This is a genomic window from Flavobacterium sp. FG139, from assembly GCF_057809695.1.
This window is the reverse complement of sequence record NZ_JBMDKL010000001.1, coordinates 57,672-173,014: the sequence shown is the minus strand read 5'-3', so window position 1 is coordinate 173,014 and position 115,343 is coordinate 57,672. Positions and strand designations below refer to the sequence as shown.

Sequence of the window (115,343 nt, the reverse complement as noted above, 5' to 3'; positions counted from 1 at the left end):
ATTGGTTTGTTTTCCTTTAAAATCGATCTCTTCATACGATGAAATGGGTTTAAATTCGGAATCAAAACCATACGTTTGGAGGTCAAACTTGCTTTTCAAATCGGAATTAGAAGTCAGTTTATCATAAACCTCTTTAGCGTCTTCATTCGCTTTTAAATCGGTTATGGAACTCGAATTATCCAATACTATCGGAAGCGGCGTCTTTATAGTTTCATAAGTACTACGACTTACAATCGGATTGATTAGCAACAGTAATAATCCGAAGATGGAAAGAAAACGTAAAAAAGCCAAAAGTTTTACCACATTGGATTTGCTTTTGGCTTTAAAAAAATATTGTAAATAAGACAAACCAACAGCTAGTATAACTGATACAATTAAAAGCACTATCGTTGATTTATTCATAGATATTTAAAAAACAATTAGTAAAAGATTTAAGAATTAGGTCAACATTCCACCATCAACATTCAATACTTGACCCGAAACATATGCACTCAAATCGGAAGCAAAATACAAACAAGCATTGGCCACATCTTCTGGAGTTCCACCACGTTTTAGCGGAATAGAATCTCTCCAACCTTGAACTACATCTGGGTTTAATTTAGCCGTCATTTCGGTTTCAATAAATCCCGGTGCAATAGCATTACAACGAATGTTTCTAGAACCCAACTCTAAGGCAATCGATTTGGTAAAACCAATCATACCTGCTTTAGAAGCCGCATAATTAGCTTGACCTGCATTTCCTTTTACCCCAACTACACTACTCATGTTTACTATAGAACCTTTACGGTTTTTAAGCATCACTTTTTGAACCGCTTTGGTCATATTGAAGACCGATTTCAAGTTGATTTCAATTACTTTATCAAAATCTTCTTCCGACATTCTCATTAACAGATTGTCTTTTGTAATTCCGGCATTGTTAATTAAAATATCGATAGTTCCGAACTCTACTAAAACAGCATCAGCTAATTTCTGAGCTTCTTCAAAATTAGCAGCATTCGATTGATATCCTTTTGCTTTAACCCCTAAAGCATTCAATTCATTTTCTAAAGCCAAAGCCGATTCAGCTGACGAACTATAGGTAAATGCTACGTTAGCACCATGTTGCGCAAAAACTTTAGCAATTCCGCTTCCAATGCCGCGACTTGCTCCAGTAATAATGGCTACTTTTCCTTCAAGTAATTTCATTTATAAATAGATTTTAATTGGTTTACTGATTGGGCAAATATAAGAAATACAATTTAAGAAAATAAGCGTAATTATTGCTATTTTTGTAAATTAACATGGATTTTAAATGAAAGAATATTTTAAATATAAAAAGGGTTTTGTTAATATTGACGATGAAAATTTGTACCTAACCAATTCTGGAAATTGGCAAGAAGCAAGAAATCTACAAGAAAAGTCATCTAAAACAATTCGAGCAAATAAAATTAAGAAAAACAAATTCAAATTGTACTTCTATATTTTGCTAGGATTGGGAATTTTGTCATTATTCTATCAACTTTCAAATGGAAAATCAGTTAGAATTCCGATTGTTTTTTGTGGTTTAGGGTTTGCGGTGTATCGTTATATGATTAGAGAAACGGGCAATGTTTATAAAATACCATTGCAAAAAATTGATTCTATTTCTTTAATTGAAACGAATGTCACGATTGATTTTTTGGATGAAAATTCAGAAGAAACAACAGAATTTATTAGTGAAGTTGACTCGAAAGGAATATCCCTATTACAACAACATTTTAGCATTACATAATTAATGAAAATCAAATTAATCAGCATCGGATTATTTATTGTTCAATTGGCTTTTTGCCAAATGAAATCGGATTCGACAGCGCTTAATTTGAACTTCAAGTTTGGAGAAAAAAAGTTAGAACAAACTAAAAAATATGTGTCTTCTAATAAAGATACACTTCAAATAGACGCGTTTCGATTTTATATTTCAAAAATTAAAATTGAATACGCCGACCAATCCTATTTTTTACAACCTCAAAGCTATCATCTTGTTGATGTAGAAGATACAACTTCTTATCGAATTCCCATTTGCAAAAACAATAACAAACAAATTTCTAAAATCACTTTTAACATTGGTATTGATAGTTTGATGAGTGTTTCGGGCGCACTTGACGGCGATTTAGACCCATCCAAAGGGATGTATTGGGCTTGGCAAAGCGGTTATATCAATATGAAAATTGAAGGAAAAAGTAGTAGTTGTAAAACGAGAAAAAATCAATTTTTCTTTCATATTGGCGGATATCTTCAACCAAATTATGCTATGCGAACTATTACTTTAGAAGTAAAAAATTCCAATTCTGAAGTAAATTTGGCGGTCGATTTAGAAGTCTTATTTTCTAAAATTCATCTCTCAGAAACCAATAGCATTATGATTCCGGGTAAAAAAGCCATGGATTTGGCCGATTTAAGTATGCAAATATTTAAAATAGACCACTTATGAAAAAAAGTGCTATTCTATTGTTGATTATTTCCATTGTAGCCTCGTTATCTTTTGTATTGAAAACACCTACGCCTTTATACTTGGAAGTTCCTAAAGGTTGGCCAAAACCACATTATGATTTTACTAAAAATCCTTTAACAGAAGAAGGATTTCAATTGGGAAGACATTTATTTTACGACCCAATTATGTCACGTGATAGCACCATATCGTGTGCCAGTTGCCATTTGCAAGCTACCGGTTTTACACATGTAGATCACGATTTAAGTCACGGAATTGACGGCAAAATTGGTAGCAGAAATTCATTAGCCTTAATCAATTTGGCTTGGAACAAAGATTTTATGTGGGATGGCGGTGTAAATCATTTGGATGTACAACCCATAAATCCTATTACAAGTCATGATGAAATGGACGAAAAATTAGATCATGTTGTGAAAAAACTTCAAAAAAACTCAAAATATCAGTCGTTATTCAAGGACGCTTTTGGCGATTCGAAAGTTACAGGACAACGAATACTAAAAGCGTTGTCGCAATTTATGACACTTCTTAAAAGTTCGAATTCTAAATACGACCGCGTTATGAGGAAAGAGGAAAACTATAACGAAAGAGAACAACGCGGTTATGAATTGTTTAAAACGCATTGTGCTTCTTGCCACAAAGAACCGTTATTTAGTAGTGATACCTTTGAATACAACGGTTTATCTCTCGATGCAACTTTAAACGATATTGGTCGCATGAAAATCACCAATAAAAAAGAAGATTCCTTGCGTTTTAAAGTCCCAACTTTGCGAAATATCCAGTTTACCTTTCCGTACATGCACGATGGTCGTTTTAAAAAATTATCAGAGGTTGTAAATCATTACAATTCGCTATCTAACAATAAATTACTTCCAAAAGAATTGGATAAACCCATGAATTTGTCTGATAAAGACCGGGTAGATTTAGTATTATTTATGACAACTTTAACCGACAACGAGTTCCTTTTTAATCCGAGATTTAGCTTTCCACGAAAATAATTTAGGTTCGAGCGCAATTAATTTTGAAGTAACGCATCTTAATAAAGATAAAACTTATACTTTATGATAAAAACCACAATTACAAGTTTGCTGTTAGCCCTATTAACGGTATCTTGTGGAAAATCGGAATCTGATTATGTAGCTATTGAATCGTATCCTAATGTTACAGCAACATTTGGCAACACCATCGATTTGAACAATTTGCCCAACTATGCCAATCAAACTATTCCTACTTACATTACAAAAGACAATTCGGGCACCAATCCTATTACTAACAAAGGTGCTACATTGGGAAGGGTTTTATTTTATGATAAAAATTTATCGTCCAATAACACCATTTCTTGCGCGAGTTGTCACCAACAAGCCAATGCTTTTAGTGATGTTTTAGTAGCAAGCAATGGCGTAAACGGAACCACAGGCAGACATGCCATGCGATTAATTAATACTCGTTTTGCCAATGAAACTAAATTCTTTTGGGATGAACGTGCTGCTTCTTTAGAAATTCAAACTACACAACCCATCAGAAATCATGGAGAAATGGGCTATAGTGGCACTTCTGGTGATCAATCTTTTGCCGATTTGATTACTAAATTAAACGGTATATCATATTACAAAGAATTATTCAAATTTGTTTATGGCACTGAAGAAATAACTGAGGCTAAAATTCAATCGTGTTTAGCACAATTCGTTAGAAGTATTCAATCGTTCGATTCAAAATATGATACTGGAAGAGCTCTGGTAGCTAACGACGGACAGCCTTTTCCGAATTTTACCAATCAAGAAAATCAAGGAAAAAACTTGTTTTTGACACCACCTACATTTGATGCTACAGGAAATAGAACTAGTGGTGGATTGGGTTGTGCAGGCTGTCATGCGGCACCCGAATTTGATATTGATCCCAACACCAAAAATAATGGTATTATCGGAACAATTGGAAGTAGCACCATTGATATAACCAATACCAGAGCTCCTTCTTTGAGAGATTTAGTAAAAACCGATGGAACAACCAATGGCCCCATGATGCACACCGGAGTAATTACTTCATTACAAGCCGCCATTGGTCATTATGGAACTATTAACATCGCTCCAGGAAATACTAATTTAGATCCTCGATTGATGCCCAATGGTTTTGGTCAACATTTAAACTTAACTGCCGCCGAGGTGAATTCGGTTATTGCTTTTTTGAAAACACTTTCAGGAACTAATGTCTATTCGGATAGCAAATGGTCGAATCCGTTTAGCAACTAATTACTTTATTGCATAAAAAAAGCGCTACAATTAGTAGCGCTTTTTTTATATAAATGACGGATTATTAACCCATTATTTCTTTTACTTTTTTGCCTATTTCAGCAGGAGAATCTACTACGTGAATTCCGTTTTCTCTCATGATTCGTTTTTTAGCTTCAGCGGTATCGTCTGCACCACCTACAATGGCACCTGCGTGTCCCATGGTACGTCCTTTTGGAGCCGTTTCACCAGCTATAAAACCAATTACTGGTTTACGATTTCCGTCAGCTTTAACCCATTTTGCAGCATCTGCTTCCAACTGACCTCCAATTTCACCAATCATGATGATGCATTCGGTTTCTGAATCGTTCATTAACAACTCAACAGCTTCTTTAGTTGTAGTTCCAATAATTGGGTCACCACCAATTCCAATAGCTGTAGTAATTCCTAATCCTTGTTTTACGACTTGATCAGCAGCTTCATAAGTTAAAGTTCCCGATTTAGAAACAATTCCTACAGTACCTTTTTTGAAAACAAAACCTGGCATGATTCCTACTTTTGCTTCACCTGGAGTAATTACACCCGGGCAGTTAGGACCAACCAAACGAGAATTTCTTTCTTTAACGTAAGAATACGCTTTAATCATATCAGCAACTGGAATTCCTTCAGTAATACAAATGATTACTTTGATACCTGCATCAGCCGCTTCCATAATAGCATCAGCTGCAAAAGCTGGTGGTACAAAAATAATTGATGTATCGGCTCCTGCTTGATCAACAGCGTCTTTAACAGTATTGAAAACGGGACGGTCTAAATGTAATGAACCACCTTTTCCTGGAGTAACACCACCTACTACATTGGTTCCGTATTCAATCATTTGAGTAGCATGAAAAGTACCTTCACTACCTGTAAATCCTTGAACTATTATTTTTGAATCTTTATTTACTAAAACGCTCATGATATGATTATTATATTGTGTTTAAATTTATGTGTTGCAAAAGTATAAAATAGAATTAGTAATTCGTGTTTCGCAATTAGTTTTTTTAGTACAATTTTGCAAATTTTCTATATATGAATTAGGAAAACTGACTCATTTGATAACCTCTGAATAATTTACCATCTTTGACTTCCCAAATGACAAAAAAATGTGCTAAAAGCATCTCTTCTCTTGGGTTTTCTATGGTTTTTACAAAATGGGAATAGCGAACTGAGACCATATTTCCTTCTTCAACTACATGAGTAATTCGCATTTTTGAACGAACATAGGCTTTACTTAACTCATCAGACAAATTCAAAACATCATCTCTATTCATTTGAACAAATCCTTTACTGCTGTTCCATTCTATGATTAAATCATCGTGCAAAAATTCATTCACTTCTGATTTTTTCAGAATAATATCATTTTTGTAAAAATCAAGAACTAGTTCTTTTGGTTTCATTACTTAAGATTTTTTAAAATTTCAGGAATTCGTTTGATGTTCGCCAACTGTTTTAATTTTTCTCGGGATTCTTCAATTGGAGTTCCAAAATAAGATTTTCCACCTTCAACAGATTTGGTAACACCAGTTTGCCCTAGAATAACTGCTTTGGCTCCTATGGTGATACCGCTTGTGGTTCCCACTTGTCCCCAAAGGGTTACTTCGTCTTCGATGATTACACAACCTGCTATTCCGGTTTGAGCTGCAATGAGGCATTTTTTACCAATTACGGTATCGTGTCCAACATGCACCTGATTGTCAATTTTGGTACCTTCGCCAATAGTAGTATCACCGGTAACACCTTTATCTATGGTACAAAGTGCTCCTATTCCAACGTTATTTTCAATCACCACTCTTCCGCCAGAAAGCAATTGATCAAAGCCTTCGGGACGTTTTTTGTAATAAAATGCATCAGCACCTAAAATGGTACCCGCTTGAATAATCACATTATCACCAATCACACAATTATCATAAATAGAAACATTAGAATGAATGATGCAATTGGTTCCAATAGATACATTATGTCCGATAAAACAATTGGGTTGAATTACGGTTCCAATTCCAATAGTAGCAGATTCTGATACTGCAACATGAGCTGCCGAAAATGGCCTGAAATGATTGGTAAGTTTGTTAAAATCTCTAAAAGGATCGTCTGAAATTAATAAAGCTTTGCCTTCAGGACAGTCAACTTCTTTGTTAATTAAAACAATAGTAGCCGCGGATTGCAATGCTTTATCATAATATTTTGGATGATCTACAAACACAATGTCACCTTTAGTAACCACGTGTATTTCGTTCATACCATAAACTGGGAAATCATCGTTACCAACATAATGGCAATCGATGATTTCAGCAATTTCTTTAAGAGAATGTATTTTAGAAAACTTCATTTAATAAATTTGAAGATTTGAAAATGAGAAACTAAATTAATTATTCTTTTACACGCTCCATGTAAGATCCAGAAGCAGTATCAATTTTTATTTTATCTCCTTCATTAATGAACAACGGAACATTTACAGAAGCACCTGTTTCTACTTTAGCTGGTTTTGTAGCATTGGTAGCGGTATTTCCTTTTACACCTGGTTCAGCATAAGTAACTTCTAAAACTACAGAAGCTGGCATGTCTACCGAAAGAGGCATTTCAGTTTCAGCATTGATAATTACTTTTACCGTTGTTCCTTCTTTCAGTAAATCTGGAGCATCCAAAGTTGCTTTATTCAACTGGATTTGCTCATAACTTTCTACGTGCATGAAGTTGTATAAATCACCTTCAGCATATAAATATTGATATTCATGCGTTTCTACACGCACTTCATCAATTTTATGACCTGCAGAAAAAGTGTTATCTAAAACTTTTCCGTTCGTTAAACTTTTTAATTTGGTTCTTACAAAAGCAGGACCTTTACCTGGTTTTACGTGAAGAAATTCGATAATTTTATAAATATCGTGGTTAAATTTGATGCATAATCCGTTTCTAATATCTGATGTAGATGCCATTTTTTACTATTATTTATGTTTGTTTTATGTATTATTAATTCTATTTTAATAAGCTCCCGAATACCCTTTCATGATTCCACGAGAAGAGTTTCTGATAAAATCTAATATCTCATCACGCTCTGGAGAAGCAGCCATTTCGGCTTCAATGATTCCAACTGCTTGAGAGGTATTGTAATTTTTTTGATATAAAATTCTGTAGATGTCTTGAATCTCTCTAATTTTTTCTGTGGTAAATCCTCTTCTTCTCAATCCCACCGAGTTTATTCCAACGTAAGACAAAGGCTCTTTGGCAGCTTTAGTGTAAGGAGGAACGTCTTTACGCACTAAAGAACCACCCGAAATCATAGCATGATCACCAATGTGAATGAATTGATGCACCGCTGCTAATCCACCAATAATGGCAAAATTACCCACAATAACGTGACCAGCAAGTGCAACACCATTTACAATAATGGCATTATCGCCAATATGACAATCGTGCGCAATGTGAGCCGTTGCCATAATCAAACAGTTTTTACCTATTTTGGTTTGCCCTGAAGCTACAGTTCCGCGGTTGATTGTAACACATTCTCTTACTGTAGTGTTATCTCCTATTATCGCAAGTGAATCTTCACCTCCAAATTTCAAATCCTGTGGTACAGCAGCAATTACAGCACCTGGGAAAATATTGCAGTTTTTACCAATTCTAGCGCCTTCCATAATGGTTACGTTAGAACCAATCCATGTTCCTTCGCCTATTTCAACATTATTATGTATCGTTGTAAAGGGATCAATTACAACATTTCTGGCAATTTTTGCGCCCGGATGAACGTATGCTAACGGTTGATTCATATATTTTGTTGTTTATGTTCTTGCGTTATAGTTTTATAACTATACCTAATAAACTTTTAATTACTGATTTTAGCGATTTGAGCCATTAATTCTGCTTCGGCAACTAATTTACCATTGGCATAGGCATTGGCTTGCATGTGACAAATTCCTCTACGAATAGGCGAAATCAAATCACATTTAAAGATCAAAGTATCACCTGGTAATACTTTGTGTTTGAACTTAACATTATCAATTTTCATGAAATAGGTTAAGTAATTTTCTGGATCTGGAACTGTACTTAACACTAAGATTCCACCCGATTGTGCCATAGCTTCTACAATCAGAACCCCTGGCATCACTGGTGCATCAGGAAAATGTCCAACGAAGAAATTTTCATTCATAGTTACATTTTTCATTCCAACTACGTGGGTTTCCGACATTTCTATGATACGATCAATCAATAAAAATGGTGGTCGGTGAGGTAAAATATTCATGATTTGATGAATATCCATCAAAGGTGGTAAGTTTAAATCGTAAACTGGAATTTGGTTTTTCTGCTCGATTTTAATGATTTTAGACAGTTTTTTTGCAAATTGCGTATTCACAAAATGTCCTGGCTTATTCGCGATAACTTTTCCTTTAATACGTACACCAACAAGTGCCAAATCACCAATTACATCTAATAATTTATGACGTGCCGCTTCGTTAGGATAATGCAACGTAAGATTATCTAAGATTCCGTTTTCTTTAACCGAAATATGATCTTTCCCAAAGGCCTTTTTTAAATTTTCCATTGTGGTTGGAGAAATTTCTTTATCCACATAAACAATGGCATTGTTCAAATCTCCACCTTTAATCAAACCGTTATCCAACAAAGTTTCCAACTCGTGTAAAAAACTGAACGTTCTAGCGTCGGCAATTTCATTTTTAAAATCGGCAATATTTTTAAGCGTAGCATTTTGGGTTCCTAAGACTTTGGTTCCAAAATCTACCATTGCAGTTACTTGATAATCCTCAGATGGCATCACAATAATTTCGCTTCCGGTAGCTTCATCTGTAAATGAAATCACTTCTTTAACGACGTAGTATTTACGATCTGCCTCTTGTTCTTCAACACCAACTTTTTCAATAGCTTCTACAAAAAACTTAGACGAACCATCCATAATTGGTGGTTCAGATTCATTCAATTCTATAATGACATTATCAACATCACAACCTACAAATGCCGCTAATACGTGCTCTGAGGTTTGAATTTTAACACCTAATTTTTCTAAGTTTGTTCCTCTTTGAGTATTCACTACGTAGTTGGCATCAGCCTCGATTATAGGACTGCCTTCTAAGTCAACTCTCACAAATGTGAAACCATTATTGATGGGTGCTGGTTTAAAAGTCATTTTAACTTCTTTACCCGTATGTAGCCCAACTCCTGTTAGTGTAATTTCACTTTTGATGGTTTTTTGCTTAACCATAATATTAAATCTAGTTTATATGTTTGTTATTCTATTTTCTTTTTCAAATCGTCCAATTCAGAAACTATTTTGGGCAGGTTTTTAAAATGTACGTACGACTTAGTAAAGTCGCCATAATTGAATGCTGGAGTTCCTTGAACCACTTCGCCATCAGCTATACTTTTACCGATACCCGATTGCGCCTGAATTCGAACACCATTACCGATTGTAATATGCCCAACTATTCCTACTTGACCACCAATCATGCAACTTTTTCCAATTTTGGTTGAACCGGCAACACCTGTTTGAGAAGCAATAACCGTATTTTCTCCAATTTCTACATTGTGCGCAATCTGAATTTGATTGTCTAATTTAACGCCTTTTCTAATGAAGGTAGAACCCATTGTGGCCCGATCTATGGTTGTACAAGAACCTACTTCTACATTGTCCTCTAAAATGACATTTCCAATTTGTGGAATTTTACTATATGTTCCATCTTCTAAAGGCGCAAAGCCAAAGCCATCAGAACCAATAATAGTTCCCGAATGAATGACACAATTATTACCAATTTCGGTTTCAGAATAAATTCTAACGCCTGCAAAGAACACACAATTATCACCAATTACCACATTATCACCAATAAAAGTGTTGGGATAGATTTTTACATTGTCTCCAATTTTTACATTTTTACCTACATAACAAAAACTACCCAGATATAAATCGCTTCCATAGGTCACATTTTCGGAAATGACAGAAGGCTGTTCAATACCCGATTTCATCAACTTAACTTGATTGTAATATTCCAATAATTTTGAAAATGACTGATAAGCATCTTCTACCTTAATTAAGGTTGAAGAAATTGGTTGTTCAGCCTCAAAACTTTTGTTAACAATGGTAATGGTGGCTTGTGTGGTGTAGATGTAATTTTGATATTTAGGATTGGATAAAAACGTTAAAGAACCTTCTGTTCCTTCTTCAATTTTGGCCAATTTATGAACGACAGCATTAGGATTTCCTACTACTTCGCCTTCTAAAATACCTGCTATTTGTTCTGCTGTAAATTTCATTTTCTTAAATAATATGTTCCATTGGTATACAATAGAATGCGCATTCGCACTCAAAAATCAAATTTACACATTTATCGGCTTGTTTCATCGGCACAAAAATATAAAATTTAATTTAAACCCTTAAGTATCCAAAAGAACTTTTGGAAAACACATAAAATACTTAATAACAGCTTTTGAAAGGGCTTTTACTTGCAATTGATCTGTAGAATCTACCAGATTTTCTATGGTTCCGTCTTTCTTAAGAATTCGAATAGGCTCGCTTTCTTTATTGTAAGCTTGATTTTTCAATTTTCCTTTAAAAACAAAATAAGTCGCCTCTTTATCCGAAATGTTATACAAGGCACTCAATTTATTTTTTAAATCGGCTAATTTTTCAGTGTTGGGCTTTTCATCTAAAATTACAATTTTCAATAAATCGCGATTTATGATCATTTTACACAACGAACTCAATACAAAATCCGAGTGAAATTGCCAGGATTTAATAGCTCCAAGTACATCATAATCATCTAATAATGCAAATGTTTTCAAAACCTTTTCATCAAAAGAAACCATTGTAATTTTATTATTCAGAAAAAACGCCAACGGTTCACTACCCTTCAAATCGACTCCTTTTTGAGTCAACTCTTTAGCACGTTTTAGAATTTTAGTCAAAATCAATTCTGCCGCCACAGAGGTTTTATGAAGATAGGCCTGCCAATACATCAATCGACGTGATACCAAAAATTTTTCTACTGAATAGATGCCTTTCTCTTCAATAACCAACACATCATCTTGTACATTCATCATCTGAATCAGACGGTCGCTGTTGATATTTCCTTCGGCAACACCACTATAAAAACTATCGCGTTTTAAATAATCCATACGATCCATATCCAACTGACTGGATATCAATTGCAACATGAATTTTCTGTGGTATTCTCCTTTAAAAATTTGAATGGCTAATGCTAGTTTTCCTTCAAATTCAGCATTCAAAGCATCCATAAATTTAAGCGATATTTCTTCGTGATGTACTTCTTCAACGATGCTGTGTTCCATTGCATGCGAAAAAGGTCCGTGGCCAATATCGTGTAATAAAATAGCGATGTACAACGCATTTTCTTCATCATCAGAAATAACTACACCTTTAAAACGAAGTGTTTGAACCGCTTTTTGCATGATATGCATACAACCCAATGCGTGATGAAAACGTGTGTGATGTGCACCTGGATAAACCAAATACGACATTCCCATTTGTGAAATACGTCGCAAACGCTGAAAATAAGGGTGCTGAATGAGGTCGTAAATTAGTGTATTCGGAATGGTTATAAAACCATATATAGGATCGTTGAATATCTTGAGTTTATTGGTAGCAATCACAAATGAACTGTTTAATTTTACACAAATGTAAGGTAAATGTTAAAAACAAAAAACTATTTTTTACCGACTTGGATTTTATGAAGGCCTTTTGGATTTATTTATTAAATTTGTTTGAACAATTGTTAAAAACTTCAATCTCTTTTTTTTGAATTAAATCGTAAAAACATAACGCTATAACCTATGCAAAAAATAACGCCTTTTCTATGGTATGACGGTCAAGCCGAAGAAGCTGCTCGCTTTTATACTTCTATTTTTAAAAATTCTTCCCTAAACAATATCAATCCAATGCTGACCAATTTTCAATTGAATGGATTGCAATTTACAGCTATAAATGGTGGCCCACAATTCAAGTTTTCGAATGCTGTATCGTTATTTGTAACGTGTAATAACTTTGATGAAATTGACGCTTTATGGGAATCACTTTCTCATGAGGGAATCGTCTTAATGGCTTTAAATGAATACCCTTGGAGCAAAAAATACGGCTGGGTTAACGATAAATATGGCTTGTCATGGCAATTGTTTTTTGGTGAAAAAGATTTAGAAATTGCACCTTCACTTTTATTCGCAAACGAGCAGTTTGGAAATGCTGAAGAAGCCATTAATTTATACACCGATTTGTTTGAAAATTCAGAAAAAACAACAGTTGCTCGTTTTGGAGATGCGTATCCTGGATTTGAAAACAACATTCAATTTGCCGAATTCAAATTACACCATCAAACTTTTATGGCGATGGAAAGTCATATTCCACATGATTTTTCGTTTAACGAGGCATTTTCATTGCTCATTACCTGCCAAAATCAAGAAGAAGTTGATTTCTTTTGGAATAAATTTCTAGACAATGGAGGAATCGAAAGTCAGTGTGGTTGGCTCAAAGATAAGTTTGGTATTTCATGGCAAGTTATTCCAAAATTATTGATGCAATTAATGAGCGATTCCGATCGTGAGAAAGCAAATAATGTGATGAATGCCATGTTACAAATGAAAAAAATCGATTGTCTAAAATTACAAAACGCTTATGATGGAAAATAAAACAAAAATTACGGTAGAATGTACTGTAAATAGTAGCATTGAAAAAGTTTGGAACTATTGGACAACTCCAAAACATATTGAACAATGGAATTATGCTTCAGAAGATTGGCATACCCCTAAAGCGAGTAATGACTTGGTGGTTGGAGGCAAATTTTGTAGCACCATGGCTGCTAAAGATGGTAGTTTTAGTTTTGATTTTGGCGGAACCTACACTGAGATTCAAGAATATAAACGCATCAAATATACTATGGATGATGGACGAATGGCTTCTATAGATTTTATTGCCTTAGACAATACTGTTGAAATCGTGGAAACTTTTGAAGCTGAAAATCAAAATCCCATTGAATTGCAACGTGATGGTTGGCAAGCTATTTTAAATCATTTTAAAAAATACGTCGAAAACAATTAAGTTTTAAAACACAAAAAAGGCACTTTTAAAGTGCCTTTTTTATTCAATTTCTTTTCTATTTCTTATGATATCTTCTAAAGTACAGCACTTTACAAATTCTTCTTCACCCTCAATAATCATGGGTAAATGAATGCATTCTACTTGAGATAAATCTTCTTTAAGATAGAATTTCATATCTTCCAAATAATAAAACCACTCGGTGTCGTATTGTACCTTGTGTATTGAAGCTTCTTTAAGCAACAATTTCTCTACTAACGGTTTCATTTAAAAGTTTAAAATTATTCTCTTTCTAAAATTATAGAATTACTTTTTGTAAAACTAGTAGGACGAATTTCATTAAAATTACTTGCTAATATGATTTTGTTTTTATTAACTATCTTCATCAACATTCGCATACTCTTCGACTTTTGATTTTTTAAAGCTGTAATAATAATATCAAATTTAATTGGATTTGAATTTTCATCCATAGCATATTGCATACTCGCTTTAATACCTTCTAATTCAAATTCCTTACCACCCATACTTTGACCTTCCTTAATCATTATAGCATATCCATCTTTATCAAAAATAAAAGAACCTTCATTATTACTTTCGTCTTTTCCAGTCCATTTTCCCACAATATTGAAGGAATCTGTTTTTTCAGTGGTTGTAAATGAACTTATTATGAATGTCAAAAACAACAAAAATACTATCTTTCTCATAATTATTAAACTTAATATGCTAGCAAAAGTAACAATTCTTCTTCAAAACGAATTTTAGGCAAATATTGATCTTCCAATGATTTTACAAAAGGAATGGCACTTTCCAAACTACCCACTCTACGAACAGACGCATCTAAATATTCAAAGCAATTTTCCATAATCAATGCAGAAATATCGCTACCTACACCACCAAACAATGTATCTTCTTGAAGAATAATACATTTACCAGTTTTCTTTACCGAGGTATAAATGGCTTCAGTATCTAAAGGTTGTAGTGTTCTTAAATCAATCAAATCTGCTTTTATTTCAGGATGTTTAGACAACGTTTCCAAGGCCCAATGCACACCAGCACCGAATGAAATAATCGTAACATCCGAACCTTCTTTGATTACCGATGCTTTTCCAAATGGAATCGTATAATAATCTTTAGGTACCTCTTGATATACCGAACGATACAATTGTTTGTGCTCAAAAAACAGTACTGGATTTGGATCATTAATAGCTGTGTTTAACAACCCTTTTACGTCATAAGGAAAGGCTGGATAAACTACTTTCAATCCTGGAGTTTTAGTAAACCACGCTTCGTTGGTTTGCGAATGAAATGGTCCGGCTTGCGTGCCACCACCACAAGGCATACGCACTACAACATCGGCTTTTTCATTCCAACGGTAATGCTGTTTTGCTAATAAATTCACAATGGGATTGAAACCTGTAGAAACAAAATCAGCAAATTGCATTTCAACAATCGCTTTGTGACCGTTAATTGACAATCCCATTCCAGCAGAAACTACAGCGCTTTCGCAAATGGGTGTATTGCGTACACGCTCTTTTCCAAACTGTTCCACAAAGCCTTCTGTAATTTTGAAAGCCCCACCATATTCGGCGATATCTTGACCCATGATGACCAAATTCTCATGACGTTCCATTGACTGTTTAAGCGCCTGAGAAATAGCGTCAACCACACGGATATTTTCTATTTCATTAGAAGGATTAATTTCTTCAAAATCATATGGTTTATAAACATCGTTTAATTCTTCACCTAAATCAGCAACAATATCGGGTTCAGCTTGTGTAATAGCCCAATGCTCGTCAATTTCTGCTTTGATAGCGGCTTTAAATTCGGCATCCAATTCTTCAGAAAGTACGCTAACCGAAAGCAAATAATCTCGATAATTAGCAATCGGATCTTTAATAGCCCATAAATCCATTAGTTCTTGCGGAACATATTTAGTACCACTCGCCTCTTCGTGACCTCGCATTCTAAACGTTTTAAATTCTAATAGAACTGGTCGTGGATTTTCGGCTAACGAAGCTTTTAATTCCGCTATTTTTAAATAAACTTCAAGAATATTATTACCATCAATAATGTGACTTTCCATTCCGTAACCAATGCCTTTATCGGCAAGGTTTTCACAACGGTATTGCTCGTTGGTTGGTGTTGATAATCCGTAACCATTATTTTCTATTACAAATAAAACAGGTAAATCCCAAACCGAAGCAATATTTAATGCTTCGTGAAAATCGCCTTCCGAAGTAGCGCCTTCACCAGTAAATACCGCGGTTACTTTTCCGTTTTTCTTTAATTTATTGGCTAATGCAATTCCGTCAGCCACACCTAATTGCGGACCAAGATGCGAAATCATTCCGATGATTTTGAATTCTTGTGTACCGAAATGAAAACTTCTATCGCGACCTTTGGTAAATCCAGTCTTTTTTCCTTGCCATTGCGAGAATAAGCGGTGCAACGGAATATCACGACCCGTAAAAACCCCTAAATTTCGGTGCATTGGTAAGATGTATTCGTCTTGATCTAAAGCGGCAGTAATTCCGACTGATATCGCTTCTTGACCGATACCTGAAAACCATTTGGATACTTTTCCTTGACGCAGAAGAATGAGCATTTTTTCCTCAATCAATCTTGGTTTTAAAAGTCTTTTATATAAATCTAATAATTGAATATTAGACAAATCTTTTCTATCGAAGTTCATTTGTTTGTTTTTAAGCATTGCAAAAATATAAAATTTTGGAGCGTTACTCCTAAAGTTTTTGCAGAATTGTTTGTGTTTTTATTTGTTTTCGATGAATTGTATAAAAAACTAAAGTAAACTACCCATTTCTTATGAAAAACCATAGCCCTAGCCCTGATGGAGCCGATATCCTTGCGGAGTTTACGAAGCAAGATAAAGGCGAGAGCAGGACACGAGCTCCAAAAGAGCAAACTGACGAAGTAAATAGCTTCTAAAAATGTTAATAACTTTGATAATTTGAATTTAAAAATTAGTTACATTTGTAGTTATGATTGGAATTTTTCCAATTGAAGTTATTAACAAAAAAGTTTTAGTAGTATGCAACAAATTCCAAGTGTTGACTTACGTGATTTCCTGTCGGATGATCCGGCACGTAAACAAAAATTTGTAAATGAAATCGGAAAAGCTTACGAAGACATTGGATTCGTAGCGTTAAAAGGTCATTTTTTGGATGACCAATTGGTTGAAGATTTATATAGTGAAGTGCGCAACTTCTTTAATCTTCCATTGGAAACTAAAAAGCAGTATGAAATTCCGGGAATTGGTGGCCAACGTGGTTACATTTCGTTTGGAAAAGAACACGCAAAAGGCCGTTCGGCTGGTGATTTAAAAGAATTTTGGCATTTTGGTCAATACGTTAGTGAAGGTTCTAAATATGCTAATGAATATCCCGAAAATGTCACGGTAAATGAATTGGCTAACTTTAACGAAACTGGTAAAGAAGCCTATAAAATGCTGGAAAAAACAGGTGTTTATGTGTTGCGAGCATTGGCTTTACACATAGGTTTGGATGAGTTTTATTTTGATAATTACATCAAAGACGGTAATAGTATTTTGCGTCCGATACACTATCCTCCAATAACCGATGAACCAAAAGATGGCGCTGTAAGAGCCGCGGCTCATGGTGACATTAACTTGATTACGCTTTTAATGGGTGCTCAAGGAAAAGGATTGCAGGTTCAAAATCACGATGGACAATGGATTGATGCTATGGCACATCCTGACGAATTGATGATTAATGTTGGTGATATGTTATCAAGACATACTAATAATAAATTGAAATCGACGATCCACCAAGTGGTTAATCCGCCAAGAGAATTGTGGAATACCTCACGCTATTCGATTCCGTTTTTTATGCATCCTGTGAGCGATATGAAGTTGAATTGTTTGCCAGAATGTATTGATGAGAATAATCCGAAACAATTTGAAGACATTACCGCTGGTGATTATTTGAATGAGCGTTTGGTAGAATTAGGATTGATTAAGAAGTAATTAAAAATTAATAATTAAAAATTGAGGGTTAAGAATTTTTATTAATTTTTAATTCTCAATTTTTAATTTAAAGAAATATGGATTTACAAGAACAATTAAAAAAACTATTTCCTGATCACGAGGTTTCCAATGAACCCGAAGAACAAATTGAAAAAGAACATAAGTTATTTGTGCAGAAAGAACCCATGATTTGCAAATTTGAAAAACGAAAAGGCAAACCCACCACAATCATTTCTGGTTATGAAGGTGCCGAGGAAGATTTTAAAATTTTAGCGAAAGAAATCAAAAGTAAGTTAGCCGTTGGTGGCACTTATAAAGAAGGAGAAATCATTATACAAGGCGATTATCGCGATCGAATAATGAAACTGTTACAAGATAAAGGATTTAAAACAAAACGTGTTGGAGGCTAATTTGAAGTACGAAGTTTGAAATACAAAGTACGAAGTTAACACTAACAACCTATAACATAAAAAACATGATTGCATCATCAGAATTAATTTTAAACCCGGATGGAAGTGTATACCACTTGAACCTGAAACCGGAACATATTGCGAAAGACATCATCTTTGTAGGTGATCAAAATAGGGTAGAAAAAATTACCAAACATTTTTCAAGCATCGAATTTTCACAACAAAAACGTGAATTTAAAACACAAACTGGAATTTACAAAGGTAAACGAATGACCGTAATGTCAACAGGCATTGGTCCTGATAACATTGACATCGTCATGAACGAATTGGATGCGTTGGTAAACATCAACTTGGAAACCAGAGCCATTAAAGAAGAATTGACTTCGTTGAATATTGTTCGAATTGGAACTTCTGGTTCGCTGCAAGCAGACATTCCTTGTGATAGTTTTGTGATGAGCCAATATGGATTGGGTTTGGACAACATGCTTCGCTCCTATTTGATTGAAGATATTTCAGAAACTGCTATTGAGGATGCTTTTATTACACAAACCAACTGGGATTTAAAAAAAGGTCGTCCTTATGTAGTTAGAGGAAGTGAAACATTAGAAAAACGTATTGAAAGCGATAAAATCTTTAAAGGTTTTACTGGAACTGCAGGTGGGTTTTACGGTCCACAAGGACGCGTATTGAGATTGAATATTCAAGACCCTGAATTGAATAGCAAAATGGATCAATTTGAATATGAAGGCATTAAAATGACCAATCTTGAAATGGAAACAGGTGCTATATATGGCTTAGGAAAATTATTAGGACATGAGTGTTTATCACTTAATGCCATTATTGCCAATCGTGCTACAGGAACTTTTAGTGACGATCCGTATAAAGCTGTAGATGCTTTGATTGAATATGCTTTAGATAAATTGGCGGAGTAATTGAATTAAAAATTACGAATTAAAAATTAAATCGTGTTAAATGACCTTTAGATTTGCTCGACATACCAACAATTTAGAACAGCTTAAAACTTTTTACATTGATGTTTTAGGATTGGAATTATTAGGAAGTTTTGAAAATCATAACGGTTATGATGGCATTTTCCTTGGAAATCAGAATGAAAATTGGCATTTAGAGTTTACAAAATCAGATGCTGTGGTGGACTTTACTTTTGGAGATGAAGATATTTTGGTGTTTTATCCCAATACTAAAATAGAATTTGAATTGATACATCAGAAATTGGAGGCAAATTCCATCGAATTCCTCAAGGCTAAAAATCCTTATTGGAATGAAAATGGTGACATGTTTCTTGACCCAGATGGGTATCGAATTGTAATTTCAAGTTTGAAAATAAAATAAACGTGCAATGAAACTAATTCTTGAAACAGAACGTCTTCTAATGCGACCATTGAAGTTCTCGGATGCAGAAACTTTCTTTGAAATGAATAACAATCCAAATGTGAACGTTTATCTGAGAAATCCTATTCAAACAAAAACCGAATCAGAACAATATATTCAGAAGATTATTCAAGAATATCAAAAAAATGGAATAGCCCGATTTGCAGTAATTTTAAAGAAAACCAACACACTGATAGGCTTTTCAGGACTGAAATTTAGAGACAAAATCGAAAATAATCATAGTAACTTCTATGATTTAGGATATCGATTTGCCGAAAAACATTGGCATAATGGGTTTGCAACTGAAGCCGCTGTTGCCTGGCTTGAGTATGGATTTAAAACAATGAAACTGTCAACCATTCACGCCTGTGCGGTTAGCAACAATATTGGTTCAAATAAAGTATTACAAAAAGTAGGTTTTGAATTTGTAAATCAATATTGCGTCAATAATTCTATACATAATTGGTATACCATTGAAAATAAAATTTAAGTTTATGAACCTTATTCTAGAAACCAAACGTCTACTCCTTCGTCCACTTGAAATAAGTGATGCTGAAGCCTTATTTGAATTAAATAAAAACCCAAATGTTCATAAATATCTTTGGCAAAAACCCGAAGTAGTTGTTGATGAAAGTATCAAAGTTATTGAATATGTACAAAGACAATATGAAGAAAATAACATTGGTCGTTTTGCTACAGTCTTAAAAGAAACTGGCGAATTTATAGGTTGGACCGGAATCAAATATGTGAATGATCATATAGAAAATGGCAATACCAATTTCTATGATTATGGTTATCGGTTAGACGAAAAATTTTGGAATAAAGGCTATGCCACCGAAGCAACCGATTTTTGGTTAAATTATGGGTTCAACCAAATGGATATCAAAATCATGAATGCCTACACACATGCCGAAAATGGAGCTTCCAACCGAGTTTTAAGCAAATGCGGTATGCAACTTGTCGAGGATTATCCCGATAAAGATGGTGTTCTGTGGAAATGGTGGCAATTGGAACGTACAAAATATAAAATTCGAAGTGCGAAGTGAAAATCGTAATCCTCAAAGAATGAAACAGATCAAAATAATAGGTGTTCCAGAACACTTCAACTTACCGTGGCATTTATCAATCCAAAATAACGAATTTGAAGCATTAGGTATTGATTTGCAATGGACAGATGTACCTGAAGGTACTGGAAAAATGTGTCAAATGCTACGCGATGGTTCGGCCGATATTGCTGTGATCTTAACCGAAGGTATCATTAAAGATATTGTTGGCGGAAATCCGAGTAAAATAGTGCAAGTGTATGTTGAAAGTCCGCTTATTTGGGGCATTCATGTAAGTGCGAACTCCAAATATCAAAGCATAAACGACTTAGAAAACACCAAAGTTGCTATTTCTCGATACGGTTCGGGTTCGCAATTAATGGCATATGTAAATGCTCAAAATCAAGGTTGGAAAACAGATAATTTAGAATTTGAAATCGTTAATACAATAGATGGCGCCGTTGAAGCGTTAACCAATGAAAAAGCCGACTATTTTATGTGGGAACGATTCATGACCAAACCCTTAGTAGACAAAGGTGTTTTTCGTCGAGTAGCCGACTGCCCTACTCCGTGGCCATGTTTTGTTATTGCGGTACGAAATGAAATTCTTGAAGAGCAACCCAATACCATCACTCAAATTTTAAATGTAATCAATAAAGCAACACTACCATTTAAGCAAATACCCCATATTGATAGCATTTTAGCATCAAAATACCATCAAAAAATAGAAGATATCCAAGAATGGTTGCGTTTGACAGAATGGTCACAAAAACCTTTATCGAATGAAATGTTAAACAAAATTCAAAATCAATTATTTGAACTCAAAATTATTGATAAAAAAGGTACTTTTGCTGATATTGTAAAAGTCATTTAGCCTTTTGCAATTCTTAACCGATGTTAGAAAAAACAAAACTGTATTATCTGTATCTTAAAAACAAACTCACGGTTAAAAAACCTTGGGATACGATAATCATTTTTGTGCTTAATGTGCTGGTTGCTATCCCGATATTCATAATAGTTCATCAAAATTTAGTACAATTTAATTGGTATTTCCATCTCGATCGAATATTGATTTTTATTGTCATTTTAGTCTTAATCCAATTCGTACTTCAAGCTATGAGAAGAATTACACTGATTAGTGTTTTTTTATATCTCATCGCATTGGTATACGGAACTATTTTTGGCGGTTATGGGTTTCAAACTGTTTTCGAGGACTACCAATCGATGCTATTTACAATGGCTGAAAATCCATACCCACAAGATATCATTGTCGATCGATTGCTGCCTTTTCCTAACAAAACCAAAATAATCAATGCCATTGATTATGAAAATCCAAAGGTTCGCAATTTCGCCATTATGTCGGTTAATAAATATTTCAAAGATGTAAAAGGTTATCACGATTATTTTACTTTAATTCAATGTTTTGCGGTTTTTAAAGAAATCAACACCAATTGGAATTATGTTCGAGACCCTAAAGGTGAAGAATACATTGCCAGTGCGAGTGAATCGGTACAGTATTTATCGGGTGATTGCGACGACCATTCGATATTAATGGCCGCTGCTATTCGTTCTATTGGCGGTACACCAAGACTTATTCATACCAACGGTCATATCTATCCTGAGATACTTATTGGAAACAAAGCCGATTTAGAAACCATCAATTTTTTGATAAAAAAAATTCTTTTTCCAATAGAAAGTAAAGGAAAGCAGCTCCATTATCACATCGACGAAAGAGGTAACATTTGGCTTAATCTTGATTATACTGCTAAATATCCTGGAGGTCCTTTTATGAAAGAAGAAATTTTGAGTGCTTTGACTTTTAATTAATTTTAAACTCATCAAATAAAATAGTATATTAGCTCACTAAAATTAGAACTATATGAAGAAAATAATTGTCCTATTTTTTCTTGGAACTCTAGTTACTTCTGCTCAAGAAAGTACTTTGTCTGCCAAAAAAAATGAATTCAGAGTTGATGTTTTATCGGCTATTACTTATGGGAAAATGAGTTTTAGTTACGAACGTTTTCTTAAAAAAGATTTTTCATTTGGTATAAATGTAAATTTTTCTAACAGTTCTAAAATTGAAGACGAATTTAATGACGGATTTAGAAACAATTTGCCTAAATATGAATTCAACCCTTATCTGCGATATGCCTTGTCTAAAAGTAAATCACGGTATTATTTTGCCGAAGTTTTTGCCTCAGCCAATGGTGGCGATTTTAAAGAAATTATTAGAACTAATGACACTAACGGAAATGGATATTATACCATTCAAAAAAGTATGTATTCCGATTTTGGCCTAGGCGGAAGTTTGGGATATAAAATGTACTTTAAAGAATCATGGGCACTAGAGTTTCTTGTAGGGTTTGGTTCAAACCTAACCAATCGTGAGAAAAGTCCCGATGTGATTACAAGAGTTGGAGTTAATTTAGGATATAGATTTTAAAAGCAAATATTATGAAAACATTAAAAATTACGTTCTTATTGATTGTATTTGTGTTAGGATTTACAGCTTGTGATACAAACGATGATGATTTCTATAACACTGCATACGTTTCGATTCCTAATTTAGTTCAAATTCAAACACAAACTACCTACAATACTGGTAGCAATATTTACATTAATGCCTATATCAACAGACTTTTACCTGAATCCAATCAAACTAATTTATTAGACATTAGAAAGACCACAAACAATGCTCCTTCTTTTAGTTTTTCATACTTATTAGAGAAAAAAGTGGGTAACGATTGGATTTTAGTAGATGCTAGTTTTCCCAATATTGATTTGAACTTGGGTAATTTTGAAACCGGAAGTTTTTATAATGCTACAGCACTATTTGACACCGCAAATGATCGATACGAATTTCTTTGCGGCATAAAACTACCTTCTGCAGGACAATACCGATTAAGTTTTGGTTATAATAGTGAGGCAACCGATTTAGTTGAACTACAATCTAATAGTAAAAGTGGTGACATTATTTTAAATATTAATTCAAAAATAAATGGCTTAGATGCCGACGGTTATTATAATTTTACTGTCAACTAACCAAACATAAAATCTTAAAATCCATTGTTACCCGCAATGGATTTTTTTTTACCATTTAATTTCAGGAATTCCTTTACTTTTAAGAAAATCATTGGTTTTGCTAAAGTGCTTGTTTCCAAACCACAAACCTCTATTGGCGCTTAGAGGTGATGGATGTCCCGTTTCAAGTACAAAATGTTTCGTTCGATCAATTTTTAATCCTTTCTTTTTAGCAAAACCGCCCCAAAGCAAAAACACTACATTTTCTTTTTCCGCTGAAATTTTCTGAATTACAGCATCTGTAAATGTTTCCCAACCCTGATTTTGATGACTTCCTGCTTCACTTTGTTTAACCGTTAATGTGGCATTCAACAATAAAATGCCTTGCTGAGCCCAACGTTCTAAATTACCCGATTGCGGAAATGGAACTTTAATATCGGTTTCAATTTCTTTAAAAATATTATTCAAAGAAGGTGGAAAAGGAATGCCATCATTCACTGAAAAACACAATCCATTAGCTTGTCCTGGTCCATGATACGGGTCTTGACCTATAATTACAACGGTAACATTATCAAAAGGACAATGGTCAAAAGCTGCAAAAATCTGCTCTTTTTTAGGATAACAAACGGTCGATTCATATTCCTTTTTTACAAAGGAAATCAAATTCGTGAAATACGGTTTTTGAATTTCTGAAGAAAGAACCTTCTGCCATGAAGCATGCATTTGGATTAACATTGTATAAATTTTTATCAAAAATATAAAAATCTATTGCAATATGGCTTACAACCTTTGTAACTTTGAATTTCTGAAAACAAGCTATGATTTCTATTACCGATAAAACGTTACAAGACTTAGAATTTAGTACCATTTTGCAAACCATTTCCGATCGATGTAATACCGAAATTGGAAAGCAAAAAGCACTAGAAATTACACCATTTAAAGACAAAGAACTCTTAATGAATGCGCTTTTGCAAACATCGGAGTATTTAGCTTCTTTTACTAATAATAATGCACTTCCAAATCACGGTTTTGAAAACATCTCCTCAGATTTGAAAATGTTAGGTATAGAAGATAGTTTTCTTGAAGTTAGCACGTTCAGAAAAATGGCAACTTTATCAGAAACGACAAATGTGTTACTTCTATTCTTAAAAAAATTCAGCGATTATTATCCCAAATTGAACGAACGAGCGGTTCAAGTAGAATACACCAAATACATCATCCAAAAAATTGATGAAGTAGTTGACAAATATGGGGTTATTAAAGATAACGCTTCTCCTGATTTAATCAATATTCGTAGAGATATGAGTGTGGTTCGTGGCAAAGTCAACCAAAGTTTTGGAACCGCTTTAACACAGTACAATGCTCTTGGTTATTTGGATGACATCAAAGAAAGTTTTGTGGAAAACCGCAGAGTTTTAGCAGTTTTAGCAATGTATCGACGTAAAGTTAAAGGTTCTATTTTAGGTAGTTCCAAAACAGGAAGCATTGCGTATATAGAGCCAGAAGCAACCCTAAAATATTCAAGAGAATTGAGTAATTTAGAGTATGAAGAACGTGAAGAAATAACTCGTATTTTAAAGAAATTAACGCATGACATTCGACCTTTCTTAGGATTACTGAAGGAATATCAGGAGTTTTTAAGTGATGTTGATGTAGTGGCTGGGAAAGCTAAGTACGCACATAAAATCAATGCCATTTTACCCACTATTATTGAAGAAAAGAGGTTGTATTTTAGAGAAGCGTACCATCCCATTTTATTTTTAAACAACAAAAATAAAAACGAAGTTACTTTTCCGCAAACCATTGAACTGAACAATGAAAGTAGAATCATTGTAATATCAGGACCCAATGCTGGTGGAAAAACCATCTCGTTAAAAACGGTAGGATTGTTGCAATTAATGTTGCAAAGCGGCATACTTATTCCGGTTCACGAACGCAGTGAAACCTTTTTATTTGACCGAATATTGACCGATATTGGAGATAATCAATCTATTGAAAATCATCTAAGTACTTATAGTTATCGATTAAAAAACATGAATTATTTTTTAAAAAAATGCAATTCAAAAACATTGTTCTTGATCGATGAATTTGGAACTGGTTCTGATCCTGAATTGGGTGGTGCATTAGCAGAAACTTTTTTGGAAGAATTTTACCATCGAGAAGCATTCGGTATCATAACAACGCATTATTCCAATTTAAAAATTTTAGCTAACGAATTACCTTATGCCTCTAACGCCAACATGCTTTTTGATGAAAAATCATTAGAACCCATGTATAAATTGATATTAGGGCAAGCTGGAAGCTCATTCACCTTTGAAGTAGCCCAAAAAAATGGTATTCCCTACGGATTGATTAATCGTGCCAAAAAGAAAATTGAAGGCGGAAAAGTGCGATTTGATAAAACCATTGCGACATTACAGAAAGAACGTTCTAAAATGGAAAAAACTTCTTTAAATCTTAAAGAAGAAGAAACCAAAGCGCGTGAAGAAAGTAGAAAAATGGAATCCATCAATCTAAAAATACAAGAGAAGCTAGAACGGTATCAAGAATTGTATGACGCCAACCAGCGATTGATTTATATCGGACAAAAAATTGACGATATTTCGGAAACATACTTCAATAATAAAGACAAGAAAATTTTGATTGGTGAATTTTTAAAAATGATTGAAATTGAAAATTCTAAAAGGAGAAAACTTTCTGTTAAAGAGAAAAAAATTAAAGAAGTCATCAAAAAACAAGTTCAAGAAGAAGTTACGGTAAAAGTAGAAGAAATCCGTAAGGAGAAAAAAGAAAAAAAAGTAAAAGCTGCATTGGTTCCTGAAAAACCTAAAGTGGTTTTAAAAGTTGGTGATCGTGTTCGCATGATTGATGGAAAAGCCATTGGTACCATAGATGCCATCGAAAAAAACAAAGCTACAGTCAATTACGGAATTTTTACTTCTAAAGTGAGTATCGAGGCTATTGAGTTTGTTGAAAGAGCTAAGTAAATGATAGGGTTACCTCAAGATAAAAAAATCATACTTTTTGATGGCGTTTGCAATTTATGTGATGCCTCTGTACAATTCATCATCAAAAACGATTCGAAGGATGTGTTTCGGTTTGTTGCCATTCAATCGGAATTAGGAAAAGAAATAATAGACTACTTAGGTATCGATTTACTAAAAGTCGATGGCATAATTTTATACCTTCCAAAAGTCGCTTATTACACCAAGGCAGAAGCTGCACTTATTATTGCAAAAGACCTAAAAGGATTAATTTCACTGGTATATTATTTCCGATTTATTCCCGATTTTCTTACAAATGGTGTTTATAATTTCATAGCCAAAAACCGTTATAAATGGTATGGAAAAAAAGAAAGTTGTCTAGTACCAACACTAGAACTTGCTGCTAAATTTTTGTCATGATAATTATCATATTTATTCAATTAAAAATTAAATAGATTTGATTAACCTTTAAAACCCTTTCTTATGAATAAATTAGTTCTCCCATTATATTCTTGGGACAATGGAGCATTCATCATGATTGGAGTTTTTGCTTTAGTTATTTTTGGATTAATTGGAGCAATTTTCCTCATGATGGGAAGTACTAAAAACAAAAAAGACTAAGCAATGCTTAGTCTTTTTTTATAGTATAAATGAATTTTCAATTATTCTTTAACCACTTTTTTAGTTGCGATACCTTTATCAGAAACTATTTTCATCATGTAAACTCCTTGTGCTAAATCAGAAACAGTAACTTGAGCTTCTGAAACATTAGAGAATTTTACAGTTTTTACAACTCTACCATTGATATCAGTCATTTCGATAGCTGTAATTAAAGCATCTGTAGTGTTTGCTACATTAATTACGTTTTTAGCAGGGTTTGGATACGTAGAAAATTTAGATTCTAAAACTTCATTGTTAGCTAATGTTTGAGTAACCGTAAAGTTATCAATAATTAACGCCTCTGTAGTTGTAGCAGCTGTAGAATTCACAGCAGTAGTGTTTTGAAAACTAAAATAATAAACTCCAGTAGTTGCAGGAGTAAAAGTATATGTTTTTAAAGCAAATGCAGTGTTAGCAGCACTTGGAACAGTAGCAAGAACAGTAGTTTGAGCCAATTGAGTTTGGTCGTTACCATAACTTAATACATAACTAGAAGTTGTTACTGCAGGAGCAGTAGCAGAAAGATAAACTCTATCATAATAAGACACAGTAACTACACTTCCAGCAGTTAAATTTACGCCTCTTGAGTATAACATTGCCGAAGCATCAGCAGTACCGTTAGCAAGAGAAATTGCAGAATACAATCCATTTTGAACTAAAGCACTTCCTGTACCACCATAATTAATAAACCAATCAGAACCGTTTACTTCAGGATCTGCAACCCATCCCATATTTGGAAAATCATCCACTTCAAAACTGGTGTTATAAGTTGGATTAGCTGGTTGGAAAGTCGTATGGAATGAAACAGGAACTGTCCATGCACTAGTACCAACAAAAGCTCCACAATCAGATTTAGTATATACTTCATAAGCAGTACTTGGAGTTAAACCATTTAAGGTATACACAGAACTTACACCTGATACAGTTGTACCTGTGCCTAATGTATAATCATAAGGACCGTATTCAAAATTTACTGGATTAGATGACGTAAAGCTAATATTAGCTGAATTAAGTGTAGTTGAAGGTACAGCTAAATTTAAAGGTCTAGCACAAGGAACCAATTTACCTAATCTAGTTTCTGGTCTATAAGCAGAAGCAGTAAGAGTGGTTGGTAAAGTGGTTGTAGTTGTTCTAGCTCCTAGTAGACCACCTGCTAAAGAAGCATTACAACTTGCTGTATTAGCAACTGTAGCAAGAGTACCAGCTAAATTTTGATAATCAGTAGCGATATATAATCCACCACCAGTATAAGTAAATGCAGTTCCACCTGAAAAATCATAATCTACAGATCCTAAAGCGGCTGGTACAGTAATAGTATTATTACTAGCTAAAGTCATACCACTGATAGCAGTTGACCAAGTAGTACTTTTAGTGTTTGTAGTTGCAGTAGTGTTTTGAAGGTATACTTTAAATGTACCAGAAGTTGGGACGTCTGATGGAGTTCCTGTGTAAGTAAATCCGATTGATGTGATAACATCACCATTAACATAACCAGCAGCAGCCATATCTGTAGCAGATATTAACCAAACACTTCTGTCACATCTATCAAAAGCTTGAGGCGCACGTCCGTTTTGAGAAGTACCATTATTATTAACTAATGCTGTGTAATAGTCAGTCTGAGCAGTTACATTAGCACTAAATGCTAAAAATGCCAGAAAGAAAAATAAAGTAATTTTTTTCATAAATTATAGTTTTAAGTAAATTCGTTTCAAATTTATGTATTTTATTTTAAACCGCAATTTATTTTAACTTTCTTTTTCTTTACTACAATAAAAAGGTAATTACCTTATTTTTTTCGCAATTTAAAAGCTATAAAACAAGTAAAAATTATATTTTTTCATCTGCTAATTCTCCTTCTAAGTTGCTTACCACTGCGGTTGCTATACTGTTTCCGACAACATTTGTAGCACTTCTTCCCATATCTAAAATAGGATCTATCCCTAACAACAATGCAATACCTACTTCTGGAATTTTAAAACTTGCTAATGTACCAGCAATTACAACAAGAGAAGCTCTAGGCACACCTGCTATTCCCTTACTAGTCAACATTAGAACCAACAACATCGAAATTTGGGTTTCAATAGTTAAATCAATACCGTATGATTGAGCAATGAAGATGGATGCGAAAGTCATATACATCATACTTCCATCTAGATTAAAAGAATATCCCAATGGCAACACAAAACTGGTAATTTTATTGCTGCATCCAAATCGCTCTAATTCCATCATTGTTTTTGGCAATGCCGCTTCAGAACTACTGGTGCTAAATGCTAGTAAAATTGGATCTTTGATACGTTTTAACAATGAAAAAATTCGTTTTTTAATAAAGAATGAACCTGCCAAAATCAACACCAACCATAACACAATCAATCCAAGATAAAACTCTGAAATAAAAATTGCATAGGTAGTCAAAATCCCAATGCCTTGTTTTGCGATTACCACCACCATCGAACCAAAAACGGCATAAGGCGCAAAATTCATGATGAATCCAGTGAGTTTCAAAATAATATGTGAAATATCGTCTAAAGCTTTTACAATTTTTTCACTTTTCTTTCCTATGGCAGCCGCAGAAATTCCGAAAAATATCGAAAAAACAACAATTTGCAAAATCTCATTGTTAGCCATTGATTCTATAAAACTCTTAGGAAATACATGAGTCACAAAATCTTTAATTGAAAGGGCAGCTTTGTCAATTCCTGTATTTTGATTGTCTAACGGTAAGGGCAAATGCATCAACTGACCTGGCTTAAATAGATTAACCAAAATCATACCTAAAACCAAACTTGTTAAGGAGGCAGAAATAAACCAAAGCATCGTTTTTCCTCCAACTCGTCCAACGGTTTTGATATCTCCTAATTTAGAGATACCCACAACTAGCGTTGTAAATACAAGTGGTGCAACAATCATTTTAATCAATCGCAAAAAAATGTCGGCAATAATAGCAAACCATTGAATTTTCTTATCTCGCTCGGAAGTCAATTCACTTAACTTCGTTTCGGAAAACTTTTTTACTTCTTTTAAATGCGTAAAATCAGCCGAAAGAGTATCTCTTTTTGGCGTTTTTACCAACGTAGTAAGCTTTTTTAATGTATCGTCAATTTTAGCTACTGCATCATAGTTTGCTTCAAAACTTTTAGGAGAATTGTGTATAGCATTTAAAATTTCTTTTTTATTGTTTTCAAAAACAGCAATTGCTTTTGAAGCCGTTTTATAATTTACGGAAGTTGAATCTGGTAAATAGGCTTTTAACGAATTGTTGTAACCATCAATTTGTTTGGTATAAAAATCGATTTTAGTATTTTCTGCGTTGACATAGTATTTGTTAAAAACAAATCCAAGAGTAATTCCTAACACCAATGCAATGAAAATATTCCTTGTTAAGTTTGATTTCTTTGTTGTTTCTTCTGTATTCATCTAGTTACGGTATGTTTTGTTAATCAAATAAAAATCAGCTAGCACCAAAGCTGCCATGGCCTCTACGATAGGAACCGCTCTTGGAACCACACAAGGATCATGACGCCCTTTTCCTTGTTGCTCTATAATTTCATTTTGATTAGTAAGTACGTCTTGTTTCTGAATTAAAGTAGCCACAGGTTTAAAGGCAACTCTAAAATAAATATCCATTCCATTGGAAATTCCACCTTGAATTCCACCTGATAAATTGGATTTAGTAGTGCCGTCTTCGTTATACAAATCGTTGTGTTCACTACCTTTCATCATAGCGCCACAAAATCCGCTGCCAAACTCAAAGCCTTTAACGGCATTAATAGACAACATCGCTTTTCCCAATTCGGCATGAAGTTTATCAAAAACTGGTTCGCCTAATCCAATAGGTACATTCTGAATCACACAAGTTATAGTGCCACCAATAGTATCGCCTTGCTTCTTGATTTCTTTGATGTAATGTTCCATTTTATCAGCAGTAGCGGTATCTGGACAGCGAACGGCATTGCTTTCAATTTTTGAAAAATCCAAATCTTGATAGGGTTTGTCAATGAATATATTTCCTACTGACGATACAAAAGCGTTAATTGTGATGTCTTTTAAAACCTGTTTAGCAATAGCGCCAGCCACTACTCTACTGGCGGTTTCTCTAGCTGAACTCCTTCCGCCACCACGATAATCGCGCAATCCATATTTCTTTTCATACACATAATCGGCATGACTTGGACGGTACGTATCTTTAATGTGTGAATAATCGTCTGACTTTTGATTGGTATTTGGAATAATAAATCCAATTGGCGTTCCTGTCGTTTTTCCTTCAAAAATTCCTGAAAGAAATTTCACTTCATCTTCTTCTTTTCGTTGTGTAACTATCGAAGATTGACCTGGTTTACGGCGTTGCATTTCAAGTTGAATTGCAACTAAATCCAATTCAAGTCCAGCAGGACAACCATCTATTATTCCGCCTAAAGCTTCACCATGAGATTCTCCAAAAGTTGTTAGTTTGAAAAGTGTACCATAACTATTTCCTGCCATTGTATCTTGTTTTCAACAAAAATAGGATTTTAAAGTTTATAGTTAATATTGAACTCCTTTTTTTTAAACAAAAAACTTTTATTACATTAGCGCTCAAACTAATACTAACAATATGAAAACAAAATTTATTTTGGCGTCACTTTTTGCAGTGGTTCTTTTTTCTTCATGTTCACACAATAACGATGAGCCTGGAGTTGACAATTCGCCTCCCACTTCCTTTTTACCTCTAACAAATGGAAATTATTGGGTGTATGATGTGGATAATGGTGGTACTGTAAGTCGAGATTCTTTGTACATTTCACACGATACAGTGATTAATTCTGTTACTTACAAAAAAATGAAAACCTTAGCGACCCCAACAGGTTTTTTCTCTTCTACTTTGAAAGATAATGGCGTAAAGATTGATGGAAGTAAATTGGAAATGACTGGAAATTTTAGTATTAATTTCGGATTAACATCACCCATCAATTTGTCGCTAACCGATTTTATTTTTTTCAAAGAAAATGCAGCCGTAAATGACGTATTAAGCACCACTTCTGGAACCATAAATCAAACGGTGCAATCGTATCCATTAACCATTGATTATACTTTAAAAACAGTTTGTGACGGTAGTCTTCCGAATTATTTATCCTCAAATGGTGACATGTATACGGATGTTAAAAAAACAAAAGTTGTTTTGAATCTTAAAATTACCACAACACAAGTTGTTTCCGGAATAACCATTCCTATTACAGTGATGAATGCACAAGACGTTGTAACTTCTACACAATATTACAGCAAAAACATCGGAATGGTGTATGCTAATACTTTAATAAATTATCAGTTGAACACGATTCCTGGTGTTACATTACCAATACCTACATCACAAACGGCAACACAAGAAGAGTTTTTATCAACTTATCACTTAAATTAAGAATCATAATTATGTAACTAATAGCATAAATTATATAAGCTATGTGCCTGTATTGTTATGTTACTTTGCTGAAACTAATTAATAATAATTTATATGAAAAAAGTATTTTTATCAGCTGTTATGCTACTAGGTTTAGCATTTAGCATTCAAGCTCAAGACATCTCGAAGAACGCATTAGGATTGCGTTTAGGAGACAATGATGGTTTTGGTGGAGAGATTTCTTACCAAAGAGGTTTGTCTAAAAATAATCGACTTGAACTTGATTTAGGATTTAGAAATAGTAATTATGTAGATGCTTTTAAACTAACTGGTGTTTATCAATGGGTTTGGAACATTGACAATGGTTTTAATTGGTATGCTGGCGTTGGCGCTGGTGTTGGAAGTTGGAATTATAATAAATCCGGCATTTCAAATAGTGGTACTTTTTTGTTTGCGGCTGGTGATATCGGAATTGAATACAACTTTAAAGAAGTGCCTATTCAATTGTCATTAGACCTTAGACCTGAATTGTATTTTAATTCTGATGGATACCGAGATAATAATTTTGGTCCTGATTTAGCTTTAGGAATTCGTTACAGATTCAATTAATACAAATTAATCGAAATAAAAAATCCCGAGAGTATCGGGATTTTTTTTATTTTATTTCGATAGGTTTCTTCGATTTTATCTTTAAAACATAACACGGTTTTGTAGTCACTTGAGCCACTGAACCTTTGGGTTCTATTTCTTTTAAAGTAATCACAATCTTATCGGGTAATTCTTCAACTTTTTGTACTTTCAAGGTATAGCCTTCCGATTTTTTTTCACCCATGTTTATCAAAATGAAATTACACGTTTCAATGTCGTCTTTTTTTACATAAGGCTTAATCATATCATCGGTTAATAGAATATTGAATTCGTCTTTTTCGGAAATAATTTCGTAAAATTGAAATCCAGCACCACCATAATCGCTTCGGAATAATACATCATATTTCACGGCAGAAATTAGAGGTTGTTTGGTTGAAGAACACGAAAATAAAACCAATACAAGTGACAGTAACGCAAGTCTTTTAATCATAATTAAATAGTTTGTTTAGAATGATTTATAGCTTCTTGGTATAACGTTTCATACAAAGGCAAAATATTTTTAATGTCAAATTGTTTTGCTACCGATAAAGCATTTTCTTTAAACGTAGTTAGGGTTTGATTATTGCTCAAAATGGTAATTGCATTGGCGGCCATTTCTTCGATATTACCTACATCACTTAAATATCCTGAGATTCCGTCAAAATTTACTTCGGGTAAACCACCCGAATTACTCGATATTACCGGAACACTCCACGCCATTGCTTCTAAAGCGGCTAATCCAAAACTTTCGGTTTCTGAAGGCAATAAAAACAAATCAGAATACGATAGAATAAGATCTATTTCATTGCTGTTTCCAAAGAATATTACTTTGTTTGAAATGCCTAATTCTTCACACAAACGTTCGGCTTTTTCTTTTTCGGGACCATCACCTACCATCATTAATTTGGCCGGAATGGATTGTTGAATTTTATAAAAAACCTTGATAACGTCAGGAATTCTTTTAACTTTTCTAAAATTACTAATATGTGTCACTATGCGTTCTTCGGGTTTAGCCATAACCGAACGCTGACATGAAATTAGGGATTCATTTCTAATCTTATTCAATTCGATAAAATTTGGAATGACGTGAATCTCATTTTTTATGTTGAATAATTTATAGGTATCGTCTTTTAGATCTTGAGAAACTGAAGTCACCACATCCGATTTATTGATGCTGAAACTGACGGCTGTTTTGTAATTGGGATGATTACCAACCAGTGTAATATCGGTTCCGTGAAGTGTGGTTACCATTGGAATTATGATGCCTTCATCTTTCAACATTTGTTTGGCCATATAGCCGGCATAGGCATGTGGAATGGCATAATGCACATGGAGCAATTCTATTTTGTATAATTTAATAATGTCAACTAATTTGCTAGAAAGCGCCAATTCATAGGGTTGGTAATGAAACAAAGGATATTCGGGAACATTTACTTCATGGTAATGCACATTCGAATTTAACAAGGCCAAACGAACGGGTTGTCTGTAGGTTATAAAGTGAATTTCATGACCACGACGAGCCAATTCTAAACCTAATTCGGTGGCTACTACTCCACTACCTCCAAAAGTTGGATAACACACTATTGCTATTTTCATTGCTGTTTTTTTGAACTACGAAGATACTGAAAATTTGATTTTGATTTTATTTTTTAAGAAAGCTTTCTGACACAAAAAAGGTTTCCCTTTTAGCCCCGATTGTAATGAAAATAAAAAAAGCCACAGGGTTTGTGGCTTTTTTTATTGCAATGGAAAGCGGGAAAATGGTTTTTAAAAATGCCCAAACCATTGCTTCGCCAATTCGCTATCGCTCGGGTCGCTCCAAATTTTATTTATCTAAAATAGCGTCTTGAATTACCTTTTGAATGTCTTCCCGAATGTTTTCTTTAGAAAGTGTGTTGGGTGCATTTGGTCCTGGAAACGTTCTGTTGGACAAGAATATATAGATGATTTCGGTTTTAGGATCTGCCCATGCCATAGTACCTGTAAAGCCTGTATGACCAAAGCTTGACATGGAAACACAACCGCATGTTGGACCTTCTTTACCCAATTGGGGTTTGTCAAATCCGAGACCACGACGGTTGCCTTCAGGACAAAAATAGCAGGTATTAAACGCATCAAATGTTGCTGGAGCAAAATATTGAATTTCTCCATAATTTCCTTTTTGAAGGTACATTTGCATCATTTTAGCAATGTCCATGCTGTTGGAAAAAATACCCGCATGCCCAGCAATTCCGCCTTGCATAGCCGCAGCCATATCGTGTACGTATCCTTGCACGGTGGTGTAACGGAAATACTCATCGTTTTCGGTTGGAGGAATCACACTCAAATCGAATTTTCGCAATGGATTGTACATCGTATTGTTCATTCCTAACGTTTTGTAGAAATTATTAGTGCTCAATTCATCGATTGATTTTCCAGTAGCTTTTTCTAAATATTCTTTTAAGATGATGAACGTAAAATCGCTGTATTTGTATTCTTTTTTGTCTAACAATTTGCTATTAGCAATTTGCTTCATAATACTATCTTGGTAGTCGTCTCGAATGAACAACTCTTTTGAAACTTGAGTGGTAAATCCGGGTTTAGAAACAGTGCTATAATACATACTCGATGGACATTGATCGGCATCTAAAGTCGATTTGTAAAATGGAATCCACGCTTGTAATTGTGCGTAATGAGATAACAAATCTTTGAACAAAATAGTTTCTTTGTTGGTTCCTTTAAAATAAGGAAGCATGTCACCTAATTTAGTATCCAGAGTTACTTTTCCTTGGTCGTATTGTTGCATTACGTTGGGTAATGTCGACACCATTTTGGTTACCGAAGCTACATCGTAAATATCTGAATTTTTAACTTTGGTGGTGTTTTCATAGGTATGGTATCCGTATGATTTTTGAAAAATAACTTTCCCTCTTCGAGCGACTAAAATTTGAGCACCCGGTGTCATCTTTCCATCAATAGCCTTTTGGGCAATTGCATCAATTTTAGACAATACTTTAGGACTCATACCAACATTTTCTGGTGCTGTAAACCCAAGAACATTGAGTTTTTCTGTTGTTAATCCGAAACCATCTTTAAATTCTTCGTTGATGGAAACCGGCAATTTACCTTGAGCTTCAATGGCTCCAAAAAGTAATTCGGCCGAAACAACTTGCGAAATATCACTGTTTTGATACGACATCACGACACCCTCAATAGCATCAAAATTAGCAATTGGAGATAACGAATACGGTTTGGTGAACGCATCTAAAATGACATTATTGTTTTTGGCAATTTCTTGCAACCAAAGCAATTCAGTTTCAGTAAAATCGTGTTTTTTCCAAGCTTTATCCGATTTGTGAAAACCGATAATAACAGTGTTGTACTCTTTTAATTTTACTAATAACGAATCGATAGTAGTTGCCGATACTTCGGTAACCTCGGTATATTTTTTTAGAGTAGAAACAAACGTTGAGTTAACATCGTCGCCTAACTTTACATAAGCTATTTTTTGATTTAAATTCTTGATCGGAAGAATGTTATCTTTATTTTTTAGTACGGTTGTAGCGTGTTCATACAATTGGTATTGTAAGGCATCTTTAAAAGTAGTATTCAAATCACTGGACAAACTTTTAACCTCTACTGGTTTGAAATGATTAAGACCTGCTTTGTATTTATAATGCAATATTTTCTTAACTGATTTTGCTAGGCGATCTTCAGTAATTAATCCGGCTTGGTATGCACCCGATATTTTTTCAATAGCCAAAGGAACATTTTCAGGAAACAGTAAAATATCATTCCCAGCAAGAAAGGCTTCCAAATCGATATCGCCAGGCTTCATAAATTTACTGGCCGCTTTCATATTGAGTGCATCGGTAAAAATCAGACCTTCGAATCCGAGTTCACCTTGAAGCAAATCGGTAACTACATTATAAGAAACCGAAGTCGGATAATTTTCTCTGGGTTCTAGACTAGGAACGTTTAAATGCGCTACCATAACCGAAACCAGTCCTTCGTCAAACATTCGTTTGTAAGGATACAACTCTACCACTTCCAATCGATCTTTTGAAAAATTGACTAACGGTAAGGCATAATGGGAATCTAAAGCTGTATCGCCATGACCTGGAAAATGTTTTCCAGTACAAAAAATACCTTGGCTTTGCACGCCTTTCATAAGTGCGATAGCATGCTCAGTAACATTGACTTTATCTTCTCCAAAAGAACGTTGTCCAATAATAGGATTTTTAGGATTGGTATTGATGTCTAAAACAGGAACAAAATTGAATTGAGCTCCAATTCGTTTCGTTTCTTGAGCCATATTCTCACCCACTTTTTCAATCAATTTCAAATCGCGAATAGCACCAAGAGTGGTATTCCATGGGTATTTGTAGGTAGAATCCAAGCGCATACTCAATCCCCATTCGGCATCAATTCCAATAAACAATGGCACTTTTGCTTCCGCTTGAAAACGGTTGGTTAAATTGGCTTGACGCACCGGACCGCCTTGAAAGAAAATCAATCCACCAACCTTACAGTCGGCAACTAATTTATCTACTTCTTTAAAATGAACGGAGTCTTTATTAGAATAAGCAGCCACCATAAACAATTGTCCTACTTTTTCATCAAAACTCATTTGATTGTAAATACTATCCACCCATTGGGTTTCTGCATTCGAATCTTTGAAAAAGTTTTTACGTTCCGATTTCAATACCGGAACATAGGCTTCGTCATCATAAATGATTTCGGGTTTTTGAATGGTAGTAGCTGCAGGAATTACTTTTGAAGTACCACAATTGGTTACAAAAGATAAAACCAGTACTAGTAAAAGTATGTTGATTGTTTTTTTCATAGATTATTAAAAGCTTAAAAGAAACGACTGTGCCAACTTTCACTTGCTGGAACTTCCCAATTTTCTTTCCACTCTTCTATGGTATTAACGAGATTATTGAATACAATAGTATTTTCTGATACTGATTTATCTTTAGCTAACTTTTTAAAATCCAATAAGGTTTTATACGTAATGTATTCACCTTGTTTGAATGCCACGTTCATTTTATCCAATAAATCGATGCCGTATTTTTGTTCTAAGTTTTGAATAAAAACGACTGAAGCATCAATAGAACATCCAGTTGCAGCTTGAACTTCTTGATTTACAGCTATGATGATAAATCGATTGTATTTAATTTGAAATGAGGATTCTAAAGAAGTTCCATGGGCACTCCAATTGGTTAGAAATTCTACCAAATCATTTTCAATGTCTGCTACTTCTTCATCTGAGAATTTTCTGCTCGATTGGTAAATCCAAATTCTGGAATCTTCTGGTAAATTTTCAAATGGTATGTACATGATAATTATTTAAAAAAGTTTCAACAAAAGCTATTGCTTGATTTGTTGATTTAGTATTATTTTTTTTCGATTCCTGAAATAACTTTATAAAAACGGAATTCTTTGGTTTTGTTGTCATATAATTCCACTTCTGAATAACTGATGGAAACCGCATCGTCTTTTTTAATTTCATTATTAGATAATACACTGGCGGTATCAAAATAATTCAAAACGATGAACGTGTATACTCTTGAATTTTTATCTTTTACTAGAATAGAAGTGAATTGTTCGTTTTTAATTTCAGTAATTTTACCTTCAACGGTTAAAACCTCAGGAGTATTACTCCCTACTTCTTCAGTGTCATCACCAGCAGCACCGGCAATTGCCATAAGGGTTTCAGGGCAAACGGTTACCATTTTAACACCAACATCACCACCAAATTTATCCATGGCAGCTTCATTTTCCATAACATTTCCATACTTGGCTTTGATTTGCTTTTCATGATTTGTGTAACTAGATAAAATACACAATCCCAATTGGACTTTGAGTTTATCTGGAGTTAATTCATCTAGTGTTGATTTTTTGGCATCGATACAAGAACATACTTCTTTAGTAACCGTTTCTATGATGTCTTGAGCATTAGCATTGACAAATACAACAAAAAGCAATAAGGTGTAAATCGTTTTTTTCATTTTTTTATAAATCTTGTGCGTTAGCGATTAATTCGGCAATATCAAATACTTTAATGTCCGATTCTTTTTCTTTGGCTTTTACACCGTCTGTCATCATTGTATTACAAAATGGGCATCCAGCCGCAATGATTTCGGCTTTGGTTTCCAATGCGTCTTCGGTTCGTTCGATATTGATTTCTTTATCGCCTTTTTCTGCATCTTTAAACATTTGAGCACCACCGGCACCACAACAAAGTCCGTTAGCTTTAGAACGTTTCATTTCTACCAATTCGGCATCCAATTTTTGAATTAAGTCTCTCGGAGCTTCATACACATTATTAGCTCTTCCTAAATAACAAGGGTCGTGAAACGTGATGCGTTTTCCTTTAAATTGTCCACCTTCAATAGTTAATCTACCTGCATCTAAGAGTGATTTAAGAAATTCGGTGTGGTGAACTACTTCATATTTGCCACCCAATTCTGGATATTCATTTTTTAGTGTATTGAAACAATGTGGGCAGGCTGTTACAATCTTTTTAGCTTCATAAGCATTTAAAACCTCGATATTCATCATGGCTTGCATTTGAAATAAAAATTCGTTTCCAGCACGCTTTGCAGGATCACCAGTACAACTTTCTTCTGTTCCTAATACTGCAAACTCGACATTAGCTCGATTTAAAATTCGAACGAATGCTTTGGTAATTCGTTTGGCTCTATCGTCAAAACTACCTGCACATCCTACCCAAAATAATATTTCGGGTTGTTTGCCTTGAGCTAACATTTCTGCCATTGTTGGCACCTTTAATACTTCTGACATCTTTTAATTTTAGATTTTAGATTTCAGAAATTAGATATTATTGAACATCCAATATCTACAATCTTATATTTAACATTATTCATGTTGTCCATCGTCAAATACTTCGATGGTAACTTCTTTTTCGATTAAATCGGTAAACTTACCTCTATAACGAGTGGCTTTTACTAAATGATTATCAATCCAATGGTAATTTCCGCCACGTGGTTTACCAAAAAGAATTCCGTGATACTTGAATCCGTGTTGTTTTAACCAACGCTCAGTGTATTCTCTATGCGCTTCCGTTCTTGATGTAAAAAAGAATATGATGTGCCCTTCATCATACCATTTATTGAGTGTTACCAATGCATCAGGATACACCTCGGCGGTTAACATTCTTTCAGGCTCTTCATTAGGAATGTCGTCACAAACGGTTCCGTCAATATCAATTAAATAATTTTTTACTCCTTCTGGTAAAATCGGGCTCAAATGTTGTCCGTTTTCAGTAACTGTTTGCAAGGTTTTGTCAATGTCTTCCGCTTTCATTTTTTTAAAATTTAATAGTTCACATTCATTCAAAACAAAATCCCAAGCCTCACAATATGGGAATTTATTATTTTATTTTAATTAATTTTCATCTTTCCAATTCAGTCGATCCATTTGGTTGTATTGCCATGGAGCTCCGTTATTTTCAATGTTGGTCATCATCGCATTTAATGATTGTGGCGCTGCACTTTGTTCCATAACCAAATAACGACGCATGTCCATAATAATGGACAATGGACTTATATTTACAGGACATTCTTCCACACATGCATTACATGAGGTACACGCCCAAAGTTCTTCTGTAGTAATGTAATCATTCAATAAGGAGATATTATCTGGAATAAAAACACCTTTATTTTTGTCAATATTTCTTCCCACTTCTTCTAAACGATCGCGGGTATCCATCATGATTTTTCGTGGTGACAATTTTTTTCCAGTTTGATTAGCTGGACAAGACGAGGTACAACGACCACATTCAGTACAGGTATAGGCATTTAATAATTGTACCCAATTCAAATCCATGACATCACTGGCGCCAAACTTACTAGGAACTGCATTTTCATCCACTGGTGCTGCGGCAAAAGGATCGGCATTAGGATCCATCATTAATTTAACCTCTTTGGTTACACTTTCCAGATTATCAAATTGTCCTTTCGGGTTCAAATCGGCATAATAGGTATTAGGAAAAGCCAAAAGAATATGAAGGTGTTTGGAAAAATACAAGTAATTTAAAAAACATAAGATTCCAACAATGTGCATCCACCAAAATGTTCTTTCTAAAAGCATTACTGTTCCTTCGTTCATTCCATTAAAAATAGGAGAAATGAAATGGCTCACTGGAAAAGATCCTGCCTGAATATAATGCGACACTCCTGCTTGTTGTAACCAAAAGTCGGACGCATTCATCAATAGAAATAACGACATCAAAACGACTTCAAAATACAAAATAATATTGGCGTCTTTTTTTGGACTACCCTCCAAATCTTTACTGATGAATCTTTTTAGTTTGATGATATTTCGTCTGGTCCAAAACACCAAAACGGCGACCAAAACCAAAAATGCTAATATTTCAAAAGAACCAATTAGAATGTTGTATAAACTTCCCAAAAAAGAAAAAACTCTGTGGGTTCCAAAAAGTCCGTCAATAATAATTTCAAGTAATTCAATATTAATGATTACAAAACCTACATAAACAATAATATGAAGTACCCCTGCAATTGGTCGTTTTACCATTTTAGATTGACCAAGTGCAATCATTGCCATATTTTTCCATCGTGCCGAAGAATTATCAGAACGATCTACAGCTGCACCTAATTTGATATTGCGGATCAGTTTTTTTACATTTAACGTAAAATATCCAAATCCAATTACTAATAGTATCGCGAAGAAAATATTATCTAAAAAGTTCATATAAAATAAGGTTTACTTTTTAATCGAGTCGTTAACAGGAGCTACGTAAGGTTTGTTTTTCTTGCCAAAAAGGGAAACATTTACATAACGTGTAGGGTTTAATCTTAAATCTTGCAAGAGCAACTCTAATTCTTTAGACGTTTTTGTGAAGTTGGTATACAAAGCATCGTCTTTCATTAATTTGCCCATAGTTCCTTTACCCGCTTGCATATCACCCATCATTTTATCAACGTTGGCTAAAGTTTTTTCAAGAGTTTTTACCGTTTTTCCAATATTAATTTTGGCAAGAGAATCGGAAACTTTAGAGAAATTAGCAGATGCTTTTTCAACATTGGCTAATGTTCCGTTTAACTTCGTTTTATTTTGAGCTACCATCGACTGAACATCGGTTGCTGTTGCTTTAAATTGAGCAATCGTTTCACTCAAATCGGCTAAACTTTTTCTAAGATTTTCTTTAGATTTAGTATCCAATACTTGATTGACGTTTTCCAACATTACATTGGCATTGTCTAATAATTTGGTGATTTTGTCTTTTAGTGGCTCAATTTGTTTGGCTAATTCGTCAGTCAAACCTAACTTACTGGATGCTGTAAGCACATCTCCATCAACGGCATCGGCACCTGATTTAGAAGGAATAATGGCAATCTCTTTACCACCTATTGGACTTGGAGCATAAATTTCTGCAACACTCGTTTTCTTAATTGGGAAATCCGATTTAATTTGCATTTCCACTTTAATCTTTGCCGTGTTATTATCAATGGTGATTTTGCTCACTTTCCCAACAACCAAACCATTGATTGTTACTGGTGCTGAAACTGCTAATCCTTCTACATTGCCGTATTCAACATATAAGGTTTTGTAATTTACAAAAAGATCTCTTCCTTTTAAAAAGCTATAACCCCATATAAACAATAGAATTGAAGCAATTACTAGTATGGCTGTTTTTATTTCTCTTGATAATTTCAAAATAGTGAATTTTAGTTATGCAAAAATAGCATATTATTTGATAACGTCTTTAACATCGATGCTTTTCCCATCTTTAAATGCTAAGATGTAAGCCGATTCATAGCCTTTTGATTTAGCTTCTTGTAATAATTTTTTAGCTTCTTCATAATTGGTGGTATCACCATACATGTATTTATAAATTGTAGTTTTAACGCAGCTAACATTTTTCAAACCTTTAAAATTACTGGGAACTAATTCTAATTTAGTACCACTAGCTGATATCTGAATTTTAAAAGAAACTCCTTTAACGGTTGATTTATCTTCCGTTTTCTTAACATCATTCTTTTTAGCAATAGTATCCGATTTTTTTGGCTCAGTTACTGTTTTTGTTGGCTTATCTTCAACTCGTAACGAAGGTTTGTCTTCCACTTTATCTGAATCTTCTCCATCAAAAAATTCTTTTTTATAACTCACAATCGCTTTTGCAATCGCTTCTGCAATTTCTTGTTGCCCTTCTTCAGAGTCAAGTTTTGCGCCTTCAACTGGGTTAGAAATAAAACCATTTTCGATTAAAACTCTAGGCATATAGGCTTTGTGCAAAACCATATATGGCGCTTGTTTTACACCGCCTCCTCTACTTTTCTTTCCTAAATCTTGAACAAAATGATCTTGAATTTTTCCAGCCAAAGCAATACTATTTGACATAAATTCTTCTTGTTCTAAAGTCATTCCTAAAAAAGTTTCTGGCTTGTTTGGATCAAATCCTTGGTATTTTTGTTTGTAATCTTTTTCCAAAGTAATTACCGAGTTTTCTCGCTTTGCCGCTTCTAGATTGGACGCAATTTTGGACATCCCCATCACATACGTTTCAGTACCATCGGCAACTGTATTTTTATTGGCATTACAGTGAATGGACACAAAAATATTAGCATCGGCTCTATTGGCGATATTAGCACGTTCCACTAAATCGATAAAAACATCTGTCTTTCTGGTGTAAATAACTTCAATACCCGGATTTTTTTCAAGTATTTTACCCACCTTAAGAGTGATTCCTAAATTGATATTTTTTTCTATATGTCCGTTGTATACGGCTCCAAAATCGTGATCACCATGACCCGCATCTAGTGTTACTTTGAATTTAGTGTTTTGTGCACACATCAAAGTACTACACGCAAAAATCCCAATTGCAAGAGTCTGTTTGAGTTTATTTAGAAGAACCATATGTATAAACGTTAATTTTAATTAAAACAGCAAGGTTATAAATTTATTATTTCTCTATTTTTGACAAAAAATAATATGTAAGTTTGGCTCGTCAAAAATCAAGCCATATTTTTACAAAAATAGCATTTAAACCTTTGCGTACAAACTTATTTTATATCGTTTTATCAGCATATTTCCTAACAATAGGAAGCTTTCCTATATTTGCTCAAGAAGGCCCAAAAAAAGCAACTGCTATTCCTATTAAAAATCAAACGATTAAGACCGAAAACGATACTGAAATCAAGGAAAGTTTAACTAAAGTTACTGTACCAAAAAGTACTTCTAAAGATAAAGATACCGTTAAAATGAAATCGGTTTTAGAAGGAAAAGTCAAATATCGCGCAAAAAAATATGCCAAATTTGACCAAAAGAAAAAGTTGATTACTTTATATGATGGCGCAGAATTAAACTATTTAGATTACGAATTAAAATCGGGTATTATCGTTTTTGATTATGAAAAAAATGAGGTTTATGCTGGACGACTGAAAGACACTGCCGGAAATTATACACAACTACCCGTTTTCAAACAAGGTTCGAGCGTAATTGAACCCGATTCTATCCGATTCAACTACAAAACTAAAAAAGCATTGGTTTGGAATTCTAGAACCTCACAACAAGAACTCAACATTAAAGCGGAAAAATCTAAAAAAGAGAATGATTCGGTTTACTTTATGAAAGGTGCCCGAATCACAACAGCCAAGGATATTGAAGATCCAGAATATTATTTTTGGACTTCTAAAATGAAATTTGTGCCTGGAAAAAAAGTAGTTATTGGTCCAACTTTATTATACATAGAAAATGTTCCGACACCAATCGGTCTTCCATTTGCTTTTTTTCCTATGACCGAAAAAAGTCATTCAGGCGTTATCCCACCTAGTTTTGGACAAAATAATACTCGTGGTTATGCCCTACAAAACGGCGGATATTATTTTGCTTTAAGCGATAAGTACGATCTGGCCATAATGGGAGATTACTATACCAACGGAAGTTACGCCACGCGGTTTGAATCCAGTTATGCCAATAAATATAAGTATAATGGAACCATAAACATTCGTTTTGAAAACCTTATTACTAGTGAACGAGGTTATCCTGATTATGCCAAAAATAAAATTTACAACATTCAATGGTCGCATACCAAAGATCCTAAATCGAATCCAAATTCAAGATTTTCGGCTTCTGTTAACCTGGGAAGTAGTCAGTATTTCCAACAGTCTATCAATTTGGCAAATATAGGATCAACCCTAAACAATACCTTAAGTTCGTCTGTTTCGTTTTCAAAAACATTTAACAGTGTACCTATTGTAAACATGTCTATTTCTGCAACACATTCGCAAAATACACAAACCAAAAAAATCAACATGACGTTGCCAAACATGCAATTGAGTGTGGACAGAATTTTTCCTTTTGCACCAAAAGATGGCATTAAAAAAGGATTTATTAAAAACATTAATCTACAATACAGTTTTAAAGGAGAAAATCAAATCCAGACTACAGACGAATTTTTCTTTAAAAAAGAAATGTTTAGTGGCGCAAAAGCCGGATTTCAACATGCCATTCCGTTAAGCACGAATTTCAAAATTTTTAAATTTTTTAGTGCTTCAACTTCTATAAATTACAATGAAGTTTGGTATTTAAAAACCATTCGAAAAGATTTTGTAACCACATCATTACCTCCAGCAACTCCTACTGGAACAGTTGTTTCTACAGACGTTAATGGTTTTGATGCTTTTAGAACATATTCTTTTTCTAGCAGTATTGGAACAACTATTTATGGAACATATGATTTTGGTAAAAAAAATAAAATCCAAGCCATTAGACACGTAATGCGTCCTTCTATTTCACACAGTTACGTACCAAGTTTTTCCAAATATTACGACACGTATGCTATGGATGCCAGTGGAAATAGAGCTGAATATACCCGTTTTGAAGGAGGTATTTATGGCGTTCCTAGTAAAACCTACTCCAATAATGTTGGCTTTACATTAAGTAATACCTTTGAAGCAAAAGTTAGAGATAAAGATTCTACTGCAACAGCTCCCAAAAAAGTAATGTTGTTAAACAACTTTAATCTTTCTACAAGTTATGATTTGGCTGCCGATTCCTTGCGATGGTCACCAATGAGAGTTAGCGGTGGTACTTTATTATTCAAACAAAAAATGAACGTGAACTTTGCCGCTACCCTAGATCCGTATGCTTTAGGTAAAGACAATAAAACTCGTATTAATACTTTTAATATTGATAATGGCGGCGGATTGTTTAGAATGACTAGTGCCAACATGACCATCAACTATGCAGTTTCTAGTTCAAAGTCGGAAAAAAAGAAAAAGAATGTACAAGGTTCTCAAAATGGTGGTCGAGAAGACGACTTATTTGGAAGCAACACCGAACTGAATGACAGTAGAGAAAGTCAGAACATTCAAAAAGATGATGATACCGATTCCTTTTCGGGGTTTTATAATGCCGTCATTCCTTGGGACTTAAATTTTGCGTATTCATTAACATATTCCAATATTGCTGGCGAAAGGAAGATAGCCAGTAACTCGGTAATGATTTCTGCCAATACCGATTTAACTCCGAAATGGAAAATTGGGGTTTCAACCGGTTATGATTTTGTAAAACATGGGGTTTCCTTCACTCAAATACGTTTGAATAGAGATTTATTAAGTTGGAACATGAGTTTTAATTGGAATCCATTTGGAACCAATTCCTATTGGGGATTCTTCATCGGAATTAAAGCTGGTGTTCTTAAAGATATCAAGTGGGATAAACGTACGCAACCTGACAGAACATTACGATAAAAAGATAATTTATGAAAAAAATCATTTTTACAGACAAAGCTCCTGCTCCAATTGGCCCCTATAATCAAGCTGTTTTAGTTGGAAATACCTTATACACTTCTGGACAAATCGCTTTAAATCCAGTTACCATGGAATTGGTTTTAGATGATATTGAAACCGAAACCAAACAAGTCATGGAAAATATGAAAGCGGTTTTAGAAGCAGCCGACATGACTTTTGAACATGTTGTAAAAACGACTATCTTTATAATGAATATGGGAGATTTTACCCGAATCAATTCGGTTTATGGCAGCTATTTTGATGAACAAACGGCACCTGCAAGAGAGACCGTTCAAGTAGCTTGTTTACCCAAAAATGTGAACGTTGAAATTTCGATGATAGCTATTAAATAAATTACATAAAAAAAGCCTCAAATAATATTTATTTGAGGCTTTTTTTTTATTCAATAATTATTACTTAGTGGCAATTGCTTCTAACAGCAACTGAGCTGTGGCTTCGTTAGTGGCTAAAGGCACATTGTGCACATCACAAACCCTAATGAGCATGTTGATATCCACTTCGTGTGGATGGTTTGACATTGGATCTTTAAAAAATAAGACCATTTTCGTTTTTCCTTCAGCTACACGAGCCGCAATTTGAGCATCACCACCTAGTGGGCCCGAAAGCATTTTTTTTACTTTAAAACCAGCAGCTTCTGCTTTGCCACCCGTAGTTCCAGTGGCAATAAGTTTTATGTTTTCGTTGAGAAGAATTTCCTTGTTTTTATTTAAAAACTGAACCATATCAGCCTTTTTTCCGTCGTGGGCTATTATTGCGATTTCCATTAATTAGATTTTAAAGCAAAGTTTATAAAAAAAGCCTGAAAAATAGTATTTTCAGGCTTAAAATTATTTATTTAAGATGTGATACGCAATCAAACCGTCTATCGGTCGTCTTAAAACATTGCCCACATTGATTCCGTGTTTCGATAGTATTTCTTCCAATTCCTCTTTCAAATAAAAAGCTATAGAACCTACAAAATGAACTGGGATTGTGGTGCAATTATCAAACTGTTTGATGTAATTTTCAACAAAATCTTCTAGTTCAGCATAAATGTATTGTTTGCAAAATTCGGTATCTTTATGTTTGATTAAAAACTTTGCAAAAGTTGCTAAATAAGCGTTTGGATTGGGCTCTTTGTACAAATTATGTTTTACGGCATCGGGCTCAACATTGTATTCTTCTTCAAATTCCAGTGCCAATTCTTTTGGCATTTTATTGAAATAATAGCCTCTTAATAAATGGCGACCAAAGCGGTTTCCAGAACAATCATCCATAGCAATATAGCCTAATGATTGTACTTTTTGATGCAATACTTTTCCATCAAAATAGCTGCAATTAGATCCCGTACCTAAAATACAAACAATAGCTTCTTCATCTTTAGGAGTTGTGGCATATACTGCAGCATAGGTATCTTCGTGAACAGAAACAGCCGCATTTGAAAAATACTCTTGGAAAACAATCGTAAGAAAGTCTTTCATACGATCCGTTCCACAGCCAGCACCATAGAAAAATAGATGCGTTGCTTTGTCTTTGTTGTGAGAAATATCAAATTTGTCTTCTAAACGATTGATAATTTCCTCTTTATCTAAAACTTCTGGGTTTAGTCCTAAAGTTTGTGTTGTGAACAATACTTTTCCGTTTTCGTCTATTGCTATCCAATCGGCTTTAGTAGATCCACTATCAACTAATAATTTCATTGGTTTGGTTGGTTTGGTTAATTAAAAAATCCCGACAACTCATTGCAAAGCCATCGGGATTTGATTTTATATATTATAGTCCCGCAATGTGAACTGATAAATCAATTAATTTACTTGAATATCCATACTCATTGTCGTACCAAGAAACCAATTTGAAGAACGTTGAATTTAAACCAATTCCAGCAGTTGCATCAACGATTGAAGTTCTTTTGTCTGAAATAAAATCTTGAGATACCACAGCATCTTCTGTATATCCTAAAATACCTTTCATTTCGTTTTCAGAAGCTTTTTTCAATACTGCCATAATTTCTTCATACGAAGTTTCTTTAGCTACTTTAACCGTTAAATCTACCACAGAAACGTCGGCAGTAGGAACACGGAAAGACATTCCAGTTAATTTTCCATTCAACTCAGGAATTACTTTACCCACCGCTTTTGCAGCACCAGTTGATGATGGAATGATATTAATTGCAGCTGCACGTCCACCTCTCCAATCTTTTCTTGAGGGTCCATCGGCTGTCATTTGTGTAGAGGTTGTAGCGTGAACCGTTGTCATTAACCCTTCTACAATTCCGAAATTATCGTGAATAACTTTAGCTAAAGGCGCTAAACAGTTGGTAGTACAAGAAGCATTGGAAACTACCAAATCAGTAGCTTTTGCTGTTAAGTGATTCACTCCCATTACAAACATCGGAGCATCTGCAGATGGAGCCGAAATGATTACTTTTTTAGCACCACCTTTAATGTGTTCGTTTGCTGTTTCAATTGTTGTAAAAATACCAGTACATTCAGCAACTACATCAACATCTACTTCATTCCATTTCAAATCTGCAGGATTTCTTTCAGCTGTGATACGAATATTTCTACCGTTAACGTATAATTTTCCTTCTTTTACTTCAACGGTTCCATTGAAACGACCGTGAACAGAATCGTATTTTAATAAATAAGCTAAGTGATCAACGTCTAATAAATCGTTGATAGCTACAACTTCTACGTTATCTCTGTTAAATGTTTCTCTAAAAACAATTCTTCCAATTCTTCCGAATCCGTTGATTCCTAATTTTACTTTTGACATTTTTTTTAAAGCTTTAGGCACTAAGCATTATGCTGTATGCCGATTAGTATTATTTTATTTTTGTGTTAGCTTAAAGCATCGAGCCTAAAGCAAGTTTCAATATTAAGTGGTCATTATATCCGATACGCGCAACAATTCTCTATCAATTTCAGAATGTCCTTTTATGGCTTGTTCCAGTGGTGTTAATGTCACTTTATCGCTTAACATTCCAACCATATAATTGGATTTTCCTTCCAAAATAGATTCCACGGCTTTAACCCCTAACCTACTAGCAAGAACTCTGTCGAAACATGACGGTGACCCACCGCGTTGCATGTGACCTAAAACGGATACGCGAATGTCGTATTCTGGAAAATTTTCTTCGATATAATCTTTCAATTCGAATACATTTTTACCAATTTTATCGCCTTCTGCAATGACAACGATACTAGACGATTTTCCCGAAGCTTTACTTCTTCGCAATGAGTCTAGAAGACGCTCCAATCCCATATCCTCTTCTGGAATGAGAATTTCTTCAGCTCCAGCGCCAATGCCGGCGTTAAGAGCGATATGACCCGCATCGCGACCCATAACTTCCACTAAGAAAAGTCGGTTATGTGAACTGGCAGTATCACGAATTTTATCGATACATTCTACTACTGTATTTAGAGCAGTATCAAAGCCTAACGTATGGCTGGTACCAAATATATCATTATCAATGGTTCCAGGGATTCCCATTACTGGATAACCAAATTCATTATTAAAAACTTCTGCTCCAGTAAAAGACCCATCACCACCAATCACTACTAAAGCATCTATTCCGGCAGCCACCAAATTTTCATGGGCTTTTTTACGACCTTCTATGGTCATGAATTCTTTAGATCGAGCCGATTTTAAAATTGTACCACCTTTGTTTACAATATTGTTTACCGAACGTGGTCCCATTTCTTTAAAATCACCTTCAATCATTCCTTGATAACCTCTGTAAATTCCAACGCACTCAATATTATAGTAAGCGCATGTACGAACCACAGAACGAATAGCTGCATTCATTCCAGGCGAATCTCCACCTGATGTAAGGACACCTATTTTTTTTATCGTTTTTGACATATTTTTATGTTTTAAAATGTAAATTTAGCAAAGAATACCCATACAAAATGCGATATAATTACACATATCATAAATTTGATAAAATTCAATCGTTTTCGTTGATAAGTTTTAAGTTATTGGGTATAAAAAAAAAGAATATGATAAAAAAAACCTGAATTACTCATCTTCAGGTTTTCCTTCTTTATTATTTTGTGTTTTGTCTTCGGGTTTCTTTTTCTTCTTTTTATCAGAATCCATTTTGATGTGTTCTGGTAACAAAGAATTATCATCCACTACTTCAGATTGTTTTTCTACTGTATCAATAACTTTCTTTTTGAAAATTTTGTTAATCAATTCTTTAAAAGTATCAAAATCAACTTCATAGGAAACTCCAGCACCTTGTGTATATCCAATTCCTTGACCAATATAATTGATATCATTTTCTCTATTAAATACGCGTAAGTTTAGTGTTCCGTCTTCATTTACACGATATTGTGCTTCAAAATTTCCAACAATAGCCGTTTCAGAAACACCGCCAGTTGGCACACCCACTCTACCATTAATCGTAATTCGATCGTTGATTTGTGTGGTAACCGTGGCAACAACTCTACCGGCTTCTGTTGGACTTAATGCTGTTTTGTTTGCGGCCGAATAGGTAACGTCGAAGTTGATCTTTCCTCCTTCATCATTAAATAAATCGCCAAATAAAGCACCTGCTTTTTCGTAGAAACTATTAGCTACTTGCGATTGACTCAATCCTTCTGGACTTAAAAAACCACCTGTTGACAATAAATACAAGGCTTGTTTTTGACGGGTATCACTATCGGCCAATTTAGTTTCGATTTCCGATTTCATTACCGAACTCACATTTGGAAAATTGATATTAAAATCGGGTTCCGGATTGGTAATGGTACCTTTTAATCCGATAATAACTTCAACCGGAATCTTTTTATTAAACGAAGCATTGTCAACTAAAACCGCTGGGTTTGCCATAATATTTTTGGATACTGCTTCTAAGTTTAAGGTCGCATTGTATGGATTTCCGGTCCAAACAATAGAACCAAATTTTTTCACATCAAACTTTTTATCAATTAATCCACCATATTTAAAATTGTAAGAACCTTCCCAAACCGTAAAGTCACCATACATTTCAAATTTCCCTAAAGTATTGATATTCATATTCAACGTTCCACGACCTTTCCCTTTCATTCCATGTCCCGATTCTCTATTTAAAATGACTTCAATACTGGCATCAGTGGTTATGTCAAACTCAAAATTCATTTGTAGACCGTTATAGTTTCTAATAAATTCGGCGTCTTTACTTACTTTACCTTCTTTTTCAGCTTTAGTTAAAAAATGAATGTAATTGTTTTCACTAACCGCTTCGGCATCATTTATAGGAATTTTAATATCAGTGCCTTTAGCTGACTTAGCATTTACATTTATTTCCAAACCACTCGTAGGTCCTTTGATAGTTGCATCTCCATTAATATAGGCTGTTCCAAAATAAGCCACATCGTCATGGTCTTGAGTATTTAATGCCAAAATTCGATCGGAATCAATGGCTAAATCCAACTCCCAATCACCAAATTGTTTATGTTTGATAAATCCTTGAATATTACCTTCTGTATTGAATTTGGTATCAATAACTTTTGTCTTTTGAATAATAAATTTATTTTGTGTGACATCAACGATCGAATGCTGTTTGATTTTATAATCGACATTCAAATAGGGAATGGTAACTCCAGCATCGTCAACAAACAATCGACCGTTGTAATCGATATCATTTACATTTCCAGACAATCTGGCGTTTCCAGAAACAGACCCTCTAATATTGGAAAGCACTTCGCCTCCCAAATTACTCAACACTCCTAAATTAAATTTTTGGAAATTCAAATTGAGGTCTATTAAAGTTTCGCCTTTGACAATCTCTAAATCACCATCGGCTGTAAAGGATTTAAAATTCTCATTTTCAATTTTAGAAACAATACCAAACCTTGAAAAATCATCATTTCCTTTGATGTCTAAATTCAGATTACCTAACAAATTATCATTGATGTGAAGATCTTTAATTTCTAATTCCGCAGTTGGTTGATAAACCGTGTTGTTTTGTTTTAAGAAAACTTCTCCATTCAAATTTCCCTCAAACTTGAATTGTTTCACATCAGGTGTCACTTTATTAAGATTTACATCATTAAAAGTCAACTGAAGGTCTTTATTAGACTTTCCGTCGATAAAACCTTTTAACAATACGGATTGATTTTCGTGTGAAACAATCAAATCGTCAAAAGTGAAATGTTTAAAATCTTTATCAAAAATAATTTTATTTTTATCGTTTTCTTCTTTATTAATGTACCAAAGGTAATCCTTAAACATCATTTCTGATTGGCTAAACCCGATGATATTTTGATTGTTTACATCAATAGTGTGGTACATATTTAAGTTGTAAAAATCTCCGCCTTTTTCACCGCCTTTAAACTCTGCTCTAAAAGACAACGTATCTTTAGACGTAGCATTAATCAGAGAAAAGTCTCTTACTTTGTAGTATTTCGTTTTAATACTATCCAGTTGAACATAGGTATTGTATAACGGATTCTTGTTGTCAATTTCCAGTTGAACTTTATCCAAATGAACGTCAAAAGCATCTATCGTTTTTGAGGTAAATTTCAGTTTAAAATCATTGTTATCGCCTTTTATAGTTCCGTTAACAACAGCATCTTTATTAAAGGATACTTTTGGATTTAGAATTTCAATTATTTCATTAAAATCGGAAAAACTAAATTTTAAATACTGTCCTTTTTTTAACACATTGGGTTTGTAGTTGGTGTACAAACTTCCTAAGGAATTCTGAATCATTTTCTGAATCTGACTGAACTCAAATTTTCCTTGAATTTTACCATTAATCTGATTCTGTGAGTATAATGAAATCGTATGTTCTAAATTACCATCAAAACTTGAATTAACCGTCAAACTATCAAAGAAGTATATGTCTTTGGAATTTTGGTACGATGCATTAGAAACAACAATATCGCCTTTCATATTATTAATCGAACTGCCCGAAAGTTTCATTACCACATCACCTTTAAAAACAGCTACATCATCGTTTATAAAATTTAGCTTTTTTAGATTCGCATAATCAACTTTGGCATGAAAATCATAAACACTTTCTTTCTTACTTAAGTCAATAATACCATCGAAATCAAAGAACAAATTAGGATCATTAACATTAATTTTCCCTTTAAAAATTGGTTTTTTGAAGCTTCCATCGGCTAAAATGTTTTTATAAGTATATCCATTATAAGTAACACTACTCACTTCGCCTGAAAATTTGGTATCCAAATATTTCTCGATAAAACCTTTTCCGTCAACGTCTACATTTAAACTAGTTTTTCCAACATCTTTCCGATTTAAAAAAGTTCCTAAATCGAAATCATCCAAAATAATATTCCCAACATAAGTAGCATTATCAATATTATCGATATTGGTCATTACGAGTTTTGAGGTAACATTACCCAACTTAGTTTGTAAATTAAAATCGGCGTCAATTGACCTCGTAGTTATTTCTGCATCACCTTTTAAAGTAAATTGACCAAGTTTTTTTAGAGATGAAGGCAGTTTTTTTCCTAATACGTTGGGTAAAAGAGTCGTTAGATTTTCATAATTGGATGTCACTTTCTTGAACGATCCTTTCATGTAAAAAGCTCCTTGTCCTTTTTTTGCAAAAAGATTTTTAAAATTGACATTACCCACAATTTCAGAGTTTTTGGTATCTTTTAATCGCAATCTTTTGGCCGTAAAATTGTTTAAAGTGCCGTCAATTTTACCGTGCAAATCAAACGATTGGTTTTTGCCAATTTCTTTGTAGAAATACCAAATATCATTGGAAGAAATTTTTGCGGAATTTGTAGTTACATCAAAAATTACTTTGTTATTAAAGTCTTTAAAATCTTTTCGATTGTATTTTAAAATAACAGCTCCCTTGAAGTTGGATTCGGCGGTTTTAAAATTAAGTTGCTCTAATCGGATGTTCTTTTTGGTATACGTGAATTTGGATTGTAAGTCTTCAACAAACAAACCTCTGTGATCCAAAAAAGACATTTCTTCAATGTTCGTGTAGACATTTGGACCTTTTATTTTGAAATTGGTAAGAACTGCGTTTAATTTGGTAAAATCTACATCTAAAGGAACTTCACGATTATAATCAATCTCTCTGAAGCGACAGTCTTTTAATGTAATTTTATCAGACGTCATTCTAAATTTACCAGAAGCTGGCTTTCCATCATCAAAGGCGGCTACAAACTTATCAAGGTTGGTGTCTTTATCTCCTTTGTAGGTCTTTACATTTAAAGTCAATTCATCGGCTGTCATTTTACCGAAAATCAAACTCCCATTCAGAAGTTTTTTAGTATCTAAAACACTGGTTACAATTCGTTTAGCAAAAATTAAAGTGTCTTTTTTTTCGTCTTTAACCAAAACCTTTTTCAACTGAACTCCTCCAAAAATATTAACTTCAACTTGATCCACATAAATATCAGTTCCGAAATCTTTATTGAGTTTTTCCGTTATATAATGAGCGATTTTGGTTTGAACAACAGGTAGTGAAAGTGCAATTCCAAGCGTCAGTATGAGCACTAACAAAAACAGAAAAGTTCTTAAAACAATTTTTCTGACTTTCTTGAAACGTGTATTTTCTTTTTTTTCTTTCAAAATTTTATTCGGTGTAGATAAGAAACCTCTAAATTGGTTACTTTTGTAATCGTTGTAAAAATAATCGTTTTATAACGGTTAATCAAATATAATTCAAAAATTGTGCCCAATGCCTAACAATGATGTTTTTATTTTAGCAATTGAAAGTTCGTGCGACGATACTGCTGCAGCTGTTTTAAAAAATGATGTAGTATTGTCTAATGTAGTTGCTGGTCAAAAAATACACGAAGAATATGGCGGTGTTGTTCCAGAATTAGCTTCAAGAGCACACCAACAAAATATTGTACCAGTGATAGATAGCGCTTTAAAAAGAGCTAATGTTAACCCAAGTCAATTGTCTGCCATTGCTTTCACTCAAGGACCAGGATTAATGGGTTCTTTGTTAGTAGGAACCTCTTTTGCCAAATCATTATCAATGGCTTTAGGAATTCCTTTAATTGCTGTAAATCACATGCACGCACACATTTTAGCGCATTTCATTGATGAAGAAGGATTTGACAAACCCGATTTTCCTTTTTTAGCCCTAACCATTTCGGGAGGCCATACTCAAATTGTAAAAGTAAACAGTTTCTTTTCGATGGAAATTATAGGTGAAACTACCGATGATGCTGTGGGAGAGGCTTTTGATAAATCAGCAAAAATAATGGGACTTCCCTATCCTGGCGGGCCTTTAATTGATAAATTTGCTAAAGAAGGAAATCCAAAAAGGTTTGCGTTTACCAAACCCAAAGTACCTGGTTTGAATTTTAGCTTTTCGGGTTTAAAAACACAAATTCTGTATTTCATTCAGAAAAATGTAGCTGAAAATCCAAATTTTATTGAAGAAAATAAAGCCGATATTTGTGCGTCTATTCAACACACCATCATAGAAATTTTGATGGAAAAATTGAAAATGGCTGTAGCCGAAACAGGTATTAAGCAAATTGCAATTGGTGGAGGTGTTTCTGCAAATTCAGGAATACGATCGACTTTGAAAGAAGCCGAAGGCAAGTATGGCTGGAAAACTTTTGTACCGAAGTTTGAATATACCACCGACAACGCTGCTATGATTGGCATTGTTGGCTATCAAAAGTTTTTGGAAAATAAATTTAATGATGCTGGAGTAGTTTCTAAGGCACGAATCGAATTTTAATATGCAATTGTTCTACAACCCATCCATTTCAGAAACTGAAAAATTGTTTGTTTTTGACAAAGAAGAAAGCAAACACATCATTAAAGTATTACGAAAAAAAGAAGGCGATATTTTATTTGTAACTAATGGTTTAGGAATATTATTTAAAACAGAAATTGCTTTAGCATCAGATTCAAAATGTACTGTAAATATTCTTTCATTTGAAAAACAAGAACCTTCGAAGTATCATTTGCATTTAGCGGTTGCGCCAACCAAAATGAACGAACGCTACGAGTGGTTTTTGGAAAAAGCTACCGAAATAGGAATTCAAGAAATCACACCTATTATTTGTGAACATTCGGAACGAAAAGTGATTAAAACCGACCGATTTCAAAAGATTATTGAATCGGCCATGAAGCAATCGTTGCATTATTACATGCCCAAATTAAATGAACCAATACTTTTTAAAGATTTTATAAAAAAAGATTTTTCTAGTCAAAAATTCATTGCGCATTGTGAAGAAACCGATAAAAAATCATTAAAAAAAGAAATTGTAGCTGAAAAAGATATTTTAATTTTGATTGGTCCCGAAGGCGACTTTTCTGTTAAAGAAATTCAAATGGCATTGGACAATACATTTATTCCAGTATCTTTGGGAGAAACAAGATTAAGAACCGAAACAGCAGCTATAGTGGCGTGTCACAGCGTAGTTCTATTAAACCAATAATTCATGAAGAAGATTTTCTTTTTATTTTTTATTGCCCTAATCAACGTTTCCTTTGCACAAAAACAAACCTTGTTTCTTGACAAAAATCTTGATGATGTAATCAAACTATCTAGAATTGAAAAGAAACCAATTGTGGTAATGTATTACGCCACATGGTGCGTTCATTGTAACAAAATGAAAAATGAAGTTTTTACTGATGTGGATGTAGTAAATTATTACACCACCAATTACATTTGTATGGCAGTGGATGCTGAATCACCAGAAGGGACCAATTTAAAAAATAGATTTCAAACAAAATTTAAAGTAAAATCATACCCAACTTTCACTTTTATAGACAGCGATGAAACTTTATTGAGTTGTATTTCTGGTGAGTTTAAAAAAGAAGATTTTATTAACGAAGGTAAAAATGCATTGATTCCTCAAAATCAATTCAACACTATCAAAAATAACTTTAATGCCGATGTATCTAATGCCGATAATTGCTTAAAATTCATCACAACAGCCAGAAAAGCTGGTTTTGATGCTACTCCAATAACTCAAAAATATCTTAAAACAAAAACCAATGAAGAATGGTTCAGTGAATTAAATTGGAGAATCATGGCCAACGGTATTAACGATATTGAAGCGGATGAAATCAAATATATTGCAGCCCATCAAGCTGAATTTGCTAAGGTCTCTTCTCCTACTCGAGTTGAGAAAAAATTAGTTTTTGTGGCTTCCGATAATTTAAAAACCTTAGCCGAATTAGGTGATACCATCGATTATTACAAAAAAAGATCAATTGCTGAATCGTTTAAAATTAGAAAAGTTGATTCGCTGTTATTTCGATATGATTTAGTGATTACTGAACGTGTTTCGAGTTGGAAAAAATACGAGTCAACCGCACAAAACAACGTTGAAAAATTTGTTTGGAAAGATTCCAATACTTTAATTGAAATTAGTTCAAACTTTTTGAATTTTATCACCGATAAAAAAGCTCTTGAAAGTGCTGTGAATTGGACTAAACAAGCCTTGTCTTTGGGAGAATCATTGGAAAAATACAAATTGATTTCTAAACTATATTTAAAACTTAAAGACTACAACAACGCTTTAGAATATGCTGAAAAAGGAAAAACAACAGCAATTAATTTTGGTTGGAAAACGGATGAAATGGAGCAACTAATCACTGAAATAAAATCAAAAAGATAATGAAAATCAAATTTATAATACTACTCGTTTTATTCGTTTCAGCACATTGTCTTTCACAAGAAATTGCACTTTTAAAATACAATGGCGGTGGTGATTGGTATGCAAATCCGACTTCATTACCCAATTTGATTAAATTCAGTAATCAAAATATCAATACGACTATAAACAATAAACCAGCTACGGTAGAACCTGGAAGTCCTGATATATTTTCCTATCCCTTTGTTCACGCTACCGGACATGGAAACATTGTTTTTAGTGATGCCGAAATACAAAATCTAAGAAATTACATGATGTCTGGTGGCTTTATGCATTTTGATGATAATTATGGTTTAGACGAATACCTACGCAGAGAAATAAAACGACTATTTCCCAACAACGATTTGGTTGAAATTCCAGCCAATCACCCTATATTTCAAAAACCTTACAGTTTTCCTGGTGGATTACCAAAAATACATGAACACGATGGAAAACGTCCTCAAGCATTTGGAATTTTTATTGAAAATAGATTGGTACTATTATATACTTTTGAATGTGATTTAGGCGATGGTTGGGAAGATCCAGAAGTACATAATGACCCTAAAGAAGTTAGAGAAAAAGCACTAAAAATGGGTGCTAATATTTTGAATTATATCTTCAATAACTAAATCGATTTAACATTGTATTGATTTTTTTGTTAACAACAAAATAAAATAGTTCAATATTTTACATTTTTTTTATTAATTTAGTGGCTTAACCAAACCAATTAATTATGAAAAAAATCCTTCTTTCAGCAGCATTAGTAATGATGCTATTCTCATGTCAAAATGAAGATTCTGCAAAAAACAACACCCCTGGAAATAACAACTCGGTAACCAGACAGTGTGCGTCACAAGAAGTCTTAGAACGTCAATTACAAGAAGATCCAACTCTTGCTTTACGAATGAATAAAATCGAAGAAATGACGGAAGATTTTGCCCGAAATAAAGCAAACTACCGATTGGTGAATGGTAAAATTGAAATTCCAGTTGTAGTAAATGTTTTATATAAAACTGCGGCAGAAAACATCTCATTAACTCAAATTCAATCTCAAATTGATGTTCTTAATAAAGATTTTAATGCTTTAAATTCAGATTACAGTCAAGTTCCTGCATTATTTTCTGGTGTAAAAGCCAACGTAGGAATTTCATTTGTATTAGATCAAGTAATACGAAAATCTACAACCAAAACCTCTTGGGGAACTAGAGACGCTATGAAAAAAGCCAATCAAGGCGGACTTGCACCTACATCACCAACTACAAAATTAAATTTGTGGTGTTGTACAATTGGTGGTGGAATACTTGGTTATGCACAATTCCCTGGTGGTTCTTCTGCAACTGATGGCGTAGTTATAGATTCTAAATATTTTGGCCTTTCTGGAACAGCAAACTATCCTTATAACTTAGGAAGAACCGCTACTCACGAAGTTGGACATTGGTTAAATTTACGTCACATTTGGGGTGATGCAACTTGTGGAAACGACTTAGTAGCCGATACTCCAACTCATGACAGTGCGAACTTTGGAGTACCTGCTTACCCACACTACAGTACCTGTTCTGGAACTCCAGTAGAAATGACAATGAACTATATGGATTATACCGATGATCGTGGTATGTACATGTTTACATTAGGCCAAAAATCAAGAATTGACGCCTTGTTCGTTTCAGGTGGTGCAAGAGTTTCTTTTGCTCAACCATAATAATTTTAAATTAAATCTATAATCCCATTCATTAATTTGAATGGGATTTTTTATACATTTACTTGATAAATTTATGCTATGGTAACATCAAAAATACTGGCTAACGGAATTTTAAGATCAATAGGAATTCTAGCACTCATTGGTCTATTATTGTATTTCATCTATTTAATTCAGACTGTAATTATATACCTAATAATTGCGGTGATTTTCTCCATGATAGCCAATCCGATAGTGGAATTTTTAAGAAAAAAACTTAAATTTTCAAATACCTTAGCGGTAGCCACAACCATGGGATTATTTCTACTGTTGATTATCGGTTTAATCATGTTATTTGTACCTTTAATTACTTCTCAAAGTACTAATTTATCATTGTTAGACACCAAATCGATTGAGGCTCGCTGTGTTGAACTGTACAACAAACTAGACATCTACCTCAGTAAACACAATATTGATATCGCTAAAATTGGAAAAGAATCGGATATAACTTCTAAATTAAATTTCAACTTTTTAACCGATTTTTTCAACTCAATCATAGGAACGATTAGCAGTCTTGGAATTGGTTTAGTAACCGTATTCTTTATCAGTTTCTTTTTTCTAAAAGACAAAGTACAATTCATCATTGGAATGAAAAAAATTCTTCCTGACGAACATGAAGATCAAATATTAAATTCCGTTGAAAAAACCCGCTTATTATTAACCCGATATTTTATTGGATTACTCATTCAATTAACGATTATAACCATTTTATATTTAATTGTTTTGTTGATTTTTGGAGTTGAAAACGCCATCGTAATTGCCTTTTTATGTGGGTTACTCAACATTATTCCTTACATAGGACCATTTATTGCTTCCATTTTAGCAGGTATTTTGACGATGTTAAGCAATATTGGAAGTGACTTTCAAACAGTAGTTTTACCCTCAACTCTTTATGTTATTATTGGTTTTTTTATCGTTCAACTGATCGATAATAATGTATCATCACCTATTATATTTTCAAAAAGTGTGAATTCACATCCGCTGGAAATATTTTTAGTAATTTTAATTATAGGAATATTATTTGGAATCACAGGAATGATTATTGCCGTGCCACTTTATACCATTTTGAAAGTAATTGGAAAAGAATTTTTCCCTGAAAATAAAATCATCAAAATCTTAACCAAAAACATCTAATTAGTAGCAATAGAAATGGATTTTAATGAAATTTTAAAACCTGAAATTCAACGATATATTCAAGAAAAATCAGGTGAGGATACTACAAAATTAGCCTTGCAAAAAAATCCATTTCCAGAAATAGATTTTAAAATTATTTTAAACCAAATTGAAGCTCGAAGTAAGAGCAAAAACAAACTTTCAACTTGGTTCCACTCAAAAAACATCATTTATCCTAGTAAAATTTCGGTAGAACAAACTTCTTCTGAAATTACAGCTGACTATAAATCAACGATTGTTTCAGGGAATAGTCTCATTGATTTGTCGGGAGGATTTGGGGTTGACGATTTTTACTTTTCTAAAAAAGTGAATACTGTGATACACTGCGAAATTAACGCTGATTTGTCTAAAATTGTTAGTCATAATTTTGAGCAGTTGAATGCAAAAAATATCGTTTGTATAACAGGTGATAGTGAGTTGATTCTTAAAGAATTACATCGAAATTTTGATTGGATGTATATTGATCCGTCTAGAAGAAACGACGCTAAAGGAAAGGTATTTATGTTGAAAGATTGTTTGCCTAACGTTCCTGATTTACAAGATTTTTACCATACTTTTTCAAAAAATATTTTAATTAAAACTGCTCCAATACTAGATATTGCAGCTGGTTTGAGCGAATTGAAAAATGTGAAAGCAATACATATTATTGCGGTTGCCAATGAGGTGAAAGAATTGTTATGGGAAATTGAGTACGGTTTTGAAAATTCTCCCATAATTAAAACGGTAAATCTTAGTAATAATAACATGCAAAAATTCGATTTTGAAATATCTACCAATCATCAATCGACGTATGATTTACCCAAAAAATACCTTTATGAACCCAATAGCGCCATAATGAAGTCGGGCGGTTTTAACGAAGTGGCATTGCAATTTTCATTAGATAAATTACACCACCATTCGCATTTATATACTGCAAATCAAATCATCGAATTTCCTGGTCGTGTCTTTGAAATTCAAAAAATAGTTGAATACTCTAAGAAAGAAATGACGACTAATTTTTTGAACAAACAATTCAACATAACCACACGAAATTTCCCGGAAACCGTTGATACTATTCGCAAAAAATGGAAAATTAAAGACGGTGGAAATCACTATTGTTTTTTCACAACAAATCTAAATGACCAGAAAATTGTGTTAATTTGCACCAAAATAAATCATTCATGAAACAAATAATTGCTGTTACTCTATTCCTTTTACTTTCATTAAGCACATTTGCTCAAAAAGATTGTACCTACAGTACCAATGTAAAAGACAGTTTGGGAAGTTACAAATCAACTAAAGATTATGTAGTCTACGAACGCGTATTTGGAAACAATCAAACGACAATTTTCTTTTCGTTAATTAATGCCGATGGATTGCTTTCGCTGAATGTTCAAATGGTACAAAAAAGTAAGGATTTTATTCCGGCGAAATGTTTCGATAAAAATTCGAAGATTTATTTCCAGTTAAACAACGGTAAAGTAGTAACACTGCTGGGAATTGACCAAGAAAGTTGTGGAAATGCAGTGCGAAATGAAGAGGTAAACAATCGTATTTTGGGTGGTTATTTTTTGTTTATGAAAGATACTTTTGAAGAGTTAAAAAAATCACCTATTTCATTCATACGAATCAAATTTACTGGAGAAACGGTAGATTATATCACCAAATCAGAATTGGTTTCAGAAATTGACAAAAACACTTATACCCCAGACCAATACTTTTTGGATTATCTAAAATGCGTGGAATAATTTAGTTACAATCCCATTTAAAATTAGCCAGCTTGTCTTTGTAACTGTCCATTAAATTGTAATGCCACCACTCAGAATCAAACGATTTGAAATGATGTTTGAGCATAATTTCTTTCAAATAGGCTCTGTTTTTTCTGATTTTTCTTGGTAAATTTTGATAGTTATGACTGGCTTCCGGACCGAAAAAATCAAACGAAGTACCCATTTCTAATTCATTTCCGTCTTGATCGACTATCGTAATATCAACAGCACCGCCTCTATTGTGTATAGACCCTTTTTTAGGATCGGCAACATAATCGGCATTCGGAACAATTTCCCACATTTTCTTCTGAATATCAATCGGACGATAACAATCAAAGAGTTTAATGCGGTACCCTTTTTCTTGAAATTCTGCATTTGCTTCAACTAAATCCTTGATGGTTTTTAATCTCAAATAACATTCATCACAATCGTAGACTTTCTTTTTAAGAAAATTGTCCTCTGTAGCATACTTCATATCAAAAATAAAATCGCTACTAAAATCTTTTAGTTTTACAAAAGTAGTATCGTTAATCCCTTCATACATTGCAATGGACTTCCCTTTCAAATAATTATTTTTAATCATTTCCGTTTTAGTAATAGAAGCCCCAGTAGATTTACAACCCACGATGATTAGGAATAGAAAAAATACAACGGAATATTTTAGTGAAGTCATGTCTTAAAAAATTTCAGTACAAGGTAAGAATTTTTTAAAAACAAAAAAACCCTCTTTTTCAAGAAGGTTTGCAATGTGATCCCATCAGGATTCGAACCTGAGACCTACTGCTTAGAAGGCTAAAAAATAGGAAACGGATTACGCTTAAAACATTAGGCTTTTTAGTTATTCTAAAAATTATAAGTAAAAAATGAGTAAATAAGAAGCACAAGTTTTAAAAATGAGTAAAGTGATTTTTGAAATTAAAAAAGATTTTTTAACATTAATATCTAAAATAAATCTATTATATTTTGTATAATTTAGCAGTAAAATACATTTTATTAAACGATTTACTTTGATTAAGATGGATTATTATATATAAAATAAAAATACTATAAACACACATAAATGGAAATTGACTTAAAACTTATTTTTTCGCTTATAGCTATTATTATATCCGCAGTAACAATTATTATTACTAAAAAGAATTTAAAAAAACAATTACGACTTATCAAACTAGAAGAAATATTAGAAATATTACACTTTCTGAATGGTTATTATTCTAACTTATTTATGCTTTTTAATGACACTGAAAAACGTAATGAAATATTATTAAGTGATGAAAAACTTCCCGAATATCTGCAGGAACTACCGATGTATCGTAAAGGATTTATTGAAAAAGTTGATAGAGAGATTATTATAAACAAAATATCGCGATTAAAAATTTTATCTAACTCATATCTTCCAAACTCAAGGAATTTAAAAAACAAAATTTATATTATTTCTGATATTTACTACAGTATGTACCAATATGTATATACTAATGGCGAGATACCTACAAAACAAGAAGACGCAATTATTCCAAAGCGAACGGAAATGGAAAGATTTATAAGAAATCTTGAAGATAGTTTAATTAAAGAGATGGATTTAGGTTATAAAAATATTGACTTGGAATCAAGAGATAAATATTTTAAAAATCATTTTAAAGAAGATTTGCGAAAAAAATAATGTGGCTACAGTTAAAAACTTTAATAAGAATCTAGAATATAACTTATTCTGTTAGCTAGTTTCGTGTAAATACCTTTCTTTCTAATAATGTAAATTAATCAAATGTTATATATATTTGACGATATTTAAAAGTTGTGTGCAATATTAAAACCTCTGCAAATGGAAGACAATACGATAAAATTATTAGAACAAATTAATAAATCTCTAATAGAAATAAATGCTCGAGAGAAAACTAACGAAATGTTGGCTGAAACTGACAAATTATTTGATAAGTCAGATAGAAGAGTAGAAAATGCTCTCAACCAGATTCAAAACACATTCGACAGAATTCATGACAAAGTATTTAATTTCAACAATATTTTAATTGGTGCATTTTTAGTTCTCGGAACATTTCCAAGTGACGCCCCACACACGAAACTTTGGACAATAGTTTTCCCAATAGTAAATATGGTATTTTTGATTTATATTGATTATAGACAAATGGAAATTCACAGGTTTGTGGCTGGAGAGCAAGAATGGACAAATAGCGAAAGAAAAGAATATGGAAATAAAATCAGAAAACAAACTCAACTTTCATTATTTGCTCTTTTTCTTTCATTAGCATGTTTGATTTATCTTATTACAAAAGTGGTTTAATAAATACTGCACACAACAGCCGTTTGCACCAATGGCGTGGCTTGGGCTTTTCGGAAAACGGAAGTGAATATCTTTTTTCTTTCAATCAAGTTTTTTCTTTCTAACTTTTCGGTATATTTGTTTTCGTCAGTGAGCGAAAACCGCCACTCGGCGCAAGCGACAGAACGTTAGCGGCAAGCTTAAACCCCAATTCTGCATACAAAATCTGCTATGCTAAATAATATCAATTATGGAGATTGTATTTTTATTATTTGTTCTTTTAGGATTCCTAACATTTAAAAATTGGATTTTTGAAATTGGTCGAAAACAGCGTCGAGATTATTACAGAAATATTTATTTAAAATCTGAAGCATGGCAACGTAAACGCTATGTAGTAATGAAAAGAGACAATTGGCGTTGCGTATATTGTGGTGAAAAAGCCACTGAAGTTCATCACAAAAGATATGCTAAATATAATATTGGAAAAGAACCTATCGATTGGTTGGTTTCTATTTGTAAAGTTTGTCACGAAAAGCAACACAGATAATAAAGCCTGCCGCTAACAGCCGTTTGCGCCAATGGCGTGGCTCGGGATTTATTAGAATGCGGAAGTGATTATCTTTTTTCTTTCAATCACGTTTTTTCTTTCTAACTTTTCGGTATATTTGTTATCGTCAGTGTCGAAAACCGCCACTGGCGCAAGCGACAGAACGTTAGCAACAATTTCATGAATCCGCCGAAACTTAATAAAAACTAATGATACAAACATTTTTAATTTCTTTTGAGTCATTCAAAAAAAATGAACACAGAAATATAATAAGTTTTGTTTTCATTTTTACAAGTATTTCTATTATTACATTATTAAAATATCATCTCAAAAGTGAAAATGAATTGAGTATTTTACTTAATAATATATTTCAATTTTCTGGAATTTTTTCAGCATTATTAATAACATTTATTATCTCAAAAATTTTTCAAATTAGACAAGAAAAATTGGATAGATTACGTGAGATTATTGTTCTCTCAAATAAGGTTACTGACTTTAGAAGAATAGCACAAATTTTAATTGACACTCACGCATTTTGGAATTCATCAATGAGAAGTATAATGGACAGAAAGTATAAACAACTAACTTATTTTCATTTGCATATTGATTATTCTCCAAAAAAACCTAAAAAATTAATTAATGATTTTTATGAAGAAACAGAAATTCCTGGGGCAAGTTTTTATCTAGCTCTAAAAAGCTTATTGTTAAGTGAGAGAAAATCATTTCAACTTGAACTTTATGACGAATACGACTATAATATTGTCTATCCTTTTAAAATGATTTCAAAATGGGTTGGAGCTTCATCAGCAAATTGTTTCTTCTATTATTTAGACCATAAATGGCACTCCTATAAAAATTCGTTCAATTTTGAAAGTTTAAGTAAAATTGATGAAAAAAAAATAGTTTCATTGTGTAAAAAAATTAATGAGAACAAATACAAAAAATCAAAATTTAGTAAAGAATTATTAGTTGAAATTGGTAATGATTTTGAATCACTTATCTTTCCAAGATTATATCAATTAACATATCACAATGAAAATGGAATACCTATTACATTAATTTTTCTAATCCGTATCTTAATTTCGACAATGATTTTTGGAGTTTTGATTCCATTAATACTCAGTGCTATAAAAACAAATTTAAACTTTATGATAATTACTTCAAGTATATCAATAGTTATTCTTTGTTTGAGCATAATATACTTTGTGTTAAACTTCAAAAAAATTCTTGAAAATGAAATTTATATTACACGAGAAAATGTATAAATAAGTACTACAGCTAACAGCCGTTTCAAGAAATGGCGAAAAAATGTGCAAAATTCACATTTTTCTTTCGCAAGTTTTTTTACCTTAGTGGAAAATTAAGCGGTCACGAAGTTCGCCACTTCTTGAAGCCGCGAAACGTTAGTGGCAAGTTGCCAATTGATTTAAAAATTTGAATATATGGATTTAGAAAAATCGTTACTTAAGGAAATAGATTTAAAAAGAACAGAGTTTAAAACAGAAAGTTATCCAATGTCAATTGGAGAACTATTAAATTTATATGAAAAAGGAGAAATAATTATAAATCCTGATTTTCAACGGTATTTCAGATGGACAGACGTTCAAAAATCAAGATTAATTGAATCAATTCTTTTGGGAATTCCAGTTCCGTCAATATTCATATTTCAAAGATTAGATGGGATTTGGGAAGTAGTAGATGGCCTACAAAGAATTTCAACTTTAATACAATTTATGGGAGATTTGCCCGAAGTTGAAGATATTCCAAAAAAAGGAAGATTAAAACTACAAGCCACAAAATATCTACCTAGTTTAGAGGGATTTGTTTGGGATAAAAAAACTGCAGATGATAAGGAATTACCTTCTCCATTAAAACTATTTATTAAAAGAGCTAAACTAAATTTTTCGATCATTTTAAGTGATGCTGGTCAAAATGCCAAATATGATATTTTCCAAAGATTAAATACTGGTGGAACATACGCTTCTGACCAAGAAGTTCGAAATAGTGTTATGATAATGATAAATAAACCAACTTTTACTTGGTTTAAAAAGCTATCTTCAAATTCTGATTTTTTAGAAACTATTTCACTTTCAGATAGATTATCAGATGAGCAATATCCGATGGAATTAGTATTGCGACACATAGCTTTAGTTTACTATGAATATTCCCAAAAAAACGAATTAAGTGATTTTTTTGACGATATAGTTGAAAAAATCTTGAATGACGATGAATTCCCATATGAAGATATTGAAAATAGATTTAATGAAACTTTTAATTTTTTAAATAGTTTATTGGGAGAATCTGTATTTAAACGATTTGATGGAGAAAATTTCAAAGGAAAATTTTTAGAATCAGCGTTTGAAGCAATTTCTGTTGGAGTTGCTAAAAATAAAGATAATTATGTATTACCGCAGGATAATCAATTAATAATTGATAAGATTAAAAAATTACATACAGAAGAAGTTTTTCGAAAATACACTGGCTCTGGTTCAAATGCTAAAACTAGAATTCCAAAAATCATTCCTTTCGCAAAAGATTTTTTTAAAAAATAATGGCAAAGGATTTATACACATATGATAGTTTGTCAAGAAAATTAGATGAAGAATTTGCTTGGAGGAGAAAAGAATTGACCATCTTAAAAAGCAAAATTCCTTTAGAAAAGAATTCATTACAATCAGCTATGTTAAGATCCGCAGTCCCATTTCTTTACGCACATTGGGAAGGATTTGTAAAATTAACCATGTCATTTTATTTAGAATATGTTTCAAAAAAATATTTAAAACATGATGAACTAAAAAGTTCATTTATTGCGCTTTCACTTCAAAACAAATTAGGAGATGCCAACAATAATAATATTGAATTTAGAACAAAAATTATTGATTTTATTTTAAATGATTACCACAAACAATCAAACATTCCAAAGAAGAATATAATTAATACTAAATCTAATCTAAGATTTGATGTGCTAAAAGAAATATTATTTATTTTAGATTTGGAGGATTCCCATATAGATTCTCAAAAAGATTTGATAAATGACCTAGTTGACCAAAGAAATCATATAGCACATGGTGAATTAAGACTAATTGATTATCCAACATATGAAAGCTTTTTTAATGACATTATTGCATTGATGGAATACTTAAAAACTATGATAGAAAATAATGCTGTCCAACAAAAATATAAAAATACCAATGCCTAACAGCGGTTTATAACAATTATCCAAAGCATTGAATTTATAGTTTTTAAAATTAAAAACATCAATAAGTACAACAAGGTTTAAGATATTACTTTTCCTTTAATTGTCGTATTTCTTCTTCTAATTTTTCTATATATTTTCTCTGATTTTCTAAAAAATACTCGGGAATTGAATAAAAATTATTTGTCCCCAAATAATTTCCAGTTGAATTATCTCTAAAAATAAATACATTATTTTCCTCTGCCTCAAAAATTTCCTCAACTGGTACATCTAAAATCTTTGATATTTTATCCCATTCATCATTATTAATCTTAATATTTCCTTTTTCTCTTCTGTTATAATTAGAAACATCAATACATAAATAGTCTGCAACCTGTTGTTGAGTAATACCTTTTCTAGTTCTAGCTTGAATTAATTTTAATTTTTCCATATTCATTGTTGTATATTGCGAAAATATGCAAAAAAAATGCAACAAATTGTTTACATCATTTATTATTTTTCTTTCTATATTTGTTTTATAATTATTTTTCTTACATTAGTGAAATAATTCATGAATTTTAGTTAACAAATATTAATTAAACACTTTTTAAAAAATTATGGAAAAATTAAAAAATTTAGGTAGCTCTCTCTCGAGAGATGAAATGAGAAATGTTGTAGGTGGTATATCAGCAGGTTTTCATACTTGTTTTTATAATCCAGATTGTAATTATCAATCACCTACGGGTACTCCATGTAATGATGGTACGCTTCCTACATGTCGTAAAGCATTTTGTACCACGACTGAAAATTTAACTTCAACAGACTGGGTGTGGGGTTGTGGAATTGGTTAATTCTATAAATTAACATAAATTATTTTTAATAGGAACATAAAAAAATATGATAAAAAACCACACAATTATTAAATGTACTAAAAATATTATATTTTTATTAATAATATGCTCTTTATTAAGTTATAAATTAATAACTAACTCTAAGCAATACGTTAAAAATAATATTGTAATTGATTTAATTCATAAGGAATTTGATGAAGATTTTTTCATAGATAGTGATTTTTACTATTCTACAATTAAATTAAGTAGTTTCAATTATTATCCTAAATATACACAATATTTAGAACAAAATTACAAAGGTATTCCTCAGAATGATTCTGTTTCATTCTACTATTCTTTAAATGATCGTTTTTTTCAATCTGAACTATATAGGTTAGGAGATTTAAGAAAAGATGTTGAGGATTGGTACCTATCGCACAAAGATATTGACACATTAAATTTATCTAAAGTTAAGTTGAAATCTACAGTAATTATTGTTAATGGTTTTTATAAAAACAAACAATTTATGATTGCAGATGTAAATAGAAACAAAGATTTTAGTGATGATATTAAGTATGAGTATGATATTAATTTTAGATATAATCCATATGAAAATATAGATTTATTAAACAAGCAAGCTGTATCAGACTATACATACGAGGATTGCTATAAGGGGAAAATTCAAAAATACAATAGACGATTTATACTGTTTCCTGACAGAGATAATCGTTACTCAATATCTAATACAATTAATCCTGAAAAAGAAAGAGAATATTTTTCTATATTAAAATTTAGAGATTATTGGAAAGGAGAAAAAACCATAGATAATAATGAAATCGAATTTATATATCACGGTTATTCAAATCATTATGGAATTTTATATGTAAAACCTAAAAATGTACCTTATAAAGTTAGTGCTAGTTTTGATTCTCAATATTTGCACAAATATTATTCAAATAATAAAATAGATGATACAATATCAATCAACGATAGTAAATATATGATTGACAGCATAAGTAGTGATATTTCAAAAATATATTTAAGAAATGTTGGCAAAAAAAATCATTTTGGGCACGAGGTTGGTAATTATATAAGTAATATTGAATTAAAAAACTTAAAAGGTAACACACTTAAAATCAAATCTATAATTAAACAAAAAGAATATACTTTAATCGATTTTTGGGGTACTTGGTGCGGTCCATGTGTAGCTATGACTCCAAAACTTAAAGAAATTAAAAAGAAATTTTCTAAAAACTTAAATATTATTAGTATTGCAGTTGACGATGACAAGAAAAAAGTTGAAAGTTATATAAAAAAAAATAATTTAGATTGGGAGATGATACAAATTCCAAAATTTAAAAACTGGAATAATCCAGTAATAAAGAATCTAGACATTAAATTTTATCCTACTTTCATTTTAATTGATTCAAATGGTAAAATAATTTCAAGAGATGATGCAAATACTTTTGACGAAATGATTAAAAAAATAAAATAGTAATTTTCTATATGTACGAAAACTTTAGCAATCTTTTTTATTATTTAGAACAGGAAAAAATAACTATTGACAAAACTGAATTCTTATTTCAAATACAGTCACATCCTGATTACCCCTCTTTATTATCTATTTCGGATACACTTTCTTTCTTTAATATAGAAAATATTGCGGTAAATATTCCGATTTCAGAATTAAACATGCTACCTAATAGATTTATAGCATTATTAAATGATGATGATAACCACCCAAATCTATATTTTGTAGAAAAGTTTAATAGTGAATTTTCTATTTTGAATAATAAAACTAAGAATACGATTGTCAAGTCAGAGATAGAGAAAAAATGGAAAAATATAGTTCTTGTCATTGAAGGAAATGAAAATGAAAAAAAATCAATTAAGAGTAAATTGAATTGGTTACATTACATCTCTTTCGCTCTTTTTTTTACTGTATTTTTTTTTATAGACAGTAATTTCAAAAATAAATTATTTTTAATTTTTCCTACATTAGGAATATTATTTTCAATTATTGCACTTCAAGATTTGTTTGGAGCAAAAAGTGAGTTATTAAATAATTTATGTAATATTTCTGCATCAACAAGTTGCTCATCTGTAATAGAATCTAAAAAATGGAAAATATTTAATTATATTAGTTTTGCAGATTTAAGTATTGTTTTTTTTACATCTCAATTTTTAGGTCTAATTGTATTATTTTTAAATAATCACAATATTGCATTTTTTTTTAGAATTCAAGAAATTACTCTTTTTTGCACAATACCTATAATTGTTCTGTCTTTGTATTTTCAAAAATTTGTTGAAAAAAAATGGTGTCCTATCTGCTTATTTATAATACTATTAATATTATCTGAATTATTATACTTAATCAAACTAAGCCCAAGTAATAATATCTCAAAAGAGATATTTGTGATTTACATATTTATCTTAATATTTACATATTTAAGTTGGGCATTTTTAAAAAAATTATTAATTAAGAATAAAGATTTAAAAGAATTTCAATTTAAAGCCAATAGGTTTATTAGAAATTACCAGATTTTCAAAAATACCCTAATCTCAAAAGAAAAAATTGCTCTTCCATTTACAAACATTGTCTTGGGAAATAAAAATAGTAAGCTAATTATTAACGTCATTACAAATCCATTCTGTGGACATTGTAACAAAGTACATCAAATTTTAGATTCAATATTGGAAAAACATAGTGAAAGTATTCAAATTCAAATTATCATCAATACAAATCTTGAAAATGAAACTGAAGAAAAAAAATCTCTATATAGATCTTTAATTCAAATATATCTAGATGAAGGTCAAGATAAATTTAGATATGCACTTAACTACTGGTTCAAAAACAAAAAAATAGATGAATGGTTAGATTTATACAAATCTGATGAAATAAATTATAATGAAGTTGATGGATTATACAGAAATCATAATGATTGGACATCTAAAAACAACTTTAACTATACCCCAGTAATTTTTATTAATGGTTTCATTTATCCTAAAATCTTTGATAGAGAAAATTTGGTTTTTTACATAAATGATTTAATTGCTGAATTAACCTAAATTGAAAAAATTTCCTAATTACATCCAAGCAGATTCCAAAGATTGTGGTGCTACTTGCTTAAAAATAATAGCGAAGCATTACGGCAAAACTCTAAATATACAAACATTAAGACAACTTTCTCAAACCACAAGAGAAGGTAGTAGTTTATTAAATGTTTCAGATGCAGCCGAAAGCATAGGTTTTAAAACTTTAGGAGTAAAAATTAGTTTAAATAGAATTAAAGAAGCTCCACAGCCTTATATTTTACATTGGAATAAAGAGCATTATGTAGTTCTTTACAAAATCAAAAAAGACATTTTTTATATTTCTGACCCAGCACACGGATTAATTGAATATTCTAAAGAGGAATTTCTTAAATTTTGGATTGGTAACAACGCAGATGAAAATACACAAGAAGGAATTGTTTTGTTATTTGAACCTACTGCAAAATTTTATCAATCTGAATTTGATAAAGAAGAAAAAAAGTCTTTTGGTTTTGCACTACTTTTTAAGTATTTAATACCTTATAAATCTTTTGTTATTCAATTAGGAATAGGGCTTTTAGCAGGTAGTTCATTGCAATTGATATTCCCGTTTTTAACACAAAGTATCGTTGATGTCGGAATACAAAACCAAAACATCCATTTTATTTATCTGGTGCTTTTTGCACAACTATTTTTGTTTTTTGGTCGTACCGCTTTAGAACTTATCAGAAGTTGGATATTACTAAATCTATCCACAAGAATAAATATCTCTTTAATCTCTGATTTTTTTATCAAATTAATGAACTTACCTATATCTTTTTTTGATGTTAGAATGACTGGAGATATTATGCAACGTATTAACGACCATCATAGAATTGAGAGAATATTGACTACCTCTTCATTAGAAATATTGTTTTCTATTATCAATATGTTTATTATGGGCGTAGTATTAACCTATTATAATCTTAAAATATTTGCAGTTTTTTTTATTGGTAGTATTTTGTATTTTCTTTGGATCACACTATTTTTAAAAAAACGTAAAGAGTTAGATTATATACGTTTTTCACAAGTTTCACAGGAACAAAGCAAAGTCATTGAACTTATTAATGGTATGCAAGAAATAAAACTCCATAACGCCGAAAAACAAAAACGTTGGGGTTGGGAATATATTCAAGCAAGACTTTTTAAAGTTTCTATGAAAGGACTTGTTTTGGAACAGACTCAAAGTATTGGTTCTAACTTCATTAATGAATTAAAAAACATTATTATTGTTTTTCTGTCTGCAAAACTTGTTATTGACGGACAAATAACTCTTGGTATGATGATGGCAATTGCAAGTATTGTAGGAAGTTTAAATGCTCCTGTACAACAACTAATAGGATTTATCCGAGAGGCTCAAGATGCCAAAATATCATTAGCTAGACTTGCTGAAATTCATAACAAAGAAGATGAAACCCAGCAGGAACAAACACAAACACACGAAATACCACAAAACAGTGATATAATGATTAGAGATTTATCTTTTAAATATATTGGTTCAGATGTTAATGTTTTGGATAATCTAAATTTGACAATTCCAGCCAATAAAATAACAGCTATTGTAGGAACTAGCGGAAGTGGTAAAACTACTTTAATGAAACTATTGTTAAAGTTCTACGAACCTCAAAAAGGAGAAATAAATATAGGCAAGACATCTCTTAAAAATATTGCTCAAAAGACATGGAGAAATCATGTTGGAACTGTCATGCAAGAGGGTTATATTTTTAGTGATACTATTGCAAACAATATTGCTATTGGAGTAGATATAATTGATAAAGAACGTTTGGTTTATGCCTCTGATGTAGCCAACATAAAAGATTTCATACAAGATTATCCGTTGGGATATAATACAAAAATTGGAATGGAGGGAGTTGGAATGAGTACAGGACAAAAACAACGTATGTTAATTGCTAGAGCGGTGTATAAAAATCCCGAAATGTTATTTTTTGATGAGGCTACCTCTTCCCTTGATGCTAATAACGAAAGGGAGATTATGGAAAAATTAAATGTTTTCTTTAAAGATAAGACTGTTGTAGTAATAGCCCATCGATTAAGTACGGTTATGAACGCTGACCAAATTGTAGTTTTAGAGAAAGGTAAAATCGTAGAAATAGGAAATCACAAAGAGTTAGTAGATTTAAAAGGCAGTTATTTTAAATTGGTTAAAAATCAATTGCAATTAGGAAGTTAATACTATGGAAGATAAAACAGTCAATTTTGAACTTAGAAACGAAGAGGTTCAAGAAATACTAACACGTGTACCGCATTGGTTAATCCGTTGGGGGTCTGTGGTTGTTTTTAGTATTATCCTTATGCTTTTTTTTATTTCTTGGTTAGTAAAATATCCTGATGTTGTCTCTACTCAAATAGTCATTACAACCAATATACCCCCTCAAAAATTGGTGGCTAAAAACTCTGGAAAAATTGAAGCAATTTTGATAAAAGATAAAACCGATGTTTTAAAAAATACTCCTATTGCTGTAATTGAAAATACAGCCAATTACAAAGATGTATTTTTATTAAAAAGCATTGTTGACACATTCAATATTGACAAAAATAGTTTTCCTTTTGATAGATTGAAATCCGCTCAATTAGGGGATATAGAAAGTAGTTTTGCATTATTTCAAAAAGAATACTCCGTTAGTGAATTAAACACCAAATTACAGCCCTTTAAAGTGGAGGGAACGGCTCAAAGTTATGAAGCTATTCAATTAAAAGAACGATTAAGTTTATTAGAATCACAAAAAAGCATCAACCAAAACGAACTTGAATTACAAAAAAGTGATTTAGATAGATACGAAACACTTTTTAAAAAAGGAATTATTGCCTCACAAGAATTAGAAAAACACAAACTAACTTATTTACAAACCGAGCGTAACTACAAAAGTTTGTTAAGTTCTATATCACAACTAATATCATCTTTGAATGATTTGAACAGAAATAGTAAAACTACTCAAATAAACGAGAGTAAAGAGAATGTAAATTTAGAACGTAATGTAATACAGGCTTTTTATGGACTTAAAAAAGCTATTAAAGATTGGGAACTAAATTATGTTTTTCGCTCTTCAATTGATGGTAAAGTATCTTATTTGCAACTTTGGGCAGAGAACCAAACTGTAAATTCGGGCGATAATGTTTTTGCAATTATCCCAAATAGTGAAAATGGTTTTATAGGTAAGGTAAAAGCTCCAGCGGAAAACTCGGGTAAATTAAAAGTTGGTCAAAACGTAAATATTCGATTGGCTAATTACCCTGATAGAGAATTTGGGGTTATTCAAGGAATTGTAAAAGCTATCTCGCTCACTCCTGATAAAGACGGTAAAATACTTATTGATGTTTTGCTACCAAACGGATTAAAAACATCCTATAAAAAACAAATTCAATTCCAACAAGAAATGGGTGGAACAGCAGATATTATAACCAAAGATTCTCGACTAATTGAGCGGTTTTTATATCAGTTTAGAGATATGTTTAAAAGATAAAAAAAGCAAGGCTTTTAGCCTTGCTCTATGTATAACTTAAATCCTTTATTATGGAAACATAAAAAAGTTCATTACAAATATAGTTATTTTTTTAGTTTAGATTTTACAACCTTACCCCCTTTAACATATCGATACCCTTTTTTTAGTGTCCCGTCTTTTTTAACTCCCTCCCTTACAATTACACTACTGCATAATTTTTTTGCTGAAATTCTTTTTTTACCTTTTGATTTCGATTTTTTAGCTACCATGATTTCTAAATTTTAATTGTTATTTAACTGTGAATGATAATTTTCTTTTTGTTGTTCTTTGTTTTGGCTCTGTAACTAACCTTTGATAATACATTGAGTATTTTAAAGTAAGGTCGTTGCCTCTGTTTTTCTCCAGCGTTGCAAATCTTTGCTTTGGGTCCCAGTGGGTGGAGCAATGAATTACACAAGTTGGATTGTGCGCCATTTTATTACCTCCGTACATAGCTCCGTTTTCTTTTACTTGTGAGATAAAGCACCAAATTACCTTGGGGTAAGTAGTTCGCAAATAATTAAGCTGGTCGGCTGTGATTTTTAAATCCGTTACCGAATCAGCGATAATTACTTTTACTACCTTACAGAATTGCTGTAACTCCTCAAATGGTTTTTCTAAATAGCCTTTAATAGCGATATACTTTCTGCCTCTCTCTGAAGTATTTCTATTTATGCTATCTTGAGTATCTTTACTCTCTGTACCTCCTTGCTCATAATCGATATAACCAACAGGGATTTGCATTTCTCCAAAGGCATTGGCAATCTGCATAGCGAGTTGCGATTTAGAGCTGTGTTTATCTCCTTTGATGATAATAAGTGATTTGTGAGGTTGTTGCTTTTGCAAAAACTTTCCAATCTCTCCCCCTAAAGTAAAAACATCCACAGCATGTTTTGGTGCAGAATCAGCAGAGACAAACCCCAATTTGGCAAGTTTATTTAAACTACTATTTGGATCAGAATTGTTATGCGCTTTAACTACCTTATTTTTGGCTATGATTGTACCGCTTTTTTTGATTGTAGAAGCAGGTGTTTTTATAACTTGTGCTACCACCGATAAGCCTGCGTTTGCTTTGGTTTTAGTTTTGGTTTTTGCTCTTGTGGGCTTTTTAATTGGATTTACTTTGGTTTTTACTCCCTTAGTTACTTTACTAACTTTGCCTTTAGTTTGAGCTTGCTCACTTTCTTGCTCTTGCTCATCATCATTTTGAATCTCTCTATCTAAAATATGATTAACCGCTTTTTGGGCTTTGGCAGATGCTTTTAAAAAAAATCGGTTGTCATTCTCTAGTTCATTTACTAAAGCATCATTCCAACCTTTTAAATATTTTGCCGAGTTCTCTCTTGTGTGAAATAATATTCCTGATTCAGCACATAAAAAAACTGCTCCGAGTTCCGCTACTAACTCCTCAAAAGCATAAGCCGTTTTGTCTTTTTTACTTCCATCTCTAACTCTAGTATCATTACCTCTGTCTAATCTTTTAGAATGTCCTGTTGAGTGGATCATCTCGTGAAAAAAAGTGCTATAATAAGCAGCTTCTTTATTAAACGCTTCAATCTTTGGCATATTAAGAGTATCGGTAGCAGGTTGATAATAGGCTTTATCCCCAATAAAAGTATATTTAGGCGGGTTTTTATAGCCGTCAATTATCTTTTGAGCCTCAGCAATAGGATTTATTTTTTTCTTTTTGGTCTTGTCCGATTCAAACTTTAATCCTATGCAATGGTCAGCTCTAAAAACATTGTAATATTTAATAACAGGAATTTTTATTAAATGCTCCTTTAAATCTTCTTTGGTTAAAGAATGCTCCTTTACAAATTCTGTAAACTTTTTTCTATCGGTAGTTTTGAATTTTAATGTGCCATTATCATAATTAAAAATCATTGTATAATAAATCACACGTCTTGCTTTACTTCCCTCGATAAGGGTTGCTTTTGCCTCTCTGATTTGATTAAAGGTTAAATAATAGGGCTGTTTAAAATTTATCGGTACTAAATATCCCTTGCCGTTATCATCAAACTTTATATCGAAATTCAGTAAAAAATTTGCTCCAGTATATTCCTTTTTACTCACATAGTTTTTAGCTGTTCCATCACTTCCCGAACCTACCCACTCTTTTTGCCAAGGCAAATGTCCTACCTTTTGTATGGTATTTAGAATTAAATCCGTAATGTAGGAGTAAATATCATCAGGGGAAACCCCATTAAGTCCTGTCTCTAAATCCTTTTCAGAGTGGTACTCTAAAGAGGGTAAAATAATCTCTTGTTCTGCCCCTGTAAGTCCTAAAGTATCCACAAAATCATTTATCTGTATTGCAAAAACAGCATCTTTATTTTGTCGCAATAAATTACTTAATCGCTTTGCAATTAAATGATGCGTTTCTCTTTTGGCTCTTGTGAGTAGTTTTTTTAGTGCGCTTCTTGAAACCGTCTTACCATCCAAACTATTAAAGGCTGTTACTACATTCATACGGCTTGTTTTTACTGAATTATTGAATACTCTTTACCCAATACCCCTATAATGGTTTCTATGGATAAATCTTTTATAGATTTAATAGTTACCAAACTCTGTAAGTTGGTTAAATTCTCTACAATTGGAATCTCTACAATTAAGTCCTTTAACACAAATTTGCCTTTGGCTGGTACTGAAACAAACGACTTATTAACGGTTATTGTAGCAATCCTTTTTTGGGTTTTATCGCTTATAATGATTCGTTTTACAACGGCTATAATGCCATCGGGAGAGAAATTGTCATTTGTGGGATTAAAAAGCGTTACATCCAAATTAAAACGCATACGCTTAAAATTAATATCAAAATTTCTAAACCCTGTCGGTAATGCTTTTAGTTTTGTCATTGTCTGCTTCCATTTATCAATCTTTGTGCTGTACCATAATAAACCTGCTCCAATGAGCACACCTGTTACTACAATATGTTTTGTTCTTACACCCATAACATTTTTGTTTTACCTCTTATAAAAACAAAGGCTTTATAACTTATAAAAACTAAACTCAAAATCCCCAGTCCTATTAAAAACCGCTCTAGCTTTGAGAGTGGCTTATCTATTATTACAGGCACTTTCTTTATCTGAATTAGAGTTTTGTCGCTTTGCCCTTTAACCTTTGTCTTTTCATTTGTAGTTTGTCCAATTTTGGTATAAAACTCTAGCTGTTTTGTAAGTTTATCATATAGTAATTTATAGCTGTTATCCCCCGATGTTTTAGAGGTGTTGAGTTTTTGCAAAATCTCATCTACTTTGGCATTTACTAAAGAATCTAAAACAGGATTACTAGTTTTACTCTGCGCTACTGGAGTAATTAAAGTGTCCTCAATCTCTTTGTTAATTTGTGCTACTTTAGTGCTATCTGTTTTTTGAATATCACTCTTTACAATAGTGTTTTGCTCTTGATACTTTTTAGCTTCAGAGCAACTACAAAAAAGTAGGGTAATGACTAATACGACTAAAATTTTACTGATTATTGTTTTCATTTTTTTTGTTTTTAATAGTGAGTTTTAAGTGATAAAAAAAAGTTTCTGTTGCCTCTAGGATGTGGAAAAAATCAAATCCATAATACAGGCTGGCTACTTCAAATATTTTATTAATCAGGTGTCTTTTCATTGGTTATGATTTGTTTTAGTTTATCGAAAAAAGCTCCCAATAAATCTTCCATTCTCTTGTGAAAAATGGTAGAAAACGAACCACACCAAGCACAAACCATATAAGTAAAGAGCTTGTTAAAATGCAAAAACTCATCAAAAAAGCCATAAACTAAAAGTGCTACAAACACAGATACAATCGCCTCTGCTAAAAACCATTTATAAGAGGCTTTCGCCCCTTGTCTAACTTGTCTTATTATCTTAACTATTGCCCCCATAATTACTATAAATAAAAACAGGAAAAAATCTAATAGTTGTTTGGAATGTGTTGTAAGCCATTCCCAAATTTGATGCTTTGTCATCCTCTGTAAATTTTATTAATTAATATGCAAAAGCCCAGTGAAAAAACTGTAATAGGGATTATTAAAGAGTATCTGCTTGACTTTTTTTTTTAATATCGAAAGTGTATCTACACCGATGTAATAATTAAGCTGTTTCACTCTCTCTGCTAGATTGGTCAGCCCTCCATTTAACTTTTTAGTAATGCTGTTAATATTGCCTATATCTGCTAGTGGATTAAGATTGAAGCGAACCGACCAAAACCAACCTGCAATATCTAGGGCTATATCGGCTCTACTGGCTAAATCAGGATTGTTAATTACATCATGCCCCGAGTAGTTTTTATAAGCCTCGTAGTTGGCTCTTCCTGTAAGTTGTATAAGTCCTCGACCTCTAAATTTCCAACCATCTCCTTTTTGAGTATTGCCTAAATTTACTTTACCCCAAGCCCCACCATAGACTATATTGGCTATGGCTTCTTGATTTGCTTTGTGGGCTGATGTTCTGCCGTATAAATTGGCTTGTGAGACAGATATTTGATTTACTCCAAAGGTTTTAATTAGTCCCTGTGGGGTATAATCTAAACTCTCGGTAAATCTTGTAAATCCTCCGCTTTCCTCGTGGATTTGCGCCAAAAAATGCGCAATACGTTTAGGGGTGTTTATCGCATATTTTTGAAATACGCCTAAAAATGTGATGCTATTTGTCAGTAAAAAATCCATTACAATACTACTTTTTTAGGTTCTACGTTTGGCTTGTCTTTTATGTTATCCTCTTTAGCTGGTGCATTATCTGATAAGGTGGCAACAACTAATATCCCTGCTAGGGCAACCCCTAATAATAATGTGGCTTTAGTATCCATTATTTAAAATCGTTTAATGTGATTTGACTAACTCCCTTTTGAGTAAGTAGCGCATTTAGGGTATTGCGCCCAAAATCGCCATCTACCTGAATTTTTAAAAAGGATTGTAAGGCTCTAACTTCTGCTCCCTTACTCCCTTTTTTAAGTAGTTTGTTTTTATCAATTGTCTCTGTGGTAGTTGTGGCAGTCTTTACAGAGGGTACAGTAGGTAAAATTTTGCCTACAGGCTTAATCATATCTTGGTTGGCTATCCAATAAATATCACTCATTATCATTCCATTTCTTTGTACGACATAGCGGTATGTTCCGTCAGGTTTTAACCCCACCCAAATAATAGTACCGATTTTATCCCCCTTTTTAAAAGTGGCTTTTCTAATTCCCTCACTGATATAATTCCCATCTGCCATTTTTCTAGCATCGTAAGTCTTTGTACCATTAAATCCTGTTGCCATTACCTCTTGACCTATAGCATATCTAAAACTATTGGCTAGACTAGGTACTTTTACAGGCAATTGTGGTTTTATTAGCGTAGTGGCTAGTGATGGAACTTTAACAGGAAGTGTAGGCTCACTTAAAATTGGTGTATTTACTTCACTATTCTCAAGAGGTTTGTCCTTGCTCTTTTGAATAAAATAGTAGATACCACCTCCAACAGCTAGGGTAACACCTGCTCCGATCCAAATTTTATCTTCTGTACTCATTTTATAATTGTGTTGGATAATTTGATTTTAATAACTTGTAATCCTCCGAGCTTAGCTCTTCTTTTAGCCAAACTTTTAAAGGATGCTTTACTGGTGTTTGCCAAAGAGCAAAATAGGTGTTGCCCGTAAGGGTATTGTAATACCTAAAACCAAAGGCTTTAATAACCTGTGCAAATTGCGTTGGGCTTACTCCTGTTAAAGCTGTAAAAATGGTTTTACGTTTATCGGTATTAGTAAAATTTGCCTCTTTCATGGCATCGTAGAGCATCGTGACTATTTCTTTGGCATTAAAACCCTCATCACTAAATCCACCATCCAAATACGCTGCACTATTTTTGTTTTTGCTACTCTGTGAGAGCGCTAAAACCAATATCCCAAACCCTGCAATCCCTATAGTAATAGGAACTATTTTTGATACTTCCATATTAAAAAAAGTGTGGTATTATAAATCGTAATTCCATTAGTTCACTAGGGCTAAACTGGTCTATAAACCACTCTATTAAAGTGAGTTTTTTTGAAAATGGGTTAACTCCTTTACGCTGACCAAAGGCGTTATAAATTCTAACAAACCCATTGTAATTAACTCCCATTAGATTCTGCTTAACCGCTTTAAATCCATTACCCAATCCATACATCGCACTATAAATAGCCTCTGCCTTGTTCTTTGCCATGCCACTAGAGATATTGCTGGGTTTTTCTTTTTTGCTTTCCGTTAAAGAAGAAAATCCGATAAATATCTTTTTGTAAGCATAATAACCAACCCCTAAAAAAAAGCCTGTTTTTAATACACCCTTTACAATCGATGCCGTAGCGTTAACCGCATTATTTGCTGTCTCTATGGTGCTACCGATTGCTTTTTGCCCCTCTTTTGAACTGGCAACAACCACAAGTGCGGGATTGTGTAAACCTTGCTTTCTCATTTGCTTTTTTTATTGGCTGTGAGAGTATTGCTCCCAATTTCATTTTTACTTTACTAATTAAGCACTTAGCATTGTAAGAGGTCTAAGACATCTGAGATGCCAGAGACATTATTTGGGCTGTACCGCTTTAGTATTTCATCTTTACTCTCTTAAACTTGGAGCAACACCATTTACACCTTGCGTATAAACCTATCACAGCTATTATTTTGTGGTTTACTGATGCTTGTCTTGTAAATGGAGCTTACAAAAAAGCACCAATAAAGCCACCTTTACATTATAAACTCCTCTATGGTTTGCCACCCCTCTTTGGAGGTAACCATACTCATTGCTTTACTAGACTTTTTAAGAGCAACTAATTTTTGTAAAACTTCGTTGTCTAAATCTGCTAAATCCTCCAATAACTTGGCTTTCTTTTGCAATTTGAAAGGATTGCTTTCTTTGGTTTTTATATTAACTGTATTCATTTTACACAATCATTTGATGTTTTTGTAATAATTCAAAAAGTTCCTGCGAAAACAGGTTATTCTCTGTTTTTTCACTTATCTTTTGATACATCACTTGCAAGAGCGAAATAGTATCATCATCTAGGGTTTTGATAATATCTAAGAACGATTTTTTAATATCTGAATAGTTCTCATCCTGCGCCTCATCCGATGAGGCAATAGATAAACCATTAGCCTCTACAGGAACATTAAAACCTAAACCTTTTAAGATTATGGGAGCTTGTTTAACTACTCCTAAAAGCATATTGTTTAAACTATCGTTGCTCTCTTTGGTGTACTTTCTTTGAAGTTTTTCCTCATTTAAAGCATCGTTTTTTGCTTTAAGTTCCTTATTCTCACTTTGGGCTTCTTGGAGCTTTCTTGAAAGTTCCTCTCTATCGTAGGCTTGAAGTTTTAAATCAAAAATATCACTCACTCCCAGCCCCATTAGTCCTTTGGCTTTTTTCTTTTTTTTCTTATTCTTTTTTGGTCTTTGAACTATCCTACTGGGTTCTATTTTTGAAATTTCTTGCTCCGAATCAGAAAGGCTAACCTTAAATGAGTCTGCTTCAATTTTAAAAGCATTTGACCCATTTCGGCGTTTTTCCTGTAGGATTAATTCAGTGTAACCCTCTTGAAAAATATTCTCAAAAAATGCCTCTGAACTTCCAAATTCTTGTTGTACTCGATCGTGGGTTATATTGCGATAAATAACCTTATTGGTAATAGCGTCATAAACCGATACAGCACAAAATTTGTCGCTATCAAGTCTATCCATCAAATCATCTAACTGCTCCATTTTTAAATTAGTTTTTTGTAGATAAGTAAAATTTTATTGCTTGGGGTATCCCCTTTTTTTGAACTACTAAAAGTATCGATGTAACTTACTGATAGTTGTACTCTGCTATAAGTTCCATCGGGAACTATTAAAATCTGCTTTTGGCTCGGGTAAATACTTACTCCATTAACAAGGGCTATACTTGTACCCTTATTAACTATCGATAAGCAAGTAACATTCTCTAAAATGGGGATTTGTTCCTCTCTAAATTCCCTTGTTATAAAAGCAGATTCTACAAACATCTTTACATCGATTTTACATCATTGTTATACAAAAACACTACGTGAAATTTTAAAGGAACATCACTATCTAATTTATCCTCCAAAGAAAAAATAAGAGAGTAATCTTTGTTGCCCGTATCAAAATTCAGAGGCTTGAATGTTTTTTGATATTCTCCCCCTGCACTTGGTCGCCAATTGTCAATATGAACCATTGGAATAATGGCAATACTATTGTCGTCTTTCATCTCTATAGATGCCATTGCTCCGACTTGTTTCTCTACTCCATTGGTATAAACTGCAACTGAGGTAGTAAATCCTGTAGGTAGCTTAAAGTTTTCGCTCGTGTAAGTCTCTCCTGGTTTTATTGTTGCTTTAACAACAAAATGAATCTGTCTCATAGCCCTTTGATTTTAAAAAGCCACAGCCTTTGTTTTAACTATGGCTTTTGAATTTTGATTTACTATTTTTTAGCCTCTGTTACTCTAAACTCAATGCGCATATACATTGGTTTGCCTGCCGAAACTGTTACCCCTTTTGGAAATTCCAACTCTAGTTTAAACTCCTCTTTTGCTCTTAAAAGTGGTGTGGTAGCAATAGGACGGTAATCCTCATTTTTAAAGGCTTGGGTATCGGTTAGGGGCAAATCGATTAACATATCGTTGGTTTGAATTAGTCTCAAATCAGCGTTTTGTAATTCCGCAGGAAGTGTGTCTTTGTTTTGCCAATCAGCATTCTCAATTCTATCACCTTTTGTGGTAAATTGTAATCTAATGGCATCAATAACCACATCACGACCCGAGTTTAAAAGATTACCGTCAAAATTGGTAATCCCAACGAGTTTTTTGGTATTGGCATCAACGAGTTGATTAATACCGCTCATTCCGTCAACTCTTACATTTAAGTAAAAAGTTTTGTCAACTAATTTAGTCGCTTGTGGTCTAGTGGCTTGTGCGTGTTGGCGTTGTCTTGCCCCTAAAACTTTAATTGCTGTTTGCAATTGTGGATTTCTATTTTCCATCTTTTTTTTAAATTAAATTTTTACTCTTTCTTATAAAATGTAGTTGCCTCGCTCATCGATGTAAGCCCCTAAAGCATCATCCTCATACCCATTTAAACCATCCTCAACATAATTGCCGTTTACATCAATATATCCGCCCAATCCATCAGCATAATAGTTTCCTGCATCATCATAATAGCCGTTTAAACCATCCTCAACATAGTTGCCGTTTACATCAATGTATCCCCCTAACCCGTCCTCGTGGTAGTTACCATAAGCATCGATATACCCGTTTAGTCCGTTTACTGCTCCTGATAATCCCGCTGCTTTTTGCATGAATCTACCCATTGTAGAATCAGGGCTTAATTTGGATGCAATTTTCTCTGAAGAGAGAATGTTTTTAAATAGTTCCAAGCCGTGTGCAATAGAAATTCCTAAAGCAGAACCTCTCAAAAGCGAACTTTTGGTATCGCTCCCCTTTACCTTAATGGCTAAAAAACCTGTTCCTAAAGAAACTACTCCATTCACTACACCTTTAACCGTGTTGGAGGAGGTTTCTGTTACTACCCCTGTAAGCCCTCGTGAGAGTGCGCCTATGGCAACGGCAGAACTAATTGTTATTAACTCTTGTTTCATTTTCTTTTTTTATTAATTATTACTTTTACTTGAACTTGTAGCCAATAAAACACCTGTTAAAACTCCCGCACCAATAACAATGGGAACAACATAACTACTTTTGCCTGTTGTGGGGGCAACCTCATTTTGAGCGGTTTCTTTTTGAGTAGCCACCTCTTCTTTGAGGTTCTCTACAGGAATGTCTTTAACCTTTGAAATAGTCTCTAATTGAGCATCATTTGGAAGTGAACTACTTACCTGTGAATCTGCTACCAAACTCTCTTGTGGTACTCCCTTAACCTGTGCAATAGTTTCAATCTGTTGTGGCGTTGGGGTAGCGTTTTGCATTACCTCGCTTGGCGTCTCTGCTGACTCTGTTTGGCTTGCTCCTCCTGAAACAGCATTTTGAATCGTGGGTTTGATAATGTTATTTACTGCCATTTCCCCCACTTTACTATGGGCAATTTTTGAAATGGCTTTCACGGCTTTACCATTTTTGATTTTAGTAAATAGCTTACCTACTTTGCTATCTAATAGCTTACTAGCAACACCACCGCCAGGAATAAAACTCATTGCTGTAGTGGCTAGTGGGATGGCAACCTTGCCCACCTTAATAGCGTTTTTAATGCTGATGTCTCTCTTTGCGGATTGGACGTTACGTTTAATGAACTTTCCAATTTTTAGCCCCCTGTTAAGACCTGCATTAAGTCCTGTTTGTTCTTCTAAAATTATCATACTCTTATTTTTTAAAAAGGAAATCTTCTCTTTGCTTTTGTACTGCTCTTTTGGGATACGCCTTTAAGACCTCTTTTAGTGCCATAAACACTATTTGCCTTTACATAGATGTTATACAATCCGCCCTCTGATTTGGATTTGTGGGCTAAAGCATCTTTGCCCAAAGAGGCTAGCATATTTTTAGCCTGTGTGGCACTTCTAGCAAAATCATACAACTCAAAGGCTTTCAAACAGGGTTTTTTAGTAACATACCAACCTGTTTTTTTCGGAGCAGGACAATTAAGTCCTACGTGTGGCAATTTTAAACTCATAAAAACATCTTCTTTACTGGTGTACTTCGGTTCTTTATTACTCTGTACTGTTCCATCAATTACACAATACCCTTTATCTAAATTTGAGCTGTCTTGCTCATTGGGTACAACCACGTAAACGTGGGTGTATCTCTTGGGGTTGAAATTGGGCTGTTTTATCTGTCTGATGTAATGCTTAATTCCTAAATTTAAAAGCACACAACTAGCAAAAATTGAATAACTCTTACAATCAATCCCCTCTCGGCGGTTAAACCAACTATTGGCAGGACTTCTAATGTTTTGGGTTACCCCATCGGCTTGGTATTGGATGTCATAGAACAAAAAATAATGAATCTTATCGCAGGTCTCTTTTAGTGTTCTACCCTGTAAAATCTTTGATAATTTGGCTACTTGCTTGTAAAAAGTCTTTGCCCAAACACTCATAATTTTAACCGAGTAAAAAGTATCGCCACTTGAGAGTTTTACTTTTTGATTCTTTGGCTTTTCAATTAAATGACTAAACTCATCACCCTTTTTGATGCTTCGTTTTAAAAGCAGATTTATATCCTGTTTTGTCATCTTATTTGTGATTTGCTCCACAAAGGTTTTAAATAAAAAATCCTTGCCATAAGCTATGGCAAGGATTGATAAACAACGGTAAAGATTTCTTAATTTAACTAAGCTACGCTAAACTATGGTAAGGAAAAACAATTGCAATTCTTTGAGAATTTCATTGCAATTAACTATCATCCTCATAACAATACCCTTTAGGTAGTCCATAGGTTAAAACAAATTCCATAAACTCATTGTGCGGAATTATTTTGGTGTTTTTTGATATTTTTTTCTCTTTTAAAATCTCGTTAATCTGCTTTCTAATATTTGCCTCGCTGAACTGGTCACAATACATCGTAACAAGCTCCGATTTTGTCAGTGAATAAGGAAGCATTTTTTTGTCTTTACTGCTCATTGTTTCGATGTGTTTTTAAATCGTGAATCTCAAAAAGTATTCTGTAGGCTTTGTTTTCTAAAAAATATAATATCCTGTTGTTTCTACAAACAAGCCAATCAAATAATTGCAATGGTATTGCAATGATTATTGCAATGAAAATAAAAACTACCATTGCGTTTAATACTATTATTTTTAATCGGGTTTTAACTCTCATACTACTGATATTAATGTTATTTTGAACAAAAAACTATTTTAAGGCGATTTCTAATTAAAAACGTGTATTTGTCTAGCTCTCCGTTTAATACTTTCTCAAATAGCTTCATTTTAAGTTTATCATCATTTATAAGCGGTGAAATTGTATTTGCCGTTCTTAATTTGGTGTTTTTAACACTGCTTTGTTTGGGGTTCTCTAAAACCCGTATGACAAAATTTTTATTGATAATTGCATTGGTGGGATAAATCGATTTTTTACCCGCAATTAATTGCCGTTTCATTTTTTATAGATTTACTAGTTTTTGATGGATACAATCACTTATGATTTGCATGGTGTTTTTTTGCTCTTGGTTTCTATCTTCTCTATTCCAAGAGCAACAATACAATAGTATCACAGCTTGTGAGGGAGACAAACCAATGTTGCTAAATGGTCGTAAACTCTCAATTTTGCTTCTTAAAACATAAAACATACTCTGCAAAATGTCTATTACAATAATATCATTGCAATACTGCTGATAATCATTGCAATTGGAGAGATTATCTACTTTATACCTGATAAATAATAATAGTTCGGATTGTATAATCTTGGTATTCTCTTTGCTGATTTTCTTTAATACGATTTTCATATAATTTTAATTTTTTGAATTAATACATCATTCTCATAGAATTGCACCACGTTAGTAATGGACTTTAATTTGCTTCTCTCAAAGCGTTTTAGCATACTTCTAATAACTAACTCGCTCCTGCGCTTATTTTGATTTAAAGGAGAGTACCAAACTTTGTTTTTATATGCCCCCTTTGTCAGAATGACCATTTTTATTTTGGAGCTTTCTTTTTTAAAAAATTCGTGTGGCATAGCTTTAAAACTCTAATAGGTTATATTGTATAGGGGTAATGGACTTTTGGGTATGTTCAAGAGACTTTTTTAGAATTAACTCAGGTAGTTTCTCCATATAATTTTTAGGTAAATTCTGCCCTACATAATCAAACAATTGGGTGTAGGTAATCTTATCTTTAAAAAACCTATTTAAAGCCGTTTCACATTTTTTAGCGTAGTTAATAGCCTGCTTTCTTTTACTTGCGTTTACTTGTTGTCTCTTTTTAAGAGTATCGTATTTTTGGATGGCTTTCAAATGCTCGTTCCACTTTCTTTTGGTATATTCAAAACCTACTTCTTTTGCCGTTTTTCTTGTCATATCCAAATAATCAAATGGGAATAGTGGCGTAAACTCATTTTTTATAAACCACTTTACAGCCCAATGGGTACGCCAACGCATTTGTTGTATCTCATCCACCAAAACACTTTTATTAAAACTGTTTCCAGTAAAAGAAATCCACTTGTTTTGATAATACAGGCTAATAGCTTTTTTGTAACTGCCTACAAAAGGGGTTGAAAACCTATAGATTTTGGATATTGATTTAAAAAAATCCTGAATGGCTAACTCTCTAAACTCCTCATTTGTGAGTGTTCCGCTAAAGGCTTCTTTAAACAAATAGCGAATATCAATTGGTTTGTAATCGTAATACATTCCACTAGCTAGGTTCTCTGCCAGCTCCTGTGGGTGCAAGATTAATTCTTTAAGCCTTTGCGAGAGTTCATTAGGCTTTTGTATAGTGTTTTGCCCCGCCCCCTTAGTGCAAATCTGACTTTGACCGTTGTGTGTTCCTGTAAAAAATGAATTTAAACCCGTGAGAGCTTTGCTCGAACTCCAATTACTTTGAGAATTGTTAACATTCTCATTCTTTTTATATTCATTTAAAATAGTTCCAGTACTTTCATTGTTATCAGGTAAAACTTTCCCTTTTAAAATTTTAACTTGCTGATTTTCAATTGTTATAAGTTCCATTGTTTTTAGCTCCAAAACCACCAAAATCTCGGGGTTTATATGAAGCTCAACCGCTCTGTTTTTCCCTGCAAAATGATACGCAACAAACACTCCTGCTTCCTCTAATCGCTTTCTGTGATTACGAACTGTTTTAGAACAAATAGCAATACTATTAACCTCGTTTCTCTTTAATTGAGTTACTAAAAAAGAGTTTACTTTAAACTCCTGTAGCGGTCTTTTTGAGGTAATACCCGCTTTGATAAATTTCTCATTACGGCTCATTAATTGACTATTGTACAAATGCAATAAATTTTGAAAAACTACCTCTGTTGCATATTTTACGCTTTGGATTTTCTTTTTTTCAATAATATCCCCGTAACTATTGCAAAACTCTGTAACAGCTTGGTTGTATGTTCTAATGGATTTTAATTGTTTGCTCTTTAGCAAAAACAATCTTTTAAACTCTAGCTGAACTTGGGATAATTCATTTTCTTTATAAAATTCTTTAACAGAATTATTATGCTTTGCTATTAGCTCATTTTCCTCCTGTGTTTTAAAATTGTAACTAGCAATGTACTTGCGAAAATTATCCATAGTACCACTAAAAGCCTGTTCTATAATAGCGGGATAAATTGCAATGATTCTATCATTTAATTGCAATGGTATTGCAATGATTCTATCATTTAATTGCAATGGTATTGCAATGGTTTGTTTTACCTCTTGTTTTGGCTCTAAACCGAACAGAGTAGAGGCTAGAGTAAAGACCCTATCGTTTAACTTTTGGGTTTGCATTTTCTTAATTATTTAATAATTGCAATGATTTTAATGGGTAATTGCAATGATTTTAAAAACAATTGCAATTCTTTTAACCTATAGGCAAGGCGTATAATCTACGCCTGTGCCTTAAGGAAATTACAGCTTTTCGCCGTTGTGTATTGTGGATTTATTTTCACTTTAATTCAGAACAATTGCAATGATTTCAATAGATAATTGCAATTATTCTGAAAACTATTGCAATGGTTATTTTGAGTATTTTTTTTGTTAATGAACCAAATAGCTATTAAACTCTATTGTTTTTATAGAGTTCAACCGTACTTTTAACAAAAATGGTTTCATTGCCTCTGCCTTTACTTCCTTTTTTGGCTATTCTTAATAAACATTTTGGATTTTTAAGGTCTTTTTTTATTTTTTCAACAGATACACCAACATAATCGGCAACTTGTTTTATTGTTGGTTCTGTAATGGTTTGCCAACTCGTAAGACCATTTAAAACAGCCAACAAATCATTTGAAAGAATTACTACCTGATGACCCTCTGGGATTAAAATTGTCTGCATAACCTATCATTTTTAAATTATGGGACAAATACACCAAATAAAAAAAAGTCCGATAAGTACTTTTTGGTCTTATCAGACTAAAAAGTTTGTGAAGTCTTATAAATAAAGGAAAGTTTAAATCGCTCTTTTTTCAAAAATCAGACCTTGAAAAAAACAGGGGATTTTTTGTAAAAAAGCACACTTTTTAGGCAAAAAAAGAAGCGAAAAGTGTTAAAAAAAGAGGATTTTTTATAAGGTCTGATAAAGTCTGATTAGGTCTTATCAGACTTTGAGCTTTGGGAAGCATTATCAATAAAGGAAAGTTTAAAAATGATTTTTTGAAAAATCAGACCTTGTGTAGTTTTTGAATTTTTAATTGATAGAAAACAAAAAATCCGATAGCTTCACTGCTATCGGATTATAAAATGGTTATCATATTTTCCCCATTGGGGTCTTTATCGTTTCGATTGGGCGATAAATAGGTTTGAATGGTAGTAGGAGAAAGTGGTTGCCCGTTCTCATCTACAAAGTTATCACAAATAAATTCGGATACTTCTTTTATTTTGCATTGTAAGTAGGGCTTTCCGTTTGGCTTAACCGTAGTCATCATTTGTTTGAAAACGTGAGTTAATATATTAATAGCCCCATGAATTTGAAGTGGTTCTGATTTAACATAATTTATCGGATAACCTGTACTTTTTGGTTCTGTTCCTAAATCAGTTTTCATTTTGCGAATTGTTTGCAGTTTCTCGATGAGTTGACTACATTGTAAATCATAATCCTGTAGCTTATTATTTTTTGAGATAATTTCAGCTTGTCTATACTCAAAAATTTCCTCTGTTAAATAGATGATACAATCATTAAAGTTTGATAATGTTTCAACGTGATGTTTTGTCTGATAAAAACAAAAATACCTCTCTTCAGTTTCTGCATTTATTAATCTTTTGGGAACTCTAGTCTTACTTGGTTTTAAGACTATTGGGCATTGTAATAAATCTCTTTGTTGTTGAATCAAATTAAGTAATTTATTGTATTTAAAAAATTGGTTATTTTTTTTAAATATTTTTTCATTTTGAGTAATTAGCATATCAAAACAATCAATCCAATTTAAAGGATCGCTTATTTGGTTCAATTGATAACTTATGAAATTTGAAAATTGAGATTGTGGAAGCTCTAAAATTTTGTTAATTAATGCTAAACAATAACTCTCTAAATTAATTTCTCCTTCATATATTATATCTAAAACAGGATTGGTAGACTGATTTTGCGATACAGCCACAAATAATATAAATGGAACGGTTTTTACAATATTTTTGTTTGGGTTCATTTAGACAATAGTTGCATGGTGTCAAAAAAAAATCCTTAAAAAGGATTTTTATTACTAACTTAATTTATTACCTAAACAAAACGTAAATAGCACTCAAAAAGTATTTTAATGTTAAGAAAATCTTAATAATTAGAATCTATTTAATACAGCATCAATGATTTTTCTGTGTACTGCATCTTTAACCTCATAAGAATAAGACCCTTCATAAATAGAATGTACATCGCCTCTACTATGTCCTGTAATCTCCATAACTACATCTCTATTGAGTTCAAGCTGTTTCCCTAAATTAATAAAGGTATATCTAGCTGTTTTAGTAGTAAAATAACTCTCTATTAGTGATTTATTGTTTTCATCTTTAATGCTGTAAATAAATTTACCAAAGCGTTTCAAATAATTATTTCGTAAAGAGGGATATTGATATTTATGAATGTTGATTAAATAAGGTGCATTGTCTTTATATTTTTCTAGAATTACCAATGCCTCGGGTATAATAATATTATCAATAAACTCTGATGTCCCCCCTTTAAATCGGGTAAATTGTACTCGTCCATTTTTAACGTGCAAATCGTATCTTAAATTGGCTAAATCAACAAAGTCCAATCCTCCAAGATAAAAACACAATAGAAAGTAATTGTGATAGTGATAATCAATATCTGTTCGCATACTTATTATTTTAGGTGGTAGATTTTCAAACAATGTTTTCATTTCAGATAACATAAAATGTTTATCCTCTGTCTTACCCAACTTTGGCATTACTCCCTTAAAAGGGCTTATGAAATCATCAGGCTTATAAATTTTTCGTTTTATTGCTTCATTATAAGCTGCTCTTATAGTTCTTAAATAACAATGAATTCCTCCAACGTTACATCCATTGTTTAATTTAAAATCTCTAAATTTTGTTATAAAACTATAATTGATTTCAGAGAAATAAATTTCATTTTGATATTTTTCTAAAACATTATACGCGTCCCTGTAATTTACCCAAGTCTTCTTTTTATTATCCTCCAATTCTTTATAATAATTTTTTAGAAAATGTAAAAAAGAATCGGGATTATCATTGGCTAAAAAACTTTCTACTTGACTTATGGAAGCATAATTTGTAGGTTTTCCCAAAATAGTATTTATTTTGATTTTTGTTTTTAAAACGTAATCAATAAAATCAAAATAAAAGGGATGGGTTCTTTTAGGTTCTTTTAAGACATCATCCCAATCTTCAATTCTACAATGATAGGGTGTAGGTATTTTTTTTATTTTGTTTATGTAAACATAAATAATCAAGGCATAACCTTTCTTTGATTCCTTGTTTGAGGTATTTAATTTGAATTCTATTGTCATAATTGAAAAAAAGTAAGTAAAAAATAAGTAAACAAATGTATTATTTTGTACATATTTTGTACCTATTTTAGCGTTTTTGTGAGAAAAAAATAAACGCAAAAATGACAATTTAAGTATATTGCATAAAAAAAGCCTTGATTTTCAAGGCTTTAAAAATGTGATCCCATCAGGATTCGAACCTGAGACCTACTGCTTAGAAGGCAGTTGCTCTATCCAGCTGAGCTATGAGACCATTATCATAATCACTTATGAGTCGGGGTGGCAGGATTCGAACCTGCGGCCTCCTGCTCCCAAAGCAGGCGCGATAACCGGGCTACGCTACACCCCGAAAAAAAGCGGAGAGACAGGGACTCGAACCCTGGCGACGGTTACCCGTCGACAGATTAGCAATCTGCTCCGTTACCACTCCGGCACCTCTCCTATTCTTTTTTTGTATAAGAACTTTCGCTTTAAGCGGTTGCAAATGTAACGTAACATTATAATATTTACAACATTTTAAACTCTTTTTTTTGATATAAATCGTACATTTTAATGAATCGCTTAAAAATCAAATAAATAGAAAATAATATTTTTACATTATTAAATTATTACGGAATATCTTATACTGAAAAATGAATTTTCCCTAAAAAACAGTAAATTTGCCTAACAAACTAACAAACAACAATTCAATAAAAAAAATTATGAATAAAAAGATAGTTATCGTATCGGCCGTTAGAACCCCAATTGGAAGTTTTATGGGGTCTTTATCTACTGTTTCTGCTCCACAACTTGGGGCTGCAGCTATAAAAGGTGCTTTACAAAAAATTAATTTAGATCCAAAATTAGTTGACGAGGTATTTATGGGACAAGTTGTGCAAGCTGGCGCTGGTCAGGCTCCTGCCAGACAAGCTGCTATTTATGCTGGATTATCCAATGAAGTTGCCTGTACCACAGTTAATAAAGTATGTGCTTCTGGAATGAAAGCCATTATGTTTGGCGCACAAGCTATCATGGCTGGTGATGCCGAAATTGTAGTAGCTGGTGGTATGGAAAACATGAGTTTGATTCCGCATTATGTACACCTGAGAAACGGCGTGAAATTTGGCCCAACAAGCATGCAAGACGGCATGCAAAAAGACGGATTAGTTGATGCTTACGACAACAATGCTATGGGTGTTGCTGCCGATTTATGTGCTACTGAATATAAAATAACACGTGAAGAACAAGATGCTTTCGCGATTCAATCGTATGAGCGTTCTGCTAAGGCATGGGAAGCTGGTAATTTCGATTCGGAAATTGTACCGGTTGCCGTTCCGCAGAGAAAAGGCGACCCAATTATGGTTACAAAAGATGAAGAATACACCAATGTGAGATTGGAAAAAATTCCGACTCTAAATGCTGTTTTCACGAAAGACGGAACCGTTACTGCGGCTAATGCTTCTACTATTAATGATGGTGCTGCGGCAGTTATTTTAATGAGTGAAGAGAAAGCCCTTGCTATGGGATTACAACCATTAGCCTATATAAAATCGTATGCGGATGCTGCTCAAGAACCAAAATGGTTTACCACATCTCCAGCAAAAGCATTACCAAAAGCCTTGAACAAAGCAGGATTATCGCTTACTGATGTTGATTTCTTCGAATTTAACGAAGCTTTTTCTGTAGTAGGTTTAGCGAATGCCAAAATATTAGGATTATCAAACGATAAAATTAATGTCAATGGTGGAGCCGTTTCATTGGGACATCCATTGGGTTGTTCGGGTGCTCGAATTGTGGTGACATTGATCAATGTTTTACAACAAAATAATGCTAAAATTGGAGCAGCGGCTATTTGCAATGGTGGTGGTGGTGCTTCGGCTATTGTGATTGAAAAAGCTTAAAAAACTATTTTGAATTTTATTGAACAGGTTGTAATGAACTGCCGAAATTCATAGCCCTGATAGTAATGGAAATCCTTTTGTGACGGTGTTCGGCACAAAAGATTGAAATGAATAGCAGGAAATAGCTTCTAAAATAATTTAAACTGTATAATTTATAAAATACTATGTTTGCCATTTGTAATCTTTCTATAATCCCTTTGCGATTGGAGCCGAGTGACCGAAGTGAAATTGTATCTCAGGTACTTTTTGGTGAGCATTTCGAAATTTTAGAACAAGACAAACAATGGGCCAAAATTAAGCTTCAATTTGATGGTTATGAAGGTTGGATTGACAGCAAACAATATCAAGTAATTTCGAAGGAAAATTATACTTTACTGAGTAATGAAGCTCTAATTCTTAATGCCGATTTGGTAGAATATATTTCGGCACCCAACAATGTTTTGATTCCGATTACATTAGGCGCATCGCTATCGTTTTTGAATAATAGTGACATAAATAATCAAAATTATGAGTTTGAAGGATTGAAAATAAGCGGTGTAAAACCAAAGTCGGGCTTGATTGATGCCGCATTTATGTATTTGAATGCACCGTATCTTTGGGGTGGAAAAACACCATTTGGAATTGATTGTTCTGGTTTTACACAAATGGTGTACAAGCTTAATGGTTACAAACTGCTGCGAGATGCCTCACAACAAGCTAGTCAGGGTGAAGTTTTGAGTTTTATTGAAGAAAGTGAACCTGGTGATTTGGCTTTTTTTGACAATGAAGAAGGTAAAATCATCCATGTTGGGATTATGCTTGAAAACAATTACATCATTCATGCTAGTGGAAAAGTTAGAATTGACCGACTGGATCATTTGGGAATTTACAATGCTGAACAAAACAGACATACCCACCGATTGCGTGTCATTAAGAAAATTATATAACTAAAAAAAGCGTCTCGAAATTGAGACGCTTTTCTTTTGTGTACACTTTATTTATTGTTCCGCTTTTAATGCTTTTAGTTTGTCTGATAATTCCAAGAAACTGTAAACCGCTCTTAAATTAGATTTCACAACATCATTTTTAGGATCTAATTCATGTGCTTTCTCTAATAATGGCATGGCTTTATTAAATAATTGTTGTCTTTCTGCTTTTAGCACATCGTATCTTTTTTGATCTTTGGCATTGGTACCCAATTTATTCATTTCTTCAACAATTTTTGCATCAGGTTTCAAGGTTAAATCGGATAATTGCAAATAAGCGTCAACATAATTTGGCTTTAATTCAATGGCTTTTTTGAAGTATTTTTCAGCATCTTCCAATTGATTACTAGTCACACTAACTACACCTAAATTATAAACCAACACTTCATTATTTGGATCTTTCTCAAGAGCCTCGTTGATGGTTTTTTTATAGTTTGGTATGTCGTTTAATTTATAGTAAATATCTGCTTGAGAAGTGATCAAACCAACATCATTTGGATTTTCTTTTCTAGCATCAATGATTGCATTTTTAGCCTCTTCTGTTTTACCTTGTTCAATAAGAATTAATGCAATATTTTTTACAATTTCTCCTTTTTTAGAAGGTGACTTCTCATCACGTGGAGCAACATGCGTACCTAAAGTAACTAAATTGTCTCTAGTTTCTTTGGAAGTATAATTTTCTTCGGCACCAGTAGTTTTGTTTTTTGCATAATACACCATTCCTTCGCCAGTATAATTAGCAGCTTTAAGTTCTTTGTAATACGCTAATGCTTTATCATAATCCATGCCTTCAACAGCATAATTGGCAGCATAATACAAATTCTCAATGTCTTTTTTATCCAATTGGTAAATAGAATACAAAACATCTGCCGATTCTTTATATTTCTTTTGATTGCCAAGAGCAACCGCATAATTCAACATTTCTGGTTTAAAAGATGAAATAGTTTCTTTAATATCATCCGTATAAACCTTTTTATTTCCAGGTTTTTTCTCGTACTCTAAGGTTGCATTTAAACCCGTAGCCAATTCTGAAATTGCTTTTGGACTAACCACTTTAGCTAATGCCATTTGAATTTGCAACGGTGTCATTGTTTTGTCTAATGCCAACGATTCTAAAACAGGAATCATACATTTATAAAATTCAGCATATATCTTATCGCCTTCTTCTGTGGCTAATGGAATGACCTTAGCCACCAATGCTTTGTACTCGACTAAGTCATCTCCCTTTAATTCTTCTTTTCCATATAGTTTTTTTAATCCTTTTAATTCCTCTTTCTGGGCGAAAGAACCAACAGAAACTAATAATGTCCCAGCAATTATTATGTGTTTAATTTTCATGATTGTGTAGTGTTTTTTTGTTTATTAATAATAAAAGCCATGATATCTAAATTAAATATTAGGTTACATGGCTTTTATAGTTGTTTTATTTAAAAATTATTCTTCAGATTCATTAGCATCATCATCTTCAGCAGATTCATCGTCGTTATCAACCACATCATCTTCCTCAGAATCATCTTCTAAAATGGCATTGGGATCGATTTCTAATTCTTCACCATCTGCTGCAATTGCTTCTTCTTCTTCGTCTTTCATTACTTTGGTAACAGCCGCAATAGAATCATTTCCTTTGATGTTAATCAGACGAACACCTTGAGTCGCACGTCCCATAACACGTAAGGTTGAAACGTCCATTCTAATGGTCAATCCTGATTTATTGATAATCATCAAATCATCGGCATCGGTAACGGTGTTGATAGAAACTAAAGCTCCTGTTTTTTCAGTAATGTTTAATGTTTTAACCCCTTTACCACCACGGTTGGTAATTCTATAAACAGCTTCACCTTCGTCTTCTAGTTTGGTTCTTTTTCCGTAACCATTTTCAGTAACAACTAGTAATTGCGTTTCATTAATATTATTTTCATCAACAGAAACCATTCCAATTACTTCATCTTGTTCATCTCTTAACGTAATACCACGAACACCAGAAGCCGTTCTTCCCATAGGACGCGTTTTAGCTTCTTCAAAGCGAACCAATTTTCCTGATTTAACAGCAATTAAAACTTGACTTTTTCCGTTAGTTAATTCTGCACTTAACAACTCATCTCCATCTTTAATGGTAATTGCAGCAACACCATTTACTCTTGGTTTAGAATATTTCTCTAAAGAAGTTTTCTTCACCTGACCTTTTTTAGTGGCCATAATAACATAATGGTTTTTAATGTACTCTTGATCTTTTAAATCTTGTGTACAAATAAACGCTTTTACTTTATCATCGCTTTCAATGTTGATTAGGTTTTGAAGGGCTCTTCCTTTACTAGCTTTAGTACCTTCAGGAATTTCATACACACGCATCCAATAACATTTTCCTTTTTGTGTAAAAATCAATAAATAATTATGATTGGTAGCTACAAATAAGTGTTCTAAGAAATCTTGGTCACGAGTAGCGGCCGATTTTTGCCCAACGCCTCCTCTATTTTGAGTTTTATATTCGGTTAAAGAAGTACGTTTGATATAGCCAGCATGTGAAATGGTAATTACTACATTTTCATCAGCAATTAAATCCTCAATACTTACATCACCACCAGAATATTCAATAATCGAACGACGAGCATCACCATATTTATCTTTGATTTCGATTAACTCTTCTTTAATCAATTCCATTCTCAATTCTTTGCTTGCTAATAAGTCTTTCAAGCGTTGAATTAATTTCATGATTTCTTCGTATTCTGCACGAAGTTTGTCTTGCTCTAGACCTGTTAATTGGCGTAAACGCATTTCAACAATAGCACGTGCTTGAATTTCAGACAAACTGAAACGTTCAATTAACTTAGCTCTAGCTTCGTCACCATCTTTAGAGGCACGTATCAAAGCAATTACTTCGTCAATATTATCCGAAGCGATAATCAAACCTTCTAAAATATGAGCACGTTCTTCGGCTTTGCGCAATTCAAATTGAGTTCTTCTAACTACAACATCATGACGGTGTTCTACGAAATAATGAATCAATTCTTTTAGATTCAACATTTGTGGTCTTCCATTAACCAAAGCAATGTTATTGACACTGAACGAAGACTGAAGTTGCGTGTATTTATACAACGTATTCAATACTACATTCGGAACGGCATCGCGTTTCAATTCATAAACGATACGCATACCAGTTCTGTCCGATTCATCACGGATGTTTGAAATACCTTCTATTTTCTTTTCGTTAATTAAATCGGCAGTTTTTTTAATCATGTCTGCCTTATTCACTTGATACGGAATTTCAGTTACAATAATGGCTTCTTTTCCGTGTACTTCTTCAAAACCAACTTTAGCGCGAATAACGATTCTTCCACGACCTGTTTTAAAAGCCTCACGAACGCCTTCATATCCATAAATTACACCACCTGTAGGGAAATCTGGAGCTTTGATGTGGTTCATTAACTCATCGATTTCTATTTCCTCATTGTCGATAAATGCTAAAGTTCCATCAATTACTTCCGTTAAATTGTGTGGCGCCATATTAGTAGCCATACCAACTGCAATACCCGAAGCTCCATTGATTAATAAATTAGGAACTCGTGTTGGCATCACTTTTGGCTCATACAACGTATCATCAAAGTTCAATTGAAAATCAACTGTTTCTTTGTCAATATCTGCCATAATGTCTTCTGACATTTTTTTCATTCTAGCCTCAGTATAACGCATCGCTGCCGGACTATCACCGTCAACCGATCCAAAATTACCTTGACCGTCTACCAATAAATAACGCAAACTCCATTCTTGAGCCATACGAACCATCGCATCATAAACTGATGTATCGCCGTGTGGGTGATATTTACCTAAAACTTCTCCAACAATTCTTGCGGATTTTTTGTGAGCTCTATTAGAAAAAACTCCTAAATCGTACATTCCATACAATACTCTTCTGTGTACGGGTTTCAAACCATCACGTACATCTGGTAGTGCTCTTGACACAATAACCGACATCGAATAATCGATGTAAGCTGACTTCATTTCGTCTTCAATGTTAATAGGAATTAACTTTTCTCCGTCAGACATATTTATAAATTTTTAAAATAAATTAATTTAGAATTCAAACGTGCAATATACATCTTTTTGCTTTTTTGGAAAGCATTTTCAAGCACTAATTTCAATGATTTATTAACAAAATAGCGTTATGAAATGGTTAATAAAATTAGTTCGACATGACTTTTATATATGACTATTTTTTTGTCAATTTACTGACAAGTGTTTTACTGGGAATGATTTTTGTAAGCATTCAATTAATTCACTAATTTTACATTAAATAAATTGCTATAACAATGGATGATAATTTTTCTCCAAGAGTAAAAGATGTGATCACGTACAGTAAAGAAGAAGCCCTACGATTAGGACACGACTTTATTGGAACTGAACATCTTATGCTCGGAATTCTAAGAGATGGAAATGGAAAAGCAATCACTATACTTAATAATCTTTCGGTTGATTTAGACCATTTACGAAAGAAAGTTGAAATTTTGAGCCCACCCAATCCCAATGCAGAAACCAATTTAGAAAAAAAGAATTTACACTTAACGCGCCAAGCTGAAAGAGCACTGAAGACTACTTTTCTCGAAGCAAAAGTTTTTCAAAGTACTTCCATTAGCACAGCGCACTTATTATTGTGTATTCTGCGAAACGAAAACGATCCAACAACAAAGCTGCTTAACAAATTAAAAATTGATTACGAAGTAGCTAAAGAACAATATTTAAATATGACACCAAACGAAGATGATTTCTTAGAAAATCTACCAAAAAATGAGTCTTTTAATGAAGATTCTGGACAGGATGAAGGAATGAAAGAAGGTAGTTTTAATAATCCTACCAACAAGTCCAATAAAAAATCTAAAACGCCTGTATTAGATAACTTTGGTCGCGACTTAACTGAAATGGCTGAAGAAGGAAAACTTGATCCAGTAGTGGGTCGTGAAAAAGAAATTGAACGCGTTTCTCAAATTTTGAGCCGTAGAAAGAAAAACAACCCATTACTTATAGGGGAACCTGGAGTGGGAAAATCGGCTATTGCTGAAGGTTTAGCTTTACGCATCATTCAAAAGAAAGTATCGCGTATTCTTTTCAACAAACGTGTAGTAACTTTGGATTTGGCTTCTTTAGTTGCCGGAACTAAATACCGCGGACAATTTGAAGAGCGTATGAAAGCCGTGATGAACGAATTAGAGAAAAACGACGACATCATTTTGTTTATTGATGAAATCCATACTATTGTTGGGGCTGGTGGCGCGACAGGTTCTCTTGATGCTTCAAACATGTTCAAACCTGCTTTAGCAAGAGGCGAAATACAATGTATTGGTGCCACAACACTTGATGAATACCGTCAATACATTGAAAAAGATGGTGCACTAGAACGACGTTTCCAAAAAGTAATTGTAGAACCTACTTCGGTAGCCGAAACAATTACCATTTTGAACAACATCAAGAATAAATACGAAGACCATCACAACGTTAGGTATACACCAGAAGCTATCGAGGCTTGTGTAAAACTGACTGACCGATATATGTCAGAACGCTTTTTACCAGACAAAGCTATTGATGCCTTGGATGAAGCAGGATCAAGAGTTCATATTACCAACATTGATGTTCCAAAACAAATATTGGATTTAGAACGTCAACTGGAAGAAGTGCGTGAACTTAAAAATTCGGTAGTTAAAAGACAGAAATATGAAGAAGCTGCCAAACTTCGTGACGATGAAAAGAAATTAGAAAAAGACCTTGCTATTGCTCAAGAACAATGGGAAGAAGATTCTAAAAACAACCGAATTGAAGTTACCGAAGATAATGTTGCCGATGTGGTTTCAATGATGACTGGAATTCCGGTAAATCGTATTGCCCAAACAGAAAGTAATAAATTAGCTAATTTACCCGAATTGCTTCAGGGCAAGGTAATTGGACAAAATGAAGCGGTAGTTAAAATTGCACGTTCAATCCAACGAAACCGAGCCGGATTGAAAGATCCAAACCGACCAATTGGTTCGTTTATTTTTTTAGGTCAAACTGGTGTTGGTAAAACTCAATTGGCTAAAGTTTTGGCTAAAGAATTATTCGATTCTGAAGATGCTTTGATCCGAATTGACATGAGTGAGTACATGGAGAAATTTGCTGTTTCTCGCTTAATTGGTGCTCCTCCAGGATATGTTGGATATGAAGAAGGTGGACAATTAACCGAAAAAGTTAGAAGAAAACCATACTGTGTGGTGCTTTTAGACGAAATTGAAAAAGCACATCCAGATGTGTTCAACATGATGTTACAAGTATTGGATGATGGATATCTTACCGATAGTTTAGGAAGAAAAATCGATTTTAAAAACACCATCATCATCATGACATCCAACGTTGGTGCACGTCAATTAAAAGATTTTGGTCAAGGTGTTGGCTTCGGAACTGCTGCTAAAGTGGCACAAGCCGATGACAATTCGAAAAGTATTATTGAAAATGCCTTGAAGAAAACCTTTGCTCCTGAATTCTTAAATAGAATTGATGACGTAATTGTATTCAACGCTCTTGAGAAACATGATATCGATATGATTATCGAAATTGAACTTAAAAAATTGTACGCTCGTGTAGCAGATTTGGGTTATAAATTGAACTTGTCTGATAAAGCAAAAGCGTATATTGCAGAAAAAGGTTTTGATAAACAATTTGGTGCTCGTCCGCTAAAAAGAGCCATTCAAAAATATGTTGAAGATGCCCTTGCTGAAGAAATTATTACATCCAAAATCAATTCTGGTGACGAAATTTTCATGGATATTGAAGATGGCGCCGATGAATTGACCGTAAAAGTTCACAAAGCAGAAGAGCCAACTAGTTAAAAAAGTAATCATTAATTTTTAACCACGAATTACCGAATTTAGTGTATCCTATGAAATTCGATAGTTCGTGGTTTTATTTTTAAATCATGCCACAAAATAAAATCATATTAGGTTCCGAAGAATGGTGCTCTTTTCCAGAACTCGGAATTCCTGCTATCAAAGCACGTGTCGATTCCGGTGCAAAAACCTCTGCATTACATGCTATAAACATCGCTCCTTTTGTAAAAGACGGCATCAATTGGGTGAAATTTGACATCAACCCTATTCAAAACAACCTTAAAACAGTTATCCATTGCGAGGCTCTTTTAATTGACAAGCGCATTGTTAAAAGTTCGAGTGGTTTTCGAGAACAACGGTATGTGATTCAAACGGACATCAAAATTGGCGAAGAAATTTGGAAAATAGAGATGACGCTAACCAATCGAGATTCTATGGGATTCCGAATGTTATTGGGTCGCGAAGCCATGAGTGGTAGAATTTTAGTCGATCCCGAACAGAAATATCTTTTGGGTCAAACCACAACAGAAAATCTAAAAGATTTATACATTAATGCTATTCCAAATAAATCGGGACTCCGAATTGGTTTATTGGCCAGTAATCCCGAATTATACAGCAACCGCCGAATTATGGAAGCTGGAGAAATGCGAGGTCACGAAATGCACTTTCTAAACATCAAAGAATGTTATATGAAATTGGATGCCGACAAACCTGAAATTCATTACCGTGGCGGAAAAGTACTGGATAATTTTGATGCAGTTATTCCGAGAATTCGTCCAAGTATAACGTTCTATGGTTGCGCCTTAACACGTCAATTTGAAGCCATGAAAGTGTATTGTTTGAATTCGGCTGCAGCCATCACACAATCGCGTGACAAATTATTTTCGCTTCAACTATTATTACGAAATGGTGTCGATATTCCTACTACTGGATTTGCCAACTCTCCTTTAGATACTGATGATTTAATCAAAATGGTAGGCGGTTCGCCACTTATTGTAAAACTATTAGAAGGTACTCAAGGAAAGGGTGTTGTATTGGCTGAAACTAAAAAAGCGGCCGAATCAGTAATCAATGCTTTCAAAAGTTTGAATGCTAATATCTTGGTGCAAGAATTCATCAAAGAAGCTAACGGAAAAGATTTGCGACTATTTGTAGTTGATGGTAAAGTAGTTGCTGCCATTCAGCGTGAAGCGGCTCCAGGCGAATTTAGAGCCAACATCCACATGGGTGGAACAGCATCGATTGTAAAACCTACTGCCGATGAGAAAAGAATTGCAATTAAAGCTGCAAAAGCGATGGATTTACGTGTCGCAGGTGTTGATATCATTCGTTCTTCTAAAGGGCCACTTTTATTGGAAGTAAACTCATCACCAGGGTTGGAAGGAATTGAAGGTGCTACCAATAAAGATATTGCAGGTGAAATGATTAAAGCGATTGAACATAATATTAAAAAAAAATAATCCTCAAATGAACAAAAGATTTATCCCATCGCTAGTAATTTTTGCCAAAGGCATGATGATTATTGCACTTGGAATTGTATTCCATTTTCTCAAAAATCCGGGTTCTAAAGTGTTATTGATTATAGGAAGTGTTTTAATTTTTATCGCATTAATTGTGTTATTAATTATGAATTTAACAAAACCAAAAGTATAATGAATCCTTATTTGGACATAACACTGCGAAGCGTATCAGTTTATTTCTTCATGATAATTGCCTTGCGAATTTTTGGCAAAAAACAATTATCGCAATTGAATACGGCCGATGTGATTCTGATTCTACTCATTAGTAACTCAGTTCAAAATGCTATGGTGGGTAACAACACATCGTTGTATGGCGGAATTGTTGCGGCTTTAGCACTTTTTGCCATCAACTTTATATTTAAAAAAGTAATGTCTAAATCGGAGTTCATAAAAAAATTAGTACAAGACAAACCCGAAATTCTCATTCATAACGGTAAAATTGAGTTTGAAACTATAGGTCGCTTGGGCATTACCAATGACGAATTGCAAGAAGCCATGCGTGAACATGGTGTTGAACATTATAAAGAAGTAAAATTGGCCATGTTCGAAATTGATGGAAGTATTAGCATTATTTCAGGCGATAAAAATTTGAAACAAACCCATCACAAACGAAAAATACATAAAACACTAGGAACCTTAAACAATTAATTTATGAATAAAAACCGCCTGGAAGCTTTTAGCGATGGTGTTTTAGCCATAATTATAACCATAATGGTTTTGGAATTTAAAGTTCCAGAAGGCATGGATTGCAATGCGTTGAAACCATTATTTCCAAAATTTTTAAGCTACATTTTGAGTTTTATTTATGTTGGAATTTATTGGAACAACCACCATCATATGATGCATACCGTGAAAAATGTGAACGGAAAAATACTATGGGCAAACTTGCATTTACTGTTTTGGTTATCACTTATTCCGTTTGTAACCGCCTGGAATGGCGAAAACCACTTTGCCCCTTTTCCCATGATGTTGTACGGAATTGTTTTGTTCATGAATGGATTAGCTTATTTTATATTGCAAAATCTAATCATAAAATCAGCCGGTAACGATTCTTCTTTATCTAAAGCTATTGGAAAAGGAGTAAAAGAAAAAGCTTCTGTTATTTTTTATTTAATTGCCATATTTTTTGCCAATTATTACCCCATAGTTTCTGGAACTATCTATATCATTGTGGCGTTGATTTGGTTGATTCCCGACAAACGAATTGAACGAATTTTTACTAACGAAACGCTTTAAATTATGAACTTAATTTCTCAAATTATTATCGGATTAATTGCAGTATTACACATTTATATTTTGTGGTTGGAAATGTTTGCTTGGACTACTCGCGGAAAAAAAGTATTTAAAACCATTCCCGAAGACCAATTCGAAAAAACCAAAGTTATGGCTGCCAATCAAGGATTATACAATGGTTTTCTAGCCGCTGGATTGCTTTGGTCATTGTACATCACTGATACAGAATGGAGTAATAATGTGGCGCTGTTTTTTCTAACTTGTGTTTTGATTGCTGGATTGTTTGGGGCAGCTACAGTTTCTAAACGAATTTTTTATGTGCAAACTTTACCCGCCATATTAGGGTTATTTAGCATGGCTTTCTAATCCTCCAAATCAATTAAGAAAGTATTCAAAAAGGCAACTGATTTTTCAATATCATAATGCAAAATTCGGTCTTCTTCTACAAACGGCACTTCTTCACGATACGATTTTAAAAACATTTCGATAAATTCACTCGATTGCAAGGGACGTCTGAATTCAATCGCTTGAGAAGCATTCATCAATTCGATGGCTAAAATGCGTTCTACATTCTCCATGATTCTTAAGCATTTGGTAGCAGCATTGGCGCCCATAGATACGTGATCTTCTTGACCGTTGCTCGAAACAATACTATCCACACTGGCTGGAGTAGCCAATTGCTTATTCTGACTGGCAATACTTGCAGCGGTATATTGCGGAATCATGAATCCCGAATTCAATCCGGCATTACTCACTAAGAAAGCAGGTAAACCGCGTAATCCTGAAATCAATTGATACGTTCTTCGTTCGGAAATGCTTCCCAATTCAGCTAAAGCTATTCCTAGAAAATCGAGAGCTAAAGCTAAAGGTTGACCATGGAAATTTCCGCCCGAAATAATTTCGTCTTCTCCTACAAAAATATTCGGATTATCGGTAACCGAGTTGATTTCGGTTTTGAATACTTTCTTCACATATTCAATAGTATCTTTAGAAGCACCGTGCACTTGCGGAATACATCTAAAAGAATACGGGTCTTGAACATGCTGTTTTTCTTGCGCTATAATTTGACTGTCTTCCAATAATTCAGTCATTCTTTTGGCAGTGACAATCTGCCCTTTGTGCGGACGCACATAATGAATCAATTCGTTAAACGGTTCTATTCTTCCATCAAATCCTTCTAAGGAAATGGCAGCAATAACATCGGCTAAATAGGAATATTTCATCGCTTTCAGCAAAATATAAGAGCCATAAGCACTCATAAATTGCGTCCCGTTTAATAACGCTAATCCTTCTTTAGATTGCAACACAATCGGTTGCCAACCCATTTTTTCTAGCACTTTTTTGGCTGGTTGACGAAAACCATCATAATATACTTCACCTTCGCCTAACAAAGGTAATGATAAATGGGCTAACGGAGCCAAATCACCACTAGCACCTAAGGATCCTTGATTGTATATTACAGGTAAAATATCATTGTTATAAAAATCAACCAATCGTTCTACAGTTAACAATTGCACGCCCGAATGACCGTAACTTAACGATTGTATTTTAAGCAACAACATGATTTTTACAATCTCATGAGGCACTTCTTCACCAGTTCCGCACGCGTGCGATTTTACAAGGTTTTCTTGTAGTTGCGAAAGGTTTTCATTGGATATTTTCACATTACATAACGAGCCAAATCCGGTATTAATTCCGTAAATCGGTGCGTCGTGAGAAGCCATTTTTTTATCTAAATACTCACGGCATTTCTGAATATTGATTTTGGCTTCTTCCGAAAGAGCCAATGATTTATGTTGCGAAATGATTTCTTGCAACGTTTCTAAACTTAATACTTCAGAACTTATGTAATGTATGGTGTCCATTTTGATGTAATTTGTTGTCAAAATTCAACAAACAATTGTTAAAAAACAACTATTTTAACGTCTATTTTATTATCAAATCAATAAAAATACCCCAAAACAACTCGATTTAAAAAAATATTCAAAACCCATAGTCTAGTAAAATTGTGATATTCATAAAAATACGCGTTTCATTTTTTTGGTTCACAAAAATCTTTACTTTTGAAATGTATGTTAAACAACAAAAACACCTATTCTTCTGTATTCACAACCACTTCTTTGGTTGCGTTTTTTGTTGGCACCACAACAACTACAACTACAACCCCATTCGGGGTATAATTTTCACATATAATCCACTTTTTATGGGCTTTCAAATGAGAGCAAAACTTTATATGTAATTCACAATTGTATAAAAATTAAAACATGATAGTATTAAAATTTGGCGGAACATCAGTGGCCAATGCACAAAACATTCAAAAGGCAATAGCTATTGTAAACCAAAAAGCCTCTAATAACAAACTTGCTGTTGTCGTTTCTGCTCTAAGTGGCGTAACCGACATACTCATAAATGCCGCTCACAAAGCAGCCTCAAAAGACGAATCGTATAAAAAAAATATCGAGGAAATCAAACAAAAGCACTTTGATGCGATTTCTGAATTAGTTGATAGCGCTAATCAAAATCAACTTTCAATCAAAATCAATAGTCAAATTAATCAATTGCAAACGTTGTTAGACGGTTGCTTCTTGTTGGGCGAATTATCTCCAAGAACTGCTGATGCTGTGGCGAGCTTTGGCGAATTATTATCGTCACAAATTATTGCTGTCGCTTTGCAACAAACCATCCCAAATAGTACTTTTAAAGACAGTCGCGAGTTGATTAAAACCAATTCTAATTTTGGAAAAGCTTCGGTTAATTTTGATAAAACAAATCAATTAATTGCTGATTATTTTGCATCCAATACATCACAAGTGGTTTTATTGCCGGGATTTATTGCTGCCGATGAAACCGGAAACACTACCACTTTGGGTCGCGGTGGCTCCGATTATACGGCTGCCATCATCGCCAATGGAATAAAGGCCGAATCATTAGAAATTTGGACCGATGTAAACGGCATGTTCACTGCCAATCCGAAAATCGTGAAACAAGCACAACCTATTGAGTCGATATCCTATCAAGAAGCGATGGAATTGTCGCATTTTGGTGCTAAAGTATTATATCCGCCAACGATTCAACCGGTTTTAAAAGCGAATATCCCTATTTGGATTAAAAACACTTTTGAACCTGAAGCATATGGTACTCTAATCTCAAATTCACCCGATGCGAATGCCAACCCAATTAAAGGAATTTCTCATATTGACAATATTGCATTATTAACGCTAGAAGGCTCCGGAATGATTGGTGTAGCAGGTTCTTCCAAACGTTTATTTGAAGTGCTTTCACAACAAAATATTAATGTAATTTTCATTACACAAGCGTCATCAGAACATTCGATTTGCATCGGAATTCAGAATCATGAAGCCGAAAAAGCAAAAACAGCTATTGACAAAATTTTTGAACTAGAAATTGCTCAAGGCAAAATTGACCCTTGTATTGTTGAAAAAGACTTGTGTATTGTTGCCTTAGTAGGTGAAAGTATGAAAAATCATCAAGGGTTGAGTGGTAAAATGTTCAGTACATTAGGGAAAAATAATGTAAACATTAGAGCTATTGCTCAAGGTGCTTCTGAGAGAAATATATCGGTAGTCATTAATGAAAATGATGTTAAAAAAGCCCTGAATACCTTACACGAACGCTTCTTTGAAGACAATACCAAACAGTTGAATTTATTCGTGATGGGCGTTGGTAACGTAGGTGAAAAATTCATCGATCAAATCCACCAACAAAAGAAATTCTTGAAAGAAAATCTAAAAATTAATCTACGTGTTATCGCTTTATCCAATTCACGAAAAATGGTTTTCGATGAAGACGGAATCAACTTAAAAGACTGGAAATCTGCTCTCGAAAATGGTGCAACCGCTAGTGTTCCCGAATTCATTTCTAAAACTAAAGCACTCAACTTACGCAACAGTATTTTTGTAGATATTACCGCCAATTACGATATTGCTTCGATTTACGACCAGTTTTTAAAACAAAATATTGCCGTAGTAACCTGCAACAAAATTGCCTGTTCATCGCAATACGATAATTATAAAAATTTAAAATCATTATCTCGAAAATACAACGCACCGTTCTTATTCGAAACCAATGTTGGAGCTGGGTTACCTATTATCGATACCTTGAAACACCTCATCGCATCAGGTGATAAAGTCAATCGTATCAATGCTGTTTTATCGGGAAGTTTGAACTTTATTTTTAATAATTTTAGTGATTCTTATAATTTTCACGATGTAGTAAAAGAAGCTGGTGTGCAAGGATTTACAGAGCCTGACCCAAAAATTGATTTAAGTGGTGTAGACGTGGCTAGAAAGATCTTAATTCTGATTCGTGAAAGTGGCTATGCTATGGAAATGGAAGCTATTGAAAACAATTCGTTTCTTCCAAAAGAATGTATGGAAACGACCAATAACGACGATTTTTTCAAGTCGTTAATAAAACATGCTGCTCACTTTGAAAAATTATTGGCTGAAGCCCAATCGAAAGATGCTCGATTAAAATTTGTAGCTTCGTTTGACAATGGAAAAGCCAGTGTCGGATTGCAATTCATTCCGAAAGAAAGTCCGTTTTACAACCTTGAAGGAAAAGACAATATTGTTGAATTTTATACCGATAGATACATCGACCAACCGCTAATCATCAAAGGTGCTGGTGCTGGTGCTGCGGTTACTGCATCGGGTATTTTTGCCGATGTTATTCGAATTGGAAATGTGTAAAATAAGTCACTAAGTATCTAAGTTCCTAAGGTTCTAAGACAAAACTAAACTAAAAAACTTAGCATCTCAGAACCTCAGGTACTTAGAACCTCATAAACTAAAAAATGAACGAAATAAAACTATTCTGCCCTGCCACTATCGCTAATCTATCTTGCGGATTTGACGTATTGGGCTTGTGCCTTGAAACTATCGGAGACGAAATGATCATTCGAAAATCGGCTGAAAAAGGCATTCGAATTACTAAAATAACTGGCGCAGATTTACCCATGGAAACCGAAAAAAATGTAGCTGGAGTGGCAGCTTTAACTATGGTTAATGCTGTAAATCCTGCATTCGGATTTGAAATTGAAATCCACAAAAAGATTAAAGCTGGAAGTGGTATAGGAAGTTCTTCTGCAAGTGCCGCAGGATCAGTTTTCGGAATTAATGAACTATTAGACAAGCCTTTTTCACGGAAAGAGTTAGTCGATTTTGCCATGAAAGGTGAAGCGTTAGCCAGTGGTTCTGAACACGCCGACAATGTAGCGCCTTGCCTATTGGGTGGGTTTACTTTAGTGAGAGGTTATAATCCTTTGGATGTAATACGAATTAACTCACCGAGTGAACTTTATGCTGTAGTGCTTCACCCAAAAATTGAAGTAAAAACAGCCGATGCTCGTGCCGTTTTAGAACCGATGATTCCGCTTAAATCTGCCATTACACAATGGGGAAATGTAGGTGGATTAATTGCTGGATTATACACCAACGATTATGAATTGATTGGACGATCGCTTCATGATGAAATAGTAGAACCGTTGCGCAAAAATTTAATTCCTGGTTTTGATACTACTAAATTTGTAGCCCTACATAACGGAGCCTTAGGTGCCGGAATTTCGGGTGCTGGGCCTTCGATTTTTGCTTTGTGCAAAGGACAAGAGAAAGCCGAAAAAGTAGCTTTTGCAATGAGTGAAAGTTATCAAAATATTGGAATTCCATTTGATATGCACATCTCAAAAATAAATCCGGAAGGAGTAAAAATAATATAGAAACAAACACCGATTTCACAGATTTTACCAAATGAAATCATCATGAAATTTTATGAAAAATGAAGTATTACAGTTTAAACAATAAAAACCATCATGTTTCCTTTCAAGAAGCCGTCATACAAGGTTTAGCGCCCGATAAAGGATTGTATTTTCCTTCATCCATTACTCCATTATCTCAATCATTTTTTGATCGTATTGAAACCGTATCACAGGAAGAAATTGCTTATCATGTGATTCAGCAATTTGTGGGTAATGAAATTCCGGAAGCGGAATTGAAACAAATCATTAAAGAGACTTTGTGCTTTAAATTTCCATGTGTGGCGGTTGAAGAAAATGTGTATTCCTTAGAACTGTATCATGGCCCAACCATGGCTTTCAAAGATGTTGGTGCCCGATTCATGTCGCGCTGTCTAGGCTATTTCAATCGCAATGACGATAAAAAAGTTACTGTTTTGGTCGCTACATCCGGAGATACTGGCGGTGCTGTTGCAAGTGGCTTTTTAGGAGTTAAAGGTGTTGAAGTAGTCATTCTCTACCCTTCTGGAAAAGTGAGTGATATCCAAGAACGTCAGCTAACCACTTTAGGGCAAAACATTACTGCACTTGAAGTCGATGGTGTTTTTGACGATTGCCAAGATATGGTAAAAAAAGCGTTTTTGGATACTGATTTAGAGAACAAAAATCTAACCTCAGCCAATTCGATTAACATTGCGCGTTGGCTACCACAAATGTTTTATTTCTTCTTTGCCTATCAACAGCTAAAGAAACACAACAAACCTTTGATTGTTTCGTGTCCAAGTGGGAATTTCGGAAATATTTGTGCCGGGATATTAGCTAAAAAACTTGGGTTACCTATTACCCATTTTGTAGCTGCTACGAATGCCAATGATATCGTTCCGCAATTTTTAAAAAATGGAATTTATGCTCCCAAACCATCAATAGCGACCATTTCCAATGCTATGGACGTAGGTAATCCAAGTAATTTTGTGCGCATTCAAGAAATGTACCACAACAATCTGAACGAATTTAGCAAAGACTTTTCGTCTTATACCTACACTGATGAAGAAACTAAGTTTACCATGAAAAATATTTTTACCAACTCAGGATATATTGCTGAGCCACATGGTGCTGTTGGGTATTTGGGATTGAAAAAGGAATTACAAAATCATTCGGATAGCATTGGTGTCTTTTTAGAAACAGCACATCCGATTAAGTTTATAGATGTGGTGGAACCTGTTTTAAATCTTCAATTGCCGATTCCTAATCAAATTGAGAGTGTTCTAGGAAAAGAGAAAGTGAGCATTAAAATTAAAACTTATGACGATTTAAAGCGTTATTTGATAAAATAATTTTTAAAAAAAAAGTCACATTAAACTTAACGACTAATATTCAGTGTTAAAACATTAATCTAAACCTTTTATTCAAAACAGTATGAGCAAAAACAATGTAAACGCAAAAATGCGTATGTACCATCGATATTTAGGCTTTTTCCTAGTGGGAATTATGGCAGTGTATTCTATCAGTGGATTACTTCTAATTTTGAGAGACACCGATTTTTTAAAATCAGAACAACAAATTGAGAAAACATTACCACCCGACTTTAACCCTAAAGATTTAGGCAAGGCGTTGCACATTAGAGAATTGAAAGTTCAAAAAGAAGACAATGGCATTCTTTATTTTAAAGAAGGAACTTTCAATACAAAAACAGGAATAGCGCAATACCAATCGAAAGAATTGCCATTTATTCTTGAAAAAATGACCCGATTGCACAAAGCATCAACTAGAGAACCTTTGTTCTTTTTAAACATATTCTTTTCCTTATCGTTGTTGTTTTTTGTGATTTCTGCCTTTTGGATATTTTTACCCAAAACCGAAGTCTTTAAAAAAGGGATGTATTTTGCATTAGGCGGACTCCTACTGACGTTAATCCTGATATTCATATAACAACATTTTCAACTAGTAAAGCTTACAAATGCTTTTCCCAAATACGCAATGATATCGCTAGCAATAAACGACTGATAACCCGTTTCAGGTAATGCAATATCTGCTGTTAAACCGTGTAGGTAAACGCCCAAAATAGCCGCATGGATGGGTTCATAGCCTTGGGCTACCAAACTGGTGATAATTCCCGTAAGCACATCGCCGCTACCTGCAGTTGCTAATGCTGGATTGCCTGTGGTGTTTTCATAAACAAATGTGCCATGAACAATTTTGGTAGGTGCTCCTTTTACCACAACAATCACGTCGTGTTTCAAAGATAATTGCACCACTTTATCCAACATCTCGGCTTCCGATTGCCAAGTGCCAATTAGGCGTTCTAGTTCTTTTGGGTGTGGCGTTAAAATGGCATGCTTAGGCAACAAATACAACCATTCTTTATTGTTTGATAAAATATTGATAGCATCGGCATCGATTACCAATGGAGCTTCGTTTATTTTTAAAAAATTATGAAATCCGAATTGCGTTTCTTGGGCTTGCCCTAACCCCATTCCTATTCCGATAGCGTTGGGCTTAATGTCAAATGCTATTTGTTGGATGAATTCCTCGGAATCGTCGGTGATGACCATCGCTTCGGGAAAGGCGCTTTGTAAAATAGTATATCCACATTTGGGAATGTACGCTGTAACCAAGCCACAACCACTTTTTAAAGCGGCTTTGCTCGACAAGCACACCGAACCCATTTTGCCATAACTTCCGCCTACGAGTAAGGCATGACCTTGTAAACCCTTGTGGGTATCGACAGCAATTGGTTTGAGAATCTGCTGTATGAACGTTGGCGTAACTACTTGATGTAAAAGCATGATTGTTTTCTTATAAAGTTACGAAAAAATACCATTTAAAAATCAGTAATTGCTATAAAATACGATGCCCTAGCCCAGATAGTAACGAAAAGCTTTGTACCGGAAATCTTGAGGATTTCTTGG

General features: G+C 33.4%; 116 protein-coding genes and 3 tRNA genes (1 of these 119 only partly in view). 55 read left to right on the top strand and 64 right to left on the bottom strand.

The annotated features are described in order from the left end of the window. Positions 1-402 carry the 5' end (the start) of a hypothetical protein gene (locus tag ACODSI_RS00850; RefSeq protein WP_488914942.1) on the bottom strand. Its footprint begins 1,635 nt before the window's first position, so only the first 402 of its 2,037 coding nucleotides appear in the window; the start codon lies at positions 400-402; its stop codon lies off the left edge, out of view. Between the two features lie 36 nt (positions 403-438). Continuing rightward, positions 439-1,185 (bottom strand): 3-oxoacyl-[acyl-carrier-protein] reductase, encoded by a 747-nt coding sequence (fabG, locus tag ACODSI_RS00845; protein ID WP_488914941.1) that lies wholly within the window; start codon positions 1,183-1,185, stop codon positions 439-441. Between the two features lie 106 nt (positions 1,186-1,291). Between fabG and ACODSI_RS00840 the strand changes: the two genes are divergently transcribed. From ACODSI_RS00840 to ACODSI_RS00825, 4 genes are all read left to right on the top strand, one after another. Continuing rightward, positions 1,292-1,750 carry a hypothetical protein gene (locus ACODSI_RS00840; protein ID WP_488914940.1) on the top strand — a complete coding sequence of 153 codons (459 nt, stop codon included), beginning with the start codon at positions 1,292-1,294 and terminating at the stop codon, positions 1,748-1,750. A 3-nt stretch (positions 1,751-1,753) separates the two neighbouring features. Then, entirely contained in the window at positions 1,754-2,449 is a 696-nt protein-coding gene (locus ACODSI_RS00835; RefSeq protein WP_488914939.1) for an MbnP family protein, read from the top strand. Continuing rightward, positions 2,446-3,462 (top strand): cytochrome-c peroxidase, encoded by a 1,017-nt coding sequence (locus ACODSI_RS00830; RefSeq protein WP_488914938.1) that lies wholly within the window; start codon positions 2,446-2,448, stop codon positions 3,460-3,462. The genes ACODSI_RS00835 and ACODSI_RS00830 overlap by 4 nt, the downstream gene beginning before the upstream one ends. Before the next feature lie 63 nt (positions 3,463-3,525). Further along, positions 3,526-4,710: a cytochrome-c peroxidase gene (locus ACODSI_RS00825; protein WP_488914937.1), complete on the top strand. Its 1,185-nt coding sequence runs from the start codon at positions 3,526-3,528 to the stop codon at positions 4,708-4,710. A 64-nt stretch (positions 4,711-4,774) separates the two neighbouring features. On the opposite strand, the gene sucD is transcribed toward ACODSI_RS00825, so the two are convergent. From sucD to ACODSI_RS00785, 8 genes are all read right to left on the bottom strand, one after another. Beyond that, the gene (sucD, locus tag ACODSI_RS00820; RefSeq protein ID WP_488914936.1) at positions 4,775-5,647 is read right to left on the bottom strand and encodes a succinate--CoA ligase subunit alpha; all 873 of its coding nucleotides are present in this window, start codon (positions 5,645-5,647) and stop codon (positions 4,775-4,777) included. A gap of 118 nt (positions 5,648-5,765) precedes the next feature. Beyond that, entirely contained in the window at positions 5,766-6,128 is a 363-nt protein-coding gene (locus tag ACODSI_RS00815; protein ID WP_488914935.1) for a nuclear transport factor 2 family protein, read from the bottom strand. Then, positions 6,128-7,057 (bottom strand): UDP-3-O-(3-hydroxymyristoyl)glucosamine N-acyltransferase, encoded by a 930-nt coding sequence (locus ACODSI_RS00810; protein ID WP_488914934.1) that lies wholly within the window; start codon positions 7,055-7,057, stop codon positions 6,128-6,130. The genes ACODSI_RS00815 and ACODSI_RS00810 overlap by 1 nt, the downstream gene beginning before the upstream one ends. 40 nt (positions 7,058-7,097) lie before the next feature. Beyond that, positions 7,098-7,664, bottom strand: coding sequence for an elongation factor P (gene efp, locus ACODSI_RS00805; protein ID WP_488914933.1), 567 nt, complete (start codon positions 7,662-7,664; stop codon positions 7,098-7,100). Between the two features lie 45 nt (positions 7,665-7,709). Then, complete coding sequence (gene lpxA, locus ACODSI_RS00800) at positions 7,710-8,495, bottom strand: acyl-ACP--UDP-N-acetylglucosamine O-acyltransferase (RefSeq protein ID WP_488914932.1); 786 nt, start codon at positions 8,493-8,495, stop codon at positions 7,710-7,712. Between the two features lie 56 nt (positions 8,496-8,551). After that, positions 8,552-9,943: a bifunctional UDP-3-O-[3-hydroxymyristoyl] N-acetylglucosamine deacetylase/3-hydroxyacyl-ACP dehydratase gene (locus ACODSI_RS00795; RefSeq protein WP_488914931.1), complete on the bottom strand. Its 1,392-nt coding sequence runs from the start codon at positions 9,941-9,943 to the stop codon at positions 8,552-8,554. Between the two features lie 26 nt (positions 9,944-9,969). Then, positions 9,970-10,989 (bottom strand): UDP-3-O-(3-hydroxymyristoyl)glucosamine N-acyltransferase, encoded by a 1,020-nt coding sequence (gene lpxD, locus ACODSI_RS00790; protein WP_488914930.1) that lies wholly within the window; start codon positions 10,987-10,989, stop codon positions 9,970-9,972. A gap of 120 nt (positions 10,990-11,109) precedes the next feature. After that, on the bottom strand, positions 11,110-12,345 hold the full coding sequence (locus tag ACODSI_RS00785; RefSeq protein WP_488914929.1) for an HD domain-containing protein: 1,236 nt from the start codon (positions 12,343-12,345) through the stop codon (positions 11,110-11,112). Between the two features lie 180 nt (positions 12,346-12,525). On the opposite strand from ACODSI_RS00785, the gene ACODSI_RS00780 reads away from it, so the two are divergent. Continuing rightward, positions 12,526-13,374 (top strand): VOC family protein, encoded by an 849-nt coding sequence (locus ACODSI_RS00780; RefSeq protein ID WP_488914928.1) that lies wholly within the window; start codon positions 12,526-12,528, stop codon positions 13,372-13,374. Beyond that, a complete protein-coding gene (locus ACODSI_RS00775) occupies positions 13,364-13,783 on the top strand; it encodes an SRPBCC family protein (RefSeq protein WP_488914927.1) in 420 nt (139 codons plus the stop codon). Before ACODSI_RS00780 ends, ACODSI_RS00775 begins: the two co-directional genes overlap by 11 nt. A 39-nt stretch (positions 13,784-13,822) precedes the next feature. On the opposite strand, the gene ACODSI_RS00770 is transcribed toward ACODSI_RS00775, so the two are convergent. Genes ACODSI_RS00770 through ACODSI_RS00760 form a run of 3 tightly spaced genes read right to left on the bottom strand, consistent with a single transcriptional unit; the run spans position 13,823 to position 16,472 of the window. Further along, the gene (locus ACODSI_RS00770) at positions 13,823-14,047 is read right to left on the bottom strand and encodes a hypothetical protein (RefSeq protein ID WP_488914926.1); all 225 of its coding nucleotides are present in this window, start codon (positions 14,045-14,047) and stop codon (positions 13,823-13,825) included. A gap of 14 nt (positions 14,048-14,061) precedes the next feature. Further along, positions 14,062-14,484, bottom strand: a complete 423-nt coding sequence (locus tag ACODSI_RS00765) for a hypothetical protein (protein WP_488914925.1) — start codon at positions 14,482-14,484, stop codon at positions 14,062-14,064. 11 nt (positions 14,485-14,495) lie between these two features. Next, positions 14,496-16,472, bottom strand: coding sequence for an alpha-ketoacid dehydrogenase subunit alpha/beta (locus ACODSI_RS00760; protein WP_488914924.1), 1,977 nt, complete (start codon positions 16,470-16,472; stop codon positions 14,496-14,498). A gap of 357 nt (positions 16,473-16,829) precedes the next feature. Between ACODSI_RS00760 and ACODSI_RS00755 the strand changes: the two genes are divergently transcribed. From ACODSI_RS00755 to ACODSI_RS00710, 10 genes are all read left to right on the top strand, one after another. Further along, on the top strand, positions 16,830-17,783 hold the full coding sequence (locus ACODSI_RS00755) for an isopenicillin N synthase family dioxygenase (protein WP_488914923.1): 954 nt from the start codon (positions 16,830-16,832) through the stop codon (positions 17,781-17,783). A gap of 77 nt (positions 17,784-17,860) precedes the next feature. Further along, positions 17,861-18,193, top strand: a complete 333-nt coding sequence (locus ACODSI_RS00750) for a translation initiation factor (RefSeq protein ID WP_488914922.1) — start codon at positions 17,861-17,863, stop codon at positions 18,191-18,193. A gap of 65 nt (positions 18,194-18,258) precedes the next feature. Next, positions 18,259-19,125 carry a nucleoside phosphorylase gene (locus tag ACODSI_RS00745; protein WP_488914921.1) on the top strand — a complete coding sequence of 289 codons (867 nt, stop codon included), beginning with the start codon at positions 18,259-18,261 and terminating at the stop codon, positions 19,123-19,125. 40 nt (positions 19,126-19,165) lie between these two features. Next, complete coding sequence (locus ACODSI_RS00740; protein ID WP_488914920.1) at positions 19,166-19,543, top strand: VOC family protein; 378 nt, start codon at positions 19,166-19,168, stop codon at positions 19,541-19,543. A gap of 7 nt (positions 19,544-19,550) precedes the next feature. Continuing rightward, complete coding sequence (locus tag ACODSI_RS00735; protein ID WP_488914919.1) at positions 19,551-20,072, top strand: GNAT family N-acetyltransferase; 522 nt, start codon at positions 19,551-19,553, stop codon at positions 20,070-20,072. A gap of 4 nt (positions 20,073-20,076) precedes the next feature. Continuing rightward, positions 20,077-20,628, top strand: coding sequence for a GNAT family N-acetyltransferase (locus ACODSI_RS00730; protein ID WP_488914918.1), 552 nt, complete (start codon positions 20,077-20,079; stop codon positions 20,626-20,628). 19 nt (positions 20,629-20,647) lie between these two features. Beyond that, a complete protein-coding gene (locus ACODSI_RS00725) occupies positions 20,648-21,499 on the top strand; it encodes a substrate-binding domain-containing protein (protein ID WP_488914917.1) in 852 nt (283 codons plus the stop codon). A 20-nt stretch (positions 21,500-21,519) separates the two neighbouring features. Continuing rightward, positions 21,520-22,452, top strand: a complete 933-nt coding sequence (locus tag ACODSI_RS00720; protein ID WP_488914916.1) for a transglutaminase — start codon at positions 21,520-21,522, stop codon at positions 22,450-22,452. Between the two features lie 52 nt (positions 22,453-22,504). Further along, a complete protein-coding gene (locus ACODSI_RS00715) occupies positions 22,505-23,071 on the top strand; it encodes a DUF3575 domain-containing protein (protein WP_488914915.1) in 567 nt (188 codons plus the stop codon). 11 nt (positions 23,072-23,082) lie between these two features. Then, positions 23,083-23,670 carry a hypothetical protein gene (locus ACODSI_RS00710; protein WP_488914914.1) on the top strand — a complete coding sequence of 196 codons (588 nt, stop codon included), beginning with the start codon at positions 23,083-23,085 and terminating at the stop codon, positions 23,668-23,670. A gap of 48 nt (positions 23,671-23,718) precedes the next feature. On the opposite strand, the gene ACODSI_RS00705 is transcribed toward ACODSI_RS00710, so the two are convergent. Then, positions 23,719-24,384, bottom strand: a complete 666-nt coding sequence (locus ACODSI_RS00705) for a uracil-DNA glycosylase (protein ID WP_488914913.1) — start codon at positions 24,382-24,384, stop codon at positions 23,719-23,721. 83 nt (positions 24,385-24,467) lie between these two features. On the opposite strand from ACODSI_RS00705, the gene ACODSI_RS00700 reads away from it, so the two are divergent. From ACODSI_RS00700 to ACODSI_RS00690, 3 genes are all read left to right on the top strand, one after another. After that, the gene (locus ACODSI_RS00700; protein WP_488914912.1) at positions 24,468-26,636 is read left to right on the top strand and encodes an endonuclease MutS2; all 2,169 of its coding nucleotides are present in this window, start codon (positions 24,468-24,470) and stop codon (positions 26,634-26,636) included. Continuing rightward, the gene (locus ACODSI_RS00695) at positions 26,637-27,053 is read left to right on the top strand and encodes a thiol-disulfide oxidoreductase DCC family protein (protein ID WP_488914911.1); all 417 of its coding nucleotides are present in this window, start codon (positions 26,637-26,639) and stop codon (positions 27,051-27,053) included. A gap of 63 nt (positions 27,054-27,116) precedes the next feature. Next, positions 27,117-27,254 carry a hypothetical protein gene (locus ACODSI_RS00690; protein ID WP_488914910.1) on the top strand — a complete coding sequence of 46 codons (138 nt, stop codon included), beginning with the start codon at positions 27,117-27,119 and terminating at the stop codon, positions 27,252-27,254. Positions 27,255-27,295: 41 nt separating this feature from the next. On the opposite strand, the gene ACODSI_RS00685 is transcribed toward ACODSI_RS00690, so the two are convergent. The 3 genes from ACODSI_RS00685 to aroC all read right to left on the bottom strand — a co-directional run bounded on the left by ACODSI_RS00685 (position 27,296) and on the right by aroC (position 31,772). Beyond that, on the bottom strand, positions 27,296-28,975 hold the full coding sequence (locus ACODSI_RS00685) for a T9SS type A sorting domain-containing protein (protein WP_488914909.1): 1,680 nt from the start codon (positions 28,973-28,975) through the stop codon (positions 27,296-27,298). 145 nt (positions 28,976-29,120) lie between these two features. Next, complete coding sequence (locus tag ACODSI_RS00680; protein ID WP_488914908.1) at positions 29,121-30,707, bottom strand: dicarboxylate/amino acid:cation symporter; 1,587 nt, start codon at positions 30,705-30,707, stop codon at positions 29,121-29,123. Further along, complete coding sequence (aroC, locus tag ACODSI_RS00675; RefSeq protein ID WP_488914907.1) at positions 30,708-31,772, bottom strand: chorismate synthase; 1,065 nt, start codon at positions 31,770-31,772, stop codon at positions 30,708-30,710. 112 nt (positions 31,773-31,884) lie between these two features. Between aroC and ACODSI_RS00670 the strand changes: the two genes are divergently transcribed. Both ACODSI_RS00670 and ACODSI_RS00665 read left to right on the top strand, forming a co-directional pair. Beyond that, entirely contained in the window at positions 31,885-32,685 is an 801-nt protein-coding gene (locus ACODSI_RS00670) for a hypothetical protein (protein WP_488914906.1), read from the top strand. A gap of 93 nt (positions 32,686-32,778) precedes the next feature. Then, complete coding sequence (locus ACODSI_RS00665) at positions 32,779-33,273, top strand: hypothetical protein (RefSeq protein ID WP_488914905.1); 495 nt, start codon at positions 32,779-32,781, stop codon at positions 33,271-33,273. 46 nt (positions 33,274-33,319) lie between these two features. Here ACODSI_RS00665 and ACODSI_RS00660 read toward each other — a convergent pair whose 3' ends face one another. Next, entirely contained in the window at positions 33,320-33,742 is a 423-nt protein-coding gene (locus tag ACODSI_RS00660) for a protease complex subunit PrcB family protein (RefSeq protein WP_488914904.1), read from the bottom strand. 2 nt (positions 33,743-33,744) lie between these two features. Further along, positions 33,745-34,887: an N-acetyl-alpha-D-glucosaminyl L-malate synthase BshA gene (bshA, locus tag ACODSI_RS00655; RefSeq protein WP_488914903.1), complete on the bottom strand. Its 1,143-nt coding sequence runs from the start codon at positions 34,885-34,887 to the stop codon at positions 33,745-33,747. A 104-nt stretch (positions 34,888-34,991) separates the two neighbouring features. Between bshA and ACODSI_RS00650 the strand changes: the two genes are divergently transcribed. After that, complete coding sequence (locus ACODSI_RS00650) at positions 34,992-35,141, top strand: hypothetical protein (protein ID WP_488914902.1); 150 nt, start codon at positions 34,992-34,994, stop codon at positions 35,139-35,141. Here ACODSI_RS00650 and ACODSI_RS00645 read toward each other — a convergent pair. The 8 genes from ACODSI_RS00645 to ACODSI_RS00610 form a co-directional block, all read right to left on the bottom strand. Next, complete coding sequence (locus tag ACODSI_RS00645) at positions 35,117-38,116, bottom strand: serine hydrolase domain-containing protein (protein ID WP_488914901.1); 3,000 nt, start codon at positions 38,114-38,116, stop codon at positions 35,117-35,119. The genes ACODSI_RS00650 and ACODSI_RS00645 overlap by 25 nt on opposite strands. Before the next feature lie 14 nt (positions 38,117-38,130). Continuing rightward, positions 38,131-38,613, bottom strand: coding sequence for an ABC transporter ATPase (locus tag ACODSI_RS00640; RefSeq protein ID WP_488914900.1), 483 nt, complete (start codon positions 38,611-38,613; stop codon positions 38,131-38,133). A gap of 56 nt (positions 38,614-38,669) precedes the next feature. Further along, complete coding sequence (locus ACODSI_RS00635) at positions 38,670-39,284, bottom strand: hypothetical protein (RefSeq protein WP_488914899.1); 615 nt, start codon at positions 39,282-39,284, stop codon at positions 38,670-38,672. A gap of 4 nt (positions 39,285-39,288) precedes the next feature. Continuing rightward, the gene (locus ACODSI_RS00630; RefSeq protein ID WP_488914898.1) at positions 39,289-40,080 is read right to left on the bottom strand and encodes a (Fe-S)-binding protein; all 792 of its coding nucleotides are present in this window, start codon (positions 40,078-40,080) and stop codon (positions 39,289-39,291) included. A gap of 75 nt (positions 40,081-40,155) precedes the next feature. Further along, positions 40,156-40,602: an LNS2 domain-containing protein gene (locus ACODSI_RS00625; protein WP_488914897.1), complete on the bottom strand. Its 447-nt coding sequence runs from the start codon at positions 40,600-40,602 to the stop codon at positions 40,156-40,158. A gap of 81 nt (positions 40,603-40,683) precedes the next feature. Next, complete coding sequence (locus ACODSI_RS00620) at positions 40,684-42,012, bottom strand: 4Fe-4S dicluster domain-containing protein (RefSeq protein WP_488914896.1); 1,329 nt, start codon at positions 42,010-42,012, stop codon at positions 40,684-40,686. Between the two features lie 12 nt (positions 42,013-42,024). Next, on the bottom strand, positions 42,025-42,978 hold the full coding sequence (locus ACODSI_RS00615; RefSeq protein ID WP_488914895.1) for an MlaD family protein: 954 nt from the start codon (positions 42,976-42,978) through the stop codon (positions 42,025-42,027). A gap of 33 nt (positions 42,979-43,011) precedes the next feature. After that, complete coding sequence (locus ACODSI_RS00610) at positions 43,012-44,178, bottom strand: N-acetylmuramoyl-L-alanine amidase family protein (protein WP_488914894.1); 1,167 nt, start codon at positions 44,176-44,178, stop codon at positions 43,012-43,014. A gap of 83 nt (positions 44,179-44,261) precedes the next feature. Here ACODSI_RS00610 and ACODSI_RS00605 point away from each other — a divergent pair, with 83 nt between their 5' ends. After that, a complete protein-coding gene (locus tag ACODSI_RS00605) occupies positions 44,262-47,015 on the top strand; it encodes a putative LPS assembly protein LptD (RefSeq protein ID WP_488914893.1) in 2,754 nt (917 codons plus the stop codon). A gap of 11 nt (positions 47,016-47,026) precedes the next feature. Then, a complete protein-coding gene (locus ACODSI_RS00600; RefSeq protein WP_488914892.1) occupies positions 47,027-47,407 on the top strand; it encodes a RidA family protein in 381 nt (126 codons plus the stop codon). A gap of 60 nt (positions 47,408-47,467) precedes the next feature. On the opposite strand, the gene ACODSI_RS00595 is transcribed toward ACODSI_RS00600, so the two are convergent. The 5 genes from ACODSI_RS00595 to ACODSI_RS00575 all read right to left on the bottom strand — a co-directional run bounded on the left by ACODSI_RS00595 (position 47,468) and on the right by ACODSI_RS00575 (position 55,604). Beyond that, the gene (locus tag ACODSI_RS00595) at positions 47,468-47,839 is read right to left on the bottom strand and encodes a methylglyoxal synthase (RefSeq protein ID WP_488914891.1); all 372 of its coding nucleotides are present in this window, start codon (positions 47,837-47,839) and stop codon (positions 47,468-47,470) included. A 63-nt stretch (positions 47,840-47,902) separates the two neighbouring features. After that, positions 47,903-48,754 (bottom strand): BadF/BadG/BcrA/BcrD ATPase family protein, encoded by an 852-nt coding sequence (locus tag ACODSI_RS00590; protein WP_488914890.1) that lies wholly within the window; start codon positions 48,752-48,754, stop codon positions 47,903-47,905. Between the two features lie 73 nt (positions 48,755-48,827). Further along, positions 48,828-49,829: a type I glyceraldehyde-3-phosphate dehydrogenase gene (gene gap / locus ACODSI_RS00585; RefSeq protein ID WP_488914889.1), complete on the bottom strand. Its 1,002-nt coding sequence runs from the start codon at positions 49,827-49,829 to the stop codon at positions 48,828-48,830. 102 nt (positions 49,830-49,931) lie between these two features. Continuing rightward, positions 49,932-50,918 (bottom strand): 6-phosphofructokinase, encoded by a 987-nt coding sequence (gene pfkA, locus ACODSI_RS00580; RefSeq protein ID WP_488914888.1) that lies wholly within the window; start codon positions 50,916-50,918, stop codon positions 49,932-49,934. 156 nt (positions 50,919-51,074) lie between these two features. Continuing rightward, entirely contained in the window at positions 51,075-55,604 is a 4,530-nt protein-coding gene (locus tag ACODSI_RS00575) for a translocation/assembly module TamB domain-containing protein (RefSeq protein ID WP_488914887.1), read from the bottom strand. Positions 55,605-55,713: 109 nt separating this feature from the next. Here ACODSI_RS00575 and tsaD point away from each other — a divergent pair, with 109 nt between their 5' ends. From tsaD to ACODSI_RS00535, 8 genes are all read left to right on the top strand, one after another. Next, complete coding sequence (gene tsaD / locus ACODSI_RS00570) at positions 55,714-56,736, top strand: tRNA (adenosine(37)-N6)-threonylcarbamoyltransferase complex transferase subunit TsaD (RefSeq protein ID WP_488914886.1); 1,023 nt, start codon at positions 55,714-55,716, stop codon at positions 56,734-56,736. A 1-nt stretch (position 56,737) separates the two neighbouring features. After that, positions 56,738-57,442 (top strand): 16S rRNA (uracil(1498)-N(3))-methyltransferase, encoded by a 705-nt coding sequence (locus ACODSI_RS00565; RefSeq protein WP_488914885.1) that lies wholly within the window; start codon positions 56,738-56,740, stop codon positions 57,440-57,442. Positions 57,443-57,445: 3 nt separating this feature from the next. Further along, the gene (locus tag ACODSI_RS00560; RefSeq protein ID WP_488914884.1) at positions 57,446-58,630 is read left to right on the top strand and encodes a thioredoxin family protein; all 1,185 of its coding nucleotides are present in this window, start codon (positions 57,446-57,448) and stop codon (positions 58,628-58,630) included. Next, a complete protein-coding gene (locus tag ACODSI_RS00555; RefSeq protein ID WP_488914883.1) occupies positions 58,630-59,274 on the top strand; it encodes a DUF4159 domain-containing protein in 645 nt (214 codons plus the stop codon). Before ACODSI_RS00560 ends, ACODSI_RS00555 begins: the two co-directional genes overlap by 1 nt. Before the next feature lie 104 nt (positions 59,275-59,378). Next, the gene (locus ACODSI_RS00550) at positions 59,379-60,344 is read left to right on the top strand and encodes a zinc metalloprotease (RefSeq protein WP_488914882.1); all 966 of its coding nucleotides are present in this window, start codon (positions 59,379-59,381) and stop codon (positions 60,342-60,344) included. A 78-nt stretch (positions 60,345-60,422) separates the two neighbouring features. Next, complete coding sequence (locus ACODSI_RS00545; RefSeq protein WP_488914881.1) at positions 60,423-61,514, top strand: AI-2E family transporter; 1,092 nt, start codon at positions 60,423-60,425, stop codon at positions 61,512-61,514. A gap of 15 nt (positions 61,515-61,529) precedes the next feature. Next, positions 61,530-62,717, top strand: coding sequence for a THUMP-like domain-containing protein (locus ACODSI_RS00540; protein WP_488914880.1), 1,188 nt, complete (start codon positions 61,530-61,532; stop codon positions 62,715-62,717). Further along, complete coding sequence (locus ACODSI_RS00535; protein ID WP_488914879.1) at positions 62,714-63,280, top strand: hypothetical protein; 567 nt, start codon at positions 62,714-62,716, stop codon at positions 63,278-63,280. Before ACODSI_RS00540 ends, ACODSI_RS00535 begins: the two co-directional genes overlap by 4 nt. 1 nt (position 63,281) lies before the next feature. Here the strand turns inward: ACODSI_RS00535 and ACODSI_RS00530 are convergent, their stop codons facing one another. Further along, positions 63,282-63,974 (bottom strand): M15 family metallopeptidase, encoded by a 693-nt coding sequence (locus ACODSI_RS00530; RefSeq protein ID WP_488914878.1) that lies wholly within the window; start codon positions 63,972-63,974, stop codon positions 63,282-63,284. 387 nt (positions 63,975-64,361) lie between these two features. On the opposite strand from ACODSI_RS00530, the gene ACODSI_RS00525 reads away from it, so the two are divergent. The 6 genes from ACODSI_RS00525 to ACODSI_RS00500 all read left to right on the top strand — a co-directional run bounded on the left by ACODSI_RS00525 (position 64,362) and on the right by ACODSI_RS00500 (position 69,322). Continuing rightward, positions 64,362-64,961: a hypothetical protein gene (locus tag ACODSI_RS00525; protein WP_488914877.1), complete on the top strand. Its 600-nt coding sequence runs from the start codon at positions 64,362-64,364 to the stop codon at positions 64,959-64,961. Positions 64,962-65,120: 159 nt separating this feature from the next. Beyond that, positions 65,121-65,597: a hypothetical protein gene (locus tag ACODSI_RS00520; protein ID WP_488914876.1), complete on the top strand. Its 477-nt coding sequence runs from the start codon at positions 65,121-65,123 to the stop codon at positions 65,595-65,597. Positions 65,598-65,826: 229 nt separating this feature from the next. Beyond that, positions 65,827-66,123, top strand: a complete 297-nt coding sequence (locus tag ACODSI_RS00515) for an HNH endonuclease (protein ID WP_488914875.1) — start codon at positions 65,827-65,829, stop codon at positions 66,121-66,123. 209 nt (positions 66,124-66,332) lie between these two features. Then, a complete protein-coding gene (locus tag ACODSI_RS00510) occupies positions 66,333-67,388 on the top strand; it encodes a hypothetical protein (RefSeq protein ID WP_488914874.1) in 1,056 nt (351 codons plus the stop codon). Between the two features lie 177 nt (positions 67,389-67,565). Next, on the top strand, positions 67,566-68,675 hold the full coding sequence (locus ACODSI_RS00505; protein ID WP_488914873.1) for a GmrSD restriction endonuclease domain-containing protein: 1,110 nt from the start codon (positions 67,566-67,568) through the stop codon (positions 68,673-68,675). Further along, positions 68,675-69,322, top strand: coding sequence for an MAE_28990/MAE_18760 family HEPN-like nuclease (locus tag ACODSI_RS00500; RefSeq protein WP_488914872.1), 648 nt, complete (start codon positions 68,675-68,677; stop codon positions 69,320-69,322). Before ACODSI_RS00505 ends, ACODSI_RS00500 begins: the two co-directional genes overlap by 1 nt. An 85-nt stretch (positions 69,323-69,407) precedes the next feature. Here the strand turns inward: ACODSI_RS00500 and ACODSI_RS00495 are convergent, their stop codons facing one another. Then, positions 69,408-69,749 (bottom strand): helix-turn-helix transcriptional regulator, encoded by a 342-nt coding sequence (locus ACODSI_RS00495; RefSeq protein WP_488914871.1) that lies wholly within the window; start codon positions 69,747-69,749, stop codon positions 69,408-69,410. Positions 69,750-69,915: 166 nt separating this feature from the next. On the opposite strand from ACODSI_RS00495, the gene ACODSI_RS00490 reads away from it, so the two are divergent. From ACODSI_RS00490 to ACODSI_RS00470, 5 genes are read left to right on the top strand one after another with little or no spacing between them, the layout of a single operon-like run. Further along, on the top strand, positions 69,916-70,149 hold the full coding sequence (locus ACODSI_RS00490; protein WP_488914870.1) for a hypothetical protein: 234 nt from the start codon (positions 69,916-69,918) through the stop codon (positions 70,147-70,149). 46 nt (positions 70,150-70,195) lie between these two features. Beyond that, the gene (locus ACODSI_RS00485) at positions 70,196-71,623 is read left to right on the top strand and encodes a TlpA family protein disulfide reductase (protein WP_488914869.1); all 1,428 of its coding nucleotides are present in this window, start codon (positions 70,196-70,198) and stop codon (positions 71,621-71,623) included. Between the two features lie 11 nt (positions 71,624-71,634). After that, the gene (locus ACODSI_RS00480) at positions 71,635-73,197 is read left to right on the top strand and encodes a vitamin K epoxide reductase family protein (protein ID WP_488914868.1); all 1,563 of its coding nucleotides are present in this window, start codon (positions 71,635-71,637) and stop codon (positions 73,195-73,197) included. A gap of 1 nt (position 73,198) precedes the next feature. After that, complete coding sequence (locus ACODSI_RS00475; protein ID WP_488914867.1) at positions 73,199-75,391, top strand: peptidase domain-containing ABC transporter; 2,193 nt, start codon at positions 73,199-73,201, stop codon at positions 75,389-75,391. A 4-nt stretch (positions 75,392-75,395) separates the two neighbouring features. Continuing rightward, positions 75,396-76,682 (top strand): HlyD family secretion protein, encoded by a 1,287-nt coding sequence (locus ACODSI_RS00470; RefSeq protein WP_488914866.1) that lies wholly within the window; start codon positions 75,396-75,398, stop codon positions 76,680-76,682. Positions 76,683-76,765: 83 nt separating this feature from the next. On the opposite strand, the gene ACODSI_RS00465 is transcribed toward ACODSI_RS00470, so the two are convergent. From ACODSI_RS00465 to ACODSI_RS00340, 26 genes are all read right to left on the bottom strand, one after another. After that, a complete protein-coding gene (locus ACODSI_RS00465) occupies positions 76,766-76,930 on the bottom strand; it encodes a hypothetical protein (protein ID WP_488914865.1) in 165 nt (54 codons plus the stop codon). A 19-nt stretch (positions 76,931-76,949) separates the two neighbouring features. Next, a complete protein-coding gene (locus ACODSI_RS00460) occupies positions 76,950-79,169 on the bottom strand; it encodes a zincin-like metallopeptidase domain-containing protein (protein ID WP_488914864.1) in 2,220 nt (739 codons plus the stop codon). Between the two features lie 11 nt (positions 79,170-79,180). Continuing rightward, positions 79,181-79,651 carry a hypothetical protein gene (locus tag ACODSI_RS00455; RefSeq protein WP_488914863.1) on the bottom strand — a complete coding sequence of 157 codons (471 nt, stop codon included), beginning with the start codon at positions 79,649-79,651 and terminating at the stop codon, positions 79,181-79,183. After that, positions 79,642-80,187, bottom strand: coding sequence for a hypothetical protein (locus tag ACODSI_RS00450; protein WP_488914862.1), 546 nt, complete (start codon positions 80,185-80,187; stop codon positions 79,642-79,644). The genes ACODSI_RS00455 and ACODSI_RS00450 overlap by 10 nt, the downstream gene beginning before the upstream one ends. A gap of 110 nt (positions 80,188-80,297) precedes the next feature. Continuing rightward, on the bottom strand, positions 80,298-80,657 hold the full coding sequence (locus ACODSI_RS00445; protein WP_488914861.1) for a hypothetical protein: 360 nt from the start codon (positions 80,655-80,657) through the stop codon (positions 80,298-80,300). A gap of 15 nt (positions 80,658-80,672) precedes the next feature. Continuing rightward, positions 80,673-81,356, bottom strand: a complete 684-nt coding sequence (locus ACODSI_RS00440) for a glycoside hydrolase family 19 protein (RefSeq protein ID WP_488914860.1) — start codon at positions 81,354-81,356, stop codon at positions 80,673-80,675. After that, positions 81,356-81,496, bottom strand: coding sequence for a hypothetical protein (locus ACODSI_RS00435; protein ID WP_488914859.1), 141 nt, complete (start codon positions 81,494-81,496; stop codon positions 81,356-81,358). The genes ACODSI_RS00440 and ACODSI_RS00435 overlap by 1 nt, the downstream gene beginning before the upstream one ends. Beyond that, the gene (locus tag ACODSI_RS00430) at positions 81,496-82,197 is read right to left on the bottom strand and encodes a peptidoglycan-binding domain-containing protein (protein WP_488914858.1); all 702 of its coding nucleotides are present in this window, start codon (positions 82,195-82,197) and stop codon (positions 81,496-81,498) included. Before ACODSI_RS00430 ends, ACODSI_RS00435 begins: the two co-directional genes overlap by 1 nt. A gap of 1 nt (position 82,198) precedes the next feature. Beyond that, the gene (locus tag ACODSI_RS00425; RefSeq protein WP_488914857.1) at positions 82,199-82,621 is read right to left on the bottom strand and encodes a hypothetical protein; all 423 of its coding nucleotides are present in this window, start codon (positions 82,619-82,621) and stop codon (positions 82,199-82,201) included. Between the two features lies 1 nt (position 82,622). After that, positions 82,623-83,117, bottom strand: coding sequence for a hypothetical protein (locus ACODSI_RS00420; RefSeq protein ID WP_488914856.1), 495 nt, complete (start codon positions 83,115-83,117; stop codon positions 82,623-82,625). A gap of 269 nt (positions 83,118-83,386) precedes the next feature. Then, positions 83,387-83,581, bottom strand: a complete 195-nt coding sequence (locus tag ACODSI_RS00415) for a hypothetical protein (protein WP_488914855.1) — start codon at positions 83,579-83,581, stop codon at positions 83,387-83,389. Position 83,582: 1 nt separating this feature from the next. Continuing rightward, positions 83,583-84,398, bottom strand: coding sequence for a hypothetical protein (locus ACODSI_RS00410; RefSeq protein WP_488914854.1), 816 nt, complete (start codon positions 84,396-84,398; stop codon positions 83,583-83,585). A 2-nt stretch (positions 84,399-84,400) separates the two neighbouring features. Further along, the gene (locus tag ACODSI_RS00405; RefSeq protein WP_488914853.1) at positions 84,401-84,679 is read right to left on the bottom strand and encodes a hypothetical protein; all 279 of its coding nucleotides are present in this window, start codon (positions 84,677-84,679) and stop codon (positions 84,401-84,403) included. Positions 84,680-84,681: 2 nt separating this feature from the next. Next, a complete protein-coding gene (locus ACODSI_RS00400) occupies positions 84,682-85,056 on the bottom strand; it encodes a hypothetical protein (protein ID WP_488914852.1) in 375 nt (124 codons plus the stop codon). A 62-nt stretch (positions 85,057-85,118) separates the two neighbouring features. Further along, positions 85,119-85,676: a hypothetical protein gene (locus tag ACODSI_RS00395; protein WP_488914851.1), complete on the bottom strand. Its 558-nt coding sequence runs from the start codon at positions 85,674-85,676 to the stop codon at positions 85,119-85,121. A gap of 30 nt (positions 85,677-85,706) precedes the next feature. Beyond that, positions 85,707-86,291 carry a hypothetical protein gene (locus ACODSI_RS00390; RefSeq protein WP_488914850.1) on the bottom strand — a complete coding sequence of 195 codons (585 nt, stop codon included), beginning with the start codon at positions 86,289-86,291 and terminating at the stop codon, positions 85,707-85,709. Positions 86,292-86,303: 12 nt separating this feature from the next. After that, positions 86,304-87,005: a hypothetical protein gene (locus tag ACODSI_RS00385; protein ID WP_488914849.1), complete on the bottom strand. Its 702-nt coding sequence runs from the start codon at positions 87,003-87,005 to the stop codon at positions 86,304-86,306. 11 nt (positions 87,006-87,016) lie between these two features. Then, positions 87,017-87,874, bottom strand: coding sequence for a transglutaminase-like domain-containing protein (locus ACODSI_RS00380; RefSeq protein ID WP_488914848.1), 858 nt, complete (start codon positions 87,872-87,874; stop codon positions 87,017-87,019). A 160-nt stretch (positions 87,875-88,034) separates the two neighbouring features. Continuing rightward, positions 88,035-88,262, bottom strand: a complete 228-nt coding sequence (locus tag ACODSI_RS00375) for a hypothetical protein (RefSeq protein ID WP_488914847.1) — start codon at positions 88,260-88,262, stop codon at positions 88,035-88,037. Positions 88,263-89,317: 1,055 nt separating this feature from the next. Next, positions 89,318-91,075, bottom strand: coding sequence for a hypothetical protein (locus ACODSI_RS00370; RefSeq protein ID WP_488914846.1), 1,758 nt, complete (start codon positions 91,073-91,075; stop codon positions 89,318-89,320). Positions 91,076-91,343: 268 nt separating this feature from the next. Continuing rightward, positions 91,344-91,619 (bottom strand): hypothetical protein, encoded by a 276-nt coding sequence (locus ACODSI_RS00365; protein ID WP_488914845.1) that lies wholly within the window; start codon positions 91,617-91,619, stop codon positions 91,344-91,346. A 397-nt stretch (positions 91,620-92,016) separates the two neighbouring features. Continuing rightward, positions 92,017-92,925: a hypothetical protein gene (locus tag ACODSI_RS00360; RefSeq protein ID WP_488914844.1), complete on the bottom strand. Its 909-nt coding sequence runs from the start codon at positions 92,923-92,925 to the stop codon at positions 92,017-92,019. A gap of 129 nt (positions 92,926-93,054) precedes the next feature. Further along, positions 93,055-94,260, bottom strand: a complete 1,206-nt coding sequence (locus tag ACODSI_RS00355; protein ID WP_488914843.1) for a tyrosine-type recombinase/integrase — start codon at positions 94,258-94,260, stop codon at positions 93,055-93,057. A 158-nt stretch (positions 94,261-94,418) separates the two neighbouring features. After that, positions 94,419-94,492 (bottom strand) — tRNA-Arg (locus ACODSI_RS00350). A gap of 21 nt (positions 94,493-94,513) precedes the next feature. Then, a tRNA-Pro gene (locus ACODSI_RS00345) sits at positions 94,514-94,588 on the bottom strand. 8 nt (positions 94,589-94,596) lie between these two features. Further along, positions 94,597-94,680, bottom strand: a tRNA-Ser gene (locus tag ACODSI_RS00340). Between the two features lie 260 nt (positions 94,681-94,940). Between ACODSI_RS00340 and ACODSI_RS00335 the strand changes: the two genes are divergently transcribed. Together ACODSI_RS00335 and ACODSI_RS00330 are read left to right on the top strand one after the other, a co-directional pair. Continuing rightward, on the top strand, positions 94,941-96,119 hold the full coding sequence (locus ACODSI_RS00335) for an acetyl-CoA C-acyltransferase (RefSeq protein ID WP_488914842.1): 1,179 nt from the start codon (positions 94,941-94,943) through the stop codon (positions 96,117-96,119). A 164-nt stretch (positions 96,120-96,283) separates the two neighbouring features. After that, a complete protein-coding gene (locus ACODSI_RS00330) occupies positions 96,284-97,045 on the top strand; it encodes a C40 family peptidase (RefSeq protein WP_488914841.1) in 762 nt (253 codons plus the stop codon). A gap of 51 nt (positions 97,046-97,096) precedes the next feature. Here ACODSI_RS00330 and ACODSI_RS00325 read toward each other — a convergent pair whose 3' ends face one another. Further along, the gene (locus tag ACODSI_RS00325; protein WP_488914840.1) at positions 97,097-98,422 is read right to left on the bottom strand and encodes a tetratricopeptide repeat protein; all 1,326 of its coding nucleotides are present in this window, start codon (positions 98,420-98,422) and stop codon (positions 97,097-97,099) included. Positions 98,423-98,518: 96 nt separating this feature from the next. Continuing rightward, positions 98,519-101,125 carry a DNA gyrase subunit A gene (gene gyrA / locus ACODSI_RS00320; RefSeq protein ID WP_488914839.1) on the bottom strand — a complete coding sequence of 869 codons (2,607 nt, stop codon included), beginning with the start codon at positions 101,123-101,125 and terminating at the stop codon, positions 98,519-98,521. Positions 101,126-101,388: 263 nt separating this feature from the next. Here gyrA and ACODSI_RS00315 point away from each other — a divergent pair, with 263 nt between their 5' ends. The 6 genes from ACODSI_RS00315 to ACODSI_RS00290 all read left to right on the top strand — a co-directional run bounded on the left by ACODSI_RS00315 (position 101,389) and on the right by ACODSI_RS00290 (position 107,048). After that, the gene (locus ACODSI_RS00315; RefSeq protein ID WP_488914838.1) at positions 101,389-103,932 is read left to right on the top strand and encodes an ATP-dependent Clp protease ATP-binding subunit; all 2,544 of its coding nucleotides are present in this window, start codon (positions 101,389-101,391) and stop codon (positions 103,930-103,932) included. An 86-nt stretch (positions 103,933-104,018) separates the two neighbouring features. Further along, entirely contained in the window at positions 104,019-105,389 is a 1,371-nt protein-coding gene (gene rimK / locus ACODSI_RS00310) for a 30S ribosomal protein S6--L-glutamate ligase (RefSeq protein ID WP_488914837.1), read from the top strand. A 7-nt stretch (positions 105,390-105,396) separates the two neighbouring features. Further along, positions 105,397-105,582 carry a hypothetical protein gene (locus tag ACODSI_RS00305; RefSeq protein ID WP_488914836.1) on the top strand — a complete coding sequence of 62 codons (186 nt, stop codon included), beginning with the start codon at positions 105,397-105,399 and terminating at the stop codon, positions 105,580-105,582. Then, positions 105,582-106,097 carry a DUF421 domain-containing protein gene (locus ACODSI_RS00300; RefSeq protein WP_488914835.1) on the top strand — a complete coding sequence of 172 codons (516 nt, stop codon included), beginning with the start codon at positions 105,582-105,584 and terminating at the stop codon, positions 106,095-106,097. The genes ACODSI_RS00305 and ACODSI_RS00300 overlap by 1 nt, the downstream gene beginning before the upstream one ends. A 3-nt stretch (positions 106,098-106,100) precedes the next feature. After that, positions 106,101-106,685 (top strand): TMEM175 family protein, encoded by a 585-nt coding sequence (locus ACODSI_RS00295; RefSeq protein ID WP_488914834.1) that lies wholly within the window; start codon positions 106,101-106,103, stop codon positions 106,683-106,685. A gap of 3 nt (positions 106,686-106,688) precedes the next feature. Next, entirely contained in the window at positions 106,689-107,048 is a 360-nt protein-coding gene (locus tag ACODSI_RS00290; RefSeq protein WP_488914833.1) for a DUF1304 domain-containing protein, read from the top strand. On the opposite strand, the gene hutH is transcribed toward ACODSI_RS00290, so the two are convergent. Beyond that, a complete protein-coding gene (hutH, locus tag ACODSI_RS00285; RefSeq protein ID WP_488914832.1) occupies positions 107,045-108,547 on the bottom strand; it encodes a histidine ammonia-lyase in 1,503 nt (500 codons plus the stop codon). The two genes, ACODSI_RS00290 and hutH, sit on opposite strands and share 4 nt — an antisense overlap. A gap of 399 nt (positions 108,548-108,946) precedes the next feature. Between hutH and thrA the strand changes: the two genes are divergently transcribed. The 4 genes from thrA to ACODSI_RS00265 all read left to right on the top strand — a co-directional run bounded on the left by thrA (position 108,947) and on the right by ACODSI_RS00265 (position 114,363). Next, the gene (gene thrA / locus ACODSI_RS00280) at positions 108,947-111,394 is read left to right on the top strand and encodes a bifunctional aspartate kinase/homoserine dehydrogenase I (protein WP_488914831.1); all 2,448 of its coding nucleotides are present in this window, start codon (positions 108,947-108,949) and stop codon (positions 111,392-111,394) included. 104 nt (positions 111,395-111,498) lie between these two features. Continuing rightward, positions 111,499-112,419: a homoserine kinase gene (locus tag ACODSI_RS00275; protein WP_488914830.1), complete on the top strand. Its 921-nt coding sequence runs from the start codon at positions 111,499-111,501 to the stop codon at positions 112,417-112,419. Between the two features lie 59 nt (positions 112,420-112,478). After that, the gene (gene thrC, locus ACODSI_RS00270) at positions 112,479-113,768 is read left to right on the top strand and encodes a threonine synthase (protein WP_488914829.1); all 1,290 of its coding nucleotides are present in this window, start codon (positions 112,479-112,481) and stop codon (positions 113,766-113,768) included. 82 nt (positions 113,769-113,850) lie between these two features. After that, on the top strand, positions 113,851-114,363 hold the full coding sequence (locus ACODSI_RS00265) for a hypothetical protein (RefSeq protein ID WP_488914828.1): 513 nt from the start codon (positions 113,851-113,853) through the stop codon (positions 114,361-114,363). 8 nt (positions 114,364-114,371) lie between these two features. Here ACODSI_RS00265 and ACODSI_RS00260 read toward each other — a convergent pair whose 3' ends face one another. Then, the gene (locus tag ACODSI_RS00260; protein WP_488914827.1) at positions 114,372-115,220 is read right to left on the bottom strand and encodes an NAD(P)H-hydrate dehydratase; all 849 of its coding nucleotides are present in this window, start codon (positions 115,218-115,220) and stop codon (positions 114,372-114,374) included. Positions 115,221-115,343: the final 123 nt, after the last annotated feature.

Excerpts from the sequence above, each read along its gene's own strand:
- fabG (WP_488914941.1), bottom strand. The coding sequence starts at position 1,185 with ATGAAATTACTTGAAGGAAAAGTAGCCATTATTACTGGAGCAAGTCGC.
- ACODSI_RS00840 (WP_488914940.1), top strand. The coding sequence starts at position 1,292 with ATGAAAGAATATTTTAAATATAAAAAGGGTTTTGTTAATATTGACGAT.
- ACODSI_RS00835 (WP_488914939.1), top strand. The coding sequence starts at position 1,754 with ATGAAAATCAAATTAATCAGCATCGGATTATTTATTGTTCAATTGGCT.
- ACODSI_RS00830 (WP_488914938.1), top strand. The coding sequence starts at position 2,446 with ATGAAAAAAAGTGCTATTCTATTGTTGATTATTTCCATTGTAGCCTCG.
- ACODSI_RS00825 (WP_488914937.1), top strand. The coding sequence starts at position 3,526 with ATGATAAAAACCACAATTACAAGTTTGCTGTTAGCCCTATTAACGGTA.
- sucD (WP_488914936.1), bottom strand. The coding sequence starts at position 5,647 with ATGAGCGTTTTAGTAAATAAAGATTCAAAAATAATAGTTCAAGGATTT.
- ACODSI_RS00815 (WP_488914935.1), bottom strand. The coding sequence starts at position 6,128 with ATGAAACCAAAAGAACTAGTTCTTGATTTTTACAAAAATGATATTATT.
- ACODSI_RS00810 (WP_488914934.1), bottom strand. The coding sequence starts at position 7,057 with ATGAAGTTTTCTAAAATACATTCTCTTAAAGAAATTGCTGAAATCATC.
- efp (WP_488914933.1), bottom strand. The coding sequence starts at position 7,664 with ATGGCATCTACATCAGATATTAGAAACGGATTATGCATCAAATTTAAC.
- lpxA (WP_488914932.1), bottom strand. The coding sequence starts at position 8,495 with ATGAATCAACCGTTAGCATACGTTCATCCGGGCGCAAAAATTGCCAGA.
- ACODSI_RS00795 (WP_488914931.1), bottom strand. The coding sequence starts at position 9,943 with ATGGTTAAGCAAAAAACCATCAAAAGTGAAATTACACTAACAGGAGTT.
- lpxD (WP_488914930.1), bottom strand. The coding sequence starts at position 10,989 with ATGAAATTTACAGCAGAACAAATAGCAGGTATTTTAGAAGGCGAAGTA.
- ACODSI_RS00780 (WP_488914928.1), top strand. The coding sequence starts at position 12,526 with ATGCAAAAAATAACGCCTTTTCTATGGTATGACGGTCAAGCCGAAGAA.
- ACODSI_RS00775 (WP_488914927.1), top strand. The coding sequence starts at position 13,364 with ATGGAAAATAAAACAAAAATTACGGTAGAATGTACTGTAAATAGTAGC.
- ACODSI_RS00770 (WP_488914926.1), bottom strand. The coding sequence starts at position 14,047 with ATGAAACCGTTAGTAGAGAAATTGTTGCTTAAAGAAGCTTCAATACAC.
- ACODSI_RS00765 (WP_488914925.1), bottom strand. The coding sequence starts at position 14,484 with ATGAGAAAGATAGTATTTTTGTTGTTTTTGACATTCATAATAAGTTCA.
- ACODSI_RS00760 (WP_488914924.1), bottom strand. The coding sequence starts at position 16,472 with ATGAACTTCGATAGAAAAGATTTGTCTAATATTCAATTATTAGATTTA.
- ACODSI_RS00755 (WP_488914923.1), top strand. The coding sequence starts at position 16,830 with ATGCAACAAATTCCAAGTGTTGACTTACGTGATTTCCTGTCGGATGAT.
- ACODSI_RS00750 (WP_488914922.1), top strand. The coding sequence starts at position 17,861 with ATGGATTTACAAGAACAATTAAAAAAACTATTTCCTGATCACGAGGTT.
- ACODSI_RS00745 (WP_488914921.1), top strand. The coding sequence starts at position 18,259 with ATGATTGCATCATCAGAATTAATTTTAAACCCGGATGGAAGTGTATAC.
- ACODSI_RS00740 (WP_488914920.1), top strand. The coding sequence starts at position 19,166 with ATGACCTTTAGATTTGCTCGACATACCAACAATTTAGAACAGCTTAAA.
- ACODSI_RS00735 (WP_488914919.1), top strand. The coding sequence starts at position 19,551 with ATGAAACTAATTCTTGAAACAGAACGTCTTCTAATGCGACCATTGAAG.
- ACODSI_RS00730 (WP_488914918.1), top strand. The coding sequence starts at position 20,077 with ATGAACCTTATTCTAGAAACCAAACGTCTACTCCTTCGTCCACTTGAA.
- ACODSI_RS00725 (WP_488914917.1), top strand. The coding sequence starts at position 20,648 with ATGAAACAGATCAAAATAATAGGTGTTCCAGAACACTTCAACTTACCG.
- ACODSI_RS00720 (WP_488914916.1), top strand. The coding sequence starts at position 21,520 with ATGTTAGAAAAAACAAAACTGTATTATCTGTATCTTAAAAACAAACTC.
- ACODSI_RS00715 (WP_488914915.1), top strand. The coding sequence starts at position 22,505 with ATGAAGAAAATAATTGTCCTATTTTTTCTTGGAACTCTAGTTACTTCT.
- ACODSI_RS00710 (WP_488914914.1), top strand. The coding sequence starts at position 23,083 with ATGAAAACATTAAAAATTACGTTCTTATTGATTGTATTTGTGTTAGGA.
- ACODSI_RS00705 (WP_488914913.1), bottom strand. The coding sequence starts at position 24,384 with ATGTTAATCCAAATGCATGCTTCATGGCAGAAGGTTCTTTCTTCAGAA.
- ACODSI_RS00700 (WP_488914912.1), top strand. The coding sequence starts at position 24,468 with ATGATTTCTATTACCGATAAAACGTTACAAGACTTAGAATTTAGTACC.
- ACODSI_RS00695 (WP_488914911.1), top strand. The coding sequence starts at position 26,637 with ATGATAGGGTTACCTCAAGATAAAAAAATCATACTTTTTGATGGCGTT.
- ACODSI_RS00690 (WP_488914910.1), top strand. The coding sequence starts at position 27,117 with ATGAATAAATTAGTTCTCCCATTATATTCTTGGGACAATGGAGCATTC.
- ACODSI_RS00685 (WP_488914909.1), bottom strand. The coding sequence starts at position 28,975 with ATGAAAAAAATTACTTTATTTTTCTTTCTGGCATTTTTAGCATTTAGT.
- ACODSI_RS00680 (WP_488914908.1), bottom strand. The coding sequence starts at position 30,707 with ATGAATACAGAAGAAACAACAAAGAAATCAAACTTAACAAGGAATATT.
- aroC (WP_488914907.1), bottom strand. The coding sequence starts at position 31,772 with ATGGCAGGAAATAGTTATGGTACACTTTTCAAACTAACAACTTTTGGA.
- ACODSI_RS00670 (WP_488914906.1), top strand. The coding sequence starts at position 31,885 with ATGAAAACAAAATTTATTTTGGCGTCACTTTTTGCAGTGGTTCTTTTT.
- ACODSI_RS00665 (WP_488914905.1), top strand. The coding sequence starts at position 32,779 with ATGAAAAAAGTATTTTTATCAGCTGTTATGCTACTAGGTTTAGCATTT.
- ACODSI_RS00660 (WP_488914904.1), bottom strand. The coding sequence starts at position 33,742 with ATGATTAAAAGACTTGCGTTACTGTCACTTGTATTGGTTTTATTTTCG.
- bshA (WP_488914903.1), bottom strand. The coding sequence starts at position 34,887 with ATGAAAATAGCAATAGTGTGTTATCCAACTTTTGGAGGTAGTGGAGTA.
- ACODSI_RS00650 (WP_488914902.1), top strand. The coding sequence starts at position 34,992 with ATGAAAATAAAAAAAGCCACAGGGTTTGTGGCTTTTTTTATTGCAATG.
- ACODSI_RS00645 (WP_488914901.1), bottom strand. The coding sequence starts at position 38,116 with ATGAAAAAAACAATCAACATACTTTTACTAGTACTGGTTTTATCTTTT.
- ACODSI_RS00640 (WP_488914900.1), bottom strand. The coding sequence starts at position 38,613 with ATGTACATACCATTTGAAAATTTACCAGAAGATTCCAGAATTTGGATT.
- ACODSI_RS00635 (WP_488914899.1), bottom strand. The coding sequence starts at position 39,284 with ATGAAAAAAACGATTTACACCTTATTGCTTTTTGTTGTATTTGTCAAT.
- ACODSI_RS00630 (WP_488914898.1), bottom strand. The coding sequence starts at position 40,080 with ATGTCAGAAGTATTAAAGGTGCCAACAATGGCAGAAATGTTAGCTCAA.
- ACODSI_RS00625 (WP_488914897.1), bottom strand. The coding sequence starts at position 40,602 with ATGAAAGCGGAAGACATTGACAAAACCTTGCAAACAGTTACTGAAAAC.
- ACODSI_RS00620 (WP_488914896.1), bottom strand. The coding sequence starts at position 42,012 with ATGAACTTTTTAGATAATATTTTCTTCGCGATACTATTAGTAATTGGA.
- ACODSI_RS00610 (WP_488914894.1), bottom strand. The coding sequence starts at position 44,178 with ATGGTTCTTCTAAATAAACTCAAACAGACTCTTGCAATTGGGATTTTT.
- ACODSI_RS00600 (WP_488914892.1), top strand. The coding sequence starts at position 47,027 with ATGAAAAAAATCATTTTTACAGACAAAGCTCCTGCTCCAATTGGCCCC.
- ACODSI_RS00595 (WP_488914891.1), bottom strand. The coding sequence starts at position 47,839 with ATGGAAATCGCAATAATAGCCCACGACGGAAAAAAGGCTGATATGGTT.
- ACODSI_RS00590 (WP_488914890.1), bottom strand. The coding sequence starts at position 48,754 with ATGAAATTATTAGTTGATAGTGGATCTACTAAAGCCGATTGGATAGCA.
- gap (WP_488914889.1), bottom strand. The coding sequence starts at position 49,829 with ATGTCAAAAGTAAAATTAGGAATCAACGGATTCGGAAGAATTGGAAGA.
- pfkA (WP_488914888.1), bottom strand. The coding sequence starts at position 50,918 with ATGTCAAAAACGATAAAAAAAATAGGTGTCCTTACATCAGGTGGAGAT.
- tsaD (WP_488914886.1), top strand. The coding sequence starts at position 55,714 with ATGCCTAACAATGATGTTTTTATTTTAGCAATTGAAAGTTCGTGCGAC.
- ACODSI_RS00565 (WP_488914885.1), top strand. The coding sequence starts at position 56,738 with ATGCAATTGTTCTACAACCCATCCATTTCAGAAACTGAAAAATTGTTT.
- ACODSI_RS00560 (WP_488914884.1), top strand. The coding sequence starts at position 57,446 with ATGAAGAAGATTTTCTTTTTATTTTTTATTGCCCTAATCAACGTTTCC.
- ACODSI_RS00555 (WP_488914883.1), top strand. The coding sequence starts at position 58,630 with ATGAAAATCAAATTTATAATACTACTCGTTTTATTCGTTTCAGCACAT.
- ACODSI_RS00550 (WP_488914882.1), top strand. The coding sequence starts at position 59,379 with ATGAAAAAAATCCTTCTTTCAGCAGCATTAGTAATGATGCTATTCTCA.
- ACODSI_RS00545 (WP_488914881.1), top strand. The coding sequence starts at position 60,423 with ATGGTAACATCAAAAATACTGGCTAACGGAATTTTAAGATCAATAGGA.
- ACODSI_RS00540 (WP_488914880.1), top strand. The coding sequence starts at position 61,530 with ATGGATTTTAATGAAATTTTAAAACCTGAAATTCAACGATATATTCAA.
- ACODSI_RS00535 (WP_488914879.1), top strand. The coding sequence starts at position 62,714 with ATGAAACAAATAATTGCTGTTACTCTATTCCTTTTACTTTCATTAAGC.
- ACODSI_RS00530 (WP_488914878.1), bottom strand. The coding sequence starts at position 63,974 with ATGACTTCACTAAAATATTCCGTTGTATTTTTTCTATTCCTAATCATC.
- ACODSI_RS00525 (WP_488914877.1), top strand. The coding sequence starts at position 64,362 with ATGGAAATTGACTTAAAACTTATTTTTTCGCTTATAGCTATTATTATA.
- ACODSI_RS00520 (WP_488914876.1), top strand. The coding sequence starts at position 65,121 with ATGGAAGACAATACGATAAAATTATTAGAACAAATTAATAAATCTCTA.
- ACODSI_RS00515 (WP_488914875.1), top strand. The coding sequence starts at position 65,827 with ATGGAGATTGTATTTTTATTATTTGTTCTTTTAGGATTCCTAACATTT.
- ACODSI_RS00510 (WP_488914874.1), top strand. The coding sequence starts at position 66,333 with ATGATACAAACATTTTTAATTTCTTTTGAGTCATTCAAAAAAAATGAA.
- ACODSI_RS00505 (WP_488914873.1), top strand. The coding sequence starts at position 67,566 with ATGGATTTAGAAAAATCGTTACTTAAGGAAATAGATTTAAAAAGAACA.
- ACODSI_RS00500 (WP_488914872.1), top strand. The coding sequence starts at position 68,675 with ATGGCAAAGGATTTATACACATATGATAGTTTGTCAAGAAAATTAGAT.
- ACODSI_RS00495 (WP_488914871.1), bottom strand. The coding sequence starts at position 69,749 with ATGGAAAAATTAAAATTAATTCAAGCTAGAACTAGAAAAGGTATTACT.
- ACODSI_RS00490 (WP_488914870.1), top strand. The coding sequence starts at position 69,916 with ATGGAAAAATTAAAAAATTTAGGTAGCTCTCTCTCGAGAGATGAAATG.
- ACODSI_RS00485 (WP_488914869.1), top strand. The coding sequence starts at position 70,196 with ATGATAAAAAACCACACAATTATTAAATGTACTAAAAATATTATATTT.
- ACODSI_RS00480 (WP_488914868.1), top strand. The coding sequence starts at position 71,635 with ATGTACGAAAACTTTAGCAATCTTTTTTATTATTTAGAACAGGAAAAA.
- ACODSI_RS00470 (WP_488914866.1), top strand. The coding sequence starts at position 75,396 with ATGGAAGATAAAACAGTCAATTTTGAACTTAGAAACGAAGAGGTTCAA.
- ACODSI_RS00465 (WP_488914865.1), bottom strand. The coding sequence starts at position 76,930 with ATGGTAGCTAAAAAATCGAAATCAAAAGGTAAAAAAAGAATTTCAGCA.
- ACODSI_RS00460 (WP_488914864.1), bottom strand. The coding sequence starts at position 79,169 with ATGAATGTAGTAACAGCCTTTAATAGTTTGGATGGTAAGACGGTTTCA.
- ACODSI_RS00455 (WP_488914863.1), bottom strand. The coding sequence starts at position 79,651 with ATGGGTGTAAGAACAAAACATATTGTAGTAACAGGTGTGCTCATTGGA.
- ACODSI_RS00450 (WP_488914862.1), bottom strand. The coding sequence starts at position 80,187 with ATGAAAACAATAATCAGTAAAATTTTAGTCGTATTAGTCATTACCCTA.
- ACODSI_RS00445 (WP_488914861.1), bottom strand. The coding sequence starts at position 80,657 with ATGACAAAGCATCAAATTTGGGAATGGCTTACAACACATTCCAAACAA.
- ACODSI_RS00440 (WP_488914860.1), bottom strand. The coding sequence starts at position 81,356 with ATGGATTTTTTACTGACAAATAGCATCACATTTTTAGGCGTATTTCAA.
- ACODSI_RS00435 (WP_488914859.1), bottom strand. The coding sequence starts at position 81,496 with ATGGATACTAAAGCCACATTATTATTAGGGGTTGCCCTAGCAGGGATA.
- ACODSI_RS00430 (WP_488914858.1), bottom strand. The coding sequence starts at position 82,197 with ATGAGTACAGAAGATAAAATTTGGATCGGAGCAGGTGTTACCCTAGCT.
- ACODSI_RS00425 (WP_488914857.1), bottom strand. The coding sequence starts at position 82,621 with ATGGAAGTATCAAAAATAGTTCCTATTACTATAGGGATTGCAGGGTTT.
- ACODSI_RS00420 (WP_488914856.1), bottom strand. The coding sequence starts at position 83,117 with ATGAGAAAGCAAGGTTTACACAATCCCGCACTTGTGGTTGTTGCCAGT.
- ACODSI_RS00415 (WP_488914855.1), bottom strand. The coding sequence starts at position 83,581 with ATGAATACAGTTAATATAAAAACCAAAGAAAGCAATCCTTTCAAATTG.
- ACODSI_RS00410 (WP_488914854.1), bottom strand. The coding sequence starts at position 84,398 with ATGGAGCAGTTAGATGATTTGATGGATAGACTTGATAGCGACAAATTT.
- ACODSI_RS00405 (WP_488914853.1), bottom strand. The coding sequence starts at position 84,679 with ATGTTTGTAGAATCTGCTTTTATAACAAGGGAATTTAGAGAGGAACAA.
- ACODSI_RS00400 (WP_488914852.1), bottom strand. The coding sequence starts at position 85,056 with ATGAGACAGATTCATTTTGTTGTTAAAGCAACAATAAAACCAGGAGAG.
- ACODSI_RS00395 (WP_488914851.1), bottom strand. The coding sequence starts at position 85,676 with ATGGAAAATAGAAATCCACAATTGCAAACAGCAATTAAAGTTTTAGGG.
- ACODSI_RS00390 (WP_488914850.1), bottom strand. The coding sequence starts at position 86,291 with ATGAAACAAGAGTTAATAACAATTAGTTCTGCCGTTGCCATAGGCGCA.
- ACODSI_RS00385 (WP_488914849.1), bottom strand. The coding sequence starts at position 87,005 with ATGATAATTTTAGAAGAACAAACAGGACTTAATGCAGGTCTTAACAGG.
- ACODSI_RS00380 (WP_488914848.1), bottom strand. The coding sequence starts at position 87,874 with ATGACAAAACAGGATATAAATCTGCTTTTAAAACGAAGCATCAAAAAG.
- ACODSI_RS00375 (WP_488914847.1), bottom strand. The coding sequence starts at position 88,262 with ATGAGCAGTAAAGACAAAAAAATGCTTCCTTATTCACTGACAAAATCG.
- ACODSI_RS00370 (WP_488914846.1), bottom strand. The coding sequence starts at position 91,075 with ATGCAAACCCAAAAGTTAAACGATAGGGTCTTTACTCTAGCCTCTACT.
- ACODSI_RS00365 (WP_488914845.1), bottom strand. The coding sequence starts at position 91,619 with ATGCAGACAATTTTAATCCCAGAGGGTCATCAGGTAGTAATTCTTTCA.
- ACODSI_RS00360 (WP_488914844.1), bottom strand. The coding sequence starts at position 92,925 with ATGAACCCAAACAAAAATATTGTAAAAACCGTTCCATTTATATTATTT.
- ACODSI_RS00355 (WP_488914843.1), bottom strand. The coding sequence starts at position 94,260 with ATGACAATAGAATTCAAATTAAATACCTCAAACAAGGAATCAAAGAAA.
- ACODSI_RS00335 (WP_488914842.1), top strand. The coding sequence starts at position 94,941 with ATGAATAAAAAGATAGTTATCGTATCGGCCGTTAGAACCCCAATTGGA.
- ACODSI_RS00330 (WP_488914841.1), top strand. The coding sequence starts at position 96,284 with ATGTTTGCCATTTGTAATCTTTCTATAATCCCTTTGCGATTGGAGCCG.
- ACODSI_RS00325 (WP_488914840.1), bottom strand. The coding sequence starts at position 98,422 with ATGAAAATTAAACACATAATAATTGCTGGGACATTATTAGTTTCTGTT.
- gyrA (WP_488914839.1), bottom strand. The coding sequence starts at position 101,125 with ATGTCTGACGGAGAAAAGTTAATTCCTATTAACATTGAAGACGAAATG.
- ACODSI_RS00315 (WP_488914838.1), top strand. The coding sequence starts at position 101,389 with ATGGATGATAATTTTTCTCCAAGAGTAAAAGATGTGATCACGTACAGT.
- rimK (WP_488914837.1), top strand. The coding sequence starts at position 104,019 with ATGCCACAAAATAAAATCATATTAGGTTCCGAAGAATGGTGCTCTTTT.
- ACODSI_RS00305 (WP_488914836.1), top strand. The coding sequence starts at position 105,397 with ATGAACAAAAGATTTATCCCATCGCTAGTAATTTTTGCCAAAGGCATG.
- ACODSI_RS00300 (WP_488914835.1), top strand. The coding sequence starts at position 105,582 with ATGAATCCTTATTTGGACATAACACTGCGAAGCGTATCAGTTTATTTC.
- ACODSI_RS00295 (WP_488914834.1), top strand. The coding sequence starts at position 106,101 with ATGAATAAAAACCGCCTGGAAGCTTTTAGCGATGGTGTTTTAGCCATA.
- ACODSI_RS00290 (WP_488914833.1), top strand. The coding sequence starts at position 106,689 with ATGAACTTAATTTCTCAAATTATTATCGGATTAATTGCAGTATTACAC.
- hutH (WP_488914832.1), bottom strand. The coding sequence starts at position 108,547 with ATGGACACCATACATTACATAAGTTCTGAAGTATTAAGTTTAGAAACG.
- thrA (WP_488914831.1), top strand. The coding sequence starts at position 108,947 with ATGATAGTATTAAAATTTGGCGGAACATCAGTGGCCAATGCACAAAAC.
- ACODSI_RS00275 (WP_488914830.1), top strand. The coding sequence starts at position 111,499 with ATGAACGAAATAAAACTATTCTGCCCTGCCACTATCGCTAATCTATCT.
- thrC (WP_488914829.1), top strand. The coding sequence starts at position 112,479 with ATGAAGTATTACAGTTTAAACAATAAAAACCATCATGTTTCCTTTCAA.
- ACODSI_RS00265 (WP_488914828.1), top strand. The coding sequence starts at position 113,851 with ATGAGCAAAAACAATGTAAACGCAAAAATGCGTATGTACCATCGATAT.
- ACODSI_RS00260 (WP_488914827.1), bottom strand. The coding sequence starts at position 115,220 with ATGCTTTTACATCAAGTAGTTACGCCAACGTTCATACAGCAGATTCTC.